The sequence below is a fragment of the Neolewinella aurantiaca genome (assembly GCF_008014675.1).
GTDB lineage: Bacteria > Bacteroidota > Bacteroidia > Chitinophagales > Saprospiraceae > Neolewinella > Neolewinella aurantiaca.
In genome coordinates this window covers 172,756-286,928 of sequence record NZ_VOXD01000002.1, presented here as the reverse complement: position 1 = coordinate 286,928, position 114,173 = coordinate 172,756, and the positions used below count along the sequence as shown (strand labels likewise).

Here is a 114,173-nt window from a genome sequence, read left to right as displayed (position 1 = left end):
AACGCCTAAGCAAGTTAATGTTGCGCTGAAAACAGCTTTTCACATCGCTGCTTTTGCGGCTATCAAGACTAAATATCTCAGAGAATACTATGATCGTAAACGAGCAGAGAACAAGACACACTTGCAAGTACTAAATGCTATCCGGAACAAACTATGTAGAGCGATCTACGCTTGCCACGAAAACAAAGTTATGTATGAAAGAAAGTTGCAAGCTTCTTTGGTTATCTCATAGCAATCGCAGGTGCAATGGCGGTTCGGGGAGGGTGTAGGCGAGGCCTTCTGGGCCGATCAACCTATGCTTTAGTCAACGAACTATACCTGGCAATCAAAGAAGCCTGTTCTTTTAAAAACCACATTTGCACCTGCGGCCACGCCCGAAGCGTTCTTTGTCCTACCCTCCCAAAATCAGAAAGGGGCACCACTCTTACGAGCGGCACCCCTTTATGAAGCGTTATTATTTTATCCCTAAGGAAAAATATTACTGCTTAGTGAAGACGATACTAAAGAACTTAGTTTCACCTAAGCATCCACCAGTAGCAAAATCATTGTAACCAATGGTAATTGTGCTATCATCTGTGAGGTCAAAGCTGGCAGTTCCTGTTTGGATGGCACCAATGGGACCGTCACCACAAGATGCGCTATTTGTAACATTACTAGAAGTAACCACATCACAAGCGAATTCAAGTGTTGGGCTACCAACATCAAATCCGTAAGTAGGCAACCAGAGACGCTCGCCGAGAAGGAAGTTACGGCGAGTAGTTGAGCCAGCCACAGTAGTCAGGTCGACAGTAACACCGGAGAGGTCACCTAAAGCCTGGACGAAAGTTCCGCCGCCGAAGAGGTCAAATTCGTCGTAAACCTCATCGTAAGACAGTGCGTAGGTACCAACGAAGAAATCATCAGGTAACGGGCAGGTTGCATTGACGTTGAAGTCGAAAATACCGCCAAAGGCATTAGTGATTGCAGGAGTGGAATTTCCGGAAGAAAAGACACGACCATCAACATGAACGATTTCGGTAGAGAACTGGAAACGGTCTCCGGAAATCACATCGTCGGCATTGCTTGCCCCCACAAAAGCTGCTACTTCAGAAAAAGGAATTCGAACTGTAAGGCCAAGGTTTCCTTTATCGCCCAGTGGAGCGAAGTCAGAAGGGCCATAGCTCTTGAAAAGAGCACGCCCAGTAGACAGGTCACCACCGTCAGGGTTGTTGTCATCAAAGGAAACGTAAACGTTGTATTGCCCTACGTTTTGTCCTCCGGCGTTGTCTACAAAGTAGACGTCCATTTCGTAGGCAGAGCCACTGAGGTCAGCCAAATCAAACTCGGCAGTTTTTAGTTCGTTGAGGAAAGGAAAGGCACCGAAAAGCAGGGTATCCTGCGTTACAGTTGGTGCGAGTTCATCATCCTTACAGCCAGTAACCAGTACAGAAACTGCCGCAAGAAGGAATAATACTTTCTTAAGCATATTGTTATATTTTAGCCGGCTCAGCTAAGCGCCGGCAATTGATTAAGTTTATAATCAAAATCAGGGCGGGCAACGGCGGGCCGGGCCCGCCCTGATTTTGAAAGGTTCAAATCAGACTAGTAGTTGCAGCTGGCATCGTTCGTGTCCCAGAATACGGGCTCGGTGAAGCCGTCTTTCTGGCTGATGTTCTGGTTGAGATTAACGTGTACAGATGGGTACAGTGCAGAGCGAATGAAAGCACCTGGGTTCGGGTCAATCGCTGGCTGAATCTGACCTGGCAGACAAGTACGACGGTAAAGGTTGTACGCTTCGATACCGTTACCGTAAAGGGCAATCAGGTACTCACGAGCAACGATGCCAAGACGCTCTTCGTCAGAAGAAGCTGCATCGTACTCATCGAGTACGTAGTCTACGTACTGAGTGAAGGTAGAATCAGCAGGGTAAGTATCCTCTACGAATACATCAACCGGTGGGGCCATTGCTACCTGCTCACTTCCGTCAACCAGGCTCTCGAAAGCGCGTACACGCTCCTGAGACAGTTCGATACCGAGCTCAAGGAATTCCCGTGCGTCGCCGTCAGTACCCATTGTAAGGGCAGCTTCTGCGAGGATGAAATGAGTGAAAGATGCTTGCCAAAGCGGAGCAATACCTGCACCTTGAGCACCGTCAACACCAGCGTTTTGAACGTCGTCGTTGGTGATACCATCATCGAACTTACCACCACCTGGGTAAAGACCGTAAACAGTACGCAGCTGCCCGTCTGGTGGAATACCAGAACCGTTGAGGTGATCACGTCCGAAGTATCCCTGGCTGTAGCTACCGAGGCAGTAAGGCATATCTTCAGATACTGCTTCATACCATGCGGGCAGGAAGTCGGGGTCTGGAGTCATGGTCTGGATACAGTCGAAAGCATTCGGGTCATCTTCGTAAGCGCCGATGATATCGGTTTCCTGACGGTAGAAGTAGTAGCGGGTACGGGGATCAGGGAATCCTTTAGACTCAGCAAGAAGCCACATGTACCAGTTGCTCAGGTACTGAGCGTCGCTGGCTTCGTAAGCATTGGGGTAGAACGGGTGGCGGTTGTCCGGGTTGGCACGGTTGTTACCGTACTGAAACTCGAAGTTTTCGCTGTTCGCATCGATGATATCTCCTTCAGCAAGCGCACTGTTGATCGTGCCAGCACCACCAGCTCCGCCAACGAGGCGTGTAGTTACGGCAGCACGAACCTTCATGGTCTTTGCCAGTGTAGCCCAGCCAGTAACGCTACCTCCGTAGAAGTTGTCGAAAGAGGCAGATGCGAAGTTAGAGCCACCATCCAGCAGTGCAAGTGCTTCGTCGAGAAGCGCGATCGCTGCGTTGTATACCTCCTCGCCGCTATCAGCGGTAGGGTTCAGGATCTGGTTGTCGGGGCTTGCACCAAGACCAGCTTCGCTCAGTGGCACGTCGTTGAACAGGTCAACGAGAAGCATCAGTGAGTAAGCCTTCATGATTTTGGCAGAAGCAACTTCTGTGTCCAGGCCGATAGGTTCAGCCAGGGAGATGAAAGCATCGATATCGGGAAAGAGGTCAGCGTAGACATCGTTCCACAGACCGTCGAATTCGGTTGGTCCGTGCGTAGCCTGGTAAGTGAAGCCTCCGATCTCGCCGTTCATGCGGGCAAGACCTGCAGTGAAGCGGTATACCGTCTGGCTGTTGGCCACGTTACGGAAGTTCAGCTGTACGCTGTTGTACAGGGAGACAGCGTCGGCACGCGACGGGTCTACCCCGTTGGGGTTCTCCAGCAGTTCATCCAGGTCCGTACATGCGGCCACTGAAAGGACGATCATTGCCAGAGCAAATTTCTTAAACAAGTTCATATTTATTGCTTGTTGTAGTCTTAATTGAAATGGTTGCTTTGCAAACTCAGGGGCACTCTGTGAGCCGTCCTTTACCGGACAACTTACAGAGGCACCAAAAGAGTTTACTTAGAAAGTCAGGCTGATTGTAGCACCGTACTTTTTGGTCGTAGGACCGGTCAGGTAGTCAAAACCACGGCCGTTACCTACACCGAGAGAGGATACTTCGGGGTCGAAGTTCACACCTTCAGGGAAGTTAGGAGCGTAGTACCAGAGGTTTTCACCAGACAGACGAAGAGAGATAGAACCAAACGGCAGCTTCTCCAGCAGGCTGGAAGGAATGCTGTAGCTCAGGCTGATTTCACGCAGGCGGATAACGGTTGCATCGAAGATAGAACCTTCATCAGCACCGAAGTAACCAGCGAAGAAGTAATCACCAGCGTAACCCTGTACTGTATTCTCGTTGCCTTCAGCATCTTCACCAGGAAGGATCAGTGGGAGGAAACGGTCGAAGTCAGTATCAGTAGTAAGACCACGAGCCAACATGGTAGCGGTTGTTACACTGTAGATGTCGCCACCGTCAGTGTAAGAGAACTGCCAGCCCAGGTTGATGCCTTTGTAGCTGATAGAGTTGAGCCAGTTGGCTGTGTAGTTCGGGTTCGGGTCACCGATAACTTCGATGTCGTTGGTTGCTTCGTACTCACCGGCAGAGTTTACGAACAGGCCGCCGTTGGGGCCGGTTACGAAGGCACTACCCTGGATGGCACCGAAGGGCTGGCCGGGGATAGCGAAGTTACCAAGGTTGGTGTAACCGGCAATATTGATCTGGTCAACACCGTCAGCGATGCTGATAACTTCGTTTTTGTTCTTAGTGATGTTCCAGGTCATGTCCCAGGTAAAGTCTTTGGTTTTTACCGGGATGAGGTTCAGGCTTGCTTCGATACCTTTGTTAGATACTTCGGCAGCGTTGATGAAAGTGGTGCTGTAGCCACTTGCAGGGTCAAGGTCGAGGTCAACGAGAAGGTCGCTGGACTGCTTGTCGTAGATGCTGAAGTCAATACCAACACGGTTGTTGAAGAAACGACCTTCCACACCGAATTCGAGTTCGCCGAGAAGCTCGGGCTCGAGGTTCAGGTTACCCAGGCGGTTGTCAACAAAGTTTGTGTTGAGCGGCTGACCACCAGGAGTCTGGCTTACGTTGGTAGAGCTTCCCAGTGGAGTACGGGTGTTGTACGGAGAAGGGAAACGGGCAGAAGTACCGTAACCGGCACGAAGCTTCAGGTAGTTCAGCACGCGGCTGCCCTGCAGGCTTTCGAAGGCATCCGTTGGTACGAAACTCACACTAACGGAAGGGTAAAGGATAGAACGGTTAGCTGACTCCAGAGTAGAAGACCAGTCGTTACGAGCAGAAGCGGTCAGGTAGAGGTAGCGGTTGTAACCTGCGGTTACACTACCGAATACTCCGAAGTAACCTTCTTCCTCGCGGTACTGGCTACCAACGTGCTCGATGAAGTTATCCTGGTCGAAAAGACCGTAAATGAACTGCTGGCTTGAGCTTACGGTGTTGCGCTGAAACTTATCGTGACGGTCGTTAATACCTACGGTACCGCTGAGGTTGAATGTTTCGCTCAGGTCAGTGTCGAAGTTCAGGCTAAGAACCTGGTCGATGATAGTGTTGGTACGGAGGTTGGTTACCATCTGGCCATCAGGCACCTGGCTACCACCTTTGTTAATTTCACGACGTGAGTTCTGTGTGTAAGTATCCACACCGATTTTGTAGGCTGCAGACAGCCAGTCAGTGATTTCGTAAGAAGCGCTCACGTTACCGAAGTAACGGTTGATTTCTTCAGTGTCGAACATGTTGGCAAGACCCCAGCGTGGGTTCTGGATGTCGTTACCACCACGGTAGTACACCTGGCTACCGTCGATTGGGTTCTGGAATGGGAATCCAGCCAGGTCAACAGAGCGGGGCGTGTAAAGTACGTTGGCAAATACAGAGGCACCGGAAGGGTTGGAACCGAAACCGATAGATGCAGGAGGGCTAACCCGGTTAGAGCTTACGATATTGAGGCTCGACTGGATCTTAAGGCCGTTGGCCAGGTCTACTTTACCACCAATACCTGCATTGTGCTTTTGGTAGGTGTTTTCAGGAACGAAGCCGGTGTCGTCGAGGTAAGAGTAGTTGGCGTTGAAGCTGATGCCATTGCCGAAGTTCTTATCTACGTTTACGCTGGTGTTGTATACAGAACCAGCCTGGAAGAACTCAGATACGTTGTCGTAAGGGCGGTAGTCAAGCTCTGCACCAATGAATTCAGGGAATGCACCGTTGAGTGCTTCACGACCGTAAGGGTGAGGAACGGTGCCGTTCTCGCTGATACCGTTGCTGCCGCGAACGTCGAAAGCAGGACCCCAGTTAGAGAAGAACAGACCGTAGTTGCCGGAGAAACCGTTACCGTAGCTGTTCTGGTAATCAGGAAGGTTAGCAATCTCGGTGCGGGCAATACCCTGAGAAACACTGATTTCGAAACCTTTCTTGGCGTCTGCACCACCCTGACCGTTCTTGGTTGTAACGAGGATTACACCGTTGGCACCCTGCTCACCGTAAAGTACGGTTGCGGAGAGACCTTTAAGTACGTTGATCTCAGCAATGTTGTTAGGATCAAGGTCAAGGAAGCGGCTGGAAGCCGTTGCACCACCCGTTACGAAGTTACGGTCGGTGTTGGTAGCGGTGTTGAAAGGAACACCGTCAACAACAAACAGTGGCTGGTTAGAACCATTGATGGAGCTGTAGCCACGAATGATGATGTTGGTACCCGAACCGGCAACACCTGAAGTCTGGGTAATGTCCACACCTGCAGCTTTACCGCGGAGGATACGGCCCACATCAGACTCAACGCGGTTTTCAACCGCGCCGGAACCGATGGTAGCGACCGAGTAACCAAGTGCCTTCTTCTCCTTACGGATACCGAGGGCGGTTACTACTACCTCGTTCAGCTGGGCTGCGCTCTCAGACATCGTAATGTCCATAACGTTAGCGGCAGTCAGTGGCACCTCGCTGGTGGCAAAGCCTGTGTAGCTAACGACAAGCAACTCGGCGTTGGCAGGTACGTTAAGTGAAAATTTTCCGTCGATGTCGGTGACCGTACCGGAAGTTGTACCCTTAACGAGCACGGAGGCTCCGATAAGGGTCTCACCGGACTCGTCCATGACGGTACCGGTTACCGTCCTCTGCGCCAGCGCAATACTGCACGCAAAAAAGAGGAGCGATAATACTAGTGAAATTCTTTTCATTCTAGTCGAAATTTAGTTGATTACTAGTCTCAAAATGGTTAAGAAATATGGTTAAAATACGGCGAGGGCCAAACCCCGCCTTAAGCTTTGGATTTAGATTGTTCTTGTTGCTGATCTTCTTTGAAAATATTCAGTGTAGTTGATCCTGTGTAATGCGAAGTGTAAAGAAAAAGTCCCTGATAAAATCTTTGGCGATGATTGGTCTCGCCGGTCGGAAGAGATGGTTTGATGTGTAAATGTAAATCTTCCGGAGTGTGAACGCAAAGTTAATAGATTTCGCTGCCCGTCCAAATAACTTTCCTAATTATTTGTTAAGACAAGGGTTCGGCCAAATAGTGATTTGCCGATTCGCAAAGTTGCCAAGTTACCGCAAACACAAAGCCTGGCCACTGTTTGAACACCCATTGACGATGCTCTGGCAGGGTAAATAAAAAGTTAACAACCCCGTAAAGTCGGGGAGCTTACAAACTTAACCTTTGGAGGTACATCTGAATGGTATTTTCCAGTCCGTAATACAGTGCATCGGAGACCAGGGCATGACCAATGCTAACCTCCTGTAAACCCGGCATTTGAGCAGCGAAGAAAGCGAGGTTTTCGAGGTTTAGATCGTGGCCGGCATTGATGCCCAGCCCCAGCTCCCGGGCGTACGCCGACGCTTTGGTGAAAGGAGCGATCGCCGCTTCCCTGTCCCCTTGGTACTGGTGCGCAAATGGCCCTGTATAGAATTCGATCCGGTCGGTACCGACGGCCAGCGCTCCGTCCAGCATCTCCTCATCCGGGTCAACAAAAATCGATGTGCGGATGCCCGCATTTTTTAATCGGTCAATTGTTTTTTTGAGGTAGTCAGCCTTTCCCACGGTGTCCCATCCGTGGTCGCTTGTCAGCTGCCCGGGCTCATCGGGTACCAGGGTTACCTGATCTGGTTTGCTTGCCAGTACCACCTGCATAAATTTCTCTCCCGGATACCCTTCGATGTTCAATTCAGTGGTGCAGACTTCTTTCAGTGCTGCCACATCGGTGTAGCGGGCGTGTCGTTCATCGGGCCGGGGGTGGATAGTGATGCCCTGAGCACCAAAGGCTTCGCAGTCTTTGGCCACTTTTACCAGATTGGGGTAATCGGCTCCCCGGCTGTTACGGATGAGCGCTACTTTGTTGAGGTTGACGGATAAACGTACCATGTTCAGTTGATTTTTGGCGAAGGTAACTTATGCGGCGCGTACGCAGGTGCCGCATAAGTTGGGAAGCAGTGCGAAATAAACGTACTCCCAAAACCCTTCTCTGCACCCGCGGCCGCGCACTATTAATCTTACCTTAATGAACCAACCCTTTAGGTTGATCGCCGTGTTACTATAATATGGACGTGATCCAGACTTATCTTCGCGCCCTCAAGGCATGAACCAACCAAGTGAACACAAGGCCGACAACCTGAAACCCCGCCGCAAAAGCAAAGGCTGGCGCCGTGCAAGGCGCTGGCTTATCGGTCTGCCGCTCATCTTTTTTGGGATCGTGCTGGTGCTTCAACTGCCATCCGTGCAGAACTGGCTTGCAAAACGCGTGACGGCCAGTATGGAAAAAACCCTCGAAACATCGGTTTCCGTAGACAACGTCCGCATCTCGTGGCTGGACGAAATGACGATCGAAGGGCTTTACATCGAAGACAAATACGGAGACACCCTCCTGTACGGCAAAACCCTCGCGGCCGACTTCGACCTCTGGCACGGGCTGGTCATTGAGTCTGTGCTCATTGCAGACACCAACTTCAAAATACGGCGTGACCTTGGCGACGCAGAAAGCAATCTGGAAACCGCGCTCCAAAAACTCTTTCCTCCTAAAGACGAACCGAGCAACACCCCGTTCAACCTGCAACTGAACCAACTGGACCTGAGAAACATCACCTTTACGCAGAACGACAGCGTAAGAGGGCAACGGTGGGACATCAGCCTCGAGTCGGCCGTTGCCAAGATGGACGAACTGGACCTCCCCAACAGTATCATCCGGATCGAAAGAGCAGAGTTACGTTCTCCGCTCGTGAAACAAACCAGCTTCTCCCCCGCCCCACTGGAAACTGCCTTCGACAGCCTTATGATCGAAATGGACGAGCAGGTGATCGATACCAACAAGACCAACCTGCAGATTCTTGCCGGCAGCATTGAAATATACGACGGCAGCTACGTACTTGACAATTTCCGCAAAGACCCCATCGCCGAGGCCGACATCTCCGCTATTGACTTTGCCCGCCTCGGCACGAGCAACGTCGACCTGGAACTCACCGATGTAGATTTCAGCGGCGGCGAGTTCCTGGGCAAACTCCGTCACCTCAGTTTGGAAGAGAAATCGGGCTTCATCCTCGATCGCCTCAGTGTCCAGGACCTCAAAATAACGCCCACCGAACTTCAACTATACGACCTCGAACTCGTGACGGCAGAGAGTCTGCTCTCCGACAGCCTCCACTTTCGTTTCAGAAATGGCTGGGACAGCTGGTCTGACTTCAACAACGAGGTGCGCATGGACATCAACATCAGGAAAAGTAAAGTTGCCGTCCGGGATGTCCTTTACTTTGCCCGCAAGCTGCGGTTCAATCAGTTTTTCCGCGACAACCAACGGCGCAAACTTGAAATAGGCGGAGAACTCCGGGGAATGGTGAACAGCCTTCGCGGCCGGGAAGTGGAACTGGCCCTGGACCAATCGACCAAATTAAAGGGCAGCTTCAGCTCCCGGCAGATTGCCAATCCCGGCTCTGAGTTACTGAACCTCGAGCTCGATGAGCTTACCACCGACATGTACACCCTGCGTCGCCTGCTCCCAAAATTCACGCCACCGGAGAACTTCGACCGCCTTGGGAAGCTTAGTTTCAATGGCCGTTTCGACGGCTTCTTCACCAACTTCGTGGCGGATGGTACGCTGAACTCGGACATCGGCAGCGCGACCCTTGACGTTCAACTCATCACCTCCGACGGCCCCAAGCCGGCCACTTACGCCGGGAAACTGACCCTGGACGATTTTGACCTCGGCATCTGGACGGGTAACCCTCAGTTTGGGCAGATTTCTCTGGACGGTAGCATCGCCAACGGTATCGGCCTCGACGCCAACACCGCCAAGGCCGATCTGGATGCCACCATCCGCAGCTTCACTTTCCGGGAATACGCTTACCAGAATGCCATCATCGATGGCCGGCTGGAGGACAGGTTTTTCAACGGAAACTTCAGCATCGCCGATGATAACATCGATTTTAACTTCCTGGGGGAGATCGACTTCCGCGACTCCATTCCGACCTTCGATTTTGACGCCTCCGTGGGGGAATTCGATCTCCTTGCGCTCAACCTGAGCAAACAACCAATTGCCCTGTCTGGCAACATCGACCTTAACCTCATCGGTACCGATTTCAGCGTAATGGAAGGCCGGGTCGAACTGGACAGTTTCCAGGTACTGGTGGATACCGTTGCCATAACGATCGACAGCCTGCTGGCTTACTCGAACTTCAATCTCGACGGTCAGAAAGTGGTAAAGCTCGAAAGCGACATCGCCCGCGGAGAACTTGTCGGTCGTTTCGACCTTGAAGAAGTAGCTCCAAGTCTTACCGGCTTCCTTGTCAGGCATTACCCCGGCTGGGCCCAACGACTGAAGATAAACCCACCACGAAGCCTGCCGGCGCCAAACCGCTTTAGTTTCGACCTGAGCATTCTGGATTCCCGCGGGCTGAACCGGCTTGCTTCCCCGCAGCTTGGCTCGCTGGTCAATGTAGACCTGAGAGGGAGTTATGATGGTTTCAAGGACAGTCTGGTGATGGAACTCACAGCCCCTGACCTCAGCTTCGCCGAGTTCCGCCTGGTGGACTTCATCCTCCGGGCCAGCAGCAATAAAGGAGAAGGAGACCTCGGATTTGCCGTGGACTCGACTTTTGTCAACGACCGGCATCTGCTGAACCGGGTAACACTCCTGAGCCTGCTCGACGACGAGCTGATCGACTTCGGACTCACCTACGGTGGGGATGAAGACAATATCTTTCTGGATAAGATCAACCTCGACGGGGAACTCAGGCTGCCCGACAGTCTTAATTTCGAACTTCGGTTTGACGAGTCTCAGCTGGAAATATTCCAGCAACGGTGGAACATCCGGCGGGGCAATTACATCGTCTTCGGGCCGAATTATATCGACACCCAGAACTTTGCTCTGCGCAGCGGAAGACTAGCCGGCACCAAGAATGACTACCGTGAAATCCGACTGAGTAAGTTCGGCGACGAGGGCCTTGAACTTGACCTGATGAATATGGATCTATCACTGATCGATTCTATATGGGATTATCCTAACTTAGACTTCAGCGGAGATGTAGATGTTACCGTTTCGGTAGCAGATATTTTCCGGCAGGAAGGCTTACGGGCCCAGTTCAGGTCAGATACTTTCCTGATGAACGGAGAAGACTACGGGTACCTCCGGATCGATGCCTCTGCGCCCAACCCCAAGAGCAAACTGACCACCTACCTGAACCTGAACCGGGACACGGCCCAGCTCATCGCAGAAGCAACCTATAACCTTGCCGATCTGGTAGAGAGTGATCCCCTGCCGGAACAGCAAAAAAACCACCTTGATCTCGGCGTCAACATCAACGGCTACCCGCTGGACCTTGCCAAGTACTGGGTTGGAGGTTCCGTATCGAACATTACCGGCTCTTTCAACGCCGAGCTGAAGGTTGAAGGACAACCCAAAAAGCTTGATGTCGACGGACATATCGACGCTCTTGGCGGAGGCTTTACGATCGATTACCTGCAAACGAGGTACCGTTACAACCAGAGCCGGGTGAACATCAACAATACCCTCTTTGACATTACGGGGACGAAGTTGATTGACCGCTACGGTAATTCAGCAACCCTGAGTGGAGGTATCACTCACGATCGATTGAAAAACCTGGGGATCAATGCGCAGATTACTACGGACCGCTTCCTCGCTCTTGACCTCGCTCCGGGACAGAACCCTAATTTTTATGGAATTGCCATCGGTAGCGGCCTGGTAACTTTTACCGGAGACTTCAAGCAGACAGATATTTACGTCCGTGCAACTGTCGGTAAAGACTCTAAGCTCTCGATACCGGTAGACTATGGAGCGGAGGCCGGTTCCATCGATGATGTCCGCTTCGTGAACCGGAGCCTGTACGTAGAAGACGTAGTTACAGAAAATGCCGGAGAGCCTACCGGGGTGAGCCTGGAGATGGAATTACTGGTAACCGATGAAGCCATCGGAGAGATCATCTTCGACGAAGAAGTAGGCGACATTCTACGGGGACAGGGCAACGGCAACCTCACCTTGAGGATTCCCAGGGACGGAGAGCTGAAGATGTACGGAACCTTTACCATTTCCCGGGGGAGCTACCTCTTTACGTTTTACGACATTATCAATAAAGAGTTTTCCGTACGCCCCGGAGGCACCGTCGTCTGGACCGGAGACCCATTCGAAGCACGGATCAACATTTCGGCAGACTACGAAAACCTCCAGACACCAATTCTTAACTTCATTCAGGAGTACCTCGTCAGCGACGTCGACAACAACCTCACAACCGTTGCCAGCCGGGCAACCGACGTGGACCTCTCCCTCAAACTCGCCGGCCTTCTTACCAAGCCCGACATCAATTTCGACATAGGTTTCCCCAGCCTGGATGGCCCGTTGGAGAGCTATGCAAACAACAAACGCCGGCTGTTACTTTTAGACCCGAACGAGCTCAACCGCCAGGTCTTCGGCCTCATCGTCGCCGGGCAGTTTCTGCCCTCAGATTTATCCATCGGTTTCGGCGATGCAGTGGTAAATACGGTGAGCGAGTGGCTCTCTAACTACGTAAGCCTGTTGCTGAACGATTTGGTTAAGAATGCCTTCGGCGAAGATGCCTTTATTTCCTCCTTCAACTTTGACGTTGCCTACAACAATTACCGCAACGCGAGCATCAGCAGTTCTTCGGTTACCAGTCGTGGTTCTGCCTTTGAGTTTTCCTTCAGTCGCGACTTCAACAATCGCTTCACGCTGCGCCACGACCTCAACGTTCTCAACAACAATGAAGCGTTTGCCTCCGGGACTTTTGTGGGCAACAATTTTGTGCTGGAGTACGTCCTCAACGACTCCAGAACCCTGAAGTTAAGAGGCTATGAACGCCTTCAGCCCGACATTGCCGGAGGTCGCCGAATCCAGGTAGGTACAGGACTGAGCTGGCGCAGAGAGTTCGATACCTTCAAGGAATTCTTTGACGGCTTCAAAAAAGACGTTGAAAGGTCGCAGCAGTAGCGTCTAGCCCTTGACTTTACGGACAATCCGCTCAACTTCATCCGCCAGATTCTCCCAGCAGTTCAGAGCATTCAGCCCTAACACATCAAAGCCTACTGATCGTAGTTCTTCCTGCCTGACCATTTCGACCTCTTTGTCGGCCCTGCCAGGCAGGCGGCCATCGGGTAGGAGAACGGATTTCCTCCCCGAAGGAGACTGCAGCACGAGAGGGAGAAAGGTGTCTCGCCACGGCACGTATATCTCAATAAAATGATCGGGGAGCTCTGCTTTCAGGGCATTTCCGAACTGTACGGCAAGGGGATGCGGGCCTGGCTCGGGCAAACCGCAGCGGATACGGACTTCACGGCCCAGCGCTGCCAGCGCTCCCCGGTCGAATGGTTCTGCTTCTGCGGCCTCTGCGGCCCGTAACAATACGGAAGTCAGAAAAGCTCCGTTGATCCCGTCACTTAAAAGCCCTTGGGTGATAGTATTCGGGGAAAGGGTATGAAAGAACGTAATCTCCGGAGCAGAAGCAATAAGTGATTCCCAGGTGTCGATCAGGCACTTTCCTGCTTCGTCCGTAAGCTTCTCCGGTAAAAAGACATTCAACTTATCCACCGTGCTTCCATCCCAATCACTCAGCGGACACCACGGCGAAGAGTCGTCGGACTGAAAAAGTACGCAGTTGGGCGGGCCAGCAGGTGAAGATCCGGCAACTCGTTCACGCCACGCAGGAGGGTGCAATGGCTGAAACGACTGACTGAACAACAGAACCGGGTCTCGGTGGCCACTCACCGCTACGGGCAAAGCAGAGACATCCGACAAAGGATTGACGGATAGGGTCTTCGCAATGATTTCGCCGTTAAAATCATCTTTCCCGCTGAGGTCAAGCAACAGGTCTTCGGAGGTGGCTGACGGCCAGGCTTCGCCTGGCCTCACAAAACCGAGGTTCCCGGCTTTTACCTGCACCGATTCGGAAGCACTGACCGTTACCGGACCGGGCTCAATGCTCTCCAGAAAAAAGCGCTCAGGCCGCTGCTCCCGTTCGAGGCATCGCTCGAAGTACCAGCTGCTGAAAGCCGTTTCCCAATCTTCTGGTGGCAAGTCCAGAAGCGGCGCTAAAAGACGACGCAAGTGCGCTGGTTGTGCGTACCAGAAATGGCGCTGATCATAAAACACGGGCAGCTCACCGAGATGGAGCTCAGTATTCCTCAGCTTACCAAGCAGGCTGTCCAGCTGTTGTAATTGCCGCGGAGTAGTAGCTGCATCGGTCACCCGTAGTGGCAGTTGATATAGTCCCGCTTCGTCTACCTCTCTCAACAAGTCATTCAGAGCCCCCTCCAGCTCCCGGAGCCGGTTAGGATCACCGTGGCGGGGATTGACCGTCAGTGCACTCAGAGACAGTCCGTCTGTCTTCAATTCCCGTCCCATCAGCGTAAAGGCAGCGTTCAGCGCCTCCCGCTCATTTTCCAGGTTTGCCCGGAGGCTTTCGCCGTCGGCATTTACGGTTTCCTCCTCAGTCTTCCGGTGAGCTGCTTTCAGGTAATTTTCCCACCTGACCGCTATTTCGGCAAATACTTTTCGCTGACGACGGCCGGTCATTTCCTCCGCCTGAGTAAGCTCTCGTTCCAGCTTTTCCAGCTCATTCGTCTTCTCTCTCAGTTCCCGGCGTTTTTCCGTGGCAACGGAACGCGCATGCTGGTTGATGACCAACAGGAAATTCCGGTGCAGTTTGTCTCCGCGTTCGAGGTATTCAGTTAAATGCGAACGGATAAAGGCGGTACTCTCTTCCAGATTACGGTACCTGAAAAAACCGGTATTCAGGTCTTCCAGTCCGTTGCTCACCCCTGGCAAACGGTTGTAACGCCTTACGGCGCCCCGCAATCGTTCCAATAAATCGAGGTACTCATCGGGAGTGAAAGCGAAACCCTCCGTAGAAATGAACGGATTCAACAGGCATGAGGCTTCTTTTGTCCCTTTTTCCAACCACAACCCTACGGTTTCGGAGAATGAATAGTCACCAAAAAAACGATCATGATTTGCTGGGGGCAAAGCGTGGTATTTTTCACTACCACTCCCCTGCCCTCCGACTTGCAGTTTTTCAATCAGCCGGAGAAACTGAGCCTCATCACCAGGAAAACGGGTCTTTACCCACACTCTTCCTCCGGCCCTGACTGTTGCTAAGGCCGCGCGTGCGCTCCACAGCAAGCGCCCGGGTCCGCGGACGCTCCGCACCGGTCCGCTTTCCGGACCCGACACGGGGTATATTTCTGGTAATTTATCCTTCGAAGCCAGGGCTCTCATAGTATTTTATGGTTCAGATGTAGGCAACTTTTCATACCTTTAGCACGACAATCCGGCAACAGAAACAATGCGAATTTACCTTCAAGTCTGCCCGGACACCAACCAAATCAGTGCTTTTCTTCCTTGTGTGGGTACAGACAGGCTGATTTTAGGGCAATTGGGTCAGCACATTTTCACACTTTGAAGTGTTTCTCAACTTTGGGGCAGAATTTCGTTTTGTTAAAAGAACTAACCGTTTTTCTGCCGGTGAGTTTGCCATTCGGTGAGCGTATCTCTTCAGGTTCGTCTTGCCACTACTCCCGGCTCCCCTTTTTAATACCAGACTCTCCGCCTCCAACCGGCGAGGGTTACTCCATCTAAAACAATTATGAATCGAGTTGCAGTTATTCTAACCGATGCTAACCGACGCATTCTATGGGTAAATCAGGATTTCGAATTCGTCACCGGATACGAAACAGGAGAAGTTATCGGCAAAAGCCCGGGGCACATCCTTCAGGGGCCGCAAACTGAACCTGACGCCATCCAACGTATCAAGGATGGGCTGGCCAGCGAAGAACCGTTCAAAGAAACAATCACCAATCACCGGAAAAACGGAGAAGCCTATCTCTGTAAACTCGTGATACACCCCATCCACAACGCTGAAAACAAGTTGGTCAACTACATCGCATTTGAGGTCGACGGCGACCGGGTGGTACACGACCACCGAATTTCGTTGCTCAACCTCAAAGACCGGTACCGGACCAGCAGCTTGCGTGGCCTTGACGAGCTCCGTTTGTTCGAGCGCATCAAAGAGGTCATGGCCACCGAAAAACTGTACCTCAATCCCGACCTTACCCTACGTAAGCTATCCCTTAAACTGGATACCAATACCAAATACCTGAGCCAGGTGATTAACCACCACGGCGGAACAAATTTCCTCTCCTTTATCAACAGCTTCCGCATCGAAGCGGTGGTTAGTCGTATCAAAGCCGGGGAATTTCGTCAGCACACCTTCTTCGGCATCGCGCAGCGCTGCGGCTTTAAAAACAAGAGCACTTTTTACAAGGTATTCAGGGAAATGACCAACAGTACGCCAAAGGCGTACGCCGAAAAAATATCTTCCGAAAATGTAAAATAGTGTGACCCCGGGCGGATGAATAATCCCGATTGCACCTCCATTTTGGCTACACGAGCCTGGCGATCAGTCCCAGCACTTCATCGTGCTCCACCCGGCAGGTTACCGCAGTATCGTAGTCTATCCCACCGTCGGGGTCGTAGTCGAAAAACGTGGAAACCTCTCCTTCTTCGAAGGGCTTACGTTCATACTTATTGACGTATCGGCTATTGCCGGCGTCTTCAAGCCAGATGACGTTATCGGGTAGTTCTTTCATTCGTAGTGCAAAAGTTGCCAGTCAATATCATTTCACGGTAAACCACTCCCGGGCCGACCTCGCCGGCAAGACTGTTGCCGAAATACGGCCTTCTGCCACCAGAAAGTACTCTTCGATTTCCTCTCCGGGCAGGGTGATGGTATAGTTACCGTCCGCTTCGGCCTTGAGTTCTTTGTACGCAAAGGTTCCTGCGCCCTCCCGCCGGTGGGCCACCCATACGGGCTGGCCGGAATCTCCTTCTTCCAGTGAAACGGAAACGACCACCTCGTCGCCTGATTTAACGGCAGTATGGTTGGCAATCACGGGCACCGGTTGCGCGTAGAGTTTGTGCTCTTTCAGGTAATTGCCCCGCTTCTTGAAAAATTCTTCAACACCGATCACTTTACCGCCCGCAACCTCTACTGTTCCGTGGTAATTCAGGGTGTAGTTCTCGGTAGGATACAGAGGATTCGGCTCGTGAATCACAAGAGAAGAAATCACTTCGCGGATTTTTTTTGCCCGTTCGTCGTACAGCCCTGAGGCAAATTGCTCGTCGTATATGGTACGCAGGTGGGCAACGTACATTTTGCGGTACAGCGGGTTGTCAAAAAGGCGCAGAATTAGGGGACGGTCCTCATTGCGTTCTGAAAAATGGATAAAGGGGCTCAACGAAACGAGTTCATCATCGGTCAGGATTCGTTTTTCATCCAGCAGGCGGAAGCCGCCCATGCTCAGGTTGAGGTCCCAGACGATGGGCCGCCAGATACCGGATTCGTCTTTCAGCAGGTAATAATTGTGGCAAAATGCACCGAGATAACTGTCGAGGTTTGCAAGCGCGTTATCGAAAGCAAGCATCCATAGCGCTTCGTCTACGTTGAGGATACCGTTGAGATCCGAATCTTCTTCCGTCACAGCTTCGCTCAGGTCCATGAGCTCTCCCCAGCCATAATCAGATTTTTTCAATTCGTAGCGGGCGGCATAGCAGGCGGTGTCTTCCCCGATGTAGGCCAGGTTAGCACCAATGCCGGGCGGGCAGTTTTCCGGGGCGTCCTCTTTGCTTTCCGGGTCACATTTGAACATTATTCCGTTGGTGGTCGCAAACTCCTCTTCCCAGAAATTCTCGTCGATCGATTCGGTCAGGTTGTACAGGCCGTAGTACTCACCGTCAACGGTCAAGCGGGCATAATTACACTCCGGAGCGGCCATATAGTCACGGACGATCTGGTAGCTCAGGGTTTCGCGCAGATAGCTGGGATCACGGAATAGATTACTCAGTTTCAGCGTCTCATATTTCCCGTTTACGCTCTGTTTTTTATTGATGTAACTGAGCTTGATGTTGAAGGGTAACTTCTTCTTCTCCGCGCGGGCCGGAGCGAAATAAGAACTGTTTCCCTTCAGCCGGACGCCCACACTATCGTAAGTGACACCATCCACTTTGAGCGTGGCCGTAACGCGTTTTTTTTGCAATTGCTTTTTCCAGGCGTTCAGTTTCTTTTTCCAGTTATCATCGTGCATTTCCAGCTCTATTTCCACTACGTGCTCCAGTGCGTAGAGGTCTTCCTGAGCATTCATCAGGGCGGGGCCGCAGGTGCAAAGTATGGTAAATATAGCAAGGTAGGTTAGCCGTTGTACAACGCTCATTCGATCAGTTGGATAGATTAAGGGCCGTAAGGTACGGCTTGCACATTGGGAACGCACAAGTTTGGCTGATTATGATTCAACAAGCCTCCTCAAGAGCGCACAATGCATCCTGCGTCCGCGCCGCCGCTGTTTTACGCACCTCCGAACGGGCGGTGGTGAACCTGATCTGCTCCCCCGGACTTATAGTTTTATGATCATCCGCCTCTCGCTTCTCTTCGTGCTTGCACTCACCGTTTCCGGCCTTCACGCTCAGGGTATTCAACTGGACCTGCCTACCTTCAACCAACAAAGCCTTGATCACCAGAAAACCGCCATGCTTACCCTCGGCGGCTGGGCAGTAGCCAACATCGCCACCGGTGTCGCCCTCCAGGGCTCTGCGGACGGCGCTACGAAACATTTTCACCGCATGAACGCACTGTGGAACGGTGTCAATCTGGCCATCGCGGGCTTGGGTTACTACTCCGCCCTGAAATCGGACCCCGCTGCCTGGGACCTGGCCACCAGCCTGAGTAAGCACCAGGGCTTTCAGAAGGTACTGCTCTTTAATGCCGGGCTCGATGTAGGCTACATCATGGGCGGGCTTTACCTCACCGAGCGGGCCAAACGGCCGGACGTGAACGCTGATCAACTCAAAGGATTTGGTCAGAGCATCATGCTGCAGGGCGCCTTCCTGATGGTTTTTGACCTGGCCAACTATTTCATCGCGGCGGGGAGAAACACGGACATTCCGCTCCTGCTGCGTGCAACGGAAAACGGACTGGGCATGATCATCCATTTCTAAGAACCGATAAAACCGACAAAGAAAATAACACCCCAAACCCTGCTGTTCGCTCAGTAAACTTCGCAACCTAAACACACCTCCCGGCGTTTTCTTTGACACCGCCATGATTTGCGGACTGTTTCTATAGCATGCAAAGCTTTTAAGCATTAAAGATTAACGTTACCTTTGCGCCCGTATGAAGAATATTCGCAACTTCTGTGTTATTGCCCACATTGACCATGGCAAGAGTACCCTTTCCGACCGACTCCTCGACTTTACCCAGTCTGTAGGAGAACGCCAGAAGATGGACCAACAGCTCGACGACATGGATCTCGAACGCGAGCGCGGCATCACCATCAAGAGCCACGCCATCCAGATGCACTACAAGCATACGGACGGGACCGGATATGTCTTCAACATGATTGACACGCCCGGCCACGTAGATTTCAGCTACGAAGTATCCCGCTCGATTGCCGCCTGTGAAGGTGCTTTATTGCTCGTCGATGCTACTCAGGGTATCCAGGCACAGACCATCTCCAACCTCTTCCTCGCCCTGGAGCACGACCTCGAAATCATCCCCGTGCTCAACAAGGTTGACATGGAAACAGCCCGCATCGAAGAGATGGCCGATCAGATGATCGAGCTCACGGGCTGCGCCCGTGAAGACATCATCGAAGCATCCGGCAAGACCGGCATCGGTGTGCAGGAAATCATGACCGCCGTCGTCGAGCGCGTCCCTCCGCCCAGCGGAGACCCCGAAGCGCCGCTTCAGGCCCTTATCTTCGACTCCGTATTCAACCCTTTTCGCGGCGTGATTGCTTACGTCCGGATCATGAACGGCTCCCTGAAGAAACTGCAAGACATCAAGTTTATCGCCACGGGTGCGGTCTACACCGCCAACGAAGTTGGCGCGATGGAGATTACACCTAAGCCACAGAACGAAATTGGCTGTGGCAGCGTAGGCTACATCATCACCGGCGTAAAGAACAGTTCCGAAATCAAGGTGGGTGACACGGTCACTCTCAAGGAAAACCCGGCCGAGATGCTCTCCGGCTTCGAAGAAGTGAAACCGATGGTTTTCGCGGGTATCTTCCCGCTGGACAACGACGACTTCGAACCGCTCCGCGACAGCCTCGAAAAGCTTCAGCTCAACGACGCCAGTCTCGTCTTCGAGCCCGAAACATCCGCCGCCCTCGGCTACGGTTTCCGTTGTGGCTTCCTCGGGATGCTCCACCTCGAAATCGTGCAGGAACGTCTGTTCCGTGAATTCGGCATGGACGTAATCACCACCGTCCCGAACGTAACCTACCGTGTCACCGATACCAAAGGCGTGGTCACCGAAATCCGCAACCCTGCGGAACTTCCGGAGCAAAACAACCGCCAGATGGTGGAAGAGCCCATCATTTTCGCTCAGATCATCACCACCACCGATTACATCGGTGCGATCATGAACCTCTGCATCGACAAGCGTGGAACGCTTACCAAGCAGACCTACCTCAGCCCTCAACGCGTAGAACTACACTTCGAGCTTCCTCTCGCAGAAATCGTCTTTGATTTCTACGACCGCCTCAAAAGCCTCAGCCGTGGTTACGCCAGCTTCGATTACCAACCGAAGGATTACCAGGAAACCGACCTCGTGCGGATGGACATCAAGCTCAACGGTGAGAACGTCGATGCACTTAGCGCTCTCGTTCACCGCTCGAAAGCTCAGTACGTAGGACGGGGCATGTGCAAGAAGCTGCGTGAGCTGCTCCCCCGCCAGCAGTTCATGATTGCCATCCAGGCTGCCATCGGCGCCAAGGTAATCGCCCGGGAAACCCTCTCTGCCATGCGCAAAGACGTTACGGCCAAGTGTTACGGTGGAGACATTTCGCGTAAGCGTAAGCTCCTCGAGAAGCAAAAGGCAGGTAAGCGTAAGATGCGCCAGTTCGGTAAAGTAGAGGTGCCGCAGAAGGCGTTCCTGGAGTGTCTGAAACTGGACTAGTAGATAGAGTGAAGTGAGTAACAGGTAGTGCTGCCGCGCGTTGGAAGCGTCGGAGAAAAGAAGTAGGTGGAATGTAGTCAGTAATGCCGCTGCATTTTTCACTTCTTCTTGCAACTTTCAGATTGCTTCAGAGCATTATCCTGTCAGTCACGGCAATGCCCGTGGCGCAACCCGGAACAGCCAGAAAGTAGGTTCCTTCGTTTGGTTTGACTATCCCACATCCGGGGTAGCAGGTTCGAGTCCTGAGCGCTTCGGCGCAACCCCACTTCGTTTTCTTTTCGGGTCTTTGCTCCTGTCGTCTAAGTAGGTTAGGACACCGCCCTTTCACGGCGGAAAAGAGGGATCGTCGCCCTTCGGGAGTACTTCGTGGCAGTCAGGACATGGCGTTACTTCGTTTTCAATCTGGCTATGCGGGTTCGAGCCCCGTCCGTGGATCAATGAGAAAATTTCCCTCCACGGTTGCTTAAGTGGTAAAGCGCCGGACTCAACCACCGTCGCCGCCCGGTTTTCTCCACGTTTTCTTCGCCTCCGTCAGGATTCAAATTCTGGTGGAGGCGCTGTTTTTAAGGCGCGACCGCAGGTGCAATGAAGGTTTGACAGCCCTGCCCCACCCTGGACAACGTTTCTCCCGCTGTTCGTATCTTTCGCAGACACCGAGCCTATTGAACATGTACCTCCACTACGCTAAGCCATATCTTCTGCTGGCAACTATCATCACCCTTATCTCCTGGGTTATCGTATACAACAAAGGCTCCGCAGCCACCGGCAGAATGCTTTACCTGAAGTTGATCACATTGGTAATCGGCCTGGTTCTATTACGCCGGCGCCATCGTTCCGACATCTTCTTCTACCAGAATATCGGGTACGGCGAACGGCAGCTTCTCACGGTGATTGGCACTGCAGACCTCTCCGTCTGGCTGGTTGGAATCATCGTCCTCATAAATACTTTACCCGATGGAGATCCTGCTCGACAGTGTTTTTTTGACCTTTGGCTCTAAAGAAGTACTCCGCGGTGCCCATCTCCGCCTGAAAAAGGGCAAAATAACGGGAATGCTCGGTCGTAACGGAGCGGGTAAAAGTTGTTTACTTAAGGTTCTAACGGGCCAGTTGTATCCGGAGAATTTGTACATCGGGGTTGATGGAAAATTCACCAAAGACCTGTTTTCGGTACCTGGTCTGATCAATTACTTACCCCAGCACACGTGCCACCCGAACGACATGCAGCTGGGCAGAATACTATCACTCTACGGAGTAGACACCCCCGGTTTCATGACCCGCCACCACCACCTGTTTGCCGATGCCGGGCTGCGCTTTGACCAGCTCTCCGGCGGTACGAAGCGGCTGTTCGAGGTTCTGCTGTTGCTGGCGGCCGACACCCATTTCACCCTTCTGGATGAGCCGTTTACCCACATCATGCCCGCCCACATAGCCTACGTCAGCGACGAAATCCGCCGCTGTTCGGCCAGGAAAGGTATTCTCGTTACCGATCACAAATACGAGCACGTGCTTCACCTTGCGGATACGCTTTACCTCGTCTTCGACGGCACGTCGAAGATCGTAGAGGGACGAGACGATTTGGTCCACTACGGCTACCTGCGCTAAGGCTGCCTGTGCTCAACTTTGCTGTTGTGGTACACGGCCAACCGGTCGGCCAGGATCTCCTCCTCCTCAACGAGCACCGCCGAAGGCGGTAAAACCGGAACTCTCACTCCCTCCCCGAAGCGTACACTACCGGTAAAAACCCTTGCCTCATCCCACAAGCCGGCGGAGACGAATGCTTTCAGTACAGAAGCACCGCCTTCTACGGTTACCTCCCCTATTCTTTGCTCCTTCAACTTACTCAGCACCTGCGTCAGCGCCGCTTTATTTAGTTCGCTGCCAATCACGGTATTATCGGCATCGACGCCGGGGCGGGGCTTTCCGGAAAACAATAGGGTCCGCTCTCCGGTACCGTCAAAAAGTTGTTCTTTGCCCGTGATCCGGTCGCGGGGATCTATGACAACGGGGCGCGGCGTGGGGCCGGGGAAATAGCGGGTGGAAAGTGAAGGATTATCGTCCGTTACCGTTCGCCCTCCCACGAGGATCGCCATGGTATTGGCCCGCCAGCGGTGCACGAGTCGCCGACTTATTTTATTGGTAATCCAGTAAGAGAGCTGGCGGTCAGCGGGCCGCAAAAAACCATCGGCGGACTGGGCGTACTTGAGGACAATTCTGGGCCGCCCCAGCGTGGTCAGGATGTGGCGGTGAGCGTTGGCGGTCAGGGTAGGCTCAAAGTCGGGATATTCACGAACCGTGATACCGGCAGACCGGAGAATCTCAACACTTTGTCCGTCTACGCCCGGAGTGGTATCCCGCTGGGCAAAAACCACGGTCCGGATGCCTTCGCGGCGGATCAGATCCGTGCACGCTCCGGTTCTGCCGGTGATGCAACAGGGTTCGAGGCTGATGTAAAGAGTAGAATCGGGAACCAATGCCCGGTCCTCTTCAGCTACGCTGGCCAGGCAGTTCACTTCTGCGTGGGCCTGGCCCGCCATGCGGTGGTAACCCTCGCCGATGATTCTTCCTTCGTGCACCAGAACGGCTCCAACCCTGGGGTTATCCTTTACTCTTCCGTCCCCCAGCTTAGCGAGATCGGCACAACGTTTCAGATAGTGGCTATCGGACATAATTCAAGGCTATTCGTTGGTTCATCCCCGCAGTACCGACAGGAAACTTCGGCAGGACAACCGAACAATTAGATATGGGCACAAGGTATAACCAGTAGAGTTATTATCGGAAAAAAGGCCAAACGAGTGCAATTGGTCAAATTTTATTCATTTTGCTTTTGTCCTCCCGGCTCTTATAGCTGAGGACAGTTGCCATCAAGGCCCATGCAATGCGCAAACTATCACTAAAGAATGACCAGGGAGTCGTTCTCATCGACGACACGGTATTCGAAGAACTGTCCCACGATCCCCACCTATCTGCCGTAGATTTCTTTTCTAATCTTCGGAAGCACTCATCGGGATGCGTCGTTTTCCAGAAAACGTACAAGAAACAGGGCGAAGAAAAGGGATACCGGACCGAAACGATCTATCTACATAAACTCATTGCCGAGCGCTATCTTTCTGATCAGCGGGTGGGCAACAAAAACCTCGTTGGCACCGTCAACGGCAACAAACTCGATTGCCGCCTGGCTAACCTCGAGTACCGCACTCGTGCGGTCGCGAGCCGCAAACGCAAATCAAGCTCAAAAGCGGGTTACACCGGTGTTTACCGCGAGAACAACCGTTTCCGGGCCGTCATCTCCAAAGACCGGCGAAGCATCCACATCGGGATGTACGCCACGGCGGAGGAGGCCGCTCTGGCCTACAACAAAAAATCCCTGGAGCTCTTCGGCAGCGAGGGCAAGCTCAATGTGATCCCCTCATCTCCCGGTGAAGAGAACACCCCACGGGGGGATTCCCCCACGCGCAAAACGAAAGACAGTAAACAGTCAGATTCGGGCGCCAGGGAACGGTAACCGGACGACCAGCAAGGTAGCCTTTACGCCTCAACAATTCCTTTGGTCATCTCCCGCTTTCCGGGAGGGCCGGGCATCGGTACGACCGTGAAGCCGACGGAGCGAAGGTTCCGTTTGAATTGACCCTTCGCGCAGTAAGTTACCAACACGCCTCCCGGACTAAGGGCAGCGTAGCTGACCGCCAGGCCTTCAGGTTCCCAGAACTCCGGCTGACTACTGGGAGCGAAAGCATCGTAGAAGATGAGATCGACAGCGCCCGGAGCGTAAGGACGATCGGTATCGGTCAGGTAATCGGCCCGTCTTTTGCAGAAGGTAAAATTGGGATCGAGGGCGATGCTATCGTTCCATCCACAATCGTGCAACTCAAAAAAAACGTTTGCTGCCACTCCTATCTGTCCTGGGTAATTGAGGGCCGCAACTTCGACGGGAGAAACAGGGTACTGCTCATAGGTATGGTAGACGAAGTTGATGTCGGGCCGTTGCTGCGCGATCTGCCGTACGAGCAGTGCATTCAACCCCGTGCCAAAGCCCATTTCCAGTATCCTTACTTCCTTATCCCCCCGCTCCAGAAGCGGCAGTAAGCCCGTATTGATAAAGACATGCATACTCTCCTGCACGGCCCCGTGGACGCTGTGGTACTCCACACCGAATTGTTGACTGCGGAGCGTGTGGCTTCCGTCAGTAGTAAGAACGAGTTCGTTGATCATAATCACGAAAAATTCGGGAGCGGGCCAGCAAGCTGGTTGCTCCGTTCGTCGGAAATTTTACCCCTGTGCTTTCAGGTCGGAAACCCGGATGTTAAGGTGGCTTGCGTTGTACACGCACTTTCCGTCTTTGATCAGGAGTGCCTGGGGGGATTCGTGGGGAACCCCGAATTCGTCGGCAATGTGATTACTGATGTCCCTGAAAGCGATCAGATCAAGATAGTAGGCCTCCAGTTGATCGTCTTCGAAGTCCCAGCTCATTTCAACCCGGTTCTTAGCCATGCTGCTGATGGGGCAGCGGGTGCTGTGTTTGAGTATGAGACAAGGGACAACGCGGCTGCGGTCAATGATAGATTCTACATCATTGACGGAATTGATAGTGTACCATTTCATAAAAAATAGATTGAGAACAGTTGCTTATAGAATAGATATGGCAACTGAAACGCAATCATGAAGGAATTCGTTGAGCGAGAAGTTCGTTGGGCAGCCTACACCGCGGTTACACGAGCTGAGCGAAACCATGCCCAGGGCAACGATCGCAACGAAAAAACGGGAGTTGGGGAAAATACGTTTCATGGGAAAAATTATAACTGGGAAAATCTTTACGGCCGCAATGCTGCCCTTTAGCAGGGCTGTTTGCTTAACAAAATTTGAGGGGAGCCGTTAAAGATACAGACGTTGAACGCCCGGAAAAGTCATTCTCGTGTCTCTTCCGGCCGGTAGTTTTCAAAAGTCTCCGGCAAAGGTTACTTTTGCGACCGCAAAGATAGGTCTCATAGTGCCAGCCGGCAAATGTGACCTTGATGGGTGACGGTTTGAAAACGATCATTCCGTTACCTGCTAAATCCAAAACCTAAGCTACCACAGCTAAACTAAAAATACACCCCAAGATGGCTAGAAAACTTGCCCTGCGTGATGCGCTCCGTGAAGCGATGACAGAAGAGATGCGCCGCGATGAGAACGTCTTCCTTATGGGAGAGGAAGTTGCTCAGTACAACGGTGCCTACAAAGTAAGTAAAGGCATGCTGGACGAGTTCGGCGCCAAACGGGTTATCGACACCCCGATTGCTGAGCTCGGATTCGCCGGCATCGGTGTTGGAGCGGCGATGAACGGCCTGCGCCCCATCGTTGAATTCATGACCTGGAACTTCGCGATCCTCGCTTTTGACCAAATTGTAAACAATGCGGCCAAGACTCTGAGCCAGAGTGCCGGCCAGTACAACTGCCCGATTGTATTCCGCGGCCCCTCCGGCTCTGCCGGCCAGCTCGCGCAGCAGCACAGCCAGACTTTCGAAAGCTGGATGGCTAACACGCCCGGCCTCAAGGTTATCTCCTGTATCGACCCGGCCGACGCTAAAGGCCTGTTGAAAAGTGCCATCCGGGACAACGACCCGGTTTGTATCATGGAGTCTGAGATGCTCTACGGTTACGAAGGTGAGGTTCCCGAAGGAGAATACCTCGTACCCATCGGCAAAGCAGCCATCCGTAAGGAAGGCACAGACGTAACCCTGATCGCTTACAACAAGATGGTTCTGGTGGCTATGGAAGCGGCCAAAGAACTGGAGAAGGAAGGCATCAGCGCCGAGGTAATCGACCTGCGTACCATCCGCCCTCTTGATCGCAAGACAATCGTAGAGTCGGTCAAAAAGACCAACCGTTGTGTCGTGATCGACGAAGCATGGCCCTTCGCCGGTGTATCATCCGAGATCGCCTACGAAATTCAGAAATCTGCCTTCGACTACCTCGATGCGCCGGTTATCCGCGTGAACAGTGCCGATACCAGCCTTGGTTACGCCCCCACCCTCGTGGAGGAATTCCTGCCCAACCCAACAAAAATCATCCGGGCGGTTAAAGAGGTTTCTTACGTAAAGTAGATCCTTCTTTTATCAGAAACGACGACTGCGTCCGCTCCGGAATCTTTTTCCGGGGCGGACGTTTTTTTTGGCGCAAACGCAGGTTCAGGGTGAGTTATCGAAGCGTCCGGTTACTCCCTTATTGCCGCGCTCCGGAGGCGACACAGCGGCAAACCCGCCCCGCACCTGCGACCGCGCCCGCAAGATGGCTGTCATTTCGTAACCTTAATGTCAAGGATGGAACAATACTGACTATTTTCAGCAACCAACAGTGCTTCTGCCCGTTAGCCAAGTGAATCAAACATCGTCTATTTATTATGAGCAAACGCCTCGCTATAGTATGGTTCCGCAGGGACCTCCGCCTGCACGACAACGAGGCGCTTACCGACGCCCTGAACCACGCCGAAGAAGTGCTGCCCGTTTACATCTTCGACCCACGGGAATGGCAAGGGACGCTCGCCCACACCGGCTTGCCGAAAATGGGACCGCACCGGGCCAGGTTCATCCTGGAGTGCGTCGCGGACCTAAGAAACAACCTCGCCCAAAAGGGTGCCGATCTCATCATCCGGGTGGGTAAGCCCGAAGAAGTGCTGCCCAAACTGATTCTTGAATCGAATGCAAGTTGGGTTTTCTGTAACCGTGAGCGGACCACCGAAGAAGTAATGGTCCAGAACGCCGTGGAAGCAGCACTCTGGAGTATCGGCCGTGAGGTCTACTACTCCCGGGGGAAACTGCTCTATTACACCGCAGACCTCCCCTTCCCCATCACCCAGACTCCCGATGTTTTTACCCAGTTCCGTAAAGAAACCGAACGCATAACCAACGTTCGACCTCCTTTGCCTACTCCCGCTAAGATCACTTACCGGGAAAACGCGAAGATCCCCTCCGGAGAGATGCCCGAATTGTCCGATTTCGATATCCCTCAGCCCGTAGCCGACGAACGGGCCGCTATTGATTGGCGTGGCGGTGAGACTGCAGGGCTGGACCGCCTGGCGTACTACCTGTTCGAATCTCAGGCCATCGCGACCTACAAGGAAACACGCAACGGGTTGATCGGATCCGATTACAGCACCAAGTTCAGTGCATGGCTTGCCTTTGGATGCCTCAGCCCCAAATACATTTACCAGGAGGTAAAAGCCTACGAAGAAAAGAATGGAGCCAACGACAGTACCTACTGGGTAATCTTTGAATTGCTCTGGCGCGACTTCTTCCGAATGATGGGCAAAAAGCACGGCAACGCGATCTTCCATAAAGGGGGAACTAAGGGCGAAGCCAAAAACTGGTCGACCGATGCGGCTGCCTTCGAACGCTGGATGAAGGGGGAAACCGGCATGCCGTTCATCGATGCCAATATGAGGGAACTGGCGCAAACCGGATTTATGAGCAATCGTGGCCGCCAGAACGCAGCCTCCTACCTCGTTAAAGACCTCGGCATCGACTGGCGGATGGGCGCCGAATACTTCGAATACCAGCTGATCGATTACGACGTCACCTCTAACTGGTGCAACTGGAATTATATCGCTGGTGTAGGCTCAGATCCCAGAGAGGACCGCACCTTTAACATTCTGAGCCAGGCCAAACGGTACGACCCCGACGGAGAATACGTAAAGCTCTGGTGTCCGGAGCTAAAGGATGTCCCCTGTGAAGATATTCACCTGCCAGGTATGCTCTCTTCGTAGGTGCAGACCAGGGAAAACCCTCAATATATAACCGGTTAAGTATACAGCAGCCGCCCCCTGCTATGGCATTCTGCCCGCCGGATTCAGTAGTCTGTACTAAACAAACTTCCGGAATCGTTAGGTTCACGACATTTTGTGCATTAAAGCCCGTAAGCCAACTTTAACGAAGGTGAGCTACCTTAACGCGGCCCGGTTTTTGTACATTTGTCCGTGCCATTTTGGAGATTGTCTTATTTTTGATGGCTCCAGCATCCCAAAATTACTAGTGCAGCTCATTATGCGGTTAATCCAGACCTTTTGCTTTGTTCTATTCTGTGTCGTCGGTCTTCAGGCGCAGGATATCCATTTCTCTCAGTTTTACATGTCTCCCCTCAACCTTAACCCGGCAATGACGGGGGTGATGAACTGTAACAGCCGGATTGCGGTCAACTACCGCAGCCAGTGGGCTTCCATTCTGGGTAGTTCTGCTTTCCAGACATACTCCGTAAGCTACGACCAGCGCGTAGCCGTGGGCCGCAACGACTTTTTCGGTATCGGTGGAACCTTTTGGGGCGATAAAGCCGGCCAGGCAGACTTTGCGACCACTACCGGTAAGATTTCCCTGAGCTACTCCAAAAAAATGGGAGGAAGCCGCAAGTACGGCAACTACCTCGTAGCGGGTGTCGAAGGCGGTGCAGCTCAGCGCAGTCTCGACTTCCTGAAACTGCGCTGGGGTACCCAGCACGATGGCGACGGAGGCTTTGACATCAGCGCTCCAAGCGGAGAGACCGGCTTCGACCGGGACCAGTTCCTGTTTGCCGATCTTGCTGCCGGCCTTCTTTGGTTCATGGTTTTCGATGAGCACAATAGCCTCTACATCGGTGGTGCTTTCCATCACCTCAACCGTGCCGACCAGAGCTTCGACAGCCAAGCCGAGGAACTTCTTTACAGCCGTTACACAGCGCACGCTGGTGGTGAATTCATGATCGGTCAGCGCTTCGGCCTCGTTCCCGGAGTCATTATCATGAACCAGGGACCAAGCTTCCAGGTCAACGCTGGTACCAACGCTAAGTTCCTCCTCGACGGTGGCCGCAACCGCAGCACCCAATCTTTTCAGGTTGGTCTCTGGACCCGCGTCTCCAACCGCTACGACAGCAGCGTGCTTACCGATGCCCTGATCCTCAGTACCCGTTTCGACTACGAGAACTTCGCTCTCGGCTTCAGCTACGACCTCAACACCAGTTCACTGAACACTGCCACTGACGGCAACGGTGGTTTCGAGCTTTCCATGCAATACAAGATTTGTGGCGGACAGCGTAAAGGTGTCTACTGTCCTCAGTTCTAAATCACAAGCAGAACTTCGTACCAGTCGCAGAACAGCCACGGAGCAACAAGTTGTTTCGTGGCTGTTCTGCGTTCGGGAAGAAATCCCGGAATATTAATTGCTCACTACTTACCTTAGCGGCTTAAGCACTTTAGAGTACGGTTTTTCCACATCGCCAAACACTTTTTCATCCCAATTCTATTTTATTCAAATTATAAATAAAGCACATGTTCGGCAACAGTAAAGAAAGCAAGCCCAGCAGCGGAACACCATCACCTTCCACCGGAGGTGGAGGCGTAAACACTATCGACGCCCAAACCTCCATCAAAGGAGACCTTAAGGCAGGAGGTGACATCCGGATCGACGGTACCCTGACCGGCAACCTGGTTTGCGAAGCAAAACTGATCATTGGCCCTAAGGGACAAATCGAAGGTGATGTGACCTGCAAAAACGCCACCATTGAGGGGGCCTTCAAGGGCAATCTCGTCGTTAAGGAATCCCTCACGATTCAGGCGACCGCCAAAGTAGAAGGCGACGTAAAGGCAGCCAAGATGGCTGTGCTCAGTGGCGGCCAGGTTTCGGCCACCTGCTCGGTCCCTTACAGCGGAGGCGGAAACAAATCAGCGGGCAACCCGCTAAAAGACAAGAAGGGTGCAACAGCCTGATTCTGACCACGAAAAGGTCCGCGAAACAACCAGAAGCTGGATGAAATACAGCGGTATGGCCTTTCAGATGATCGGCATCATACTGGCGTTCGTCTTCGGAGGTGTTTACCTCGATCGTTGGCTGGAGACCGGCCCGGTCTTCACCGTCGTCCTGAGCCTGGTTGGCGTTGCCGGCGGGCTTTACACTTCGCTCAAAGATTTTCTTTAATGTTCCGGAGCGAATACGTTTAAGCGTTCCCTTGCTCCCCCGGAAAAGGTTCCTCCTCTGATGATGGTCGTACACCGGCGAAGCCGGTGCGCGGAAGGTCATCGGAGGAGAACCAACCGTAAGGTTTACTACAATGACTTATTCCCGTTTCTTTGTTCTGCTGGCCATCTTCACTGTAATCGCAGCTGCAGCTGCGGCAGTTGCTCACCTGTTCCTCCCCATCTCCTTTGCGATTCCCCTCACCATCGGTGCGATTGTTTTACTGATGGGTATTTCGGTGTTGATGTTTTATGCGGGCCAGCGGACCGCTGCTGCGGAGAATAAATTTTTATTTACCAACGCTTTCATGGGTGTAACGATGATAAAATTCTTCCTTTGCGGAGGATTGATTGCAGCCTATGCTTTGCTTGCGGAACCCGAAAATAAGCTGTTCGTAGTACCTTTTTTCAGTACTTACCTCATTTATACGGCCCTGGAAATTGTTTTTCTGGTAAAACTCGCCGGCAATACTTCGGCTAAAGCCGTAGAATGACAATCGAATCAGGGGAGCTGGCTTTGGCGTTAAGCTGATGTTAGAATATTTCAGAAAGCAGGTTAAAAGAGTTCCTCAACTTACTTTGCACCTGCGTCCGCGCCCCATTTTGAGCGAAGGACTCCTGAAATTCCCAGCATATGATTCGTTTTATTGCACTCCTGCTCTGCTCTACCTCCTTATTGTCCGCCCAGAAAATGTTCCCTGCCGACGCCGCTCAGGAGGCTGCGGAAGAAATTTACCTGGAGATAAAAGAACGTCACCCCTACCCCGCCACCATCGCTGGTTTGAGGGCTCTGGATTCGGCGCGAACGCAGGTGCAAAAACAGTTGGCAGCCAGGGTAAACGGCCACGACAGCATCGCTTACCACGAATTTGTCGGGCTTGTATCTCCGCTGCAGGAGGCGACCAATTGTGGCCACCTCATCCTGGGCCCTTACCTCGATTCCGTCGCTAACCGGGAAATCAGAGAAAACAATTTCCCCCTGTACCTCATCCAGATAGAAACCGGAGAATACGTGCTGCATTCGGGCATCAGCACCGCCACCGATTCCCTTTCGCCGGGTACCGTCGTTACCGCACTCAACGGAGAAAATATAAAAACAGTGATCGGGCAAATAGCTCCGTTCTCCGGCATCAATGACGACAAGAACGACGAAGCACTGTTATATAAAGTTGCCCGGGCACCAATGTTTCTGTACCAAACCTATTACGGTATTCAGGACAGCATCATCATCACCATCCGCAACGAAACCGGGCCCGAAAACCGCACTGTTTTCCCAAAAATGGTTCCGTACACCGACCCGAAAAAGTCTAAGACACCAATTGCCAAAACGCTCGACTTCAAATTCTCTGAAGACGGAGAAACCGGTATTCTGAAAATCAAAAAATTCAGCTCTTATAAATTTACCGACGGCAATTACTACCGGTTCATCCGCCAGGTATTCGACACCCTCAAGACTACCGGAACGGACCAGTTGATCATCGACATCCGGGACAACGGCGGCGGCAACTCGGGCAGGATCAATCACCTCTACCAATTCCTTACCGACAAAAAGTTCTACTTTACCGCCGAAGCCCGCATGACGGGCCCCGCCCGTGCGCAAGCAAACGACGACGCAAAAACCATCCGCCGGCTTGAAGCCGGCGCGGTAAGCCGCCGCGATCGCCGGCTGCAGCGCCGCCTCACCAAACCCCTGAAACCGGTAAAGAAGAAATTGAGGTACGACGGGAAAGTAGTCGTTTTAATCAATCCCGTAAGCTTCTCCGCCAGCGGCATATTCGCCCGGATGGTACAGGGTTCAGGGCGCGGAAAGTTGGTAGGAGATGTTTCCGGTGCTTCGGCCGCCATCATGTACGGCGCCAGCAAACAAGGCGATCCCATCCTCATCGGCCCGTCAGATGATTTCGAGCTCAAAGTAAACACCATCGGCCTGATTCCGCAGTATCCCGCCAGCGGAAACATTACACCAGACTACATCGTGAAGCCCACCCTCGCCGGAATAAAAGCGGGAAAGGACGAGCAGATGGAGAAGGCGATGGAAATTGTGAAACAATAGCTTTTCTACCGGGCTGCCGACTACGACCAGTACGCTATCCGACCTGGCTTTAAAACGAAAGCCCCCACCTCGGGAAAGAGGCAGGGGCTGATTTGATTCAAAATCCGTTTTAAGTCAGTGCTGCGAAGATACAGAATTAACGGCGGATTACGCGGACGGCAGAAACGCCTGCTTCATTGGTCAGGCGAACAAGATAGGCTCCTGCGGCCAATTGGCTGGTCGGCAACTCAAGCTGACCGGTAAATTGATCGAGCTGGCGGACAAGGACCGATCGCCCGGTTACGTCCAACAAATGAAGCTCGGTACGGGCCGACCGCAGACCGCTTACCTCCAGAACGAGTACATCTCCGAAGGGATTCGGGTACACAGCCACCTGATCGGCGGCAGGCTCGTTGGTAGCGGTAGTCAGTGTATTCGGAGCGCAGAGTGTTGGAGCCCCCAGCGCGTAGGAGTTCTCCTGAGAAGGAATCCGTTGAACGGAAACAGCACTGTTGGGTGCTCCTACCTCAGTTCCTGCGGTCCAGATGCCGGCTCCTACCGCTACGTCCTCGAAGGTAGTTTCCACGCCTCCCCACGCAACGTAAGAATACACCCCCTCAGTAGACGCAAGCGTCTGTCCTCTCAACAGCCCCAGTTCGTCGGCGGCTACGGTGATGATAGCGGAAGCATCGACGGTGACCTGATCCCCCGGCATCAGCAGCAATTCTCCACACACGACGGCTAGGTCAGAAATGAGGAAAAAGTCAGTGCCGTTGGTCAGGTACAATTCTCCGGCATTGGTGTTGAATTCACCGAGGTTGATGAGCTCAAGCATTCCGTCGCGGTCGATCTCGTTGATGACCACACGGCGGTTGCCACATTCATCGCCCGTTTGCCCCGTGATGGTAACGGGGTTAGACAGCGCGAAGCATCCGTCCAGTTCAGCGAGAGTACCGCCCACAAAGGCACCGGTCAGGCTACCATCGTGAACTACGGCGTAGATTCTGGACACACCTCCTATACCTTCGAAGTTAAGCGGCTGACTCGTAGGGACATCCAAAATGGTGCCATCCGCATCTACGACCAGATAGGTCAGGGGGTCCTCTCCCATTGGGTCGGAGACAACAACTCTGATGAGGTCAGGGACACCGTCATCGGCACAAATTACGGCACTGAATCCGCCATCGGCAAGGTTCAACGACCTTCCGGTTATTTCACAGTCGGGCTCATCGCCGATGATCAGAGTGATCGTACGGGAGTCTCCGTTGGTGGCCACGCTCCCGTCGGAAGATACGATGCGGTAACGCAGGCTTACGGTGGTACCTGGCCCGGCTCCGAAGTCGAGCAATGTCTGGTAAATACTCTCGATGGTGGCGTTGGAAGACGTATCGGTTGCTACCTTACGGCACTGCAGAATGTTGGTGAATTCGATGTCATTGACAAAAGCGATTTCAATGGTGTACACCACGATGTCGCCATCGGGATCGGATGCAGCGAAGAAACGTCCGTCCTCGAGATCGCTTCCTACGGAGGTAACCGTTACGGTAGCTCCATCTTCCGGAACAATGATATCTGCCGTGGTAGGGAAAGCGTTGTCGTCGCGCAGGATCTGGCCGCGGATTTCCCCCGTCGGGTTGTTCACGGTATGAAGGTTGAAGTAATAGTTACCGGCGATCAGTGCTGCGTACCCTGCAGAGTCGAGCATGATTTTGTTGTCGGCGGCTTCGTAGGCTCCTGACCTCAGGTTGGCGGCGACGTCGGCGTTGAGTCCGGCTACGATGTCGCCACCGGTGGTGGCGTCTCCGATGTGGATATGAGAGCCTCCGGCAATATTTGCGTTGAAATTGGATTCAAGGTCCGCGAAGGATCCCGTTACAACGATGTTGTCTTCGTACCCTTCATAGATAACAAAACCATTTCCTGGCGTTTTTACGGCATCGAGGTTCTCGTTGATCCCCGCCAGGTTTGAGCCAAAGTAGGCCTTGGCTAAATTCATCACCTGGCCCCGAACCTCTCCGCTGCCTTCAGCGGTTGTGTGTACATTAACGTAGTAGCGGCGGGCGTAGAAATTTTCCACTTCCTCTTCCGTCAGGGCGAAGGTATTGTTGGCAGGTTCCCAGACTCCGCCGATACCGTCGTCGTCTAACGTGATGGTGAGTCCGAAAGCGATCGGTCCGGATGATCCGGCGAGGGCTTCATGGATGTGCGCACCTCCGGCCACGCCGAGGTCTACCCCACCCTGGAGATCACTTACGCTACCACTGACAACCAAGTTGTTCTCCGCATCCAGTGTCATCATCAGGCGGCCGTTCCCTGGCGTATTGATAGCAACAGGACGGGTCTGATGGCCACTGGGGTTACTGTAAAACTGAGTAACGGACATATCCGCAACCTGTCCTCTGAGTTCGCCCGAACGAGCGGCGTTGGAGTGGATGTTGACGTATAGCCCTCCATTATCGAAGGCTTCAACCTGCTCTGGCGTCAGTTCAAAAACATTATCGGCAGCCTCCAGCGTAGCCGACTTCATATCGTCGCCGATCGTCAGGTTAAGGGGGATGATCACCTCACCGTTTCGTCCGGCCACTCCGGTATGGATGTGGGCACCGCCGGCGATATCAGTAGCAATGGTTCCCGTCAGGCCGCTGAAGCTGCCCGATACGGTGATGGTAGTGCCGGTACGCTCCAGCAGCAGTGCTCCCGCAGCAGGGGTAATTACCGACGGTACTTCGTTGGCACCAAGCAGGTACGCCACGTTGTAGTCGTCTGCTCCCGCGGGGAGCAACTGACCGCGCAACTCTCCGGCGCCGAAATCCACGGAGTGAATATTGACGTAGATGCCGCGGTCCGTGAGGGCCTGAACTTCATCGTCAGTCAATTCAAAAGTATTGTCTCCGGCGCTGAACGAGCCACCCCGAAGGTCGTCGTCCAGGTCAGTAGTAAGCAAAAAGGCAACCGGGCCGGCTTCGCCGGCCATTCCGAGGTGGAGGTGAGCCCCGCCGGCTACGGTAGGGTCGAAGTCGGAAATGAGCCCTGAGAAAGATCCGCTGACGGTCAGGGTTGTTCCCGTCAGGGTGGCGGTCACCATTCCCCGGCCGGTTGTTGTTACAGGAGAAGGCAATTCATTGAGTCCGGAAAGTGCCGCCTCAAAATCACCGTCCATCATGGCCTGTTGCCCCGCGCTTATGTTAAAAGAGATGGATTCCGGGCTGGAAACAACTACAGCGTTTTGGCCCTCAGCATCCGGACAGGAGGAGTTGCCTCCTGCTGTGCCTCCGTCATTGCCTGCACCAGGGTAACCAGAGAAAGCACCCAGCGGGAGCAGTAAAGCACCAAACAGTGCGACAAGTAATATTCTACGATAGTTGGGGTAATGCTTTTCTATCATTCTAAACGGTTTATGTACTAAGGGGGATAAGGGAATTTGAACTTTGGCCTATCGTTCGTTACGAAGCGAAAGCGGTCAGTTTCTAATTAAAATTCTTTGGATTTTCTATTTGCATTCTTCGGGGGAGAAAGTCATCTGCGGCACAGAAGCTTTACGCAAAAAACGACCGGTTCGGTTTATCAGAGCCAAAACCGGGGAAGTCGTTCCCTGGTCCCGGCACACTATATTTCAGGGGGGAAGTTCGGTTTCACACCCTCCCTGTATCAGCGTGTCGGACACCGTCGTAGCGTATCACACCGGATGAAGAAGCAATTTAAGGCCTTTTTGTTTGGTGGCTGCCTGAAATGAACCAGGATGGCCGTATCGTAAATTAAATTTCCTGAAATTCACCATCAATTAACTTTAAGTCCTCATTTTCGGCGCCTAAAACTGTTCCAACGCATATATTTTTGCGAATAATTTCTTCACAACTTTTATCATGACAACTTCAGCCGAACTCTCTCTCTACCCCCTCACTCCTGACTATAAAGAAGTCATCATTGATTTCATCCATCAGTTGAGATCGCAACCGGGCATTACGGTAGCTACTAACGGTCTTTCCACCCAACTTACGGGAGAATACGACGCCGTGATGGCTGCCCTCACCGAGGCTATGCGGCCCACCATCGGCGGCAGCGTCGCTTGTAGTTTTGTGATCAAGGTCCTGAACGTTGGCATTGAGCCGGGAGCAGACGTGGAGGTTTAGTCTCTACCCCGGGTCCTTTTACGGCGCGCCCGCAGGTGCAAAGAACAGTTGACGGGCAACGTGCTTTCCCGATAACTTACACTGCACCTGCGGCCTCGCCCTGCTCTTCTCTGTTCGCAGGAATAGCCTGGCTGCGCGAAGAATTGATAAAGTAAACCCCAGTGATGAGAACAGCACCCGCCACAACCGACTGTAGCGTAACTGCTTCCTGATTGAGAAACGCCCCCAGCACCATCGCTACAACGGGATTGACATAAGTTCCAGTTGCTGCTTTTTCGGGAGCCACGTTCTTCATAAGAAAGTTGAACGCCGAAAATGCGACTATCGCCCCGAAGATGATCAGGTAACTCAGCGAGCCGATGGATTTCCAACTGAGTCCTTCTGCCGTCCAGCCAACCCACTCTCCTAAGCAGAGACTAAGCAGCATGGCTAGTGCTCCGCCCACCAACATCTGCATGGCTGTAGATCTGAAGTTATTCTTCCCCGTATCCAGGCGGGGGTTAAGCGTCATCGCCAGCGCCCAGATGGAGACCGAAAAAAGCACCGCGACGAGCGCAATTATTTCGTTTCGTCCGGAAACCAGTTGTGGCTGGCCGATTAGTAATCCCATGCCGACAATGCTTATTGCCGCACCCAAGAAAGCCTTACCCGGAGGCCTGCTCTTGAACAGTCCCCACATGATGAACATCACGAGCAACGGCTGAAAGGCCACCAGTAAGGCCGTTATGCTGGAGTCCATCCACTGTTGGGCCCACACCACTATTCCGACGCCAAGCGTCAGGAACATAAAGCCCATATAGCCCGAGTTGACCCACTGTTTGCGGGTAGGCCTTGTTTTGTCTCCCGCCAGAAACGACAAGCCGTAAAGCAAAGAGCCAGCGATCAGGAAACGAACGCCACACATGCCGAAGGGCGGCAGCGTATCGATGGCCCATTTGTTGGCGAGGTAAGTTGACCCCCACACAAAATAGGTTATCGCGAATGCTGATATGATCAGCCATTGTTGTTTGGACATTGCAAGGACAAAATTGAGTCCCTTCAAATTTCAGGACCTGACTTTGCTGCTCTTCCCCGGCACGGCGGTGAGTGGCAACGAGCATACCCGGGCGTCGCGCCGGAACCGTTTGGGGTGTAGCCCGCACCCTCAAGTGAGACGCTGAAAAGTCAGTTGAAAAAATTTAAACGGGTTCGTTACAGAAACTGAGAGTTACAGGAAAGAGGGGCAATTCTTGTATCCCTGCCTATCTTTGCGCAAAATTACAATTATGACCGGCATTGCCAGACTTATTTCTTTCTCTTTTCTGATCACCACCGCCCTCGCCTTTGCTGGCTGCCAGGCACAGGAAGGAGGTGCGACTTCAACCACCACTACATCTGCGAAAGCGGACGGCCCGAAGATCGTTTTTGTCCGGCTCGACAGTCTCCAGGCTGGCTACACCGATCTGGCCACCGAACTCGAGCGCTTGCAGGAGAACGTCCAGGCTGCCGACGATAATATCCAGAAACAAATGGCCAGCCTCCAGAGCGAGATGCAGCGCATCCAGAACAAGATTCAGCGCGGAGAGATGACGCCTAAGATGATCCAGAACGAACAGCAGCGTCTGGGCGGCAAAGAGCAGGAAATCATGCAGCAGCGCGACCTCGCGCTGGCCAGTATTCAGGAGGACCAGATGCGCCTTCAGCAACAGTTCGGCGAACGGGTAAAGGAAATCCTCGAAGAGCTGCAGGAAGAGAAAGGCTATGACTACATCCTCAATGAGGGTGGCGGAGGCGGCGTGCTCGTGGCACGCGACAGCTACGACATCACAGCAGAAGTTCTGACGCGCCTCAACGCTACAGACGGCGGTATGGCCAAAGACTCCATCCAGTAAGCAAACCAGCCTATAGACATTCCATCAGCTGCCGCAGTACCTCTACCTGGTAGACCTCGTACTGCTCAAAACCGGAAGACCAGAATACCCGAACGTAATCGAGTGCCTGGTTACGCAACTCGGCTGCTGCCCCGCGCGGCAGCAGGTAAGTGACGTCGTAATTCACTTCCCGGCGACCGTGATCGATGATTCCGACGGCTTCCCGCGCAGCCTGCAGGCTCAGGTGGCGGCCATTGAGCAGGTGCAGACTCAGGCTTGAATTCTGAGCCAGGTAGCCGTATGAAGTGAGCACATTAGGGTTGGCAAAAGTGTAGCGTACGTGGAGGTAGCGGTCTCCGCGATCATCGCGGCTCGTCCAGGCAGTGGCCCGCAGGTATTCCTTCCCGTCGAGAAAGGGGCGGAGATTTTCGTCGGTATGCGTAAAGAACAAGGTAGGATAGGTTACCGGCCTGGGGCCACCCATACGCTGAGCCGGCAGGTTATTGGTACAAGGCGGTGGCTCGCTGACGGGAATTCTGCCCGCCGCTTCGCCAAAACCACTAAACACAGGCGCTGCCGGGAAGAGCATTTTGAGGTCTTTCTCGGTACGGTTTGCGGGTTTTGGCGCAGCGGGGCCTTCTCTTTCTTTGCGGCGAGCTTCGTTGTAGGCATCCACGTAGCGGCCTTCAGCGACAACGACGTTCGCCGAGGCCGCGCGTTGCTCGGCTGCAGTGCGCTCGTTAAGCGCATCGGCCTCTACCTGGCGGGTAAGTTGGAGGCGGCGCTGCAGCGCCGCTACCTCTTCGGCCCGGCCGGCCAGGCGCGCGGCTTCGAGGTCGCGCTCCAGCGCGACCCGGTTGTTGAGAGCGGCAGTAGCCCGGGCCCGGGCCAGTGTTTCGGCTTCCCGGGCGAGCTGAAGTTTACGTTCAGCGATGGCCTTAAGGTCCGCAATGGTAGGGTCTACCCCACCACTGAGCGGCTCAATGACAACTTTCACCACCGGGTAGGCAGCGCCCGCCGAGTCTTTTTGCTGTTCATCAATCAGGGTCAGGTCGTTGAAGTACCGGGCTGATCCGTCAGGATAAACGATGATTTTCTCTCCGGCGGAGTTGGTCCTCAACTCCTGCCCCGCACACTGCACCTGCGTCCCCGCCCAGAACAGCAGTACCAATATTACGACACCTAATTTATCTACTGATTGCATACTGCAAAGGTAGTAGTTAGCATTCAGTACTAACCGCTACCTTTGCCAACGATGCCAACGCTCCTTTTCAACATAGGCTTTCTGGAAGTAGATATCTGGGACCTCTTCGATGTTTTCATCGTAGGGGTGCTGCTCTACCAGTTGTACCGGATCCTGCGCGGTAGTATTGCCCTCAACATTTTTGTGGGGATGATGCTGCTGTTCCTTAGCTACCAGGCCTTTCAGGCCCTGGGGATGGACTTGCTGAGTAGTATTCTGTACCAGTTCATCAACATCGGCTTCGTTAGTCTTATCATCATTTTCCAACCCGAGGTACGTCGGTTCCTGCTCCTGCTCGGCAACTCGACCCTGCGGCAGCGCGATTCCGTCTGGAACCGCCTGCTGGGCCGGGAGGTAGACGAAGAAGCAGGACCGGAAATCGACGAAATCCGCCGGGCGTTCCTGAAAATGGCTGGGGCTAAAACCGGCGCGCTGCTAGTGGTGACCAAAGATGCCGACCCCGACACGATCATAACCGGAGGGACGTCTCTGAACGCCGAGATCAGCTACGGACTATTGGTAAGCATCTTCCATAAAGAAAGCCCGCTCCACGACGGTGCAGTGGTCATTCAGGACGGTCGCATCTCGCGGGCCAGCGCAATCCTTCCCGTTTCGGAAAACACCGATTTGCCCAAAAGCGTCGGTCTTCGGCACCGGGCAGCGGTAGGCGTATCGGAAAAAATAGACGTGGCCTGCTTCATCGTATCCGAAGAAACCGGCAGGATTTCCTTTGCCCGGGCGGGAGAACTGGAACGGGGCATCTCGGAAGCACGGCTGACCGAATTGCTCCGCAATTCACTCTGAGAAACAGTATACGCTCACTTCGCTACCTTTGCGAAGTGCTGTTACGAATCCTTAAACCGACATTGCTGTTCTCTCTGCTCGCCTGTTCGCTCCTGCTCAGTGCACAGCCATTGCGCATCGAGTACTTCACCGTAAACGACGGGCTCAGTACGCGCGAGATCAACGACCTCCACATGGGAAGCGACGGCTTCCTGTGGGTTTCTACGATGGACGGGCTCAACAGGTTCGACGGGCTGCGCTTTCGCCGTATCGGAGAACGATCAGCCTCTAAACCCGGACTTAGCCGGAGTGCGATTGCCGGAGTATGCGAAGACAACGAGGGTAAATTCATCGTTACTTTTCAGGATTTTTACGGCTACTTCGACCGGTTGGACCCCAAAGACTTCAGCGTAGAGCAGGTCCGCCTCGCGCCCAGCACGGGTGTACTCGGCTACCCGCGGGCCATCGCTACGGATACCCTCGGCCGCACCTTTGTGGTAACCATCGGTACGGAAGGTACTTTCCTTTACGAATACACGCCCAACGCCGAGGTAGAGAGTAAAACCTTTACGCCCATTTACCACGAGCCCTCCGACGCCTGGACAACCCTGACGCCCCAGGTAGCATTATTGGTACACAGCAGTGGCCAGTTTTTGCTTTTTGACGAAGAGCATGGCTTCCGGCACATCAGTGCCACAGGCAAATCCTACGGTAATCCTTTCGGGCAACGTTCCGATCTCAGGCGGTTTTACACTTTCGCAGAAGCCGCTGACGGGAGCGTGTACGTAAGTTTCCGGGGTGGCATCCCGCTGTTCTCATGGTTCCCCGACCCCGATCAGGAACCGGTACCGGTAAATACCGACAATTCCGGTATGCGCTACCCTACCATGTATCACGACCAGCTGGGCCAGATCATCATGCCGGCCACCGAAGACATCCTGGGGCGGGGCTTCCCCGATGAATACGCCCTGGTCGATACCGAAGGAAAATTCAGCGTCTTCGAGAAACCGTTGCCAACCGAGCGGTCCGTTTCCGCCGTTGCTGCGGTAGATTTCCGGGAAACCATTTACCTGGGTCTCCGCGAAGGTCTGGGCGTGGTGGAGCGGTACGACAACTCCGTCGCCACTTTTCTGGAGCAAACCGAAGACGGCGACATTTTCCCCAATCGCCTGCGGGGAATGGCTGAAGCCAACGACGGGAAAGTCTACATAATGGAAGAAGACGGTGCCGTATACCGGATGAATCCCGAATCGTTGAAACTCGACACTCTTACCCTTACCGATGCTCAGGACAGTACCAAAACCATCGGTTTCAGGTCAGGTACTGCGCTGGTGTACGACGCCGCCCGAAACGCCATCTGGGGCTGCGCGCAACCCATGAACCTCCAGAAAGGAGGCTTGCTGTTCCGCTACGACATAGCGCTGAAAACAGCACAGAAGTTCCGGCTTAACCATGCGCCTCAGGACATGGTAATGGGAGCCGACGGTAAGTTATACCTTGCCGTTACCGACCCGCGGGTAGTAGGGATGCTCGTACGCTTCGACCCCGAGACAAAACAATCTCAACCGGTAACCCTCCCTACTACCGGAGAGTCTGTGCTTTCGGGCTTCCGGCTCAACTGCCTGGCCACAGGCCAGGATGGTGAATTACTGATTGGAACCGACAAACGCGGTGTTCTTGCCCTCGACCTGAAGGACCTCAGCATCACGGAGCATGCTGATTTTTCGGGCGCAGACGCGGGTGCAAAGGAGGTTGCGGGAAGCAATGTCCACGGACCTGAGTCCATCTTTTCCATCTATCAGGCGAATTCCGAGGACTGGTGGCTGGGCACCGACGCCGGCCTGGTCAATTATCATCCTCTGACCGGAGAGGCTACACACTTCGGCCGGCGGGAAGGCCTTTCCAGCAGTCTGGTCTACGGCATTGTTCCCGATTCTTCCGGAGGGTTATGGCTGAGTACCGAGAACGGGCTCACCTACAAACCCGGAGGCGAAGACGGTAGCTCTTTCCGTCGCTACTACCGCGAAGACGGACTAAGCAACGACGAGTTCCTTCCGCTGAGTAACCTGCGGGGGAAAGACGGCCGCTACTACTTCGGAGGCGTAAACGGACTAACTACCTTCAGGGAGGAAGACCTGTCTTCCAGCACCGCCGGCTCCGACGTAATGCTTACCGAGGTGAGCATACTCGGGCGCAACAGCGAGCGGACGCTGGTCAACAGCCTCAGCAGCCTGGAAGAAGTAACCGTTCTGGCGGGTGAAAAGAGTATCGCTATATCCTTTGCGCTGCCCGCGGGGCAGCTGCCTAACAGCAGCCAGTTCAGGTACCGGCTTGAGGGCTTCAACGACGACTGGGTTCCGCTGGTTAACGAGCGGACCATCCGGTTCAACAACCTGCGTTCAGGACGCTACCTGCTCCATATTCAGGGAGCGGGGGCCAACGGCAACTACGGTGAGAGCGAGCGTACTCTCTCGCTCAACGTCCGGCAATACCTCGTTGAACGGCGCTGGTTTCAGATTCTTAGCGTGCTGGCCTTCGCCGGGCTCATCTTTTACATCCTCCAGGCTAAATTGCGGGAGCGACTGCGCAATGAGCAACTCCGGACCCAACTGAGCGCCGACATTCACGATGAAGTGTCCGGCCTGCTGGCTGGCATTACCCTCCAGGCCGAGTTATTGAAGAACAAAACGGACGACGAAAAGCTGCAGGCCCGCCTGCACACTGTCGGCGAAGCCGGACGCAGTGCGATGTCCAAAATGTCGGACGTGATCTGGAGTATCGACTCGCGGCGAGACACGATCGGCAACCTATTGCAGCGGATGCAGGAGCACGCCGACGAAGTATTGCACCCTCTGGATATCCGGTATGACTTCAAAGCCTCCGGCTTTGACAAAGACAAGGAACTGGCCGGCAACATCCGGCAGGATTTGTACTTTATCTTCAAAGAAGCCATCAACAACATCGCCCGCCACAGTAACGCGACCAAGGTAGACATTGAGGTCGAGCAGTTTGCGCAGCACTTCGAACTATTCATCCGTGACAACGGGAAGCCGGCGGAGGCCATCGAGCCCGGCTCTCAAACCTCTCTTGGCACCCGCGTCCGCGCCCAGAAAACCGGCCAGGGAAAAGACAATATGCGGATGCGCGCCAAGCGGCTGAAAGGTGAGATCACCATCGACGATCGGGCGGGTTATACGCTGGTATTCAGAATGAAGCGGTTGGGGTAGCTCGTAAAGCCCACATTATCTAACAAAAGAGACAGGCGAACTACCCCATCTAACAAAATTTGGCATATCTTGCCCGCATGGCTAAACTACGTAGAAACCACCAGTCTCAAGGCTCCGCCGCCAGCGGCGGCATGATCACTAAAGTAGGCATATTCGGTGCTCTGCTGGCCGCCCTGGCATACTTCTTCGGGGCGTTTTCGGGAGAAGATGCAGGCGCCGTCGTCAATGACCGGGTAGATTATGCCGGCGAGGAATACTTCACCCCTACCGGCACGCGTGGAGAACGGATCGATTACGAGGGCTTCAGTCTCAGTTATGACGAAGACTGGGAACAGGCCGAATGGGTGGCCTACATTCTGGAGCGCAACAACCTGCAACAGCAATGGGGAGAGCGCCCCAGAAACTTCAAAACAGACCCGAACGTGAGTACCGGCTCAGCCACAGACAGCGACTACCGCGGCTCGGGTTACGACCGTGGTCATTTAGCGCCCTTCGCCGACTTTGCCTGGAACGATGCTCAGGCCCGAGAGACCTTTTACCTCTCCAACATCAGCCCTCAGGCCCGGCAGTTCAACCAGGGGGTCTGGCGTGAATTAGAAGAACTGACCCGCGACTGGGCCAACCGATTCAAGCGTCTCTACGTGGTTACTGGACCGGTGATGACCGAAGAGCCCAAGGGAACAATTGGCCGGGCCAACCGCATTGCCGTACCTGCGGCCTACTTTAAAGTCCTGCTTGACCTCGACGACCCCGAACAAAAAGGAATCGGCTTCGTGATCCCCAACGAGATCAGCTTCGATCCGCTGCCGAAATACGCGATGAGCATTGATGACGTAGAACGGATTACCAATATCAACTTCTTTGCGCAACTCATGCCCGCAGACGTAGAAGAACGGCTGGAAGCCACCGGCAACCCGGACCTGTGGCCATTCAGCAAAAAGAAATTTGACAGGCGGATCAATAGCTGGAACAACGTAAAATAACAGCTTAGCGGCGCGCTAGATTTAACAGTTGTCATGCCGGAAAGAAAATCCGGCTTATTGAACGGCCGACGCCCCTTACCACCAATTGTGCTCCGGATCACAGTTCTAGTGACTCTTCGCACTAATTTACCGTCTAACCTCCGGATGATTCCTAACTTACGTCCTTTAAAATAATAAGACCCCATGGCCAATCAGGACCAATTTCGCCAATCGATAGAAGAAGGCTATACTTTTGAAAACCCAAGTTTTGTACTTGGCGGAGCAATGCTCGGTGAAGAAACACTGACCAATTCTCTCGTTAGAATCCCGTTAGGAACACTTAACCGGCACGGGCTTATTGCGGGAGCAACCGGTACGGGAAAAACCAAAACACTGCAAATTATTGCGGAGCAGCTCAGCCGCGAAGGAGTTCCGAGTTTGCTGATGGACATCAAGGGAGACCTCTCCGGAATTGCCGTCGCCAGCGGTGGCCATCCTAAAATTGACGAACGCCACGAAGCCATTGGTATTCCCTTCACCGCTGGCGCAAGCCCCGTTGAACTGCTGTCATTAAGTGATGAGCCCGGCGCACGCCTGCGCGCTACCGTTGTGGAGTTCGGCCCGGTTCTTTTCTCTAAAATGCTCGACCTCAACGATACCCAGAGTGGTATCGTGGCGGTAGCCTTCAAGTACGCAGAAGAAAACGCATTGCCTCTCCTTGACCTCAAGGACTTCCGTAAAATTCTGCAGTGGATTACCGGCGAAGGGAAAGAAGAGATCGAAGCGGACTACGGACGGATCAGCACTGCCAGCACCGGCGCGATTATGCGCCGGATTGTTGAACTGGAAACTCAGGGCGCAGAGCAGTTCTTTGGGGAAACCAGCTTTGACGTCAACGACCTCACCCGGATCGATGAACTGGGACGGGGCATAGTATCCATCCTTCGTCTTACCGACGTGCAGGACAAGCCTAAGCTTTTCTCTACCTTCATGCTACAGATGTTGGCCGAAGTTTACGCCACCTTCCCCGAAGAAGGAGATCTCGACCGGCCCAAACTGGTCATCTTTATCGACGAAGCCCACCTCGTTTTTGAGGAGGCAACCGATGCCCTGCTCGATCAGCTCGAGGCCATCATCAAACTTATCCGCTCCAAAGGAGTCGGGCTATTCTTCGTTACCCAGAACCCGGCCGATATCCCGAGCGACATCCTCGGTCAGCTGGGCCTTAAGGTGCAGCACGCGCTTCGTGCCTTTACCGCTAAAGACCGCAAAGCAATCAAACTGGCCAGTGAGAACTACCCCCTGACCGATTTTTACGATGTAGACCAAACCCTGACCGAACTAGGGACAGGAGAGGCGTTTGTAACGGCGCTGGACCGAAAGGGGCGCCCTACCCCGCTCGTTCGCACAATGCTGCGCGCTCCTGAAAGCCGTATGGATGTACTCTCTGAGTCTGAAATAAATGACATCGTGAAGCGCAGTCCGCTCGTTAAAAAATACAATAAGGACGTTGACCGTGAGAGTGCCTACGAGATGCTCGAGGAAAAAATGGCAGCAGCAGCAAAGGCAGAGCACAAGGAAGAGATGGAGAAGCAAAAAGCGAAAGCTAAAAAATCTACCTCTCGCCGTCGGGCGGAAAAATCCACCTTTGAGCAGATCATGAACAACACCACGACACGGCAAATTGGACGCACAATTGCCCGGGAGTTCACCCGTGGCCTGTTGGGCGTACTGGGGATCAAGAAGTAAATCAGTCTGAACAGCAGAGTGATGACGGTGGGTAACACGAGTGGCGGATCACACGTCGTGGCGGCTATCACCTACGGTCAGTTATTCAAGCCAGCTATACCTTCAAGTCTGTATTTCTACCAATCGAGTTGTTTTAGCCAGAAGGCCGGGACAACTCGATTGTCGTTTTAGACGTACCTGCGGAAAGCCGCCATCAGGCGGTCGGGCAGTGTTTGTTTACTGCTGGCCTCCAAGTAATCCTCGTACCGGCAGGGAACCAGCCGGTGACGTTCTTCTCCCTTTTTGTTGCTGGCCGGTACCTGAACCCACCAGCGGTTGCTGCGGGGCGAGCGCCAGAAGGTGAGCTTGTCGAAATCATCGATGTCAACCAGGTACTCGAGCATGCCAGTACTCGATGCGGGGAAGTCTCCCTGCCTGCGGCTAAAACCTTGCAGGAAATACCAAATGAGCTGAGCGTACGCCGCAGCTGAAAGCTCGGCATCGCGTTCGCTGCCCGCTTCAGGATCCAGGCCGTAGAGGCCAAAGCTGCTCAGCTTGTCGGAGTTACCGGCATAATAAGCCAACTGAGAAGCTTCCTGTAACGAAAAGCCGCTGGGGTGGAGTCCGGCGCGGGCCGGGGCTTCGTGATAGTTGATCGACTCAATATTCAGGCCCACCAAATCCGCATCGCGCAGTAGAGGTTCCAGCGCCGGGATGCTGCTGCGCGCAGGACCGAGGCTAATTGCTTCGTACGCCTGAGCATTGAAGAGGTCAAATATTGCGGGATCAACGAGGTGTTGTTGAGCCCCTAAATGGGAGAGATGGAAGCGACGACGCCCCTTATTATGGACTGCATTGTCTAAAACTTCTCCGCTTTCGCCTACGGGATTGAGTTTAATACTCCGATCGATGTTCAATAAACTCACCTGGCGGTTCAATTCAGCGAAGGCAAGGTACTGAGCCGTAAAAGCAGAGGAGGAAGCTCCGATGAGTACAGGCGTAATCCCTGCAGTATGGAGTTCGCGCAGGAGAGGAATGACAAAATCCGGAGAAGTTTTTCGTAAATTACCAAGATCTCTTACCACCAGCTTGCCGAAGGCCCAACTGGTAGAAAAAAGGTGTTCACGTGTCTTTTTTGCCACTTCAGCGTCTATACCAATGATTGCGACGGCAATTTTCCGGGCGCGGGGGCGCAGGTGCTTGCCAAAGCTATACGAAGGCAGGGCTGGAGAAGGTTTATCGGCGGCTTTTAACCAAGGCTCATACATAAGGCCGAAGGTAGTTAAGGAGCGGGAAAAGGCCACTTTTCTGACGGGAAAACGGATGTAATTTTTTACTAATACGAAAAAAAATTATATCCGTTTGATTAAAAAGTGCTAGCGTTTCAAAAACAACTACTACCTTTGAAGTGCGAAAAATGTACATTCTCACTCAAAAATATACCGTTCCTTCGCAAAACCCTACCGTTCACGGTTCAATCCGGATCAGTTAGCTTTGTCGTACGTGATCTGGATTCACCCAGCTTTTAATCCCATTCCAAGAACTAATCTACATAACTGACCTTATGAAAGTATTGAAACTTTCCCTACTCGGCCTCATGATGGCCTTTTCCGGCGGCCTCTTTTCCCAGGGTACTCCCGTTCCGGCTACCAACGATACTGAAGCTGTTGAAACAACAGACATGACCATTGAAGATCTTTCCAAGAAAGATATGAAGATGGACGAAGAGATGATGGACGATCAAACCCCGTCCAGTACTTCTGCTTCGAAAGGTTCCATGCTTGAGTTTGGTATCCGCCCTGCTTACGCATTTATTGCTGGCGATGTAAACCCTGAAGCAGGCTTCGGTGTAGGTATCCATTTTCGTAAAGCACTCGACCACCTGTTCTCTCTGCGCCTCGACGGGCTCTACGCTTCTAACGAGGGCATAAATGACAACATGACCCGTCAGTTCGAGAACACCTGGCTCAGTGCTACCGGCTCGGTGGTTGTTACCCTCAACAACTTCCGTTTTAGCGGCGAAACCCGCAAGATCAACCTGTACGCTTTACTTGGTGCAGGTGGTCATAAGGTATCAGGTGAGCGCCAGGCCAACGACCGCCCCTTCGGCACCCGTAATCTGGAACTTGATGATGCCCTTACCCTCCATGCTTCTGCAGGTGCAGGTATTACCTTCCGTGTGAGCCCAAGATTCAACATTGGTGCTGAATTCCAGACCTTCGTTCCTTTCGGCAAGCGTGCTGATGCTCTCGATGGCTACGACGAAGCGGGTAACTTCCGTGACATCCAAAACATCGGAGCGTTGAGCCTCAACTTCAACATCGGTAATTCTGCGACCAAGAGCGAGCCACTGTACTGGACCAACGCCTTTACGCCCGTTCGTGACGAACTGGACCGCATGAGCAGCAAAGTTGACGACGCCACCAAAGACTCTGACGGTGACGGTGTTGTAGACGCAATTGACCAGGAAGCCAATACTCCTGCTGGAGTTCCTGTTGATACAAAAGGCCGCGTACTGGACAGCGACAAAGATGGCGTTCCTGACTACAAAGATCTCGAGCCTTTCTTCCCTCCCCGTGCCGGCGAGCAAGTCGACGCAAACGGCGTAGTGATGAACCGCAACGACAAGCCGATTACTGAAGACCGCGTACAGGAAATGATCGATGCTTCCATCGCCCGCATGAAAGCAGGTGACCAGGCAGGCACTACCACCGTTCGTACCGAGCGTGGCGAGATCTTCCTTCCTATGATCTACTTCCCACTCGGTCAGTCAACCGTTAAGTACTCCGATTACGGTACGCTCTCCAGCGTTGCCCGCGTACTTGAAGGTAACCCTGGCATGCGTATGGTTATCCGTGGCTACACCGACCGTACCGGAAACTCTTCTAACAACGAAGTACTCTCTTACCGCCGCGCTAAGGCTGTAGTTGATCACCTCGTGAACCAGCACGGCATCAGCCGTAGCAACCTTGTTTTGCAGTACCGCGGCGAAGACAACGCTATTGTTCCTCTGGACAAGTCGTACGTCAACCGTCGGGTAGAATTCCTTTCTGCTGACGCTGGTGCTTCCGATGATCCTGCTCCTGCCGGTGCCAACAACGGCCGTGGAGGATTCTAAGAATTAATCCCATGAACCCCGCCCGCTACGGCGCGGCGGGTAAATTTCAGGCTCCTCGTCGGCAAACGCCGACGGGGAGCTTCTTTTTCAGGGACAAAAAAACGCCCGGTCCGCAATGCGGGCCGGGCGTTTGTACAATTTCGCTCTAAAAAATCAACTCGGTATTCACTCATAAGACACCGTTAAAATCAGGAGCGTGGCCTGTTGAAGAAAAAAAACTGATAATTTTAGAATTATCTTCGCTCTATGCGTCTTACAGCCCTGTTTTTACTGATCCTCTTTTACTGCCTTCCTGTTTTTGGTCAGCAGCCTTTGCCTTCTAAAGAACTTCCCTCGCACCTGCGCTCGCGCCCCCAAATGAGTCTGACGGGTATCTGGACGGGAGAGTTGCTCCAAAATGAAGGTGGCATCGCAGACCGCTTTGAGTTTACGATGCAACTCTGGCAGAACGGCATTTTTCTGCACGGCACGGCCCACGTGCAGTTAGGAGAAATATGGGCGGAAATGAAACTAAGCGGCTTTGAACTCCCCAACGGGTCATGGAAGCTCACGGAAACGGAAATTCTGCGGTCTCAGAAGCCCGAAGACCTGTCGTGGTGCATGAAGATGTACGAACTCCGCGTTGGCTATACCGCCGAAGGAATGACGCTGCACGGCCCGTGGTGGGGCAACAGTAAGTTCGGCCCGTGTGTGCCAGGATCTGTTCGGCTGAAGGTCAAGAAGAAGAGTGCGTAGAGGCTAGTGGGTAGAGCGTAGAATGTAGCGGGTAGTGGCTGCCGCACGTTGGAGGAGACTAGACGGTAGTGGGTAGAATGTAGCGGGTAGTGGCTGCCGCACGTTGAAGAAGGCTAGTAGGTAGTGGGTAGAATGTAGCAGGTAGTGGCTGCCGCACGTTGGAGGAGACTAGACGGTAGTGGGTAGAATGTAGCGGGTAGTGGCTGCCGCACGTTGGAGAAGGCTAGACGGTAGTGGGTAGAATGTAGCGGGTAGTGGCTGCCGCACGTTGGAGGAGACTAGACGGTAGTGGGTAGAATGTAGCGGGTAGTGGCTGCCGCACGTTGGAGAAAGCTAGTGGGTAGAGCGTAGAATGTAGCGGGTAGTGGCTGCCGCACACGGGATCGCTTTGCTGATTGACACCACTTACTTGCTGTACACCCAATCGTTCTCCGTACTCAGTTCGGGATTAAAGACGTAGTCGTTGACGACCAGTTCCTTGAGGGGTTCTGCGGAGGTTATTCCTTCCCGGGTGATCAGGTTGGCCATGCGGCCACGGGCGCGCTTAGCGTTAAAAGCAACAACCCGGAACTTACCGTTGTGAGCTTCTTTGAAATGAGCGGTCAGCAGGCGGGTGCCGAGTTTTTTTGTATTGACACTCTTGAAATACTCCTGGCTCGCAAGGTTGAGCACAAGGTCGTGGTTGCCTTCGGTGATGTCCTCGTTGAGGACCTTCGTAATTCGATCTCCCCAGAATTCGTAGAGGTTTCCGCCGCGGCGGGTTTTTAGTTTGGTGCCCATCTCGAGGCGGTAGGCCTGCATGAGGTCATTGGGGCGGAGTATCCCGTAAAGACCGGAAAGTATCCGGATTTGCTCGTTAGCGAACGCTGCCTCTGCTTCGGAAAGGCTTTCCATTTCCAGCCCCTGGTAGACGTCGCCCCGGAAAGCAAGCCCTGCGGGCTTGGCGTTGCTGTCGGTAAACGGCAGGCTGAATTCCTGATTACGCTGGTAGTTGAGGTCTGCGAGTTTTTCGCTTATGTGCATCAGGTCTTGCAGATCTGCCCGCGACTGCTTTCTCAATACTTTGGCCAATTGCTCGGTGTCCTTCAACAGGCGGGGCTGGGTAGCAGGAGTAGCTACCGGCGTCATATCAAGAGTCTTGGCGGGGGAAAGGAGGATTAGCATTCTTAGTAAGCGTTGGTCAGTTTGATCTTTGGAGTCGGAGCGGCAGGATTTTGCTTCCCGTAGGTTACACTTCCGGTGATTGTTGTTTCAACCGGCGCAGGTAACGCTTTTTGAGGTAGTAATCCTTGAGCTTTTCGAGTTCGGTTGTGGAAACGGTAGCGTCGTCGTAGTGGTTCAGGACTTCGGCCACCTCACTGTCAAAATCGGCTTCGAGACTTGCGATCATTTCATCAACTTTAGCGCGGGCTGTCGGATCGTCTTCGAACTGAAGCTCCATCAGGGCTTCGTTGATGTCCATCATCTCCATCAGAAATGCCTGAGGCATTTTGTTGCTTCCTTCTTCGCCGAGCACGCCCTTCAGGTCGAGGAGGTGCTTCAGCCGACGATCGTCATCGGCCAGAATTTTATAGCCCTGGTTGTTGATAGTAGACTGCTCGAGGGCTTCTTCTCTTGCGTCCTCTTCGGCCAGGGTGTGGAAATCGGGGTGAAACCGTTTGCTGTTCGCGTAGAACTGCCGTTTCAGTGCTTTCTGATCTATCCGGGGTGAAACGGGGAGGTTGAAGAAATCGAAGTAGTTGGTCATGGTTGTCGTTTTTCTCTCTCCCATCCCCCCTCCCCCGGTAGAAGCAGGGCTAACGCATAGGATTTTTAAGTCGTGTTAAACCCCAACCCCGCCCCGCGGGGGAGGGGCTCGTGAAAACGCTACGCGTTTTGGGTTGCAAGCTGTTAGCGGTGACTATCATTTCGAGCTAAAAGCTTAAAATCGAATCCTGTGCGTTAGCCCTGCCCGGCAGAGGGGGAGGCATGTCAGGAATGGTATATTCAGATATTAATGATTCGTCAGGAGGTGGTCTTTACCAATCAACTTTCTAGCCAAACCAGCTTTGGATGCCACGCCAGATATCGAGCCCGTTGGCGAGCACCACCAAACCGAGAACGATGACGAAGCCTACCATGGTGGCGTATTCCATGAACTTGTCACTCGGCTTGCGGCCGGTCACCACTTCGTAGAGCAGGAACATCACGTGTCCACCGTCGAGTGCCGGGATAGGCAGGAGGTTCATAAAGGCAAGGATCAGCGATAACGATGCGGTCATGTACCAGAACCGTTCCCACACCCAGGTTTTACCGAACATAGAACCGATACTGGCGAAGCCGCCGAGACTCTCCGTAACCTTGATATTGCCTTTGAACATCTGCCCGAAGGCGCTGAACTGATCACCCAGGAAGCGGACGCCCTGGTTGTAACCAGCGGGGAAAGATTCCAGGAAGCCGTATTCGGTCCGTTCAGTATCGTAGCTGTAAGCTGGTGGTGCGGGGTTGGTCCTGATCAGGCCATTCTCGTTGGTGGTAACTTTTACCTCCCGGATGGTTTCGCTGTCTTTACTCTTCACCCCGATGGTGAAGGTTTGGTTCTTTTTACCCTTTACGATGTCCGTAAACTGATCAAAGTAAGGCGTAGGTGTGCCATCTACACTGACAATGCGGTCTTCGATTTTGAGGCCAGCCTTATCACCTGGGCCACCTTCCAGTACTGCTCCTACCACGAAAGGAATCCGGGGTGTAAACAGGCGTTCGGTCTTGTTTTCGTGACGGGTCAGGATGTCGGCCCATTTGTTCTCGATTTCGAGTTTCTGCGTGGCTCCGCCACGCTCTATCGTAATGTCACGAACATTGTTGATGGCTACGGCGCGAAGGACTGCCCGATCGTTGAAGCGTTCAAAATCCTCCTCTCCGATCTTGAGGATCATGTCTCCCGAGAGGAAGCCCATTTCCTGGCCAAGGCTGTCTACCGCAATCCCTGCGGTGGCGTTCTTAGCCGGCAGGTATTCTTCGCCGTAGGCGAAGAGGACCATGGCGTAGATCAGGAAACCCAGGATGAAGTTGACCGTTACACCGCCCAGCATGATGATGAGGCGTTGCCACGCCGGCTTGGAGCGAAACTCCCATTCCTGCGGCTCCGATTCCATTTGCTCGGTATCGAAGCTTTCATCGATCATACCACTGATCTTCACGTAGCCGCCGAGCGGCAACCAGCCAATTCCGTACTCCGTTTCCCCTATCTGTTTTTTGAACAGGCTGAAGTAAGGGTCGAAGAAAAGGTAGAATTTCTCTACCCGGGTTCCGAACAGGCGGGCTGGCAGAAAGTGGCCAAACTCGTGTAAGACAATCAGAATAGACAAACTGAGGACCAGTTGTCCGATGGTAATTAAAGTATCCATAAGCGCTTTTAGGGGAGGCCGAAGGTACGACAGCCCAGGATACTAACGAACCGGATAATTTTAGGTTGTGTCGGGTCTTCGCTTTTCCTGCCGGTCACCGGCCATTTATGCCGGGGCGTAGCATCAGATTTCTGCTGCAGGCCCCGGCACGAGCGCCATACGACTAGCTTAGCGGATTATTTTATCCACCAAATCACCTACCCGGAGGAAGTAAACGCCCTGCTTAAGTGTGATTACATCCACCTCAGCAAAACCGTTGTTCAACGCGATTTTTCGGACCACCCGGCCCTTCACATCATAGAGGCTGGCCGTTTCAGCGGTTGTCCCGGCGCGGACGTAGAGAACGTTGCGTACGGGATTAGGCCAGGCCGATAAACCCTTCTCTGCATCCTGCGTCCGCGCCGAAACCAGCCGGGAACAGGTGTAGGAACCGTCAGTGTCTGTTTGCCGCAAACGATAGACGTAGGTTTTGCCCGGTAAAACTTCCTGATCCGCAAAGGTGTACTCCTGCCCCTGAGCAACGAAGCCAAGCTCCCGGAAGCCCGTTTCGCCCTCAGCGCGTCGCTCTACATAAAAGCCGGCATTGTTCTGCTCTTCTGTTGTTGCCCAGGAGAGGTCAACGCGGTCCTTACCGCCCCGGGCGGTGAAGTGCAGTAAGTCTACCGGCAAGGCCGTAAGCCCACAGAAGCCCACGTGCACGTCATCGAGGAACCAGCCCAACCAGCCGTCGCAACCATCGTGGCTCATCGTCCAGCGTAAGCGGATGTCGTCGCCCGGTTCGGCTCCTGCGGCGGTGAGGTCTACAATACTTTGCCCCCAGGTGCCCGAGGTGCTGTTCAGGTCGGCTCCGTTGAACGCACGGCGGCCGGCCAGCGGATTATCGTTATTGATTATGCTCTGCAGCTGCCCGTCGTAGCCATTGTACAGGAAGTGCTGATTTTGGATCAGGAGGAATCCTCCCCCGTTCCGGGACATAAAAAGGAACCCGCCGTCGTAGTCTTTCTGGATCGCGTAGTAATGATCGAAGGTGAGAACGAACTCTGTTTCTTCCACCGGCAGGCTGATGACCGGACTGGTAAGGTCAGCGCGGCCGTTGTCAAAGTCGTCCCGGCAATTTCCTGCGCGCGGGTTCGGAGCGAATGCTCCGGCTCCCGGCCGGCCATCCGGCAGGCTTACCGTTGTTCGCCAGGGTTTGGGGTCCCAGGTGGCGGCGTTGGTGGGTCGTTCGGTGGTATCCCAGGCTGCCAGGCCTCTCTCCCACCCTTCGTGAAATACAGCACTGAAATATCCGCCTATGGCTATCGCACAAGGCTCCGGCGGGTTCTGCAGGAGGGTCGGGAGTTCTATGCACGGTCTTTCTTCCTGCAGTTGGGTGGCCCGTACGGCTTTGATCACCTCCCTTACCTCGTCTCTGGTAAAGACATCAGGAGAGGTCATTGCCGGCAAGTCCAACAGGGTAAGTTCGGGCAGCGGGACGTCGATGAGGTCTTCGGCCGAACGGATCAGCATATCACCGAAAGCGAAAAAATCCGTAACGCGGGTAACGTAGTTGGCGTTGGCGTGCTGGAAGAGGTGAAGCGCCCGGGTCATGCCTATGGCCCGGATCGTATCGCCGTTGAGGATTCCGCCGTCGGTCAGGAGCGTGAAGGCCCGGTTTACCAGCCCTGAGTTGGTATGCACACCTCCATAATCCTCCGTTGCTCCCTCGCAGGAATAATTGTCACTTTCTTTGTCGGACGGATCATTTTTGCACTCCGGGAGCCAGAGATCCCTAAGGGCTGTATCTACGGCGGTTATGTCTTCGCCGATCAACCAGCGGGAGCTGCCATCGTTGCATCCGGTGCGGGCCAGGTGGGTTCCTGCGTCGTTGTCACGGCCGTTCAGCAGGTCTACACATTCCCCGAATATGTCGGCGATGGCCTCGTTGATAGCTCCGCTTTCGTAGGCGTAGAGCAGGCCGTTCATCGAGTTGGTATAGTTGTGGCTCCATTCGTGGGCGACCACGTCGTCGGCAACGACTCCCGTACAATGCCGTACAACGTCACCGCCCGCACTGGCGTTGGGGCAGTTGAAAAGAAGTGCGTTGGTTACCCCCTGCATCTTTCCGTTTTCGTCATCGTAGCTGTTCCGGGAGAAAGTCCGGGCAAAGAGGTTGTAGGTTTCAGCGGTAGCCAACAACATTTCCTGATCCTCGTCATTCAGGCTGCCGGGGAAAGGATCGCCTTCCTGCCAGACGATATTATAGCTTGCGGTATTGCGGTGAAACAAGCTGCGGTTCAGGCTGCAGGTCAGGGTATGGCGAAAAACCAAACGGCCCGATCCGGCATCGAGATAAACCATTTCTTCGTGGCTTCCGGCTGGCTCGCTCACACGGAAGGCCCGGGTCAGGCGAAACGCATCTCTTGGTTGGTTCTTCCAGGGGTTTTGGCGGGTCCACGCGGCGTTCTCTTCGTGCACGGTCCACTGCATTGCCTGTGGGTGTTCGGCAAGGAGCGTTGCCCGGGCGAAATCAGAGAAATTGACCGGGGTGGAATGACCAATTGGCGCAGCCGCAGGTGCAAGGAAGGTTGATGAGGGCAAAGTCCCGCTGAAGCCACGGATAGCTCCTCCGGCCGACAACTCGACGGTGAACTCGGCGCCGAGCACGGGCACCTCGTTGCGGACCACCTGATAGCGGCGGTAAAACCGCCCGTCTACCCCTTTCGTTTCCCGCAACAGCCGGGGCTGTAGCGTATCGGTCAGGTTGAACGCAGGGCCGTAGGTATCCAGAAAAAGGTCGGCAGCCGCAGCCCGGTCTGCGGCGGGCAGGGCGAGCGGATTTTCGAAACGCAAAGAAGCATAGCGTGGCGTTTCGCTTTGCCATACAGCGTTTGCGGCCACCAGCGCCTTACGGGCGTTGGCAACTTTACTTTCAGGCTGAGCAAAGGTTGAACCGCCGCAAAGCAACAGAAGGAGAAAAAAAATGTGCTTCATCGTGTTGTTCTGTAGGGACAGAGAAACAGCTCACTATAGCTGCCCTTCGTCCCCCTGGTTTTTATCATGAGCTGTAATTGTAAATTTACGGCATCTCCCCTTAGTTGCCACGAAGAAGCAACGTTAATCCGTTTAGTGGTCTGTTCCGTTTAGGAAACGGTCTGCAATATCTGATTATCCACCCGTTCAGGTGCCAGCTCGTACCGGATATAAAAACCTGACCGGGGAGGCACCAGAGGCATAATCAGCCATAAAGCACCCGCAAATTGGGTTCATGATTGTTTGCCCTCCGGAAAAAATCCCGGGCCTCCGGTAAAAACCGGAGCGTAAAACCACCTCAATCCCTACCTTAGCCCACCTGATTACACGCCTCTTCGCCTTCGCACATACGAAAAGCGGGGTTGTCGCGTTTTGCAATCGCTAAATACGCCCAAATGTTACTGACCTTTTTGAATTTCTTCCTCTTCCAGACTCCCGAACTAGAGATGGACCAAACGGAACCCGTTGTTGAGAGCGACAATCTCCTGAGTGTATTGATGGATTCCGGCTACCTGTCCATTGCTATTGTTTTGATTTTGCTGGTTCTCTTCATTGTCGGCCTCTATATTTTTGTAGAGCGCTACACCACCATCAAAGCCGCCGGCCGGGAAGATCAGGGCTTCATGGACCGCATCCGCATGGAAATCTCCTCCGGCAATATGGCCAACGCCCGCGCCCTCTGCACCACAACCGACAGCCCCGTTGCCCGCATGGTCGATAAAGGCCTCCAACGCATCGGTCGCCCGCTGCGCGACATCGACGCTGCCGTTGAGAACGTCGGCAACCTGGAAATCTTCCGCCTCGAAAAAGGCCTCAGCACGCTGGCCAGTATCGCTGGTGCGGCGCCCATGATTGGCTTCTTTGGTACCGTAACGGGTATGATCTCCGCCTTCTACGAAATGTCTACTGCCGATAACATCACTCCCGACGTTCTCGCTGGTGGCATCTACTCTGCCCTCCTGACAACGGCTGCAGGTCTCTTTATCGGTATCCTGGCCTTCGTTGGTTACAACCTGCTTGTTGCCTCCGTAGACCGCGTTGTTTACAAGATCGAACGGACGACTACTGAGTTCATGGACCTGCTGCAGGAACCGGGATAGTGGATGGTAAGTAGATACAGAAGGTATTTCCCGAAGTGCACGCTACAGCGTAGCTTCTGCACTACAACTTACCTCTCTGAATTCTTCTCTCAATACTCCAGTATCCACCACTCTCCCACAACTCCAAAATGCGGTAGCACTGTCCACTACCTACTACCTACTACATTATGGCTCTGAAGAAACGCTCTAAAGTAACCGCAGAATTCAACATGTCCTCTCTGACGGACATCATCTTTCTGTTGCTCATTTTCTTTATGCTGACGTCCAACATCGTGCAGATCAAACCTTTTGACCTGCCTATTTCGGACAGCCAGACCGTTGCGCCCACAAACATTGTAGTTCAGCTGGAAAAAGACGGCACTACTTCGGTAAATAACGTCGAGGTACGAGGTTCCGCCATCAATCAGGCCGTAACAGATGCGCTTGGCCAGGCGGGCAACGTAGAAGATGCAACCGTAACCATTGTTGCCGAAACGGGCGTGCCCTTCAGCCGCATCAGCCCTTTGATGAAGCTGGCGGCCAGCCAAAAAGCACGGGCGATTATTGCAACCCAACCGAGGGGATAATGGGGAGTAAGTAGTGGATAGTGTTACCGCACGTTGCAGGCAGCCAGAGGATGAACCTCAGCTAATACAACCGCCACGCTAAACCCTGTAAAGAATATCCCAACGCCAACAAACTGCGGTAGCGCTACCCACTACCCACTATAATACCAACTACCAATGGCTCTGAAGAAACGCTCCAAAGTAACCGCAGAATTCAATATGTCCTCGCTGACGGACATTATCTTTCTGTTGCTCATTTTCTTTATGCTGACTTCGTCGGTAGTATCCCCTAATGCCCTGAACCTGAAGTTGCCCGGGCGTTCTGACTCCCCGACAACCTCCTCCAACCAAAAGCTGGATGACGTCCGCATCGACCAAAACGGGAATTTCTTCTTCAACCGGAAGCGGATTTCCGTAACAGAACTTGAAAGTACCCTATCCGGTAAAGCCGGAGGGAATTACTCCATGTTCATATCTCCCGATAAGGAAGCCCCCGTTGAAGGCGTTGTAACAGTAATGGATATGGCGATGCGTCTGGGAATCAATGGAGTATTGGCGGCCGAGGAAGACTAATGCTTCCGGCCCTCTCTGCTGACCGCTGATATCAGCGGTATCTTTTCCTCTGTTTTTAATCGGTGATTTCCGCGAGGTAACTTAGCAACTGTTCTGCCCGATGTCCGGTGGTATGCTGCTCCAGAATACGTTTACGGGCGTCGTGGCCAATCTTTTGGCGCAGGCCCTCCTCTTTACCGTAAAGTACAGCTAAAACATCCTGCTCATCGTTGACGCAGAACACCTCGCGGTGCGGCTCGAAGAAAAAGTCAATGCCATCCCAGTTGTCGGTCAGGACCGGAACGCCGCAGGCTGCTGCGGCAAGCAAGCGACGCGTAGGAGTATAGCCCATCCGCTTGCGGTCCGCTCGACTAAGTACAAGAGAGCAATGCTGACGGTTATAAAAATCTACGAGGTTCGTCTCGGGCAGGTACTCCAGGTAAGTGAGGTTTCGTGGCCAGTCGACCCTGTTGTATCCGCTGCCGGCCAGAGAAAACTTGCGGTTAGGCGTATAGCGGGCGGGCCCCAATAGCATCGAGTTGAGTAACTCTTCGCGGTCGTTTTTAAAATTACCGATAAAGCCCAAATCGTAGTGCTTGTCGGTATCCGTACGGTAGAAGCTGTACGGATCAACGCTTTCGTAAAGGGCGCGCGCGTTGCTGATTTCGTACGTTTTGGCCAGGTTCTCCAGAAACGGCCCACCGGTGGTAGACAGGAAGAGGTTAAAATGCCGGAGATTATCGGCTGAGAGGCAGAAGGCAGAATTATCCTGCCGGCACTGCAGGTGATCGATGGTGGCGCTCAGGTTGGTATCGTAGTAGACGGTAACGCCGCGGGCTTCCTCGGCGATCCATTCGGCAATCCTGTTGGTATCGTTCACCATGCTTCCCATCAGCACTACATCAGCGCTCTGAATCGCATAGCCGTATTCGGCAACGAGCTGATCGGTGGATGCGTAAGTCCATACTTCGCAGTAGGGTGATTTCAGCATATCCCGGACATACTTCTTGCCGGGTTCATGAAACTCCAGAAAAGTGGTACGGTGGCCGCGCTGGGCCAACTCATTGATCAGCCCACGATACAGTTCCGCCGTTGGGTTGCCAACGGAAGAAAGGATCGAGCGCCCAATGATGACCATATCCAGCGGTTTTGTTCCAAATTTCACGAAGGCGAAGGTAGGAAATAGAATATTAGTTGTGCCGGAATACTGTACAACTGTAAAAATAAGGTGTTGATATGGGGACATTCCAGCCGTCATCCGGCAGGCCACCGCCCCGTCCCCTGCCCTGCCACCAAAACGAGCTTTGCACCTGCGGTCGCGCCCGAAAAAGAGTGTACAGCTCCCAAAATGCGAGATATAAACAGCGAAAATTCGCCCTCATTTAAGATAAACTCTTGTCACCCTATTCAAAAGTCCTACCTTAGCGGCCACTTAACTGTTTAAAGCCAGATTATGCCATACAGTACAATTACGGGAATTGGCCATTACGTACCTAAAAACGTGGTGACCAACCAAGACCTGACCAAGGTAATGGAAACAAGCGATGAATGGATCCGTGAGCGGACCGGAATCGAAGAACGTCGTTACATTACTAAGGGGAAAGAGACCACTTCCACCCTCGCTCTCGAGGCCAGCCTTAAGGCAATTGCCGACGCTGGCATCAACAAGGAAGACATCGACCTGATCATCTTCGCTACGCTAAGTCCCGATTACTACTTCCCGGGAGCAGGCGTACTGCTGCAGCGTGAGCTTGGTATCGCCAAGACAGAAATTGCGGCACTCGACATCCGTGCCCAGTGTTCGGGCTTCATTTACGGTCTTACTACCGCCGATGCTTACATCAAATGCGGCATGGCGAAGAAAGTACTTCTTGTTGGTGCAGAGGTTCACTCCGTCGGACTGGATTTCACCACCCGTGGCCGCAACGTTTCCGTCATCTTTGGCGATGGCGCAGGTGCTGTGATCGTTGAAGCAACCGAGGACGAATCGGTAGCCGTTCAGGCGACCAGCATGCACTCAGACGGTACTTACGCCGAGAAACTGAGCTACATGTACCCCGGTGCCCACGGCGGTTATTTCCTGGAGAAATACGCCATCGAAGGTTTCGACGTAGACTACTCCGAGAAGCTCAACGATGAGGGTTACGGCGGTTACTTCTTCAACCAGAACATGATCGACAACAACCGTATCTTCCCGTACATGGAAGGACAAGCGGTATTCAAGATGGCCGTGCGGAAGTTCCCCGAGGTGATCATGGAAACACTCACCAAAGCCGGTATGGAGGTCAGTGATCTCGACATGCTGATCCCTCACCAGGCTAACCTGCGCATCAACCAGTTCGTGGCCAACACTATGGGGCTTAAAGACGACCAGGTGTACAACAACATCATGCGCTACGGTAACACTACTGCAGCTTCCATCCCGATCGCGCTCAGCGAAGCACGGGACGAAGGAAAGATCAAAAAGGGCGACAACGTCGTCCTCGCCGCCTTCGGCGCCGGATTCACCTGGGGAGCTGTTGTGCTGAAATGGGGACGAGACTGATCGATATGCGATAAGCGATTTAGTTACCGCATTTCGGAAACTTATCGTGGAAGCGGAACTACCGGCAGAGCTGGTGGTTCCGCTTTTTATTTTGTGGGATGTAACATCACAGCACTTCCGCTACCGTGAAGATGCTGCCACCTACAAACACCACCCCCTCTGAATCTTTGTCCGAACGCGCCTTCAGCTTTGCTTGCCCGTAGCCTTCGGCAACGGAGGAATAAGTACTGCCCTTCAGTCCGTATTCGGCAGCTGTAGCCCGCAGTTTTTCTGCAGGTAGCCCGCGCGGGATATCGGCCTTTACGAAGTAGTAGGTTGCGTCCTGAGGAAAGAGTGGCAGGGCCTTGGTCAGGTCTTTGTCGTTCACAACGCCGAGGACAATATGCAGCGGCTTCTCCAGTGCGACCAGACGCTTTATTACCGGAACCAGCCCCTCGGTATTATGGGCACTGTCCGCAATACAAAAGGGGGTTCGCTGCTGAAGTATTTGCCAGCGACCGACGTAATAAGTGAGTTCGGCTACCTGTTTCCAGCCAAACTGTACTGATTTTCCGCTTACCTCAAACCCATTACCGTGAAGAAGCAACAACGCGGCGTAGGCCGTGAGCATATTTTTGCTCAGGTGAGGCCCGTCGAGGTCGGTACCAATAATCAGGCCGGCCTCGGCGCCGGGCAGCCCGATGGAGAAGTACTTGAGGTTGTCCATCCCGCGCATCCCTACGAGGTAAACATCGTAGGCCTGATCGGCAAAGATTATCTGGCTCCGGTTGGTCCGCGCGAGTTCCTTGAATACGGGTGTGGTTTCATCCTGGGTTTCGCCGATAACCACCGGGACTCCGGGTTTGATGATACCACCTTTCTCGCCCGCGATTTCGGGCAATGTCTCCCCCAGGAACTGGGTGTGATCGAAGCCGATGTTGGTGATCACGGAAAGAACCGGAGTGATGACGTTGGTGCTATCAAGCCGGCCGCCCAGCCCCACTTCGATAATGCACCAATCCGGTTGCTGCTTCGCGAAATAATCGAAGGCCATTGCCACGGTGATCTCGAAAAAGCTCGGCTCGATGCTGAGGTCCGATGCCCGGAGGCGCTCTACGAAGTCGGTTACGGCTTCTTCGGAGATGAACTCGGCGTTGATCTTGATCCGTTCACGGAAGTCTTTGTAGTGCGGGCTGGTGTACATTCCGACGGTCTGGCCGTGGGCCTGCAGCGCAGCTGCGAGTAAGTGGCAGGTGGTTCCTTTGCCATTCGTACCCGCTACATGGACACACTTGAGCTGTTCGTGAGGATTGCCGAGCCATTCCAAAAGAGCCCGGATATTGGTCAGGTCTTTTTTCATCGCCGTTGCTCCCGCTCGCTGGTACATGGGGAGTTGGGTAAAAAGATAGTCCAGTGTTTGTTCGTAGGTCATGTCCGGAAGGCTTGCTTGATTTAGCGCTTTGTAAAGTTATCAGGCATAATAATGCGGGGCGCAAACCAGATTATCGCTCCCCCAACCTCCCCACGTCGCTACGCTTGGGAGGAGCAATCGCGACAATCTGGTTTGCGCCCAATAATGTCTGTACCTGCATTAACAGATAATGAGTTGTAAAGATTTAGTTTTAAGTGGCGGGGCGACGTTGCGAGTTTAAACATTATTAATTCCTCACTAACCGCACTCCAACGTATGGCCGGACCTCTAGCCAGAAGTCGACGGAATCAATCCCTTCGCCATAAAATTCGACCAGCGCCGGCAGGTAAAAATCGATCACCTCCTGATCCATTCGCAACGGTATACCGGTGTTGTTCATCAGATGAACACCGGCTGTGTCGAATTGGTAGAGGGCTGCGTTTTGGGTCATTCCGGTTTCCTGCAAGCTGGTGGAAAGAACAATATCCTCCTTCAGACCGGCTGAGCGGAGGAAAACGTACTGGTTCGTATCACCGGTTTCGACTAGTTTGGCGTCGAGTGCCTCCAGCAGGTTGGAGAGTACTTCGGGGTCTTCTGGTGTACGCCCAACCTTGGGAACGACAACAAGGCTCTGGTTAAGGAACTCTGCCTCTTCGGATTGCAGCCATTGCACCTGCGTGCCCGCCAAATGGCCTATGATTGCAACGGCTCCTCCGTTCAGCACTACCCTGCCCGGCTTGTGGTTGTACTGCTGAAACGCCCGGGCATCGAAATTATCGGGAAGTGGCTGGCGTACTACTGACACGACGCTGTTGTCCAGCAGGACATCTGGCCGATTGCCCGAGCAAGCCGTCAGAAAAAGTAAAAAAACGATCAATCGTTGGACCATAAGCAGGTAAATGTTGTTGCCAAGATACCAACGAATCAAAATACCAATAAATGTCGCGTAAAGCACAGATTCAGGCTATGCTGGCCGATTCCCCCACCGATGCCTTTCTTCGATTTGCCCTTGCCAAGGAGCACGAAAAAGAGGGCGATGACGCAGGTGCAAAGAAAATTTACGAAGGCATTATTGCCGATCAGCCCGAATACGTCGGGACTTACTACCACCTCGGTAAAACCCTCGAGCGGTTGGAAGAGCAAACAGAAGCCTGGAAAGTTTACTCCGAAGGAATCAGCGTAACCAAACGGCTCGGCGAACGACACGCCATGAGCGAACTGGCCGGTGCACGGATGGAACTGGGGGACGAGGAGGACTTTTTGTAGTGGGTAGTGGGTAGTGGGTAGAATGTAGTGGGTAGTGCTGCCGCATTTTGTAGGCATTGGAGGCGTTTCAGGCGCTGGAGCAAGGCACTGTGGTCATGACTCGTCCTAAAATAGGTTGACAGTTCCCCCCCCCCCCCGACCGACGGGTAGTTGACATAACTTGTTTCAACCTGCATGAGGTTGACAGCCATCTCTACTTCAGGCTTTAGTGACTGGGGGACAGAATGTAGTGGGTAGTGCTGCCGCATTTTGCAGGCATTGGTGGCGTTCCAGGCGTTGGAGCAAGGCACTATCGTCATGACTCGTCCTAAAATAGGTTGACAGTTAAAAATCCCCGGCCGGCGGGTAGTTGACATAACTTGTTTCAACCTGCATGAGGTTGACAGCCATCTCTACTTCAGGCTCTAGTGACTGGGAGACAGAATGTAGTGGTAGCGCTGCCGCATTTTGCAGGCGTTGGAACAAGGCACTGTGGTCATTTACAAAAAAGCGTTCAGCTCCCGGCTGGTAAGATGGCAGCCAGGCGCTGAACGCCAGAAGAATGGTTAGTTAAACATTATTTATCCAGAGCCAGAAGAGTTACATGTTTTCTGCTTCCTCCTACTCCTCCGAAGATTGTTGGTCAGCCTGAGTTACGCTTCCAGAAACGGATAATCGGTGTAGCCCTCCGCACCGGGCGTGTAGAAAGTGGATGGATCAGGCAGATTGAGTGGTGCATCTTTTTCCATGCGTTCCACCAGGTCCGGGTTCGCTATAAAGGGCCGGCCGAAAGCTACCAGATCTCCACGGTCCTCGGTAAGATCTTTTTCTGCCCGTCCGGCATCGTAGCCTCCGGAAAGGATAAAAGTGCCCCTGAATGTTTCGCGTAACTTACGTTTGATGGAATCGGGCACTGCGGGCGTCCCCAATGCGCTGTGGTCTACCAAATGAAGGTAAACCAGGCCAATTTCGTTGAGCATCTCTGCCAATTGTGTGTAATCTGCTTCCACTCCTTCGTAAGCCGACATCTCCCCAAAAACGCCATAGGGCGAAATACGCATGCCTACCCGGTCTGCACCAATAGCCGTCACTACTGCTTCGGTTACATTCCGGACAAAGCGAAGCCGGTTCCCGGTGCTGCCGCCGAACTGATCTGTCCGTTGGTTACTACCAGGATTGATGAACTGCTCGAGCAAATAACCATTGGCGGCGTGTAGCTCTACCCCATCGAAACCAGCCTCGATGGCCATTTTTGCGCAGTTGGTGTATTCAGCTACGGTTTCGGTAATATCGTTGATCGTCATGGGCTTCGCCAGCGGAATTTCCAACTCCCCCTTTCCGTCCACGTACATTTTCGTATTCTGGAGCGCTACAGCGCTGGGTGCCATCATTTCTCCTCCGGCGGGGATATTGTCGGGATGGGCCACCCGGCCGCAATGCATAATCTGTAAAAAAATCTTTCCGCCTTTTTCGTGTACGGCATCGGTTACCTGGCGCCATCCGGCAACCTGATCGTCGGAATAACATCCCGGAATGCGAGGGTAACCCAGACCGTTGGCACTGGGAGAGGTTCCTTCGGTAATAATCAGCCCTGCACCCGCGCGTTGACTGTAGTAAGTAGCCATGAGATCGTTCGGAACATTGTCTATCGCCCGACTGCGGGTGAGCGGGGCCATCACGACCCGGTTTTTAAGTTCGGTATTTCCGATGCGGTGAGAGGATAATAATTTGGTGGTTTTCATACTGATTTGGAGTTTATTAGCGAAACGGGAGCAGGCCCGCAAGGGTTCTCACCAAGAGGACATCCTCTGTCGCTCAGTCAACAAACTCTAGCTCAAACGAAATGGTTTGGGGAAAATCAACGGCTACACCTGACACACAAAGAACTCTCGGGCATCAGAACCAGCCGGCCCATCGGGATTGGCCGGCCGCAGCGTTTGCATAAGCCCAGTTTAGGATCATCGAGGTTGGCCTGCATTACTTTCAACTTGGTCAGCTTTTCGCGGGCTTTGGCCAGCGCAGCTTCCTGTACTGCTTTATTGTTGATCGCATCCATGCGGGAGACGCGCCCGATCGCATCGTCGGGCGTAACGGGGGCAGACATTTCCTCGAAGCCCGCAATTTTGGTTTCGGTCAGGGTGATTTGCTCGGTCAGTTTTTGGGCGAGAAGGGCCTTATCGATCATGGTATAGTTGTTTCTCCGACGCTTACTGCTATCGTGTTATACCATCAGACCGTTAGCACAAGGATAGCGCTAACGGTCTGATGGTGATTTATTTGCTGGATACAGCCTATTTAAGGACTCCGGCGCCTTCGCGGTATAGTTCCGCCTCGTCGCCTGTACACACAATGACCGTACTGGCAACGTTTCCGCCAGGCCCGCCGTCGATGACAGCATCAACCTGCTTGCCCAGTTTATCGTAAATTTCGTGAGGGTCGGTGTAGTACTCCGCCACTTCGTCTTCTGCCTTCACTGAGGCGGTGAGGATTGGTCGCCCGAGCCCGCGTACCAGGGCGTCCACGATGTTGTTGTCGATGATACGGACCCCGATGGTTTCCTTACGGTTTTTCAGGATTTTCGGTGTTTTGTTGTTGCTGTTCAGGATGAAAGTAAACGGACCGGGGAGGTTGTGTTTCATCACCCGGAAAACGTCGTTGTTGATTGTCTTGGAGTAATCCGTCACCTGGCTGATGTCCTGGCAGATGAAGCTGAACATCGCCTTGGCGGGATCGAGGCCTCTGATCCGGGCCACCCGTTCTACGGCTTTTTTGTTGGTGATGTCGCAACCGATGCCGTAAACTGTGTCTGTAGGGTAAATGATGACGCCTCCTTCTTCAAGGATGTCCACCATTTGCTGGATCAGTTTGGGTTGGGGATTATCGGGGTGGATAGACACGAGCATATGCTAGGGATTTATTGGTTAAGTAAATTGGTTTACACGAGAGAACTGAACGCCTTAACGACGCTCCCTTCGGGATATTTTTGCTTCAATATAGGTCTTGTGAGGGATTTCTACGTGTTCAATTTCAGCATATGCCCGCAGGCAGGTGCAATGCATTGGTTTTTAGGGCAATGTCTGATCCGCTGGCCAGGAGACAGTACGGGTGGGCCAATTGATTGGCCCTGGAACAATTATCACAAAAGGCCTCATGGTGCCAAAAGCCAAAACTAAAAAGAGCATTGCCTATCCGGCTGCAGCCATTGAACCTGACAACGCAGCCTGAGGCTGCGGCTCTCTTCCTTCGGGCCCTGCATCAAATCTCTCTTCTGACTTCCCCTCAGGCCACCACTTCGAGTTCGAGACCCTCCACTTCATACTCTTCGTCCACCTCTTCAAGGTACACTCCTCCGATGGAAGCCTTGAGCGCGCGGACCGTAGACGGAACAGTGCTGCGGGGCAAGTCGAGTTTAACGACCGCCGATGCACCGAAGTCCTGCTCTGCCATTTCCAGTTCAAGCGAAGACAGAGCGGACATCACCGGGCTCATCAGCTCGTAACCGAACCGGAGGACGACCTCGGTTGTGAGTGGCTGCAGGGTACTCTCGCCGGCTTCGATGGCAAGGCGGGCTGCTTCGCGGTAGGCATTGATCAATCCTGAAGCACCCAGCTTGGTACCGCCCCAATACCGGCTTACTACTATCACAACGTCGCTCCAGCCTGCTTTATCGATCTGCCCCATGATTGGTTTGCCCGCGGTCCCCGAGGGTTCTCCGTCGTCGTTGGCGCGCCAACGATCCTGGCCGGGCCCCAGCCGGTAAGCGTAGCAATGGTGATTGCACTTGAAGTGCAATTTTGCTTGTTCTTCCACTACCGCCAGGGCTTCTTCTTCGTTGCGGACATGGCGCAAAGCAGCAACGAATTTGCTTCCACGGTCTCGGAATTCACCCTCGGAGGCGCGGGCGGGAATGGTGTAGAAATCTGGGGATTCGGACATGGCCGCAAGTTAACAACGTTCGGCAGTCTTTAAACTGCTGATCTTCGTGTTTCAGCCGTGCTCCGTCAGCCTAAAAGCAGACGAACAGTTACCAGTTTTCGTTATCCGCCTTCATGTATGCGTTCAGCTCTTTTTGATCGAGCTTCCCGTTTACGCTCTTAAGGTACTCACATATCTGGACGGCTTTTTTAATCCGGGTAGCGGCGCCTTTCGGCTTACTGACCTGATAGATGAGCCCACGCTGTTTACCGGGTGTCAACTTATGAAATACGGTATAAGCCGCTTCATCCACCGACCAGAGCTCGGCGAGTTCTTCGGGTAATGGCATTCCGTACTCGCTGTCGTCGGGCAGGATTTGCAGGCTCACCTCCTCTCCCGGCTCAAGTTGGTACTGCTTAACGATATCCTGATTAATGAGAATGAAGTATTCCCCGTCTCCCGAAGGCGATAGTGCCCGGTGTATTCTCCCCTTTCCGTTGATGCTAAAAATTATCCGGGTCGCGTTTTTCTCCCGCTTCAGTAGTTCCCCGACAGCGGATTTCTTTACGAGGAAGACGTTATGGTAAACTCCGGCGTAGACCTCCAGATCTTCCCGGACCGAAGAGAGGGCTGTTTTTATTTCAATCATCGCAGGTTGTTTTAACGCAAACACAGATTCAGGCATACTTCCCCGGTACAAACTACCGGATGCCTGAATCTGCGAACGCTGTTTAATCGGTAGCGGGCATTAACGGTCCAGCCCTTTCAGGGCCAGTTCGATGGCTTTCATCAGCTGTGGATCTTTGCCCGTGGCCCGGTCGGCGGCGGTATTATCGATCCGGACATCGGGTTCCACCCCGGTTTTCTCCAGATTTTTGCCGTCCAGGGTATAAGTTCCCCAGCTCGGGAGGCGGTAGAAAGAGCCATCCACCAGTCCCTTACCGGAGGTAAAAATGATCCAGCGGTAAGTCGGAGTTCCAACGATAGTTCCCAAACCGAGTTCCTTGAACCCGGCAGCAGTCATCTCGGCATCCGAAAGACTCTGCTCGTTAATCATCAGAATGATGGGCTGGCCAGCAGGTGCAAAGTTAGGTTGGTTGGCCCGCTGTCCGGCGCGGTACTGCCACTTCAGGTAAGGCCGCTGACTCAGGAAGTTCAGGACAGCATCGTGAACGTTGCCGCCCGTATTGTACCGTAAATCCAGGATCAGGCCCTGCCGTTGGTGCCCCTCAGATACCATTTCACTCATGAAAGCATCCAGCTGACCGCCGGTCATATTTTTCATGTGTACGTAGGCAATCTTCTTGTCCGTCTTTTCATCTACTGTACGCTGATTCGTATCCACCCATTCATCGTAGCGGTTGGTCCGTTCGCTCGTATAGCTCGTCGGGTGTAAACTGGTACTTACGACCTGTCCGTTTCGCTCTACCGTCAGGGAGACGGAACCGTCGATGCTCGGCCGGCTCAGGTACGACTCTCTGTTTACGGTTTGCTCCACGGGGATTCCGTCGATTGCAGTTATCCGGTCTCCGGCCATCAGGTCTACGTCATTACGGTCCGCAGGCCCGTCTGTGATAATCGAAGCGATGCGGTATGGGTCGTTCTGGTCGTACGCTAAACCGAGCGCGAGGCTCCTTGCGCCCTGCTTTGTACTTTCCTCCTTTCCCCGCGAGGAGAAGCCGAAGTGAGAAGTGTTGAGTTCGCCGAGGAGGTCGTTGGTCAGTCGCCGCAAGTCGGCACGATTGGTGATGTATGGCAGGAAGGCGGCGTAACGATCCCGCATACCCTGCCAGTCTACTCCGTGGAAGTTTTCATCGTAAAAGTTCTCTTCCATATTTGCCCAGGTCTCGTAGAACATCTGTTCGAACTCCGGGCCGAGGGCCCGGCGGAAGGTGTGCTTTACTTCAATGGCGTCGAACTTTTTCTGCCCCACGTTCAGTTTCTGAACGTTACCGCTGCCCAGCAGGTAGTACTTTCCTTTTACTTCCACCAGGTCGGTGGCGTTGCCTACTCCCCGGCCTTTGAACATCATCGTTTTGGGCGATTCGAACGGCTCGTAAGTTGTCATGTACAATGCACGGGAGCCTTCATGGTTAGAACCATAGAAAACGATGGTTTTGTCGTCGTCCTCCACTACAAAGGCTCCGCTCTGACTACCAAAGGAAGGCCCTACGCGTTCGATCCGTTCCATGATCCCTTCCGCTTCAATCCGGACAACAACCGAATCCTTTTTACCTTTCTTCTTGTCCTCCTCTGCGAAAAGCTGATCGAACTTATCCGACCGGTGCGGTTCATCGAATTTATACAGCGGCAGGCGCCAGAGGTCCACGTTTCCGCCACCCCGCGGGTAGCTCGGCACGTGAGGGGACGAGCTGAAATAGATGTACTTCCCGTCCGGGCTCCAGACGGGATCAGTTTCGGTAACCCCGGTTTGGGTGAGGTTCATCAGTTCGTTTCCGTTTTCGGTGTCCACCAAAAAGATATCTTCTTCGAAATCGAGGTAACCGGTAAACATCAGGTACCGGTCGTCGGGCGACCAGCGTGGGATGGATCCCCGGAACCATACTTCCTGTTTGGCGACGGTTTCGGCGCTGAAGTCATCGAGGTCCATCACCCGTACTTCGTCGCGGCCGCTCAGGTAAGCTACCCGGCTGGTATCGTGGCTCATTTCCAGGTTACGGTTGTTACGCGTATCCGAAGTGCGGCGGGTGGGTTCTCCCGTACCGTCAGCACTTACGGTGTAAAGGTTTTGGTAGCCATTGTAGGTCTGTGTAAACACCAGTGTTTTACCGTCTTTGAGCCATTTAACCTCCATCACCCGTCCCGGACCAGTCATGATCTGGCGAACGAACTCGCCCTCCATGTCGGAAACGAAAAGCTCGCCGCGGGAGACCGCTGCCAGCTTTTTGCCGTCACGCGCCACGTCGAAGTAATCAAGGTTTCCTCCGGTCTTAAAGTCGGCTGTCTTAGCCAGCCCGACGAAAGAATTGAGCGAAACGGGAACCACTTTACTGCGCCCCGAAGCAACGTCGTAGACCTCCAGCTGGTAATCCCGGACGTAAGCGATCTTGCTTCCGTCGGCGCTGAGGCTGGGGCTGAAGACTGAAGTAGCATACTTGGTCAGGCGCTTAATCTTTCCATCTGAGTTCAGGCTGTACAGGTTGTACTCTCCGTTGTCGCGGTCCGAAACAAAGAAAATATTGCCTTTGCGGTCGGCCATCGGCCACATGTCCTTGCCTTCCCATTTGGTGAGTTGGGTCACCTTATTGACTTTCGGGTCGTAGCGTTTCAAGTCGGGGTTGTAAGGCCCTTTATATCCCTTACGGTGGGTAAAGTTGCTGCTTTCCCAGGTCTCGTTGAACAGGAAATCATCGCTGCCGGGCAGCGGAACCACGTTGTGAGCGATGTTGAAGTAATGCGGCATCAGGCGCTTCGGCGTCCCTCCGGTTACCGGTACCGTAAAGGTTGCCATTCGGTTGTACCGGCTCGAGGTGAAGTAAATTGTTTTACTGTCCCAGCTCCAGTTTGCGACCTGGTCGGCAGCCTGGTGGTAAGTGAGTTGCGTGATTTCTCCGCCAGCCAGCGGGGTCACGTAAACATCGGCGTTGCCGTACTGGCCGGAGGTGAAGGCCAGCCATTTACCGTCTGGCGAAATCCTTGGGTGGCTTTCGGCTCCGTCGAGGGCGGTAATGCGGTTGGCCGCTCCCCCGGCAGAAGGAACCTTCCATAAGTCGCCGTTGTAGGAGAAAACCAGCGTTTCGCCGTCGGGGCTAAGTGCCGGGTGGTCAGCGAAGTAGAGCGACTGGGCGCTGACGCAGGTGCAAAGCAAGGCCCAGCAAAGCAGGGTGAGGGATAAGTTTTTCATTCTGGATTTTGGTTAATGGGCCGTAATATAATGGTTGCAGCGGAGACAATAGGACCAGCCGACGAACCGTTGAATCGTTTGGCCTCCAACCCCTTGCATCATCCTCCAACCGTCACCTGTGCGACATCTAATCTTCCTGGTTTTTATTTGTCTGGTATCCTCCTGCGGAGACACCTCCGGCACCCGCATCCGGGTACAGAATGAACTGGACAACGAACTACGCGACCTTACCTGGTCCTACAATTCAGGAGTAGAGAAGGGAGAGGAAAACCGCCTTCGACCCGGTAAGAAAACCAGGTATCAACGTTTCGACGGAGCCGACGAGTGCAATTTCCAACTGGAAGCCCAACTGGTTGGCACGGGCGGAATCACCGGAGGCTTCCAAAACTGCGTCCAACCCGCACCGATACCCGAAGGGAAATGGACCCTGCGCATAAGCCGCTCGGCGAGCGGCACCAGCGAGTTCTTCACCGAACTCATCGAGGATTGAACCGAGCCAGGCGGAACAGCCATCTTTTCGTTTAGGAACAAAGCCCTTAACCACTCCCTGCACCTGCGACCGCGCCCAAATGCGCCGTACCTTCGCGCGCCAATCCCCCAAGAAGAATGTCATCCGAACGTACCTACAAAATCAAAGAAGCCTTTTACACGCTCCAGGGCGAAGGTGCTCAGGCGGGCCGTGCCGCCGTGTTTTTGCGCTTCACCGGCTGTAACCTCTGGAGTGGCCGCGAGGAAGACCGCCACTCCGCCGTCTGCAAATTCTGCGACACAGACTTCATCGGCACCAACGGCACCAACGGCGGGCGCTACACCCTAGATCAGTGCGCCGATCTGGTGCTGGGCCTTTGGCCCGGCGGGGGAAAACCATACGTGGTTTGCACCGGGGGTGAACCACTACTGCAACTCGACGAACCTCTGATCGACGCGCTGCACAAGCGCGGTTTTGAAGTTGCTGTAGAAACCAACGGGACCATCCCTGTCCCGTCGGAAATCGACTGGGTTTGCGTAAGTCCTAAAGCCGACGCCGGCCTTGTCGTTGCCGGCGGTGACGAACTCAAACTCGTATACCCCCAAACCGAAGCCGATGCCCAGCCGGAACGTTTTACGCAGCTCAACTTTCAGCACTTCTTCCTGCAACCCAAAGATGAGACCGGGCGCGACAACACCACCGCAACGGTGGCCTACTGCATGGAGCACCCCCAGTGGCGCGTCAGTTTGCAAACACACAAAATAATGGGAATAGAATAGCCTGACGGGCTGTTACTCTTACAGTCTTGCAGTACATTACGCCAGACTCTAAGACCAGACCCCCTCTCCCTTTGCGCCCCTTACTCCTCCTTCTTGCTCTTCTTACCGCCGCTGCCGCTTACCTGTGGTACCTTGGCGACCCGGTCAACTGGCCTGCCTTCGTCAGTATGTCCGCTTTCTACGCCGTGATCTACTACGTTGGTGCGCGGGCCGCTAATCGAAAAAAGGCGGAGGAAAACGATGCCGACGGCCTCATGCTCGCCGGCCGCAACCTCCCCGTCTGGATCGCCATTTTCACCATGAGTGCCACCTGGGTCGGTGGCGGTTTCATCAATGGAACCGCGGAGTACACCGCCACCCAGGGCCTGGTGTGGGTGCAAGCTCCCTGGGGCTACGCCCTCAGCCTGGTGATTGGTGGTTTGTTCTTTGCCCGCACGATGCGCCGGCGGCGCTACCGGACGATGCTGGATCCTCTGGAAGAGCGCTACGGAAAAAAAATGACCGCTGTCCTCTTCCTTCCCGCCCTCACCGGAGAGTTGTTCTGGACCGCTGCGATCCTCACGGCGCTCGGCGCTACGTTTTCTACCGTACTGGGCATCGACCTTGAAACTTCTATCCTCCTTTCGGCAACCATCGCTATCGCCTACACCGCCCTCGGCGGTTTATGGGCCGTTGCCCTCACCGATGTGGTACAGATTGCCATTCTTCTGCTTGGCCTCGCCATCATCGTTCCCTTTGCGCTCGAGTATACCGGTGGCCTGGGGGCCACCTGGGCGGCGTATCAGGAGAAATTCGGAGCTGCCGCCAGCCCGTTTCCCAGCCGCGAAGCCCTCGGCGGGAGTTACTGGACGTGGTGGGATTACGCTTTACTCCTCATCTTCGGCGGTATTCCGTGGCAGGTATACTTCCAACGGGTGCTTGCTTCGCAAGACGAGAAAACGGCCGTTCGGCTTAGTATTATAGCTGGCTTCATCTGCGTACTGGCTGCCGTTGCGCCGGTAATCATCGGGATGGTTTCGGCAACGATGGACTGGTCTTTGGTAGAAGCCGGCGGGCCCGAAAACGCTTCCGCTACCCTACCCTGGGTGGTACGCTACCTTACCAATCCGTGGGTATCCGTAATTGGTCTGGGCGCAGTTGCTGCGGCCGTGATGTCGAGTGTAGACAGCAGTGTACTTTCGGCTTCGAGCATGGGCATCTGGAACGTTTACCGGCCCTTGGTTGATCCCGGTCTGCCCGACACCAAACTGGCGAAACTGATCCAACGGTGCATCTGGATCGTAGGCGTAGCGGCCACGCTGATCGCGTTCAAGGTCAGCAGCGTATATGCACTCTGGTTTTTGTGTTCCGACTTCGTTTACTGCCTCCTGTTCCCGGCTCTGGTATGTGCTTTATTTGATCCGAAGGCCAACAGCTACGGCGCGCTGGCGGGTTTCCTGATCGCGGCTTTCCTGCGGTTTGGAGGAGGAGACGATACACTTGGTATTCCTGCCTACCTGCCTTATTCGGATGATTTCCCGTTCCGGACGCTGGCGATGGTTTCAGGCCTTACCGCAATCGTTGTCGTTTCACGAATTTTCCGGGCGGGGCCGCAGGATGCAGAGTGAGTTTGTGGAGCCGGGCAGGCCGCCCCACAGTAGCCGGTCGGACGTCATTTTCCAGCCTTACCGATCATCACCCCTCCCGTCCAGGCGGCCTGAAAGTTGAACCCTCCGGTGATTGCATCTATATCCAGCACCTCCCCCGCCAGATGGAGCGTTGGGTGAACTTTGGAACGGAAAGACTTGAAATCTACCTCGCGGAGATCGACACCTCCTGCGGTGGTGAACTCATCTTTGTTGGTAGATTTTCCGGTGATGTGAAAGCGCCCGTTGGTGAGCTGTTCGGTGAGCGCCGTCCGCTGGCGTTTGCTCAGTTGGCTCCATTGCTGATCTGCCGGGATGCCGGCGGCATTGACCAGTGATTTCCAGAGGCGGGCCGAGAGGTCGAAACAAGCCCGGGTACCGATCTGGCGTTTGGCTTCTGCGGCCTTCAGTTCATCGAGCTGATCTTCCACGTCGGTTGCGCGCATGGCGAGCCAGTTTACGGTGAGTTCGAAGTTGTATTTGCGCGGCGCCAGGAGGCGGGCGCCCCATGCGGAGAGGCGCAGCACGGCGGGCCCGGAGAGGCCGCGGTGGGTGATGAGCAGCGGCCCTTCGGCCTTCAGCTTATCCCCCTTGATGTTGAGCTGAGCCCATGGCACGCTGATGCCGGAGAGGTCGCGCAGTCGGGTATCTTTCGTATCGAAAGCGAAGAGGCTCGGGACGGCGGGTACGATGGTGTGCCCCAGTTCTGCGAGCATCTTCCAAACGGCAGGGTTGCTGCCGGAGGTGACGATGAGGCGGTCAGCAAGGAAAGTTCGCTCTCCGGATTTTACCGTCCACTGCCGGGGCCCGGCAGCAGGTTCAGGGGTGGTTGAGGGAGCAATAATCCCGGTAACGCGGGTTTTAGTGAGCACCTTTACGCCAGCGCCTTTGGCGGTGTTCCAGAGGCAATCGATGATAGACTGCGACGAATCCGAAACGGGGAAGATCCGGCCATCGTCTTCGATTTTCAGTTCCACTCCACGGTCTGAGAACCACCCCATAGTGTCTCCGCAGGCGAAAGTATTGAACGGTCCCAGTAGTTCTTTGGCGCCCCGGGGGTAAAACTTGACCAGTTCGCGCGGGTCCCAGCAGGCGTGGGTAACGTTACAGCGTCCGCCTCCGGAGATACGGACTTTTCCCAAAACGGATTTCCCCCGTTCCAGAATGGTTATTTGCTCGTCGGGGTAGTTCGCGGCCCGGTGAATAGCGGAGAAAAAACCGGCGGCTCCGCCGCCGATGATCAGGGTTGATGCTGGCATAGGGCGAAGGTAACACCTGAGTAAATGATTTGGATGCAGCGCTGCCTGCTCTGAAGTCGTACAGCCTGCTGCAGGGCGGCCTTTCACTGCCCGCTGCGGCAATCACCAGTTAGCCGTTTGGCCGCCCAACGGCACATCGACGTACCACTCTCCCTTAAACCTCCTCCGTATCCTAAACGCCCGTCCACTTTCACAATAAAACGATTTAAGAATTACTACATTCGTGTATTCTCTCTTTGTGGTTTATCCTAGTCATTGAAAACTAAACCTTCAGGTCTTATTCAGCCGACCTCACCCATACGTTAAGGATTGTCTCCCCCCCCGAGCCGGTCGTTGATCACGGGCAAAAGCCAGGCCCATTCCTGAAACCCGGAGCTTTGCGCTAAGTTCCTGTTATTTGATGCCAGGGCGTAACCATTGTTTTCGGATTTTATCAACACCCATAATGACGACTTCTCTCACCGGTAATGAGAAAGACGATTTAATACGGAGTCTAACCCGTCAATTAAGCGTCGCTCAGGCCGAAGCAAACCTACATTTGGCGGAAGTACGCCGTTTCAATTTCATCGTGTCAGAGATCACGGAGGCTGCCGAAGGCGGCATCTTTGTACGGCAGAATATCGCTGGTGATTACATGTGGATTTCTGAGCAGCTCGCTGAAATCCTTGGCTACGGAGACATTGGGATGCCACACTCCTACCGCCAGTTCCTCGAACAAATCCATCCGGATGATCTTGATCGGGCTCTCGAGTTTGCAGCCATGCGTAAGCCGGTAAGAGACACGGTTGCTCAGGAGAACGAACCCGGCACCAGCGTCAGCGCCCAAACAACGGACTTCCCCGAAAACGAAACCCAGCCCACCCCGGAGGCTCAGGCTTCCACGACGGACGCCCAAAGCGTACTTTCTCTCCCCAGCCGAAAGCCCATTCCCGAAAACATATTCATTACCGGTCCGGGTACCCACCTCGAGTTCCGTTACCTCAATCAACAGGGCGACTACCGCTGGTTCCGCGCCAGCGCAAAACGCTACCAGCCCGAAGCTGGCCCCGAGCAGATTATCGGCCTGATTCTGGACATCCACGACGTCAAACTACTGGAAGCACAACGCCGGGCCGTCAACGAAGAACTAAAGGCGTTCATGTACAGCGTAGCGCACGATCTGCGTGCTCCCGTACGCCACATTGCCAGTTTTGCCGAAGCCATCCGCGAGGAAGACGGCCCCACTGAAGAGCGGAATCTTTACCTCGGTTACGTTGAACAATCCGCCGAGAAACTCGGCAAAATGATCGATGGCCTCCTCAAACTGAGTAAAAACCAGAATTACGTTCCGAGGATCGCTCCGGTTAACATCGAAGAGATGCTGACCGAACTGATCAGCAAAACGCGCCAGACCGAGCATCAGGCTCCGGAACTGATCATTGAGCACGACAAGTTCCCAATCATCGAGACCGACGCGGACCTCATCGAGCAGGTACTCCAGAATCTGCTCTCCAACGCCGTTAAATACTCCAGCAACGAGCCGCGCGCGGTGGTCAACATCCGCTATTACCTGCAGGAAGCCCAGCACATTATTTCCTTCTCCGACAACGGGATCGGTTTCGATCCTGCTTACGCCGATAAGCTGTTCAAACTCTTCAGCCGCCTGTACGTAGACAACGACATCCCGGGTACCGGTGTGGGCCTCGCTTCCGTTCACCGCATCGTCCGTAACCTCAACGGTGTGATTGAAGCCGACGGCATCCCAGGTAAAGGTGCTACGTTCACCCTGCGGCTGCCGGTTAAGGTTGGCGCTACCTCAGCCTTTTAAAAAGAGGGAGGAAGACTTTGTTTTTGCAGCCTTGAAGTTGAGAACCCTGAATGGGTTCGAGTCAACCCGCCCCCTGTTTCTGCCGTCGGGTGGCCCTGCGTAGTCGTTTTATCCGTTCGGACATGTTTCCAGGAAGGAAACTTTTGTTTCGGTTTGTTACCCCCGGTTTAAGTTCTCGTGAAGCCTTCCTTCCCGGAGGTTTTCTGCTTGGTTCCGGGGGATAGTTGCCACTATCATTGTGGCTACAAATGGAAGCAAACTTACTAGACATAGGGCCCCGGCTCCGCGATTTGCGCCGTGCGCAGCGCCTCTCTCAACAAAGCGTTGCTGAGGCTGCCGGCCTCACCAAGGGTACCATCTCCAAGGTGGAAACCGGACGCATCATTCCTACCCTCCCCGTTTTGTTTGCGATTCTGCGGGCTCTGGACGAAGACGCCGAAAGCTTCTTCCGGGGTGTTCGGTTTGAAGCCCCACCACCCTACACCCACCGCACGCATGAAGATGCCCGCCCGCTGGAGCGCGAGCTGGCAAGCCGGGGATTCGACTATCTTCAGTTGCTCGAAGGCGATGCCAAAGACTTCGCCCTGCGGGCCGTCATTCTGGAAATCGAGCCCGGGTCGAGCAGGGAAAAAGTTACCACCGCTGCCTACGAATACAAGTATATGCTCAGTGGTTACCTCGATTACGAAATCGGGGAAGACACGCTGAAACTGGCGCCCGGAGACAGCCTCTTTTACGACGGGCGCATTCCCCACGTGCCTCACAACCGGGGCGATGCCCCCGCACGGATGCTGGTGGTTTACATCCACGACACCCTCCTGAAAGATGAATAAGCCCGAGCGAACCACACCCCGCTGGGGCCTCACCTTCGGAGCGGGCTTCGCGGCCTTCGGGGCTTACTTCTGCATGTACGCCTTCCGCAAGCCCTTCACGGCCGCCACTTTTGCCGGTGCCGACGACATCGGGGGAATCGACTTCAAGGTCGCGTTGGTGATTGCACAAGTGATCGGCTACGCCCTGTCCAAATTTATCGGAATCAAGGTGATTGCGGAACTGCGATCCGGACAGCGGGCGTTGCTGTTTCTTAGTCTGATCGTATTCGCAGAACTGGCCCTGGTCGGCTTCGGGTTGGTGGGCAACCACTGGTTGGCCCTGCCGATGCTGTTCCTCAACGGACTGCCGCTTGGAATGATCTGGGGCATTGTGTTCAGTTACCTTGAAGGCAGACGGACAACCGAAATCCTATCGGCGATGCTTTGCGTCAGCTTTATCGTCAGCAGCGGCGCGGTGAAAAGCGTTGGTGCCTGGATCATGCAGGACATCTGGACCGGACCGCCACTGGCGGGTATGTTCTGGATGCCAGCTATTACCGGAGCACTGTTCTTTCTGCCCCTGATGGGGTTCATCTACTGGCTCTACCGCTTGCCACCGCCTACCCGCAACGACGAACTGGCGCGCAGCAAGCGCGCCCCCATGAGCGGAGCTGACCGGCGGAACCTGCTTCGTCGCCTCGGACCGGGCCTGGTTGGGATTGTGCTCTATTACGTACTTATTACTGCTTTCCGGGATGTCCGCGACAACTTCGCCGCCGAGCTCTGGGCGGCCCTGGGATACGGCGATGCACCGGCGGTCTTCACCCTGGCAGAACTGCCAATAGCGATCCTCACCCTGGGAACCCTCGTAGCAGGTTATTTCATCAGCAGTAACCGCGTTGCCCTGCGCTATTACCACGGCCTCATTGTGGGATCAACCCTGTTGATCCTTCTGTCGACACTGGCCTTTTCTGCTGGCCGACTCGACGGCGCATACTGGATGGTGCTGGTGGGCCTGGGCCTGTACCTGGGCTACGTTCCCCTCAATGCAATTTACTTCGACCGGCTCATCGGTGCCTTCCGCGAAGTTGCCACCGCCGGCTTCCTGATTTACGTTGCCGACGCAAGTGGCTATGCGGGAAGTGTGGGCGTGCTACTGGTAAAAAACACGGGAGGCTTAGCGGTCAGCTGGCTGGGCTTTTTTGTCGGCCTTGCTTACGTAGCGGGCTTGGCAGGTTTGGTCTTTGCCCTCTTCAGCTGGTGGTCGTTTGAGCGAAAACTGGGGACGACCGATCATGATTTCACCACCGCAGAACCGATACCAGGCACTTGAGTCCGAAACGTCATGCTTACCCGTCTCCTGGCGCGGCCTTTCTGATCCATTCTTTGCACCAGCGTCCGCGCCCGGAAGTCGGTGTGGTAACAGAGGGCGTCATCTCCATCAAAAAACAATTAAGGATGAAACATACAGACTTACTAATCATCGGTGCCGGTACGCTGGGAACCTTTCACGCCAAAGCTGCACTCGAGCAAGGGCTGAGCGTTCGTTTGTGCGAGCGCAACGCCGCGCCCCGCGATGCGAGTGTACGTAACTTCGGGCAGGTTGTCCCTTCCGGGATGGTCCCGAAATGGCAGGCCTACGGCCGCCGCAGTTTAGAAATCTACAAAGCCCTGCAGCAGAAAACGGACATCACCCTGCGCCAAAACGGCTCGGTCTATATTGCGTCCAACGCCGAAGAGTGGCAGTTATTGGAAGAGCTCTGGGAGATCAACCGCGCCAACGGTTACCACAGCGAACTTCTGAACAAGGAAAAATGCCTGGCAAAATACCCCGGCCTGCGGGCCGATTACTGTGTTGGCGGACTTTACTTCCCCGAAGAAGTGACCGTAGAAGCCCGGGAAATGATCCACCTCGTGCTCGGCTACCTCACCGAACAACAGGGCCTCGAATACCATCCCCAAACCCTGATCCGGGATTTGCGGGTAGTAGATACGGGCGACGGAGCGCAGGTGCAGGCAACGGACGCAAAAGGTGAAGTCTATACCGCCGATCAGGTTATCGTCTGCTCAGGCGGTGAATTCAAAACCTTATTCCCCGAGCGGTTTGCCGCCAGCGACCTCGTGCTGGTGAAGTTACAGATGATGCAAACCCTCCCCGATAACGGCCCTGAAGTACCAGGGAATATCCTGACCGGGCTGAGCATCCGGAGGTACGAAGCCTTCACGGAATGCCCGTCCTGGTCTGCCGTAAAAGCAGCGGAAGATCCCCAAGCATTCTGGAAGAAATGGAGCATCCACATCCTCTTCAAACAGTGCCCGGACGGCTCTTACATCATCGGCGACAGCCACGAATACGCTCCTGCGGCCAGTGTCGACGAGCTGAGCTTCGACCTTTACACCAACGTAAACGACTACATGATCAAAGAAGCCGGGAAAATTTTCGACCTCCCCGATTACACCATCCGGCGCGCATGGTCCGGGTACTACTCTCAATGCGCAACCCAAGATATCTTCCACGAAACGATTGCCGAACGCATCCATATTGTTACTGGAATCGGCGGCAAAGGAATGACTGCCGGGCCCGGCTACGCCGAAGCGCATATCGCCGCACTTTTCGCCCAAGCGGAGACCAACCAATTTCAGGCACAAAACGCTTAGCGTTTTATCCTGACCCCGCCAACGGGGCAGCAATTCAGAGGGGAAATAGCGCAGGGAGGACTTACTCCTTCCTCCTCCCCGCACGTACCAACCTATTCATTGCCAAACAGCATTACCTAAAAATTATTCATGAATTCTATCGAACTCTTTGTCTTCGACATGGCCGGCACCACCGTAAACGAAAACAACCTGGTGTACAAAACCCTGTGCAAGGCATTCATCCGTGCTGGCTTCACCGACCTTACGCTCGAGGATGTGCTCGAACACGGGGCGGGTAAGGAAAAACTGCAAGCCACCCGCGACGTTCTGAAGACTTTCTTCCCGGACACTCCGGATTCCGAAGGAACCGCAGAACGCATTCACGCTGATTTCCGCTCTCTTCTGGAAGAAGCCTATGCTTCTTCTCCCGTAACCCCCTACCCCGGCTCGGAAGACTTCTTGGCAAAGCTCCGTTCCGACGGCGTCCGCATAGCCCTGAATACAGGTTATGACCGGCCGACAGCCGAAATGTTACTCGCCAAAATGGGCTGGTCTGCAGGCAAAGAATACGACGTACTCGTTACGGCTTCAGACGTCGATCGTGGCCGCCCTCACCCAGACATGATTTTACTGGCAATGGAAAAAACCGGCATCAGCGTTCCTGCTCACGTGGGAAAAGTAGGCGATTCTGCCATCGACATTCTGGAAGGTAAGCATGCCGGCTGCGGCTTCACCGCAGGCGTGACCACCGGCGCACAAACCGCGGAGCAACTTTGGCGGGCAGATCCGGATATGGTAGTAGACGAACTGGGAGCCTTGCTGGAGGCTGATGCGTAAAACACCGAATATTCCGGCCGGTGGCAAGTACAGGGCCGGAATCTGGCCGGAAATGCGGCTGAATTTCCGAGGTCCCGTTGTTCCGCTTACCGGATTGTAACCACCGGAGCGCAGGCGCAGACTCAGCGTGGTTAACAATGGCCGCCCGGGTTGCCTCAATGGAAACCCTGACCGAGTTATTAGCCGAGAGCCAATTCATCCTTTACTGACAATCAGACGCCACCGGCTCATGCCGCGCCTTTTGTTTCCGATGAGGAAACAACCAGAGCAAAACAACATGATCATTTGAAGCCGCCTTAACCCTGGCCTAACCTCACAAATCGACCTTTGTTTCCGAGAGAAAAAGCGAGGAAAACGCTTGCCCTCCCGGCCCATCATTTAAAGCACAAGCCATCAACTGTCCATTTATGCATCTCAACGATTTTCACCGTAATCGTTTTCGCCTGGCCACCCTACTCTGGCTCTTCTCCGCCGGTTTTATTTTCGCCCAAACAGCGACGGTTTCCGGCACCCTGACTGCCGAGGGAGAAGTTCTCATTGGCGCATCGGTGCTACTGGAGGACACCAGCTCAGGTTCCGTCACCGACTACGACGGAAACTTCATCCTGAAAAACCTGCCGGCAGGAACTCATCGCCTGGTGATGAGCTACATCGGGTACCAACCCGACACCCTGGAGGTGGAGTTGGAAAGCGGAGAACATCGTTCGTTAGGCGTTATTCAGCTCGGCATCTCGGCCAACGCGCTGGACGCCGTAACCGTAAACGCTACCCTGGACCGATCCGGAGAAGCCGGATCCCGCCTACAGATGTTGCAATCCGACCGGATCGCGAACGTGATCAGTAAAGAAAGCATTCAGCGGCTACCCGATCAGAACGCAGGTGAAGCCATCGGCCGTATGGCCGGCGTTGTGCTGGAATCTGATCAGGGAGAGGGGAAATACGTCTCCTTCCGCGGAACTCCGGTAGACTGGAGCAGCACCCTCGTAAACGGAGACCGAATGCCGATTGCCAACGAAGAGATGGTTGGCCGGGCGCTGAACTTCGATGTTCTGCCCACCAGCCTGATCTCCTACATCGAGAACAGCATCAGCCTCACTCCGGATCTGGAGGGGGACGCCATTGGTGGCACAGCCAATCTGATTACCCGCGTTGCCCCCGAAGAAGGCTTCAGCCTCGACCTGCGGGCAGGAAGCGGCTATAACCTGAAAGCAGGAAAGCCAATCTGGAACGGATCGGCCAGCTACGGTACCCGCTTACTGGGGGGCAAACTGGGTGTACTGGCGGGAGGATCCGTTTTCAGCCGCAACTGGTCGACCGACAACTACGAAATCTTCTACGGCTCAAACGACAATCACTCCATCGAGCGCCTCGAATTGCGCAAGTACGACGGGCTGAAAACGAGCTACGGCGCCAACCTGTACGCAGACTACCGGATAACCGACGACCACGTACTCCATACGTCCGGATTTATCGGGGTAACCAACGACGATGAATTCAACCGCAAGACGCAGTTCAACTGGGTGGCGGGCGTAGGTCAGTCTATCCGGCTGCAGAACATTCACAACATCCTGAACAACCGGTTGTACGGAGGTGAGATTGGCGGTCGCCACGGCAAAGAGCGGTTGCAACTCAACTGGAAAGTCGCCACCTACGGAAACAGGTTCAGCTACGGCGATGCACCCTTCGGAGAAAACGACGCCAGAAACGGCTACCACGTTGTGGAATTCGAAAAGGTGGTTCGCTTCAACGACTACCTGCAACTTGATCGGGATGGCAACCCTACCGACCCTGCCAATGCCTTCACCCGCCTGAAGTTGCTCGACATCGACAGCCCGGTAGAAGGCTACGGAGACCATTACGATCAGTTGATCCCATCGTACGACAACATCGTAGCCGTGAAGCCCTCCGACACCATGTTCGTGTTCAGTAAAGCCTACTCTGAGCTCAATCAGCACGTAGAGCAAGACCCGGTGGTGGCCCAACTCGACCTGAACTTCAAACCCAATAGCCGCCAATCCTTCAAGTTGGGAACGAAATACCGGGCAAAAACCGGCGAACGGACATTGGGCCTAGATGCCTGGGTGCGTAACCCCCGCGACCGCGAGGTCATCGTGAGCGAAGATTACAACGGCGAAGCCGTAAGCAACGGATCCGACTTCCTGAGTGAGATAGGAGCTCCGTACCAGGGGATGCTTTTTCCGTTTCTGACCGAAGCACAGACCGACAACTTCGTTACCGGCCTGGGTGACCGCCTGGAATACCTGCCATTCGGTACGAGAACCCCGTTTTACAAGCAGTTCGTCGGCTCCTCGTTCCGCTACGAAGAGGACGTTATGGCCGCTTACGCTATGGGCAAATGGGAGATAAACGACCGGCTGACCATCACCGGTGGAATCCGCTGGGAAGAGACGATGGTCGACATCCGGGCAGACACGGTGAAAGAAGACATCGTCAACAACGAACGCATCATCGAGGAAACCCGGCTGAAGCGGGACTACGGCGCCGTGCTGCCGATGGCAAACATCCGGTACGAACTGGCCGAAAAATCCTTACTCCGCCTCTCCTTATCGCGCTCCTTCCGCCGGCCGAATTTCAACGAATTGAAGCCGGGGGAACCAGAAATTCATTACACCCACTTTCATATCCTGTACGGTAACCCCGACCTCAAACCGACCTTCTCCTGGAACGGAGACCTTTCCGTTCAGCGCTTCTTCGGCCTGCAGGGAATGGTAATGGCCTCGGTGTACTACAAGCGGGTGACCGATCACATATTCGCCAGCTTCGAGACGCAGATGCTGGACATATCCTCGGAAGCCAACCAGTTCATCGTGCCCGGCGGTCTGGCGGCCAAGCGTTACCAAAACGCCCCGATCGCCCATTTGGCGGGCTTTGAGCTAACCGCCACGCAGAAACTCGGTTTCATTTCCGCGGCGCTGCGCGATGTGGAAGTAGCCTTCAACTACACCCATACCCGCTCGCGGATGGAGATAGACGCTCGGGACGAATTGCAGGCACTGCCGCGACAGTCGCCCAACCTGCTCAACGCCCGCCTCAGCTACGACGGCCAAAAACTACACGCTAACGTAGGCATCAGTTACCGGGACGACTATCTGGAAGAACTCAACCTCTTCGCTATTCAGGACCCGGTTACCGGTGAGCCCACCATCATTCAGCAAAATTCGGACTACGACATTTTCGTAGGCAAAGCCCTCAATATGGACGCCTCCGTAGGTTACCGGTTTACGCCCCGCCTAAGCGTGGTGGCGGAGGCCAATAACCTGCTCAACACGCCCTACGTGGTGTACCGGGGAAGGCGGGAGCGGCCGGTACAAACCGAATATTACGGCCAACGGGCCCAACTCAGCATAACGTATCAACTGGCTGGCTCCGACAAATAATGCGGGACCGCAGGTGCAGTGTGAAGGGATAAAGAGCCGCGTAAAACCGGATTCACCCCTGCCGTCTACCCCAGCGCTGCACCGGCGTTCGCGCCCCTGAAAAATCAATCGCTTTACTCGTAAATTCAAGATTATCATGAAAAGATTATTACTCCTCTTTTGCCTGATGGCATTCATGCTCCAACTCTCCGCGCAAAAGCAGCGCAAAGCGCTTTTCATCGGCATCGATGGCGTTCGTTCGGACGCATTGCAGCAGGCAAACACGCCAAATATGGACGGGCTGTTCGCCAACGGCATTTCTACCTACAACTCCTGGCACCTCGGCATCACCAGCTCGGGGCCATCGTGGAGTTCGATGCTGACCGGCGTTTGGGAAGCCAAGCACCTCGTGACCAACAACAGCTACTCCGGCGCAAACTTTGCCGACTGGCCCTACCTGAGCAATCGCCTCCGAGAAGCAGATCCCACCCTTAAGTGCGTACAAATCATTACCTGGAACCCGATGGGAGAAGCGGACCTCAACGCCGGCGGCAATGTTTACAACTCCAACTGGAGCCAGACAATCGATGCCGGAGACCTCGGCCAGGGACTCGTGACCCAGACCGCCAAACTCCAGCTGCTGGACCCCGAACTGGACTTCCTCTTCATCCACTACGACGAGACCGACTCTGCCGGCCACGGTTTAGGCTTCAGCCCCGACGTACCGGGATACATGACCGCTATTGAAGGAGTCGACCAGGAGATCGGCGAAGTCCTCGCCGCCCTGCGGGCCCGCCCAACCTACGACCAGGAAGACTGGATGATCGTTTCCACCACCGACCACGGAGGCCAGGGCTTTGGCCACGGCGGCAACTCCAACAACGAACGGGCCATTTGGTGGTACGCCAGCGGAGACAACATCCCCAACGTCACCCTGCCCGACGAAGGAGATCCCGGTTCTTACCAGATGCCCGATAACGCCGTGGACCCCGACCAACTCGCACAGGTTCCCGTTCTGACCGACATCACAACAACAGTACTGGACTGGATGCTGGCCGACATGACCGGAGTTGCCATTCAGGAACGCTGGGACCTCGACGGCAAAAGCTGGCTCCCCGACAGTATCAGCACCATCACTTCGGTAGCCAACCGGGTAGAAGAGCTTCCTGGCCTCGAGGTATTCCCCAACCCGAGCACCTCGCGCAACGTAACCGTAAACTACCCTGCGCTCAACCTTGCCTCCAGTGTTACGATCATTGATCAGCTTGGTCGCCCGGTTGCCAGCAAACAAGTAAGTGCCCGTACCGAAGGGCAACTCAGCTTCGATCTTTCCGACGTACCGGCGGGGATGTACTTCGTTGGTGTACGTGAAACCTCCGGACGTGCCTTCCGCCACCGGGTGATCATCCTTCGTTAGCACACAAATCTCTTCTTCATCCAGTATATCCAGGACCCGATGACTCATCTGGTCCGGTGGTTGCCAGGCTCCCGTTCATCTGAGGAGCCCTGGCAATCAACACCCCTAATTCAACAATAATCATGAGAACAATCAAGTGTTTACTCATACTGCTGTACTTTGTTACCGTCGGGCACCTGTTTGCGCAGGACTTCGGAGCCGCTCAACTATGTTCGACCAGCAGAACAGATTTCCTGACGACGAACTGGCAACCAGGCTTCGGGACCGACCAGGATTTCTCCATCGGCTTTTGGATACGTACGGATGGCTGGGACGGCGACCCTGCTATTATTTCCAACAAAGACTGGAGTGCCGGTGCGAACCCCGGTTTCAACATCGCACTCTCTCCGGGGGCAGGCAACATCGACGTAAACGTCGGGGACGGTACCAACCGCGCCGACCTCGATGCCGGAAACATCACCGATGGTTTGTGGCACCACGTTTTGGCATCGTTCGACCGCGACGGCCTGATGACTCTCTACCTGGACGGCATCGAAGTGGAAAGCATCGACATCAGTAGTGTAGGGGACCTGAACAACGACCATGCATTCAACATCGGCATGGACGGGACCGGAGATTATTCCGCCGGCTATTCTTCCACGGGTCCATCTTCCGAAATAGCAGAAGTGCGGATTTACAACACCGTTGTCTCTCCGGATCAGTACGATGTGTGTTCCGGCATTGCGGCTGGTGATGCGCTGTACGACAACCTGATCCACTACTGGAAGATGGGCGAAGGAACGGGTAACACCGCTGTTGATGCAGTTGGGAACGAAGACGCAACCTGGCTGAACACCGCTGCCTGGACGACCAGCAACAGTTTTGTTGAAGCTACCGCATCCTTCATCCCTGAGATCGACAGAGCCTCCGTTACTTTCCTCAACACATCAGTTGGGAGCAGCTACCTCTGGGATTTCGGAACGGGCGAGACCTCTACCCTGAGCGAACCTGTTTACACCTACGACGAACTGGGCGAGTACACCGTTCAACTCATCGTCAACGGCCCCTGCGGCAGTGACACAATAACCCAGACCGTAGTCATTACCGAACTGAACGACAGTTCTTTCAACTCGCTGAACATGGACGGCGACGATCAGGTCACCCTCGCCAACGATCTCGACCTGGATAACCAGCCCGACTTCACCATCGAGTTGTACATGAAGAGTGCGGGATGGTCGGCCGACCCGGGCATTATCTCCAATAAAGACTGGAACAGTGGCAGCAACCCGGGCTTCATTTTGGCGGGCAACAGCAATTCGACCAGCCTGCGTTTCAACGCAGGAACGGGAAATGGCCGCATCGACATGAACACCAACGCAGTAAACGATCAGAAATGGCACCACATCGCCATCGCTTACGACGCTGACGGAACTAAAAAGCTGTATCAGGACGGCGTGGTCGTGGACGAAACCGATGTGGTACTGGACGGCAGCCTTGAGTCTGACCTCGACCTGATCATCGGTGCAGACGGCACGGGCAATTACCACTTCACCGGCCAGGTAGCTGAAGTACGTTACTGGACCACCGTGCTGGACTCGGCCACCCTTGCCGACTACGCCTGTGGCGCAGACACCGACCACCCTGCATACGATCACCTGCTCCACTACTGGAAAGCAGATGAAGGCAGCGGAACCACCGTATTGGATGCTGCCGGAACGAACAACGGAACTTACAACGGCGACTGGACCGCCGGCCCGCCTCCGGCGGGCTGCGAACCCGAAGTACCCACCAACTCGGTTGGGCCCGGCAACGCCCTGAAAATGGACGGTATTGACGACTGGGTCGACTGTTCAGGGAACGACGGACAAAAGGTAAGCGCCGAAAGCATCGGTCTTCCGACCGAAGCGATTACTGTGGAGTGCTGGGTAAAACCCGCTTCTTATACTATTTGGCACAGTGTGGTAGGATTCCTGCAGGATAACGGAAACTTTGAACGTGGTTTTGACCTCGAAACCGGCGACGGAGGACAGCTGCGCTTCGCCCTTAAATCAATCAACGGCAGTAGCCTTACTTATTTGTCCAGCACGAGCACCTTCGCCGAAAACGAATGGGTTCACCTCGCGGGCGTATACGACGGTACCGAACAGAGAATCTACGTAAACGGAATCCTTGAAGGCACCTCCACCTCTCAGTCAGGAGCCATTGATTACGCAGACTCATGGCTCGCACTTGGAGCTTACAAAGACGACAACGAGCAAATTGTTCTGGATGGTTCTTTCGACGAAGTACGTATCTGGGAAGTCGCGAAATCCGTTGAGGAGATCCGGGAATTGATGTGTCAACGCCTCGAGGGAGACGAAGACGACCTCTACGCCTACTGGCCGCTCGACCGTACGGAAGGAGACGAAGTACTCGACGCCGGCCCCAACGGATTGCACGGAATTTTCCAAAACACTACCGCCGCAGAATCGCGGATAATCTCCGGCGCAGCCCTGGGCGACGAAAGCGTAACCATTTACCCGGAAAACTGGGACGGTGTAAACCTTATGCTTGGCGCAGAAGGTTTTGGGTCTGTGAATCTGGACAACATTTCGGGCGACTTGCTCTCCGGGCTGCACCTTTACCGTGTCGACACAAAGCCAGACAGTACTGACGGCATCTACGATCTGGGTGACAACGGTGTTTACTACGGTACATTTCTGGCCGGCAGAGGAGGAAACTACTCTCATGATCTGACCTACGACTACGCAGGCGACCCTGCTGCCGTAACCGCCGAAGCTACGCTTAACCTGTACAACCGTGGCAGCAACGAAGTACCTACCTGGTTCTCATCGGGTGCCGTACGCAACCCGGGCAACAATTCACTCCTGCTGACAGGTGCAGGCAGCCGCCGGGAAATCGTCCTGGCCGACTTTACCGCTTCGCCCTGCCCTGCACCTTCCAACCTCGCTTTGATTGCTGCAGGCTTTTCCTCCGCGACCGTAAGCTGGGAAGCTGATGCAAACAGCTATATCCTGGAGTACGGACCAGCGGGATACCTGATCGGGACCGGTACCACCATCAGCGACGTTACTCAAACTATGCTCGAAATAGAAAACCTGGAGGCAAGCAACAGCTACGACTACTACGTCCGTTCCTCCTGCGACGGAGATGTGAAGAGTGCCTGGGCCGGCCCATTCAGGTTTGCAACCCTCGATCCCTGCGGCCCCCCTACCAACATCACCACCTTCGAAGTAGGCCCCACCACCGCAAGCATCGCCTTCGATGCTCCCGAGACCGTTAATCAATTTGATCTCCAGTGGGGCTTCAGCAACTTCAGCCTGGGAACCGGGATTGTTGTCAACTCTGACATTGACACGTTCAACCTTTCCTTCCTTCCCTCTAGTACCGACTTCCAGTATTACGTACGGTCCAACTGCGAGGATGATTTTGGTCTGCAGAGCCTCTGGATCGGTCCATACTCGTTCCGGACGGAGTCCCCCGTGAGCACCAACAGCATCGCCGGGCTCGAGCGGTTCATCGTTTCGCCAAACCCCGCATCGGACCATGTGAAGGTTGCCATCCTGACCACCAAAGTTCTCGGTACGGGACAACTCGAAGTCCGGACTATGACCGGACAACTGATCAGTTCGCGACCACTGAACCTGCAGGGTTCAGTCTCTGAACAGTTCGACGTGAGCGAATTCCCGGCAGGGTTGTACCTGATCAGCGTTGCCACCAAAACTGGCCGGATGACACAGCGGGTGACGATTTTCTAGCAAAAAGAGCCTAATTGCCCCGGTTACGCCACTTCATTGGGGGTGCTTTCTGCTCCAGCGACGATCACCTGAGGTGATCGGGCCCGGTAAAAAAGTGTTGATTTTGAAAAAGTGCTGTCTCGGTTTCGTTACCGGGATGGTGCTTTTTCGTTTTACGAAGTTGACATTTAGCTATGGGACAGTTCTTTATCCGGACTTATGGAGAAAATCTCGCGCAAATATCTTTTCTTAACGGCAGTATCCGAAAAACAGCCCGCAATGCCCGCCAAAAAACCTGCCGTAAAAACTACCTCCTTCTGGATGGCATTGGTTGCCATTCTGATCAGCCTGGTTGGTACCATCATTTCCATCACCGAAGCGGGAATCCTTCGTGATCAGCAACAAATGATGAAGGAAGAGAAAGCGGCAGCAGTCTGGCCGTATGTAGCCAGCCTGGTGACCATGAAGAATACAGAGAAAGGCTTAGAAATAGAAACGACACTCGCCAATAAAGGCGTTGGGCCGGCGCTCATCAGCGGAACGGAGTTCTCCGTTGGCGCAGCCAACGGTTCTCTTGCTGAATTGCTGCCCAATCTGAGCGCCCAATATCCAGGCATGGTGCTGCACGCCGTACAGTCTCATACCGTGGAACATTCTGTGCTTGCAGCCGGAGAGGCCATCCCACTGTATAAAATAATGGTTTTCTACCCGGAAACTACGGACAGTCTTTCCCCCGTAGAGAAAGCTCTGAGTAAGATCAATATGACACTCCTGAATACGGGGCAACAAATAACGGATACTTTAGCTGTTGACTTTTGCTACTGTTCTATCTACGGAGATTGCTGGGATTCGGACAACCAACCACTTACGCGCGAAGAAGCCTGCCCTGGCCGGGAAATGCTGCAAATGCCGGATTGATCGCGATCAGCCCTTAGTTGTAACCTTCGAATTCACCATAGTTTGCCGGGCTTCGACGACTACTGCGGAGAGGATGAGAGCCCCTCCGATAACGCTCGTCCAGGCGGGGTATTCACCAAAGATCAGCATACCCAACAGAATACCGTAAACCGGCTGGATGCAACTGAGAAGACTAGCCGTGCTGATGGAAAAATGCTTGAAGCTTCCCAAAAACAGCGTATGCCCTATCGCAGTGGTTATCAGGCCAAGACTAACAAGAAACGGGATTGCGGTCACCGGCGGCAGACCGGGAGAGAAGAATAATGCCGGAGCGACAACAACAACGCCCACGAGCATTTGCCAGAACATCAGGACTGAACCGTGGATACTCTCCACCTGCTTTTTCATCATAATATTACGCAGCGAGTAAATCAGTGCCGATACAAGACCAAACATCAGGCCTAAGAAAGTATCGTCGGACAGGTCTACATCGCCCGGAACGAGAAAGAAGACGCCCACCAGTACGAGGCCCGCCAGACCAATATGGTGGGGCTGTATTTTTTGTTTGAGTAATATGGGCTCCAGCAAGGTCGTCATAGCCGGGTAGGTAAACACCGCAAGCATCCCAATGGCTACGCTCGAGAGTTTCAGTGCATAGAAGTAGGTAACCAGGTGACTGGCAAATAAAACACCCGAAACAATCACCGCTTGCTGCTTCTTCCAACCGGGGATCTTCAGCTGAAACCCGCGTACTTTGCAGTACACAAACAGCAAGACCATTGCCAACAGGCAACGCCACCAAATTGTAGGACCTGGCTCAAGGGGAATGTAGCGACCTACAGCCCCGGACGATCCCATGAAGATCATCGCCAGGTTCATTTCGAGAAGATTGCGGGTATTGTTGGAAATGAAAAGGGAATTTAGAACCGACAGGTAATGGAGAATGAAAATTCAGCTAACTCACAACTACAGCACCAACAGCTTAGCCACCAATAAGATGCCTATACCCACCGGAATTATATACTTATATGCAATTGAGAGTTGCCACCTCCACCTTGGAGAGACCTCGTGACCACCAAGACTCAGCTCTTCAAAGAACCCATCAAGCGTCCAGCGGAACAATAGGTAAAGGCACAGTAATAGCCCTCCGATAAGCAACGAGATACTCCCGAACCATTCCAGTAGAAAATTGAAGTACCCCATACTGGGGTCAGCGCCTCCCATACCGGCAAAATCTGTCAACCAGCCGGGGCCGGAGGGAGAACAGGACAATACCACCGGCACCGACAGCGCAAATACGAGCAGACCGAGCGATAAGCCCGCAGTCCTGCGGCTCCAGCCACGCTGGGCCTGCAAGGCCCGCAGAGCGGGCTCCACCAAAGAGACCGCCGAGGTGAGAATTGCAACCCCCAGAAGTACAAAAAAGAGCAGCCCGATCCACTGGCCTACAGCTCCGTAGGTTTTAAATATCTCGACAAGGTTGATAAACACCAGTGGTGGTCCGTTGTAAATATCCCCTTCTACGTTAGCCAGTAACGGAACCACCAGTATAGCTCCCAGCATCGCCACTACCGTATCCAGGTGAACAATCATCGGAGCATTGCTCAGCACGTTGGTATTGCGGTCAAGGTGCGTGGCAAAGGTCAGCATCGAAGCAGCCCCGAGCCCCAAACTAAAGAACGCCTGCCCCAGAGCATGCAATATCCCTAATTCCCCCGTCTCCGTGGGGATGAACAGAGCATCCCAGTCTAAACGAAACAGGTTGCTGTAGTCAACGGCTTCAGGCTGTAAAATCGGCAACGAGATCACCAGAAAAATGATCAACAGGCCAAGCAGTGGCATCGCGAGTTTGCTCAGCCGCTCCACTCCGCTACGCAGCGGGCCCGAACAAATTACTGCCACCAGCGCCGTAAACAGACCGGTAAACAATAACGCCCTGCCGGTAGTGCTGATGGCAGCGCCAAACGTTGGCCCGGCGTGGTTTGCCGCGATGGTTTCGTAATCGGTCAAATAGTGCCAGACGTAGTCCAGCGTCCAACCGGCCAGGACAAGGTAAAAACTGGCCACCATTACTGCGGTCACAATGCCCAACCTGCCTATCCACGCCCAGCCTTTGCCATCGCCCTCTCCGCGAAAAGCATCAACTGCGTCGGTGCCACTGCGCTTCCCGAGCGCGTTCTCGAGCACCATCAGCGGAATCCCCATCAGTAAAGTGAAACCGACAAACGCCAACAAGTAGGCACCGCCACCGAAAAAGTGGACCCGGTAAGGAAAGATTACAAGGTTGGCTACCCCGATGGCTGCACCAGCGGAAGCCAGAATATGGCCTGTCTTCGTGAATTTCATTGCCGCAAAGTTAATCGAATTAGCCACGGAGGCACTTATTTGAGCAGCAAACCAAACAGGATTCTCCGGGCAAAATACTTCTTTAGCGCCGCCAACGGATCATCGCCACTACGGCCAGGACAATTCCGCACCCGGCCAATAGCCAGGCCCACCAGGGCCAGCCCCCTGACGGTAATCCGGCTCCGTCGCCATAGTACGTGAGCCCCGCCCAGTAATAGGGAGATTTCAGGTAGCCGGGCAAATCCTTTCGTTCCAGATAATCCAGCTGAGCCTGGTGGAGCGCCTGTGGTTTCGTCGCTCCGTTACCGAGTTGGCGGTAAAAATCAGTCACGATGTCTGCAGTAGCACGGTCGTTCAGGCTCCACAGGCTGGCAACCACACCGCGGGCTCCCGCGGCGGTGAAAGCCCGGCCCAGCCCGAGCACGCCTTCCCCTACGGCCAGCGGACCGATGTTGGAATGGCAAGCCGAGAGCGTCACCAGATCGGCATTCAGGTGCAGGCCGTACACATCTGCGGGGTAAACGGGTGCATCCGCCGTGAGAATACGGGGTGGTTCGTTGGCTTCGGCGGTAGCGTATGCGTGGGTGGAAAGGTGGAGCAAGGAGGGCCCTCCGGACATTTCCAGAAATGCGGACCGATTAGCCCCGGGGCCTTCAAGCAGGTTTGCAGCGTACCATCGCTGCAAGCCTTCTAATTCTATTTTACTGAAAGTGAGGGCCGGCGCGGTATTGTTGGGCAGAGCGGTAACGAAAGGGGCAAAAGCCAGGTTTTCGTGTGCTCCATCTTCCCCAACGGTCATTTGCCGGTCCAGAACCGTAGCCGATTGGGCGTAACTCACCTGGTTGCGCCGGATCAGGTAAGGCGCACTCCCGAGTTCCGCAGCTCCCGCCGCGGTAACCAGGGCGTTAAAAGGCAGGTAAGCCAGCAATCCGTCGGGGAGAACGAGTAGTTTTTCGCCTGCCCCAATCTCAAGCGGTTCGAGGAGCAGGCGGTAAACTTTATAGCTCGCGGCAAGAAAGCCCTCCGGATCTTTATCGATGGCCTCCGGGCCGGTGAAGAAGCTCATCAGGGCGCGGACCGCAGGTGCAATATCCGTTGAAGGGCCAAGGTCTTCGGTCTTCACTTCCTCGTCGGTGATACTGAAGGCATAAGTTCGTTCCGCCCCGGTGAAGAAGTGAATCTGCCGGTCCCAGCCGCCGGCGGCGAGGTTTTCCCTCGCCTCGGAAAGGCTTACCATTTCGGGGCGGGCGATGAGCTCCCGCGTGGCGGGGTACTGATCAGCGATGCGCCCCCGCAGGGCGATCAGAGAGTCTTTGCCCGCCACCGACAACTCACCTCCGGCACGAGACCCCGCCTCCAAAGCACTCAGCTCAGTGCCCAGATCGGGATCCATTTGCCCGAGCAGATCGGCCTCGAGCAAGGCCTCCAGCAGAAGTACAGAGCGGCTTTTTTCGAGATGGTAAAGCAAGGTTTCCTCATCTCCCGCAGCGGCAGCGAGGCTGATGCCGAGCTCGTACAACGGCATGGCTTCCTTACGCCAGAAGAGCTTACTCACCTCTCCCGAAAAATCGGATCGCAGGTAATCCGCCGTTACGTCCCCTGCTTCGACAGCTTCCCTTGCACCTGCGTCCTCGCCCCCTTCAGCCAGTACTTTTGCATGATGAGAAATGTATTTGAACAGGTCCACTTTGAACTCGCTGGCCGCCAGCTGAGGCGGCGAAGGCAGCGGTGATTCCTCACTGTAAGTCCAGCCAGTCGTAAGCTCTCCGATAGCTCTGATGTTGGCCCTTTGGGCCGCGGGGAAGTCCTTTCTGGCCATTGCCAGTTCCGACGAGCTGTTGTAGAGCAACGCCACTACCCTGGGATTGCCCATCAGCAAAGCCTGTTCGAGGCCGGGCTCAAGCATTTCTGCCGCCCGTGCAAATTTCCCCTGATCGGTATAGATCAGGCTCAGGAGATTGTACAATACGGCTTTTTCGTACGGCATATCATACGGGGCAATAAACGCAAGTACTTCCTGTGCTTTCTGCCGGGCTCCGTTGTAGTCTTTGGTCAGGTAAAGGGTCCGGGCGATGTCCATATCGGTACCGATCTGGCTCATCACGTCATTGGTTTCGGCGAAGAGTGGAGAAGCCTCCAGAAGGTAAGGGAGCGCCGCGGCGTGGTTTTCACTTTCGTCGGCCTGAACGCCAAGCAGGCGCAGCGTTTCCGCCACCGCAATGGTGCGGTTGTAGCCAGGCTCCTGTTGGCGCGCTTCGGCCAGCATCCGGGGCAGCAGTTCTCCGGCCCGTCCCAGGTCTCCGGTTGCGTGCCACAGGTAAACCATGTTTTCCCGGTTGTTATGTCTGCGGCGCCAGTTCCCGAGCTTCGTAAACACCACCTCAGCTTCGCTGAGGTAAGGTAACGCACTGGTGTAAGCGCCTGATTTCCGGTAGAAAAAGCCAAGATTGGCAAGGCTCTTCCCGAGGGGTTCTTCGGGGGCTTCAGCGTACAGTTTGCGCTGAACCTCCAGTGCCTTTTCGGCCCACTCTATAGCCGCGGGCAAATCAGAAGGATCATAATAAGCCGCCAGGCTGAGTGCGTGGTACAACCGACTCAGTGAATCAGGAGCTCCCTGGCAGTTTTCGCGGATTGAACTGATAACGGCACTGCCGCCGTCGGCGGCAGCGATAATAGAATCACGCGCTGCAACTACAGACGGACAATCCTGACCAACTACAACTCCTACGGGCCACAATAATATCGACCATATAAACAACCACCAGCTTTGCCTCATGGTGTAAAAATGGCCCCTACCCTACCGTTTTACCAAACGCTGGGTAAAAACCCGGTTCCCGGTAGTGATCACAACCAGGTACATTCCGGCAGCAGCTCCTTCCACAGACAGTACGAGATTCTCTCCGGCGGCAAGTTCTCCGACCTCCTGCCGGGCCACCAGGCCACCTTCGACGTTAAAGACTTCAATGACGGTGTTGCCACGCCCCTGAAAGGATATAATGTCAATGATCTCACCCTCCGGGCGGAAGCAAATATTGAAATCAACAGCCGGATTATCAGCGCCCTCTTCGGGCGACTTGTTGCAAAAAGCAGATTGGTCCAACGCCCTGCCCTCAAAAACGACATCCGCCGATGCTGTGTCTTTAAAAGCATTATCTAAAATATAAGCCCGTGCTGCGGCGGGGTCAAAACCGTTTTCACAGCCAAAGAGGCACGCGGCAGCGGCAACGGCTGGTGTTGCCATCGATGTTCCGGATTTCAGGGCTGTTCCTCCTCCGGGAATGGAACTCTCCACGTTTACCCCAAGAGCGGCTATGTCTACCTCGCCGGAACTGAAGTTAGCAAAAGCAGCGTAGGGCCTCATTCCTCCGGGCATGGTATCGTGCGCGCCAACAGCCACGACGTTGTGGAGGTCGTACAGTGCGGGGTATTGGGGATCGTAATCCAGGTTGAGGGAATCGTTCCCCGCAGCAGCGATGAACAGGGTTCCGTAGTTCCTGGCCGTATCGATTGCGTTTTTGAGGATTTCACTCCCTTCTTCTCCGTAAAAGCCCCAACTGGCGTTGATCACGTCTGCACCATCCATAACAGACGCCTGCAAGGTGGCACAAGCGGTTGCAAAAAGGGTACCTACGCCAAAGTTATTGTGCGTCTTGTACGGAATCATTTGCACTACGCAATCATCGCAAAGGTTCAGGTTCCTCGCCACGATGCCACTCACGTGGGTTCCGTGCCCGTTGATGTCGTTAGGGTTATTATTGTCATCGACATAGTTCCATCCAAGAGGATTATCCGTCAGGCAATCGCTGTCGTCGTCGACTTCGTCACCGATGCTGTCCGGGTCCCTGAAGATGTAGCCGTTCAGATCCGGGTGGTCCAGGTCAATCCCTGTATCGAGGATGGCTATTTTTACGGCATCGGTGGGAGCCGGGATGAAAAGAGCAACCTCTTCGGCGGTCAGGGGTTCGTTTGGCAAGGCCGGGTCTGCGCTCAATTGATTGTAGTTGTAGTAGTTCAGTTCCAGGCCATCGACTTTGCTCATTCCCTGGGAGGGCAAAGTGTTACCGAGAATCACCGAGGGGACGCCGAGCGGCTCACCGGTTGCCGGATCAAAGAACAGGCCTCCGGGCATTTCCCATACCTCCAACCGGTCACAGACGCATTTACGGACAACGGTTGCGCCCAGTAAATTCCGGAAGGCTTCGTATTCCAGCTCCGTGAACCCGGGCGCAATATCTGCCACCAGCTGAAACGGTACCGCCGCGCCCCCCTGTAAGTCAACGGTGAACGGAAGGCCAAAACTGGTCAGGGCTTCGCCAATATTGCGGGGGAACGTAACGGGGGCTGGTCTACTGTCGTACAGGTGTACATCATCGATGATCAGGAAACTGGCCCCTCCGGTAATAGAGAACTGGATCGTAATTTCTCCCGATTGGGTTAAATCGCTGATGTCTATCAGATGATATTCGCCGCTTGAGGTTTCCCCGTCAATCGGAAGTCCTTGTTGAAGCACAGTATCTACCGTTGCACCGTCGGTTCCCTGTACCAATACGCGCATGCCTCCTCCCAGTGTACCGAAGTACTGGTAAAAGCTCAGGTACAAGTCTGTGAGTTCCGGCACCGGCAGCGGGATCGCTGGTGAAGTTACCCGGGCAAAGTCTCCCGGACCGGTAAAAATCATAGCTCCTCCGAGCGATTCGGACTGAATACGGGTGCGGAGACCCCACATCAGCAGGTTATCGGCCTCGCCATTGGGGTCAAATTCAAAGCCGATGGCCCCGGCTTCCCAACCATTGAGGTTGTCGTCGAACGGTTCAGCATAGAACTGGGCGCTGAGGGTAGCGCTCATGATCCAGGCCGTGAGGATTAGCGTAGTTACTAAGGATTTCATGTTGAACGTTTACAGAATTGCCGGGAAAACTCAAATTAAGGTGCTGTAGACATATATAAAGGTTATAAAGCAGTTCTTACCCTTGAAAGCCAAAAAATGAAACAAAAAACGTTACCAGCCAGCTGTTTACAGTCAGACCGGGTAAAAACTGAGGAAAACCCGCGACGCCTACTCCGCAACAACCTGTCGCAACTCCGTTACCCGTTCTTCCAGGAAAGTATCTCCAGGAGGAATACGGTCGAGGTACCGCAGAGCAGCCGGTTTATCGTCGTTGCGCACTGCGGCCAGGGCCAGGTACCAATTACCGTAAGGAGCCACCGAGCCACCGGTCTCGGCAACTTCGGTAAGTACCCGAATGGCTTCTGCATCGTTCCCTGTTTCAAGGTAAGATATTCCGAGCGCGAGCCGTGCGCGCGCATCTTCTTTGTTCAGCTCCACGTATTCTGTCAGTGGCAGGATAGCTTCTTCGTAGCGGCCATTATTGAAGGCGGCCTCTGCTTGAGTGATGCCATTGTCACCGTCTCCCCGTTCGGTGAGCGAGAGGGGCTGGTGCTGAGCAAATTGCTCGTACGTCGAGTCCTGCTCCCCGAAGAAAACCTTTCCGCCGACAACAAACAGTAGAAGAATTGCCGCTGCCGACGCTGCGATAACAAGCCAGTTTTTCTTTTGGGGTTTCAATGTTTTCACCACAGCTTCGTTATTCGTTGCCGTTGTGTTTTGCCCGTTCGGGGCCGTTCCATCCGCAAAATATTTTGCGCCCAACACGCTCAGTGTTTCCCGTAGTGCGGGTTCTTTGGCCGTGGCACGGAGGTGATCATTGAGCAATTGCCGCTCAGACATAACCGCAGCAAGGTCTGGTTCTGTAGTGACGCGCGCCACCAGAGCTTTAACCTGATCGGAGGGCAGTTCCCCCTGCTGATATGCCTCGATGTCGAGATAATCCTGTTCTTTCATTTCAATCCATTCATGCCTTCAAACAAATCCCGCCATCTCTGGAGGCAAGCGTTTTTGCGGCGGTACACCGTATTGGCGTTCGTCATGCCCAGTTTTTTAGCTGCTTCAGCACTCGATACGCCCCGCCCTAATAACCGGAGCAGATCGCGGCAGGTGGCCGACAGCTGGGCAAGGCTTGTATTCAGTTGCTCTTTCTCCAGTTGTTCCTCCTCCCAGCGCTCATAGGCCGACTCCGTAGCGGATTCAGGTATATATCGTTCCGCCTCGACAATTCTTACCTCCGATTCCTTTTTTTTACGACGTAACTGATTGATCCACTGGTTACGGCAGATCGTGAAGATGAGCGCATTGATGGGGCAGGTCAGTTCGTAACCGGGTTTATGCGCGCTGTGGTGCAGGCTGATAAGGGCTTCCTGAAACAGGTCGGCAGCATCGGCCGCTGTACCATTATTTGCCGTTACCCAACGGATGATGCCAGGCGCGCATTCGCGGTACAACTCTTCCAGCAAGCGGGAGTCGTTTTCACGTAATGCTGTAAGATATTTATGATCGGAGTGTCGGGCCATTCTTTATAAATAGTGGTTAGCCGGTAGTACTGTAAGGAGCCATTTATGACTCAACTCAGAGGGCAGCACTAAAAACTTTTTACTTTTTTCTGGTCCGAAGGTAAGACTTTGCCGCCGCAAGCGATGTACCTCCACAAAAGACAACCAACGCCACTTGCCGAAAGGCCATTTTTGATCCCATGAACGTTTCCCTATTATGTGTTTGCCGGCGCCTCCGTAATCGGAGTCGCCGGTTTCTTTTTTACGCAGTACGGAATCGGATTTTTCAGGCTATCGCTAAATAGCGACTCTTTCCGTTTTTCCCGTATCCCCGTTCTCAACCCTGTGCAGTTCAAAAACCGACAGGGCTACTCCGGCCCCCAGCAGCACACCTGCTACCGCATCGGTGGGCCAGTGCTTTGCAGACTTTACCCGCAGAAAAGCCGTAAAGCCCGGTACCGATCCTGCAATGAAAAATGCGCCCATTTGTGCTGGCCTGTTCTGAGAATAATGACTCACCAGCAGGGCGAACAACACTCCTCCCGCTGCGGCCATCGAGGTATGCCCCGACAGAAACGCAGCACGGTCGTTGCGACTGAGCACTTGCTCGAAAGGAAACGATGCCGCCAGGACATAAGGTCGGGGTCGGCTGAAACGGTTCTTGATTACGCTCGTAACGGCAAAATTCAGGTAAACGGTCTCCAGCCAGATAAGCAGCAATGTTCCAAAATTCCGGCGCGGACGCGGGTGAAAAGCAAGTAATAAAGGCAAGGCAGGACCTCCGTACAGACCGGCATCGGCCAGGTTGGCCGCCGGAGCATTCTGCTCATCCCAGGCGAATGCGTCCAAAAGGTTGCGGCTTCCGGCATGAGGGTTGCGTAAAGTGGAAACGGATACTTCGTCAGACTTCCTCCGGTCGAGCCAAATCGCCAGTCCGGTCAGCGCCGATGCGAGGCCGATAAGTCCGAGTTCACGAGAAGGCTTGAGACGTAAGCGCATATAATCTGCTGGTGGCAGGTATGACAGCGTGCCCGATACCCTTGTTCGCTCGTTGATCGTTTTCAGGCACACCGCTACGTCGAATGTCTCCCCCTCAAGAGCAATGGAGTTGCCGGACAATTCCTGCCCGGCAACTCCATTCGCCGGTGTTCGCTGAACACCGTCTTACCCGGCTCGGGCCAGCTACTCAATCACACTTCGCCAGAACCGCCCGGGCGATCTCCAGAGCGGCCTCTTTGCTGTGCGCACGGCTCTCCAGCAGGTCAACATCAATGGTGAAGTAGGTATCTCCCCGCAGCACCGCCAGCGAACCCTTTGTTTCCGGCTCTTTATCAGGCAAAGAATTGCCCCAAACTGCCAGATCACCTACGCCCGAAACTGGCTCCCATCTGGCTTTCCCGACGATACCGCCGAAACCTTTTGACATCTCTCCCTGCTCAGCAGTGATTTCTCCTTTCGCTACTTTAGCATCGATGCCTTCTTCCATCTTTTTACGCAGGTCGGCTGCCTCCTCCGGCGTAAAAGTCTTATAAGTGTTCAGGAACCGACTACGGGCCTTCTCTGCCGTATCGTACGAACTGATGCCAGCGAGTGATATCAGGTAGGTAGCGGGCACCTTCATTACCGATTTGGCAACTTTAAGACTTATTGTTTTAGTAGGGTGCTCAATCGAGTATCCGCAGGAAGACAACATTGAACGGTCCGTTTCTTTATAGCCTTTCTCCTCGGCCCCTTCGGGGAGGTAACCGGCGATGAGTCCTTTGTCCAGAAAGTCACAAACGGAAGTGCCTTCCTGCCCGAGGCAGAAGCTTCCGGAAGAAGTTGTGCCGAGTTGCGTTTCGGCCTCGGCCAGAGCTTTGTCGATACTGGCGTTACCAGTTACGGAGAGGTCGGCGGAAGCTTCGCTTCCGCAAGCAGACAATAAGAAAGAGAGAGAAAGAAATACAATGCAGGTGCGCATAAGCATAAAGGTGTTTTATTTCCTCCTTTATGCAGGCTCAGGAAAGAGCGTTACGCCTTTCAATAACTTTCCTCAAAGCTGATTATCTCACGGACAGAACACTGCCTACCGCACCGTCCAACCGTTCCCCAGCCCTGCGGGCGGGCTAACGAAGGCCAGCTTACCTTCTCCATCCTCAGCCATCAGGATCATCGCTTCGGAGAGTACGCCGGCCATCTTGCGCGGCGCGAGATTGACGACACAACATACCTGCTTGCCGACGACGTCTTCGGGAGCAAAGTGCTTCGCGATGCCGGAGACCACTGACCGCTGTTCTGCGCCCAGATCAACCGTCAGGTGAAGTAATTTGCTTGATTTTTTCACCTTCTCTGCCGTGAGAATTGTTGCGGTACGAATGTCCACCTTCAGGAAATCGTCGAAGGTCATTTCGGGTTTGAAGGCTTCCCGCTCCGCCGCCTCTCCGGCGGAGGGAGTGGTGGATTCCGGTGCAGCGGCTGCTTTGGCCGCCAGTACGGCGGCCATTTTTGCCCGTTCGCCCTCGATGATTTGCTTGCGGCTGTCGTCCTTCCTGTCTTCGATTTTGGGGAAGATAACGCCCGCCTGCCCGAGGACATGCCCCGTTGCCAGCAGAGGCTGCCCGCCGGAAATACTCGTCAGTGCTGCCGACCAGTCTCCGTTGGCTGCCGGTGCCTGGTTGAGTGCAGACCGTAGTTTTTCTGCCGCGAACGGGATGAAAGGCGTGGAAGTCAGCGCCAGCGCTGCCGCAATCTGAATCGAGGCGTACATGGTTTCAGCGATGGCCGGATCGTCGGGGTTCGCTTTGTAGAGGCTCCACGGAGCGGCATCCTGCAGGAAAGTGTTGCCGAAGGAAGCCAGCTCTACAAACGCAACGGCTGCGTCCTTAAACCGGTAAGCTTCGATGTTCGCCCCTATGGCGGTAACGAACTCCGTAACCTTTGCCTGCACCTGCGTCAGCGCCTCCGAACCATTTATCTCCGGCACCGCCCCTCCGAAGTACTTATGGGTAAGCACCGTGACGCGGTTGAAGAAATTGCCCAGCTTGTCGGCCAGGTCTTTGTCGTAGTATTCGGTAAATCCGTCCCAGGTAAAGTCGGCGTCCTGCTGTTCGGGCATGTTGCGGATAAGCGCCCAGCGGATGGCGTCTTTGCCGTTTTCGAAGTCTTTGAAAGTCTCCAGGTATTCGTGCAGTTCAATGCCCCAGCCCCGTGACTTGGAGAACTTGTCGCCTTCGAAGTTCAGGAATTGATTGGCCGGCACGTTTTCCGGCAAGTTGTAATCACCGTGGGCCTTGAGCATGGCGGGGAACACGATGCAGTGAAAAACGATATTGTCTTTACCGATGAAGTGAACCAGGCGACTGTCGTCGCCTTTCCACCATTCTTCCCAATCTCCGCCGTTTTCCAGCGCCCACTGGCGGGTAGCCGAGATGTAGCCGATCGGAGCATCGAACCAAACGTAGAATACCTTTCCGTCGGCGCCCTCTACCGGCACAGGGATGCCCCAGTCGAGATCGCGGGTGATGGAGCGCGGGTGCAGCCCGCCGTCGAGCCAGCTCATGCACTGGCCCACTACGTGTTTCTTCCAGTCTTTCGGATCGTGAAGCTTCACGCCGTTTACTTCACCGGTTTTGATCCACTCCTTCAGCCATTCTTCGTGGCGGTCGAGGCGGAAGAACCAGTGTTTCGTTTCCCGCAGTTCGGGCTTAGCGCCGCTGATGGTCGATACCGGATTAATGAGTTCGGTGGGCGAGAGGTCTTTGCCGCAGTTTTCACACTGGTCACCAAAAGCCTGGTCAGAACCGCAATTCGGGCAGGTTCCTTTGATGTAGCGGTCGGCAAGAAACTGATCTGCTTCTGCATCATAGTACTGCTCGGTAGTTTTTACCTCGAACTGATCACCTTGTTCCAGTAGTTTCAGGAAAAACGCCTGGCTGGTTTCGTGGTGCAGGGCTTCACTGGTCCGGTGGTAATAATCGAAACTGATGCCGAGGTCCTCGAAACTACGTTTGTTCAGTTCGTGGTACTTATCGATGATGTCACGGGGGTTGATCCCTTCTTTCTTCGCCCGCAGCGTGATGGCTGCACCGTGCTCATCCGATCCGCAGACCCACAGTAATTCCTTGCCCATCAATCGTTGGTAACGGGCAAAAATATCGGCGGGGAGGTATGCTCCCGCCAAATGCCCGAGGTGAAGCGGACCATTGGCGTACGGAAGTGCGGAGGTGATGAGGGTCTTCATAAAATAGTAATATGATCTTGTAGTAAAGTAGCTTTGTGGCAACGCCGTTGCGGGCGTCACGGGCAAATCGTTTTGTTAAACCTGACCGACCGGAGGACTAACAACGGGCGAAGGTACGCACTATCCACAATGCATTAAACCGGAGGAAAAGTTTTCTGGGCGCGGCCGCAGGTGCAGTGTAGAGGACAGAAGCCCGGTTACAGCCGCTGCGTTTAATGGGCCGTGAAGTAGGCTACTGCCATCCCTGCCAGCACTACCACTATTTTTTTGGTGGAGATACCGTGTTCCCTCCCCCCGTCGGCCTCGAACAGGATGGTAGTGGAGATGTGCAAAAAGCTTCCTACCACCAGGGCCATCACGCGGTTACTCCAAACCGGGTTGATGCTTACCACCTCCCCCAGCATAGCTCCGATGGGCGATAGGGACGCAAAAAAGAGCAAGCAAAGCCAGGTGAACGTTTGGGTATAGCCAGAATACCGCAACAACAGACCCAGCGCAAAGGCTGCGGGCAGCTTGTGCAGTACAATGCCCCACAAAAGGTGGCCTTCGTCGTAATGCCCGTGGTTGTGGCCACTGTGCCCGGCAATTTCCGGCAGTTCCCCGCCAACCGCCGTTCCCAGGGGAAGGCCTTCCAGCAGAGCATGAATGCCCAGGCCAACCATTATCGTAATCGCATAACCGTAAGACTCGCGCTTGTGCGCGTGGATATGCCCGTGCTCGACTCCCTGGCTAAGGCTTTCCAGCAACAACTGGACAAAAAAGCCGCCGAGCAGCCAGATTCCCGAGTGCAGTTTGGGATCGGAAAACACGGACGGAATCAGTTCCATTGCGGCGATACCCAGCAAATAGGCTCCGCTGAAAGACAGCAGCAATGGCAGGTAGCCACGCCAGCGGGCCTCGTCTTCAGCACCCCGCAGCATCTGCGCAATGCCGCCCCCAAGGAGGACAGAACCAAAAAGTAAAAAGTATTGCCAGAGCGCCATTTGATGAAGATATCCCGTAGAACATTCCCGGGAAGCACAAAGTTAATGCGACAGCATCGCAGCCAGAACAGTAAAGTGAATAAAGCGGATTCAGATGTCAGCTACATATTGCACTGGCAGTTTTCGAGGCACTCGATAATCAGGCTTACGTCCCTTTCTTTGAGGGAGTACATCATCGAACGGCCGTCCCGCTTCACGGAGAGAATCCCTTTGAGCTTCATATTTTGCAGGTGATGACTGACGAGCGATTGCTCGTAGCCCAACGCTTCGCAAATGTCGGTAACATTGAGGCGGGGATGCTGCTCCAAAAGGTGAACGATCCCGAGTCTTAGTGGATGAGCCACTGTTTTGAGGATGAAGGCGATGCGCTCCAGTTTTTCGGCTTCTTGCTCGTTTATTGCGGTAGGCTTCACTTGTTCCATGGTAGATACTGACGGTTACGTTGGCTTAAGATACAATGAGGGGTGCGCTTTAGTTTCAATGATCAGCATTCAATCCTGGCTACGCACGAACGTTCCTTCCTTCGTATCGAGGTTAAGTGCCGTTAAATACCCCATCCCTTCGGCTACCTGAGAGCAGCCGGCATCGATGCATGCGTACTGGTTCGTGGCCATGTCCCGGATGTCTTTTTTAACTTCCAGCATCCGGGCGGGCGTGTGGCCGTGAACGATGATGCGGTCTCCGAGCCACTCGTAGTCTATCGTGTCGTAGAAGTAGCGACTGTACAGCATCGCATTTTTATCTTTGAAAGGAAAGGTTCTCTGGAAATTGAGTCCGGCGTGGACAAGGATATACCCCGGGGTTTCGAAGTAAAACGGTAAGCGGTCCATCCAGGCAATTACTTTGTCGTAATGCTTACGGGAAGGTGCCCAGTCGTAAACATCGCGTTCGCCGCGGTGGGCTTCGAGCAACATCTCCTCGTGGTTGCCGCGGAGGCTTTTTACGTTGTAGCCATCCGCTTCCAACTCCCAGGCCAGGTCGATCACCCCCTGGCTGTCCGGTCCCCGGTCGATGTAGTCTCCGAGGAGGAAAAGTTCGTCATTTCGGTCCAGTTGGATTTCGTTCAGCAGGGCACGAAAAGATTTGGGGCATCCGTGAATATCGGAGATGGCGTAACGCATAAGGGGGTGAAGGTTCTCTGACGATAACATTGTGGACGACACCAGGTTGCCAAACGCCCGTAGAAAACCGGCTAAATTCTCTACCTTACGCCCCGCAATGAAGGACTTCCTCCAAGTCATTACCGATATCCTGGCCGTAATTTTCGGAGACGCGCCCGAGCGGCCCCGCACGCCAACACCGTTGCCGCCGGCGCTGCCGCCGGCCAGCCCTCCCCAGCCCCAGGCAGACCCCAACGAACCACAGGATGCCGGCGAGGTGAGCGATTCGGATGACCCCGTCGTGGTCAGTCATGAAGGAGAACCCCCACGCGATACCAACGGACCAGAATTCGACCCCGTGCCGGCCCCTCCCCCACCCGAGGAAGTCGAACGCCCTGATGAGCCCACCGGCCCCGGCCGCCCCAACCCACCCGCTCCGGAATACCGCGCCCGTTACATGTGGTGCATCGACAACGGCCACGGCTCCCTCACTGCCGGAAAACGCAGCCCCGTTCTTCCCGACGGGCGGCAGCTTCTGGAGTTTGAGTACAACCGAGACATCAGCGCCCGAATTTTCACCGAGCTTGATCGTATTGGTGTCGCTTATTACAATGTTCTGCCCGAGGTAAATGTCGGCAACTTCCTCATCGAACGCGTAGACCGGGCCAACCGTCTCAGTTCATCGCTTCCCAAGCTGTTCGTCAGCATTCACGGCAATGCGGGGCCGGCTGCCTCACTACAAGACTTTACGGACGACGAAGTTCGCGGTATCGAGACCTGGTATTACCACGGATCGACCAACGGGCGCAACATGGCTGCGGTATTTCAGCGAAAACTCATTGAGCACACCGGGATGGTGAACCGCCACCTGCGCTCTAAGGTTACCGGACAGTTTTACGTGCTACGGGCAACCAGAATGCCAGCAGTTCTTACCGAAAGCGGTTTTTACAACAATCGCTATGATCTGGAAAGAATGCTCACCCCGGAGTTTCGTCAGGCCGTTGCGGATGCCCACGTTGCCGCAATCCTTGAAATCGAAGAGAACGGACTCTAGCGGGCAACACGATACCCGAAATCGCAAGCTGAAGGACCAGGGGCTAAGAACAATTTGGGGCCAACTTGCCTTACCTAAATAAACCCCACCCGAAATGGCCAACGTAAAAATAGAAGCTTCCTGGAAGGAAGCGCTCAGCGAAGAATTCAGCAAACCCTACTTCAAAATACTCACCGACTTCCTGAAGGCAGAGAAGGCTGCCAACAAAGCCATTTACCCGCCCGGGCCGCTCATATTCAACGCTTATAATACTACCCCGATCGACGAGGTGAAAGTGGTCATTCTGGGACAAGACCCGTACCACAACCCGGGGCAGGCGATGGGGCTCAGCTTCAGTGTCCCGAAGGGGACGCGGATTCCGCCCAGTTTGCGCAACATCAATCAGGAATTGAACACCAGTTTGGGCCTCCCGGTGCCCGATCACGGCGACCTGACCAAATGGGCTGAGCAGGGCGTATTCCTGCTCAATGCGATGCTCACCGTAGAGCGCAACCAGCCGGGGAGCCACCAGCGCTCCGGCTGGCAGTTTTTCACCGATGCCAGCATCAAGGCGATCAGCCAACAGCGTGAAAATGTAGTGTTCATGCTATGGGGCGCTTTTGCCGGCAAGAAAGCCGTACTGGTAGACAAGCAGAAGCACCTCGTACTGCAAAGCCCCCACCCTTCGCCGTTCAGCGCTCATAAAGGCTTCTTCGGCAACAACCATTTTCAGCAGGCTAATGATTACCTGGTGAAGCACGGCAAGTCGCCCATCGACTGGCGGGTAGATTAAATACAGCCGGTAGTGCGGCAGGGCACAAACCAGATTGTCGCTCAACCCCCTCCCAGCCTCCCCACATCGCTACGCGGGGGAGGAGCAATCGCGACAATCTGGTTTGCGCCCGTGCGGTAAGTAGTTGAAGCGATACTTTTGCCCGCCCAGGCATTATTACAACTTCAATGATCCAACTCCAACGATTCGCCACCCTGCTTTGCCTTTCCAGCCACCTTTGCACCTGCGGCCCCGCCCCGAAACAAAGTTCGAAAACTGCTCTTAAAGAGAATAATCAGCCGTCAATAAGAAGAATCTTCCTGTAGAAGTAGTTTCTCTGGAGAAGGTATAAAAGTCATATGTGGATTCGATACTAAAAATATCTGTATCAAATAAGTTGTAAATCTTGAATCGAAAGTAAATTTCTTTGTTGCCAAGGGACACCCTTCTGTCAGCTCCTACTTCCACTACGAGATTGTTACTGACGCTCCCATTCTGCAGCGTTGCCATTTGAATTAATTCTCCGTGAATCTGCCCGTTGGCAACGGTAGCGAAGCTACTTAGTCGATTTTGCCAGCGGGTGAAATTTGCATCATTGTCCAATAAGAATTGAGCTTTGGCGACCGTCGCGTATTTTAATCTTATTTTATTGCTTAATCGGGCACTGCCTTTCAGTTCGATTTCAGAATTGAGGACTTTCAATTTAAAAAAATCATCATTTAACAAATAATTGGTCGAGGCTAAACTACCTGCTGCGCGAAAACTGACATCTGATTTTGTGATGCCCGAAAACATGGAATGGCGTATATTAACTGAAGCACGTCTGCTCGTCTGGCCATATTTGAGATGAAGCAAAGAGATATTACCAAGGAATGAAGTCGCCATAAAGTCATCATTCAAGGTTTCAACATACGAAGAAGACAACTGGGTATTACGCAACTTCAAGGTGTTCTGCATTTCTGCAAAAAAGACAATTCCCCGCGTGGTCGTAGTAGAAGGCACTTCTCCCGGAACGAATACATTAAAAGGAGAGTTTAGGTATTCAAACCCGTACAAAGCTCTTTCGTCGTCAATACTGGAACGATTTTTAAACACCGAAAACCGTAATCGTCCCCCGTCTTTTTTCTTCAATTCAATTCCAATATTTCCTGCTGAATGAGCAGGCACATCGACCTCTGAATCCGGATATTTCCGACCAACCGCTAACGAGCCTTTAATATCTACATTCTCTTTGAGGGAATACCCAGCATTAATAGTTTGCCTCCAGTAACGGTAAGTAAAACCTGCTTCAATGCCTTCAAACAGCCATGTGTTTTCGTTATCTGGTTTAAGTTGCTTTGCGAAAACATTGCGGTTGCCAACATCTAGTCTCAATCCCAGAGACCACCGTTTCACCTGATGCAAAAAAGTATAATCGAGCGATGTTGCTTTTTTTGCCAAATCGATACGCTGAACAATACTGTTGGATTGATTGACACTAAAAAATCCTGCAAGTTCTTCAGAACCGTAAGATGTGAAGACGTTTTCAACATTAGTTTCGTGTGAAAGCCCTACCTGACCAACGAATCCTGGCCCGTATTCCTGGGAATAAAGAACACGGTACATCTCCAAATTTCCTTTCAAATCATTTACAGAGCTTACACCGTATTCAGGATTCTTGAAATTGCTGTTCCAGTCAGCAGATGAGGTACCGAGGGTCGACAAGATCTCTACGGAGGCTTTTTTTGATTCGCTCAAGTAACTGAACTTTATTTGAGAGGTGGATTCTTTATTGACTGTTTCCCAATCAGAAGTATTCGTCAACTCATATTCGACAGCGTTGTCGATGGTTTCAGTCTTGCTCATCACTAACTGAGTATTCTTACTCCCGATCAAGTTATAGCGGAGGTTCACTTTCCACGTGCTACTTATTTCGGATTCATGATTTAGGTTTACGGAGCCTGCGTTTCCACTATCCGTGTAGTAAGACGGAAGACCAATGTAATCGACAGAAGGAGGCTGAATGAGATAGAACGGGGTTAAGGCGGGAACACTTAAGTCTCTCTTCCCCGTATAGCCTTGATTTTGTCCGGTTCTTCCGAGGTTGAGGCCGGAGGCTACGTTGTCAGCGTTGGCAATGACCATCGATTTATGTGCTGACGTAACCTTGAAAAGAGTGGCATTATTATGATGCTTTATATTCTCCCCATAACCAGCTCCCACTATCAGGTTGCCGCCCAATACTGATTTGACGTCTTCTTCTAACTTCAGATTTAAGACAACTGCCTCAGAATTATTTACTGATTTCAGGACGGGGTTGTCTTCAAAGTGATCGATTGCTTCAACAGTCCCAATATCTTTGGCCCTGAAATTCCTGGACGCCTTCTGATAATCCCGACCAAACAAATCAGACCCTTCAATCGTAATCCGGTGGATAGGCTTACCGTGAACTTTGATGCTCCCTGTATCGTCCACTTCAATACCGGGCAAACGACGTAATACGTCCTCCAGCCTATTGTCTGTAGAATCACGAAAGTCACTTAAATCATAAGTAGTAGTATCGTCTCTTTGGGTCATGGCCTCCTGGGCCCCCAAAACAACAATATCCGGCAGGTTGGTCCCTTCAGCCGTTAGTATAATTGGATCGATTTCGCCCGCAACGTTCACCTTACTCGTATCTGGTCTTCGCCCCAGGTAGCTGACAATAAGCCAGGCGGGTAAAGTGTCCGTAGAAAGTATAAAGACCCCCTGCTCATCACTGGAAGTGTAGGCCAGGATCCGCTTAAAGTCTGGTGTACTCAGAGATACTGTAGCGTATCCGACTGCAGATTCATTGACATCCAGCACCCTGCCTTTAATAGTGGATTGGGCTGATAGCGGGTACCAGCTAAGAATCAGGACAAGGAAGATGAAGAATCGTTGTGACAAGTTACAATTTGAGATAAACCGAAAAAAAATATCGTTTATTGAAGAGCATACTATTTGTTTCCTGCCTCTGCCCGCTCTTTTTTGTATTCATAAATGTAAGGCCACCGATCTTTCTCAATTGTATAATCGGTGTCACATGATCCGATGGTACTCTGATATTCACTGGTCGATGTTGCTTCAATCCTCAGTAGGTGCTTAATTACCCAATCTTTGAACCCATCTTGCGATACATGAGTTCCTTCCACCGGAGCTTTCAGATCGGGGTGCTCCGTAACATTTGCGGTAAAACCCGCAAATTCAAAGTTTACTACGCCGTCCCTGGACTTTGCCTCCAGGATCAGGCCAGGCAAACCTCCGAGACGATAGGGGCCAAATGGAACGGGGATTTCCGGAGAGTACCAGGCGTCATATATGCGGTCTCCATATGCTCCGGTAGCATGGAGAACGGAATGTCCGGAAATCACCTTTTCATTATTTGTAATGGACCAGTTTATCCGGGGGATGGTATCCTCAAATATCCATGGTGTCTTTTTTTGGGCTAAATATATCGACTTGTAAACCTGAATATTACTTTTCCTGTCGGTGAAGACAGGCATGCCTTCTTTGTCTCCAATTACACGGCGGTACTTCCCCTCGCTCGAATCATATCCACTTGCTCCGGGCCAGGAAGCATGGATAAAAAGACTTTTACCTGCGTTGAAATATAATTCTCCTTTCCCATTATGGTATTCGGAAAGTGTAGTCGTAGATTCAATCAAGTAAGTGGCACGCATCACTTGTGCATCCACCTCTACATTAGCGAGCAGCAGTAAAATTGCTAGGGTTGTTAATTGTTTTGCAAGCATCTTTTAAGGTTATTTGTACGACATTTCTGAACATCACGCCCGGGTAAAACAAGTCTTGTCGAATACCCGGGCGCGAAATTCTCAGTGGAACTGATTCTTCAATTGATCAGGGGTTGACACCTCCACCGTCACAGAATGGATGACTGTTGTCAAGTTCGCAGGCACATGCCTCAAAACCTGCCTGGGCAGCCCTGCAATTCGGAGCAGTTGTTTTGCACTCGTCGCTGTTAGACCAGCCCCAGGTACAATTCCCTCCTCCTGGGCCAGAGTATACAACCAGATCCAATGCAACAGCATCATACCCGCTTGCAACCTGATTCAGGTTGATGGTTTTGGAATCTGTAGTCCCATCCGCGTGGGTGATTTCTACAAGAAAACTTACGGCCTCTTCATTTTCAGTGAAAATTGGGGATGAAAAGCCAAATAAAAAGGCGAGAAAAGAGATAAAAACAAACTTCATAATAAATGAAATTAGTAATAAGTACTGAACTTCTAGTCGGCATCAGCGATCTCCGTAATCGCACCACATAAGATTGTAACTCCCGATACTACACACACACATACACACACATGTTCGGTCCGTAAATAAGATTTCTTTTGGAACACTACAAAAAGAAGAATCGACTGGCGGGTAGATTAAATTCAGCCGGTAGTGCGGTAAGTAGTTGAAGCAGTACTTTTGCCCGCTCAAGCATTATTACAACTTCAATGATCCATCTCCAACGATTTACCACCCTGCTTTGCCTTTCCAGCCTCCTTTGCACCTGCGGCCCCGCCGAAGTGAAAGAAGTCGAGCCTACTACAGTGATCGGTAGTATCCGCTACGAAGAAAGCCCAAAATTGCTGGAAGCCACCCTGAACGTAACGCCCACCCCCGTGACCGCTCCGGCAATCGTGGGGAATACCCTCAATTCCGTTTCAGGGGTAGGCAACGGCCACTACCGTGGCCGTTTGCAAACCGAATTCTCAGCCGCTTTTGACCTCAACGTTACCGGCCATCCGGCCATCGTTGTACGCTTCAGCGCGCCCTTCGCCGATTCAATTCCTGCGGTGCTCAGCAAAAGCCGGTCTGTAAAAATACCGACGATGAAAACGGGCCTGACAGAAAACGAAAATCTCGTCCTCTTTCTGGAACCCAAAGACCGCTCAGTACCCAAAAGGATTCTCCTGCAAGGCCCGACGTCCACGGGAATCCTGACGCTGCCCAAAGAAACGATGACAGACGTAAAGCCCGGTAGATACACTGCTTACCTCATCAAGCAACAACTGCAAAAAGACAGTACGGCTACCCTGAAAACCAGCCTGCAGACCGAATACTTCACTAAATCTATCCCGGTGGAAGTGAAGGAATAATCCACTGCCGTACCTTTCCCGATGTTCACCTTCCTAACGGACTCAAAGTCTAAAATAAACCTCTTTGCTTCGCTACGCATTTCGCAGACTGAGCCTTCTTCCGCTGAGCCTTTTCCTGCTCAGCCTCGTCTGCTTTGGTTTGTTGCAACTGACGCCAGACGATCCGGTCCGGCGACTGCTGCCCGATGAGCAAGCGAGGATGTCGTCCAACGATCCCGGGGCCTACGATCGCAGTTACCGGCTTGCCGCAGCAAGCCTCGGCTACGACCGGCCAGCCTTTTACTTCACCCTCCAAAACACTGCTCTGCCCGACACCCTATACCGGGTGGCGCGGCCCGAGGAGCGTTCGGTCCTGAAGGCATTCACCCTCCGCACTGGCAACTGGCCCGCGGTACAAAAGTACTACCAC

Annotated in this window: 87 protein-coding genes and 1 pseudogene (1 of these 88 running past the window's edge); 44 read left to right on the top strand and 44 right to left on the bottom strand. The window is 53.8% G+C overall.

The window, feature by feature from the left end; translation table 11 throughout:
- A pseudogene (locus tag FUA23_RS22525) lies at positions 1–232 on the top strand (IS110 family transposase); the annotation flags it as partial.
- 246 nt (positions 233–478) lie between these two features.
- On the opposite strand, the gene FUA23_RS02305 reads toward FUA23_RS22525, so the two are convergent.
- The 4 genes from FUA23_RS02305 to FUA23_RS02290 form a co-directional block, all read right to left on the bottom strand.
- Complete coding sequence (locus FUA23_RS02305) at positions 479–1,465, bottom strand: hypothetical protein (RefSeq protein WP_147929091.1); 987 nt, start codon at positions 1,463–1,465, stop codon at positions 479–481.
- A gap of 116 nt (positions 1,466–1,581) precedes the next feature.
- Entirely contained in the window at positions 1,582–3,321 is a 1,740-nt protein-coding gene (locus FUA23_RS02300) for a SusD/RagB family nutrient-binding outer membrane lipoprotein (RefSeq protein ID WP_147929090.1), read from the bottom strand.
- A 108-nt stretch (positions 3,322–3,429) separates the two neighbouring features.
- The gene (locus FUA23_RS02295; protein WP_147929089.1) at positions 3,430–6,591 is read right to left on the bottom strand and encodes a SusC/RagA family TonB-linked outer membrane protein; all 3,162 of its coding nucleotides are present in this window, start codon (positions 6,589–6,591) and stop codon (positions 3,430–3,432) included.
- Between the two features lie 461 nt (positions 6,592–7,052).
- A complete protein-coding gene (locus FUA23_RS02290) occupies positions 7,053–7,769 on the bottom strand; it encodes a pyridoxine 5'-phosphate synthase (protein ID WP_147929088.1) in 717 nt (238 codons plus the stop codon).
- 214 nt (positions 7,770–7,983) lie between these two features.
- On the opposite strand from FUA23_RS02290, the gene FUA23_RS02285 reads away from it, so the two are divergent.
- Positions 7,984–12,855, top strand: coding sequence for a translocation/assembly module TamB domain-containing protein (locus FUA23_RS02285; protein WP_147929087.1), 4,872 nt, complete (start codon positions 7,984–7,986; stop codon positions 12,853–12,855).
- Between the two features lie 3 nt (positions 12,856–12,858).
- Here the strand turns inward: FUA23_RS02285 and FUA23_RS02280 are convergent, their stop codons facing one another.
- On the bottom strand, positions 12,859–14,886 hold the full coding sequence (locus tag FUA23_RS02280; RefSeq protein ID WP_147929086.1) for an AAA family ATPase: 2,028 nt from the start codon (positions 14,884–14,886) through the stop codon (positions 12,859–12,861).
- A gap of 619 nt (positions 14,887–15,505) precedes the next feature.
- Here FUA23_RS02280 and FUA23_RS02275 point away from each other — a divergent pair.
- Positions 15,506–16,255, top strand: coding sequence for a PAS domain-containing protein (locus FUA23_RS02275; RefSeq protein ID WP_147929085.1), 750 nt, complete (start codon positions 15,506–15,508; stop codon positions 16,253–16,255).
- Positions 16,256–16,301: 46 nt separating this feature from the next.
- Here the strand turns inward: FUA23_RS02275 and FUA23_RS02270 are convergent, their stop codons facing one another.
- Positions 16,302–16,508 carry a hypothetical protein gene (locus tag FUA23_RS02270; RefSeq protein WP_147929084.1) on the bottom strand — a complete coding sequence of 69 codons (207 nt, stop codon included), beginning with the start codon at positions 16,506–16,508 and terminating at the stop codon, positions 16,302–16,304.
- Positions 16,509–16,535: 27 nt separating this feature from the next.
- Positions 16,536–18,128, bottom strand: coding sequence for a CotH kinase family protein (locus FUA23_RS02265; RefSeq protein ID WP_147929083.1), 1,593 nt, complete (start codon positions 18,126–18,128; stop codon positions 16,536–16,538).
- 190 nt (positions 18,129–18,318) lie between these two features.
- Between FUA23_RS02265 and FUA23_RS02260 the strand changes: the two genes are divergently transcribed.
- From FUA23_RS02260 to FUA23_RS02245, 4 genes are all read left to right on the top strand, one after another.
- Positions 18,319–18,909, top strand: coding sequence for a DUF6992 family protein (locus FUA23_RS02260; RefSeq protein ID WP_147929082.1), 591 nt, complete (start codon positions 18,319–18,321; stop codon positions 18,907–18,909).
- Positions 18,910–19,084: 175 nt separating this feature from the next.
- Positions 19,085–20,872 carry a translation elongation factor 4 gene (gene lepA, locus FUA23_RS02255; RefSeq protein WP_147929081.1) on the top strand — a complete coding sequence of 596 codons (1,788 nt, stop codon included), beginning with the start codon at positions 19,085–19,087 and terminating at the stop codon, positions 20,870–20,872.
- A 668-nt stretch (positions 20,873–21,540) separates the two neighbouring features.
- Entirely contained in the window at positions 21,541–21,870 is a 330-nt protein-coding gene (locus FUA23_RS02250; protein ID WP_147929080.1) for a hypothetical protein, read from the top strand.
- Positions 21,827–22,474 (top strand): ATP-binding cassette domain-containing protein, encoded by a 648-nt coding sequence (locus tag FUA23_RS02245; protein WP_147929079.1) that lies wholly within the window; start codon positions 21,827–21,829, stop codon positions 22,472–22,474. Before FUA23_RS02250 ends, FUA23_RS02245 begins: the two co-directional genes overlap by 44 nt.
- Here FUA23_RS02245 and ribD read toward each other — a convergent pair.
- On the bottom strand, positions 22,471–23,538 hold the full coding sequence (ribD, locus tag FUA23_RS02240; RefSeq protein ID WP_147929078.1) for a bifunctional diaminohydroxyphosphoribosylaminopyrimidine deaminase/5-amino-6-(5-phosphoribosylamino)uracil reductase RibD: 1,068 nt from the start codon (positions 23,536–23,538) through the stop codon (positions 22,471–22,473). The two genes, FUA23_RS02245 and ribD, sit on opposite strands and share 4 nt — an antisense overlap.
- Positions 23,539–23,747: 209 nt before the next feature.
- On the opposite strand from ribD, the gene FUA23_RS02235 reads away from it, so the two are divergent.
- The gene (locus FUA23_RS02235) at positions 23,748–24,374 is read left to right on the top strand and encodes an AP2/ERF family transcription factor (RefSeq protein WP_147929077.1); all 627 of its coding nucleotides are present in this window, start codon (positions 23,748–23,750) and stop codon (positions 24,372–24,374) included.
- A gap of 23 nt (positions 24,375–24,397) precedes the next feature.
- Here FUA23_RS02235 and mnmD read toward each other — a convergent pair whose 3' ends face one another.
- Genes mnmD through FUA23_RS22210 form a run of 3 tightly spaced genes read right to left on the bottom strand, consistent with a single transcriptional unit; the run spans position 24,398 to position 25,654 of the window.
- Positions 24,398–25,081 carry a tRNA (5-methylaminomethyl-2-thiouridine)(34)-methyltransferase MnmD gene (gene mnmD / locus FUA23_RS02230; protein WP_147929076.1) on the bottom strand — a complete coding sequence of 228 codons (684 nt, stop codon included), beginning with the start codon at positions 25,079–25,081 and terminating at the stop codon, positions 24,398–24,400.
- Between the two features lie 57 nt (positions 25,082–25,138).
- Positions 25,139–25,471: a bacillithiol system redox-active protein YtxJ gene (gene ytxJ, locus FUA23_RS02225; protein ID WP_147929075.1), complete on the bottom strand. Its 333-nt coding sequence runs from the start codon at positions 25,469–25,471 to the stop codon at positions 25,139–25,141.
- Positions 25,472–25,495: 24 nt separating this feature from the next.
- Entirely contained in the window at positions 25,496–25,654 is a 159-nt protein-coding gene (locus FUA23_RS22210) for a hypothetical protein (RefSeq protein ID WP_187270854.1), read from the bottom strand.
- Between the two features lie 314 nt (positions 25,655–25,968).
- Here FUA23_RS22210 and FUA23_RS02220 point away from each other — a divergent pair, with 314 nt between their 5' ends.
- From FUA23_RS02220 to FUA23_RS02190, 7 genes are all read left to right on the top strand, one after another.
- Positions 25,969–26,952, top strand: a complete 984-nt coding sequence (locus tag FUA23_RS02220) for a pyruvate dehydrogenase complex E1 component subunit beta (RefSeq protein ID WP_147929074.1) — start codon at positions 25,969–25,971, stop codon at positions 26,950–26,952.
- Positions 26,953–27,248: 296 nt separating this feature from the next.
- A complete protein-coding gene (locus FUA23_RS02215; protein WP_147929073.1) occupies positions 27,249–28,610 on the top strand; it encodes a DASH family cryptochrome in 1,362 nt (453 codons plus the stop codon).
- A gap of 277 nt (positions 28,611–28,887) precedes the next feature.
- A complete protein-coding gene (locus FUA23_RS02210) occupies positions 28,888–29,934 on the top strand; it encodes a PorP/SprF family type IX secretion system membrane protein (protein WP_147929072.1) in 1,047 nt (348 codons plus the stop codon).
- A 206-nt stretch (positions 29,935–30,140) separates the two neighbouring features.
- The gene (locus FUA23_RS02205; protein ID WP_147929071.1) at positions 30,141–30,578 is read left to right on the top strand and encodes a bactofilin family protein; all 438 of its coding nucleotides are present in this window, start codon (positions 30,141–30,143) and stop codon (positions 30,576–30,578) included.
- Positions 30,579–30,618: 40 nt separating this feature from the next.
- Positions 30,619–30,786: an AtpZ/AtpI family protein gene (locus tag FUA23_RS02200; protein WP_147929070.1), complete on the top strand. Its 168-nt coding sequence runs from the start codon at positions 30,619–30,621 to the stop codon at positions 30,784–30,786.
- Between the two features lie 133 nt (positions 30,787–30,919).
- Positions 30,920–31,318, top strand: a complete 399-nt coding sequence (locus FUA23_RS02195; protein ID WP_147929069.1) for a hypothetical protein — start codon at positions 30,920–30,922, stop codon at positions 31,316–31,318.
- A 140-nt stretch (positions 31,319–31,458) separates the two neighbouring features.
- Positions 31,459–32,877: a S41 family peptidase gene (locus tag FUA23_RS02190; protein ID WP_147929068.1), complete on the top strand. Its 1,419-nt coding sequence runs from the start codon at positions 31,459–31,461 to the stop codon at positions 32,875–32,877.
- 136 nt (positions 32,878–33,013) lie between these two features.
- Here FUA23_RS02190 and FUA23_RS02185 read toward each other — a convergent pair whose 3' ends face one another.
- Complete coding sequence (locus FUA23_RS02185; protein ID WP_147929067.1) at positions 33,014–36,241, bottom strand: CHRD domain-containing protein; 3,228 nt, start codon at positions 36,239–36,241, stop codon at positions 33,014–33,016.
- A 478-nt stretch (positions 36,242–36,719) separates the two neighbouring features.
- On the opposite strand from FUA23_RS02185, the gene FUA23_RS02180 reads away from it, so the two are divergent.
- Positions 36,720–36,986 (top strand): YkoF family thiamine/hydroxymethylpyrimidine-binding protein, encoded by a 267-nt coding sequence (locus tag FUA23_RS02180; protein WP_147929066.1) that lies wholly within the window; start codon positions 36,720–36,722, stop codon positions 36,984–36,986.
- 76 nt (positions 36,987–37,062) lie between these two features.
- On the opposite strand, the gene FUA23_RS02175 is transcribed toward FUA23_RS02180, so the two are convergent.
- On the bottom strand, positions 37,063–38,001 hold the full coding sequence (locus FUA23_RS02175; RefSeq protein WP_147929065.1) for an EamA family transporter: 939 nt from the start codon (positions 37,999–38,001) through the stop codon (positions 37,063–37,065).
- Between the two features lie 250 nt (positions 38,002–38,251).
- Between FUA23_RS02175 and FUA23_RS02170 the strand changes: the two genes are divergently transcribed.
- Positions 38,252–38,857, top strand: coding sequence for an OmpH family outer membrane protein (locus FUA23_RS02170; protein WP_147929064.1), 606 nt, complete (start codon positions 38,252–38,254; stop codon positions 38,855–38,857).
- 10 nt (positions 38,858–38,867) lie between these two features.
- Here the strand turns inward: FUA23_RS02170 and FUA23_RS02165 are convergent, their stop codons facing one another.
- Positions 38,868–40,040 carry a flotillin family protein gene (locus FUA23_RS02165; protein ID WP_147929063.1) on the bottom strand — a complete coding sequence of 391 codons (1,173 nt, stop codon included), beginning with the start codon at positions 40,038–40,040 and terminating at the stop codon, positions 38,868–38,870.
- A 51-nt stretch (positions 40,041–40,091) separates the two neighbouring features.
- Between FUA23_RS02165 and cdaA the strand changes: the two genes are divergently transcribed.
- The 4 genes from cdaA to FUA23_RS02145 all read left to right on the top strand — a co-directional run bounded on the left by cdaA (position 40,092) and on the right by FUA23_RS02145 (position 46,800).
- Positions 40,092–40,883, top strand: a complete 792-nt coding sequence (cdaA, locus tag FUA23_RS02160; protein ID WP_147929062.1) for a diadenylate cyclase CdaA — start codon at positions 40,092–40,094, stop codon at positions 40,881–40,883.
- Positions 40,884–40,918: 35 nt separating this feature from the next.
- Positions 40,919–44,089: a ligand-binding sensor domain-containing protein gene (locus FUA23_RS02155; RefSeq protein ID WP_147929061.1), complete on the top strand. Its 3,171-nt coding sequence runs from the start codon at positions 40,919–40,921 to the stop codon at positions 44,087–44,089.
- Positions 44,090–44,166: 77 nt separating this feature from the next.
- Entirely contained in the window at positions 44,167–45,072 is a 906-nt protein-coding gene (locus tag FUA23_RS02150) for a DNA/RNA non-specific endonuclease (RefSeq protein WP_147929060.1), read from the top strand.
- A 183-nt stretch (positions 45,073–45,255) separates the two neighbouring features.
- Positions 45,256–46,800, top strand: coding sequence for a helicase HerA-like domain-containing protein (locus FUA23_RS02145; protein ID WP_147929059.1), 1,545 nt, complete (start codon positions 45,256–45,258; stop codon positions 46,798–46,800).
- A 167-nt stretch (positions 46,801–46,967) separates the two neighbouring features.
- On the opposite strand, the gene FUA23_RS02140 is transcribed toward FUA23_RS02145, so the two are convergent.
- Positions 46,968–48,047: an arginase family protein gene (locus FUA23_RS02140; RefSeq protein WP_147929058.1), complete on the bottom strand. Its 1,080-nt coding sequence runs from the start codon at positions 48,045–48,047 to the stop codon at positions 46,968–46,970.
- Between the two features lie 296 nt (positions 48,048–48,343).
- On the opposite strand from FUA23_RS02140, the gene FUA23_RS02135 reads away from it, so the two are divergent.
- Together FUA23_RS02135 and FUA23_RS02130 are read left to right on the top strand one after the other, a co-directional pair.
- Positions 48,344–49,897, top strand: a complete 1,554-nt coding sequence (locus tag FUA23_RS02135) for an OmpA family protein (RefSeq protein ID WP_147929057.1) — start codon at positions 48,344–48,346, stop codon at positions 49,895–49,897.
- 246 nt (positions 49,898–50,143) lie between these two features.
- Positions 50,144–50,632 (top strand): hypothetical protein, encoded by a 489-nt coding sequence (locus FUA23_RS02130; protein ID WP_147929056.1) that lies wholly within the window; start codon positions 50,144–50,146, stop codon positions 50,630–50,632.
- 405 nt (positions 50,633–51,037) lie between these two features.
- On the opposite strand, the gene yaaA is transcribed toward FUA23_RS02130, so the two are convergent.
- The 4 genes from yaaA to FUA23_RS02110 all read right to left on the bottom strand — a co-directional run bounded on the left by yaaA (position 51,038) and on the right by FUA23_RS02110 (position 56,991).
- Positions 51,038–51,796, bottom strand: a complete 759-nt coding sequence (yaaA, locus tag FUA23_RS02125) for a peroxide stress protein YaaA (protein WP_147929055.1) — start codon at positions 51,794–51,796, stop codon at positions 51,038–51,040.
- Between the two features lie 64 nt (positions 51,797–51,860).
- Positions 51,861–52,379, bottom strand: coding sequence for an iron-sulfur cluster co-chaperone HscB C-terminal domain-containing protein (locus tag FUA23_RS02120; protein WP_187270853.1), 519 nt, complete (start codon positions 52,377–52,379; stop codon positions 51,861–51,863).
- A gap of 286 nt (positions 52,380–52,665) precedes the next feature.
- On the bottom strand, positions 52,666–54,018 hold the full coding sequence (gene rseP, locus FUA23_RS02115) for an RIP metalloprotease RseP (protein WP_147929053.1): 1,353 nt from the start codon (positions 54,016–54,018) through the stop codon (positions 52,666–52,668).
- Between the two features lie 168 nt (positions 54,019–54,186).
- Complete coding sequence (locus FUA23_RS02110) at positions 54,187–56,991, bottom strand: M4 family metallopeptidase (RefSeq protein ID WP_147929052.1); 2,805 nt, start codon at positions 56,989–56,991, stop codon at positions 54,187–54,189.
- A 434-nt stretch (positions 56,992–57,425) separates the two neighbouring features.
- On the opposite strand from FUA23_RS02110, the gene FUA23_RS02105 reads away from it, so the two are divergent.
- From FUA23_RS02105 to FUA23_RS02095, 3 genes are all read left to right on the top strand, one after another.
- Complete coding sequence (locus FUA23_RS02105; RefSeq protein ID WP_246143992.1) at positions 57,426–58,130, top strand: MotA/TolQ/ExbB proton channel family protein; 705 nt, start codon at positions 57,426–57,428, stop codon at positions 58,128–58,130.
- A 167-nt stretch (positions 58,131–58,297) separates the two neighbouring features.
- A complete protein-coding gene (locus tag FUA23_RS02100) occupies positions 58,298–58,696 on the top strand; it encodes an ExbD/TolR family protein (RefSeq protein ID WP_147929051.1) in 399 nt (132 codons plus the stop codon).
- A gap of 156 nt (positions 58,697–58,852) precedes the next feature.
- The gene (locus FUA23_RS02095; RefSeq protein ID WP_147929050.1) at positions 58,853–59,248 is read left to right on the top strand and encodes an ExbD/TolR family protein; all 396 of its coding nucleotides are present in this window, start codon (positions 58,853–58,855) and stop codon (positions 59,246–59,248) included.
- A gap of 55 nt (positions 59,249–59,303) precedes the next feature.
- Here the strand turns inward: FUA23_RS02095 and FUA23_RS02090 are convergent, their stop codons facing one another.
- Positions 59,304–60,392: a CgeB family protein gene (locus FUA23_RS02090; protein WP_187270852.1), complete on the bottom strand. Its 1,089-nt coding sequence runs from the start codon at positions 60,390–60,392 to the stop codon at positions 59,304–59,306.
- A 288-nt stretch (positions 60,393–60,680) separates the two neighbouring features.
- On the opposite strand from FUA23_RS02090, the gene FUA23_RS02085 reads away from it, so the two are divergent.
- Entirely contained in the window at positions 60,681–61,772 is a 1,092-nt protein-coding gene (locus FUA23_RS02085) for a beta-ketoacyl-ACP synthase III (protein ID WP_147929048.1), read from the top strand.
- A 106-nt stretch (positions 61,773–61,878) separates the two neighbouring features.
- On the opposite strand, the gene FUA23_RS02080 is transcribed toward FUA23_RS02085, so the two are convergent.
- A complete protein-coding gene (locus FUA23_RS02080) occupies positions 61,879–63,183 on the bottom strand; it encodes a bifunctional folylpolyglutamate synthase/dihydrofolate synthase (protein WP_147929047.1) in 1,305 nt (434 codons plus the stop codon).
- A gap of 226 nt (positions 63,184–63,409) precedes the next feature.
- Complete coding sequence (locus FUA23_RS02075; protein ID WP_147929046.1) at positions 63,410–64,051, bottom strand: hypothetical protein; 642 nt, start codon at positions 64,049–64,051, stop codon at positions 63,410–63,412.
- A gap of 50 nt (positions 64,052–64,101) precedes the next feature.
- On the opposite strand from FUA23_RS02075, the gene FUA23_RS02070 reads away from it, so the two are divergent.
- Positions 64,102–64,428 carry a tetratricopeptide repeat protein gene (locus FUA23_RS02070; protein WP_147929045.1) on the top strand — a complete coding sequence of 109 codons (327 nt, stop codon included), beginning with the start codon at positions 64,102–64,104 and terminating at the stop codon, positions 64,426–64,428.
- 632 nt (positions 64,429–65,060) lie between these two features.
- Here the strand turns inward: FUA23_RS02070 and FUA23_RS02065 are convergent.
- The 6 genes from FUA23_RS02065 to FUA23_RS02040 form a co-directional block, all read right to left on the bottom strand.
- Positions 65,061–66,149, bottom strand: coding sequence for an alkene reductase (locus tag FUA23_RS02065; protein ID WP_147929044.1), 1,089 nt, complete (start codon positions 66,147–66,149; stop codon positions 65,061–65,063).
- A 116-nt stretch (positions 66,150–66,265) separates the two neighbouring features.
- Positions 66,266–66,592, bottom strand: coding sequence for a TraR/DksA family transcriptional regulator (locus tag FUA23_RS02060; RefSeq protein WP_147929043.1), 327 nt, complete (start codon positions 66,590–66,592; stop codon positions 66,266–66,268).
- A gap of 106 nt (positions 66,593–66,698) precedes the next feature.
- Positions 66,699–67,310 carry an L-threonylcarbamoyladenylate synthase gene (locus FUA23_RS02055; RefSeq protein WP_147929042.1) on the bottom strand — a complete coding sequence of 204 codons (612 nt, stop codon included), beginning with the start codon at positions 67,308–67,310 and terminating at the stop codon, positions 66,699–66,701.
- A gap of 376 nt (positions 67,311–67,686) precedes the next feature.
- Positions 67,687–68,343, bottom strand: a complete 657-nt coding sequence (locus tag FUA23_RS02050) for an IMPACT family protein (RefSeq protein WP_147929041.1) — start codon at positions 68,341–68,343, stop codon at positions 67,687–67,689.
- Positions 68,344–68,431: 88 nt separating this feature from the next.
- On the bottom strand, positions 68,432–68,971 hold the full coding sequence (locus FUA23_RS02045; RefSeq protein WP_187270851.1) for a YdeI/OmpD-associated family protein: 540 nt from the start codon (positions 68,969–68,971) through the stop codon (positions 68,432–68,434).
- Positions 68,972–69,070: 99 nt separating this feature from the next.
- The gene (locus FUA23_RS02040) at positions 69,071–72,187 is read right to left on the bottom strand and encodes a S41 family peptidase (protein ID WP_147929039.1); all 3,117 of its coding nucleotides are present in this window, start codon (positions 72,185–72,187) and stop codon (positions 69,071–69,073) included.
- Between the two features lie 118 nt (positions 72,188–72,305).
- Between FUA23_RS02040 and FUA23_RS02035 the strand changes: the two genes are divergently transcribed.
- The 3 genes from FUA23_RS02035 (at position 72,306) to FUA23_RS02025 (ending at position 75,042) form a co-directional block, all read left to right on the top strand.
- Entirely contained in the window at positions 72,306–72,677 is a 372-nt protein-coding gene (locus tag FUA23_RS02035; protein ID WP_147929038.1) for a hypothetical protein, read from the top strand.
- Positions 72,678–72,793: 116 nt separating this feature from the next.
- Positions 72,794–73,435 carry a 7-carboxy-7-deazaguanine synthase gene (gene queE, locus FUA23_RS02030; protein ID WP_147929037.1) on the top strand — a complete coding sequence of 214 codons (642 nt, stop codon included), beginning with the start codon at positions 72,794–72,796 and terminating at the stop codon, positions 73,433–73,435.
- A 71-nt stretch (positions 73,436–73,506) separates the two neighbouring features.
- Positions 73,507–75,042, top strand: a complete 1,536-nt coding sequence (locus FUA23_RS02025; protein ID WP_147929036.1) for a sodium:solute symporter family protein — start codon at positions 73,507–73,509, stop codon at positions 75,040–75,042.
- Between the two features lie 44 nt (positions 75,043–75,086).
- On the opposite strand, the gene FUA23_RS02020 is transcribed toward FUA23_RS02025, so the two are convergent.
- Positions 75,087–76,319 carry a BaiN/RdsA family NAD(P)/FAD-dependent oxidoreductase gene (locus FUA23_RS02020; RefSeq protein ID WP_147929035.1) on the bottom strand — a complete coding sequence of 411 codons (1,233 nt, stop codon included), beginning with the start codon at positions 76,317–76,319 and terminating at the stop codon, positions 75,087–75,089.
- 445 nt (positions 76,320–76,764) lie between these two features.
- On the opposite strand from FUA23_RS02020, the gene FUA23_RS02015 reads away from it, so the two are divergent.
- The 9 genes from FUA23_RS02015 (at position 76,765) to FUA23_RS01975 (ending at position 91,840) form a co-directional block, all read left to right on the top strand.
- Positions 76,765–78,126 carry a sensor histidine kinase gene (locus FUA23_RS02015; RefSeq protein ID WP_187270850.1) on the top strand — a complete coding sequence of 454 codons (1,362 nt, stop codon included), beginning with the start codon at positions 76,765–76,767 and terminating at the stop codon, positions 78,124–78,126.
- Between the two features lie 248 nt (positions 78,127–78,374).
- Positions 78,375–78,959, top strand: coding sequence for a helix-turn-helix domain-containing protein (locus tag FUA23_RS02010; RefSeq protein WP_147929033.1), 585 nt, complete (start codon positions 78,375–78,377; stop codon positions 78,957–78,959).
- A complete protein-coding gene (locus FUA23_RS02005) occupies positions 78,952–80,271 on the top strand; it encodes a DUF5690 family protein (protein WP_147929032.1) in 1,320 nt (439 codons plus the stop codon). The genes FUA23_RS02010 and FUA23_RS02005 overlap by 8 nt, the downstream gene beginning before the upstream one ends.
- 125 nt (positions 80,272–80,396) lie before the next feature.
- Positions 80,397–81,596, top strand: coding sequence for a TIGR03364 family FAD-dependent oxidoreductase (locus tag FUA23_RS02000; RefSeq protein WP_147929031.1), 1,200 nt, complete (start codon positions 80,397–80,399; stop codon positions 81,594–81,596).
- A 129-nt stretch (positions 81,597–81,725) separates the two neighbouring features.
- Positions 81,726–82,412, top strand: coding sequence for a phosphonatase-like hydrolase (locus tag FUA23_RS01995; RefSeq protein WP_147929030.1), 687 nt, complete (start codon positions 81,726–81,728; stop codon positions 82,410–82,412).
- A gap of 407 nt (positions 82,413–82,819) precedes the next feature.
- A complete protein-coding gene (locus tag FUA23_RS01990; protein WP_147929029.1) occupies positions 82,820–85,810 on the top strand; it encodes a TonB-dependent receptor in 2,991 nt (996 codons plus the stop codon).
- Between the two features lie 136 nt (positions 85,811–85,946).
- A complete protein-coding gene (locus tag FUA23_RS01985; protein ID WP_147929028.1) occupies positions 85,947–87,206 on the top strand; it encodes an alkaline phosphatase family protein in 1,260 nt (419 codons plus the stop codon).
- A 122-nt stretch (positions 87,207–87,328) separates the two neighbouring features.
- Positions 87,329–90,943 carry a LamG-like jellyroll fold domain-containing protein gene (locus FUA23_RS01980; protein WP_147929027.1) on the top strand — a complete coding sequence of 1,205 codons (3,615 nt, stop codon included), beginning with the start codon at positions 87,329–87,331 and terminating at the stop codon, positions 90,941–90,943.
- Positions 90,944–91,201: 258 nt separating this feature from the next.
- Positions 91,202–91,840, top strand: a complete 639-nt coding sequence (locus FUA23_RS01975) for a hypothetical protein (protein WP_147929026.1) — start codon at positions 91,202–91,204, stop codon at positions 91,838–91,840.
- A gap of 6 nt (positions 91,841–91,846) precedes the next feature.
- Here the strand turns inward: FUA23_RS01975 and FUA23_RS01970 are convergent, their stop codons facing one another.
- The 12 genes from FUA23_RS01970 to FUA23_RS01915 form a co-directional block, all read right to left on the bottom strand.
- The gene (locus FUA23_RS01970; protein WP_246143990.1) at positions 91,847–92,698 is read right to left on the bottom strand and encodes a DMT family transporter; all 852 of its coding nucleotides are present in this window, start codon (positions 92,696–92,698) and stop codon (positions 91,847–91,849) included.
- 87 nt (positions 92,699–92,785) lie between these two features.
- On the bottom strand, positions 92,786–94,165 hold the full coding sequence (locus FUA23_RS01965; protein ID WP_147929025.1) for a sodium-dependent transporter: 1,380 nt from the start codon (positions 94,163–94,165) through the stop codon (positions 92,786–92,788).
- Positions 94,166–94,247: 82 nt separating this feature from the next.
- Complete coding sequence (locus FUA23_RS01960; protein ID WP_147929024.1) at positions 94,248–96,941, bottom strand: CHAT domain-containing protein; 2,694 nt, start codon at positions 96,939–96,941, stop codon at positions 94,248–94,250.
- 21 nt (positions 96,942–96,962) lie between these two features.
- Positions 96,963–99,053 (bottom strand): S8 family serine peptidase, encoded by a 2,091-nt coding sequence (locus FUA23_RS01955; protein ID WP_147929023.1) that lies wholly within the window; start codon positions 99,051–99,053, stop codon positions 96,963–96,965.
- A 168-nt stretch (positions 99,054–99,221) separates the two neighbouring features.
- Complete coding sequence (locus FUA23_RS01950; protein ID WP_147929022.1) at positions 99,222–100,007, bottom strand: tetratricopeptide repeat protein; 786 nt, start codon at positions 100,005–100,007, stop codon at positions 99,222–99,224.
- The gene (locus FUA23_RS01945; RefSeq protein ID WP_147929021.1) at positions 100,004–100,573 is read right to left on the bottom strand and encodes an RNA polymerase sigma factor; all 570 of its coding nucleotides are present in this window, start codon (positions 100,571–100,573) and stop codon (positions 100,004–100,006) included. Before FUA23_RS01945 ends, FUA23_RS01950 begins: the two co-directional genes overlap by 4 nt.
- Positions 100,574–100,849: 276 nt before the next feature.
- Positions 100,850–101,551: a phosphatase PAP2 family protein gene (locus FUA23_RS01940; protein ID WP_147929020.1), complete on the bottom strand. Its 702-nt coding sequence runs from the start codon at positions 101,549–101,551 to the stop codon at positions 100,850–100,852.
- A 187-nt stretch (positions 101,552–101,738) separates the two neighbouring features.
- On the bottom strand, positions 101,739–102,512 hold the full coding sequence (locus FUA23_RS01935) for a putative periplasmic lipoprotein (protein WP_147929019.1): 774 nt from the start codon (positions 102,510–102,512) through the stop codon (positions 101,739–101,741).
- A 105-nt stretch (positions 102,513–102,617) separates the two neighbouring features.
- The gene (metG, locus tag FUA23_RS01930) at positions 102,618–104,771 is read right to left on the bottom strand and encodes a methionine--tRNA ligase (RefSeq protein ID WP_147929018.1); all 2,154 of its coding nucleotides are present in this window, start codon (positions 104,769–104,771) and stop codon (positions 102,618–102,620) included.
- 212 nt (positions 104,772–104,983) lie between these two features.
- Complete coding sequence (locus tag FUA23_RS01925) at positions 104,984–105,754, bottom strand: ZIP family metal transporter (protein WP_147929017.1); 771 nt, start codon at positions 105,752–105,754, stop codon at positions 104,984–104,986.
- Positions 105,755–105,855: 101 nt separating this feature from the next.
- A complete protein-coding gene (locus FUA23_RS01920; RefSeq protein ID WP_147929016.1) occupies positions 105,856–106,176 on the bottom strand; it encodes an ArsR/SmtB family transcription factor in 321 nt (106 codons plus the stop codon).
- Between the two features lie 69 nt (positions 106,177–106,245).
- A complete protein-coding gene (locus FUA23_RS01915; protein WP_187270849.1) occupies positions 106,246–106,875 on the bottom strand; it encodes a metallophosphoesterase family protein in 630 nt (209 codons plus the stop codon).
- 97 nt (positions 106,876–106,972) lie between these two features.
- Between FUA23_RS01915 and FUA23_RS01910 the strand changes: the two genes are divergently transcribed.
- Together FUA23_RS01910 and ung are read left to right on the top strand one after the other, a co-directional pair.
- On the top strand, positions 106,973–107,908 hold the full coding sequence (locus FUA23_RS01910) for an N-acetylmuramoyl-L-alanine amidase (protein ID WP_147929014.1): 936 nt from the start codon (positions 106,973–106,975) through the stop codon (positions 107,906–107,908).
- A 94-nt stretch (positions 107,909–108,002) separates the two neighbouring features.
- Positions 108,003–108,680 (top strand): uracil-DNA glycosylase, encoded by a 678-nt coding sequence (gene ung, locus FUA23_RS01905; RefSeq protein WP_147929013.1) that lies wholly within the window; start codon positions 108,003–108,005, stop codon positions 108,678–108,680.
- A 261-nt stretch (positions 108,681–108,941) separates the two neighbouring features.
- Here the strand turns inward: ung and FUA23_RS01900 are convergent, their stop codons facing one another.
- From FUA23_RS01900 to FUA23_RS01890, 3 genes are all read right to left on the bottom strand, one after another.
- Positions 108,942–111,566: a carboxypeptidase-like regulatory domain-containing protein gene (locus FUA23_RS01900; protein WP_147929012.1), complete on the bottom strand. Its 2,625-nt coding sequence runs from the start codon at positions 111,564–111,566 to the stop codon at positions 108,942–108,944.
- Positions 111,567–111,616: 50 nt separating this feature from the next.
- Positions 111,617–112,411, bottom strand: a complete 795-nt coding sequence (locus FUA23_RS01895; RefSeq protein WP_147929011.1) for a GLPGLI family protein — start codon at positions 112,409–112,411, stop codon at positions 111,617–111,619.
- A 106-nt stretch (positions 112,412–112,517) separates the two neighbouring features.
- On the bottom strand, positions 112,518–112,871 hold the full coding sequence (locus tag FUA23_RS01890; RefSeq protein ID WP_147929010.1) for a hypothetical protein: 354 nt from the start codon (positions 112,869–112,871) through the stop codon (positions 112,518–112,520).
- 248 nt (positions 112,872–113,119) lie between these two features.
- On the opposite strand from FUA23_RS01890, the gene FUA23_RS01885 reads away from it, so the two are divergent.
- Together FUA23_RS01885 and FUA23_RS01880 are read left to right on the top strand one after the other, a co-directional pair.
- Entirely contained in the window at positions 113,120–113,764 is a 645-nt protein-coding gene (locus FUA23_RS01885) for a hypothetical protein (protein WP_147929009.1), read from the top strand.
- Between the two features lie 64 nt (positions 113,765–113,828).
- Positions 113,829–114,173: the 5' end (the start) of an ABC transporter permease gene (locus tag FUA23_RS01880; protein WP_147929008.1), read on the top strand. 1,035 nt of this gene lie beyond the right edge of the window; the window shows 345 of its 1,380 coding nt (coding positions 1–345); the start codon lies at positions 113,829–113,831; its stop codon lies off the right edge, out of view.

Bases quoted from the DNA above. Each gene is read 5' to 3' on its own strand.
- FUA23_RS01890 (WP_147929010.1), bottom strand. From the start codon at position 112,871: ATGAAGTTTGTTTTTATCTCTTTTCTCGCCTTTTTATTTGGCTTTTCA.
- FUA23_RS01960 (WP_147929024.1), bottom strand. From the start codon at position 96,941: ATGAGGCAAAGCTGGTGGTTGTTTATATGGTCGATATTATTGTGGCCC.
- yaaA (WP_147929055.1), bottom strand. From the start codon at position 51,796: ATGCTAATCCTCCTTTCCCCCGCCAAGACTCTTGATATGACGCCGGTA.
- FUA23_RS02110 (WP_147929052.1), bottom strand. From the start codon at position 56,991: ATGAAGCACATTTTTTTTCTCCTTCTGTTGCTTTGCGGCGGTTCAACC.
- mnmD (WP_147929076.1), bottom strand. From the start codon at position 25,081: ATGATCAACGAACTCGTTCTTACTACTGACGGAAGCCACACGCTCCGC.
- metG (WP_147929018.1), bottom strand. From the start codon at position 104,771: ATGAAGACCCTCATCACCTCCGCACTTCCGTACGCCAATGGTCCGCTT.
- FUA23_RS01955 (WP_147929023.1), bottom strand. From the start codon at position 99,053: ATGAAATCCTTAGTAACTACGCTAATCCTCACGGCCTGGATCATGAGC.
- FUA23_RS02005 (WP_147929032.1), top strand. From the start codon at position 78,952: ATGAATAAGCCCGAGCGAACCACACCCCGCTGGGGCCTCACCTTCGGA.
- FUA23_RS02010 (WP_147929033.1), top strand. From the start codon at position 78,375: ATGGAAGCAAACTTACTAGACATAGGGCCCCGGCTCCGCGATTTGCGC.
- FUA23_RS02060 (WP_147929043.1), bottom strand. From the start codon at position 66,592: ATGATCGATAAGGCCCTTCTCGCCCAAAAACTGACCGAGCAAATCACC.
- FUA23_RS02045 (WP_187270851.1), bottom strand. From the start codon at position 68,971: ATGATTGAAATAAAAACAGCCCTCTCTTCGGTCCGGGAAGATCTGGAG.
- FUA23_RS01970 (WP_246143990.1), bottom strand. From the start codon at position 92,698: ATGAACCTGGCGATGATCTTCATGGGATCGTCCGGGGCTGTAGGTCGC.
- FUA23_RS01985 (WP_147929028.1), top strand. From the start codon at position 85,947: ATGAAAAGATTATTACTCCTCTTTTGCCTGATGGCATTCATGCTCCAA.
- FUA23_RS02075 (WP_147929046.1), bottom strand. From the start codon at position 64,051: ATGGTCCAACGATTGATCGTTTTTTTACTTTTTCTGACGGCTTGCTCG.
- lepA (WP_147929081.1), top strand. From the start codon at position 19,085: ATGAAGAATATTCGCAACTTCTGTGTTATTGCCCACATTGACCATGGC.
- FUA23_RS02015 (WP_187270850.1), top strand. From the start codon at position 76,765: ATGACGACTTCTCTCACCGGTAATGAGAAAGACGATTTAATACGGAGT.
- FUA23_RS02285 (WP_147929087.1), top strand. From the start codon at position 7,984: ATGAACCAACCAAGTGAACACAAGGCCGACAACCTGAAACCCCGCCGC.
- FUA23_RS02070 (WP_147929045.1), top strand. From the start codon at position 64,102: ATGTCGCGTAAAGCACAGATTCAGGCTATGCTGGCCGATTCCCCCACC.
- FUA23_RS02260 (WP_147929082.1), top strand. From the start codon at position 18,319: ATGATCATCCGCCTCTCGCTTCTCTTCGTGCTTGCACTCACCGTTTCC.
- FUA23_RS01950 (WP_147929022.1), bottom strand. From the start codon at position 100,007: ATGAAAGAACAGGATTATCTCGACATCGAGGCATATCAGCAGGGGGAA.
- FUA23_RS02245 (WP_147929079.1), top strand. From the start codon at position 21,827: ATGGAGATCCTGCTCGACAGTGTTTTTTTGACCTTTGGCTCTAAAGAA.
- FUA23_RS02120 (WP_187270853.1), bottom strand. From the start codon at position 52,379: ATGACCAACTACTTCGATTTCTTCAACCTCCCCGTTTCACCCCGGATA.
- FUA23_RS02020 (WP_147929035.1), bottom strand. From the start codon at position 76,319: ATGCCAGCATCAACCCTGATCATCGGCGGCGGAGCCGCCGGTTTTTTC.
- FUA23_RS22210 (WP_187270854.1), bottom strand. From the start codon at position 25,654: ATGAAACGTATTTTCCCCAACTCCCGTTTTTTCGTTGCGATCGTTGCC.
- FUA23_RS02300 (WP_147929090.1), bottom strand. From the start codon at position 3,321: ATGAACTTGTTTAAGAAATTTGCTCTGGCAATGATCGTCCTTTCAGTG.
- FUA23_RS01965 (WP_147929025.1), bottom strand. From the start codon at position 94,165: ATGAAATTCACGAAGACAGGCCATATTCTGGCTTCCGCTGGTGCAGCC.
- FUA23_RS02265 (WP_147929083.1), bottom strand. From the start codon at position 18,128: ATGAGCGTTGTACAACGGCTAACCTACCTTGCTATATTTACCATACTT.
- FUA23_RS01935 (WP_147929019.1), bottom strand. From the start codon at position 102,512: ATGCGCACCTGCATTGTATTTCTTTCTCTCTCTTTCTTATTGTCTGCT.
- FUA23_RS02190 (WP_147929068.1), top strand. From the start codon at position 31,459: ATGATTCGTTTTATTGCACTCCTGCTCTGCTCTACCTCCTTATTGTCC.
- FUA23_RS02215 (WP_147929073.1), top strand. From the start codon at position 27,249: ATGAGCAAACGCCTCGCTATAGTATGGTTCCGCAGGGACCTCCGCCTG.
- FUA23_RS02140 (WP_147929058.1), bottom strand. From the start codon at position 48,047: ATGTATGAGCCTTGGTTAAAAGCCGCCGATAAACCTTCTCCAGCCCTG.
- FUA23_RS01885 (WP_147929009.1), top strand. From the start codon at position 113,120: ATGATCCATCTCCAACGATTTACCACCCTGCTTTGCCTTTCCAGCCTC.
- FUA23_RS02040 (WP_147929039.1), bottom strand. From the start codon at position 72,187: ATGAAAAACTTATCCCTCACCCTGCTTTGCTGGGCCTTGCTTTGCACC.
- FUA23_RS02235 (WP_147929077.1), top strand. From the start codon at position 23,748: ATGCGCAAACTATCACTAAAGAATGACCAGGGAGTCGTTCTCATCGAC.
- cdaA (WP_147929062.1), top strand. From the start codon at position 40,092: ATGCCAACGCTCCTTTTCAACATAGGCTTTCTGGAAGTAGATATCTGG.
- FUA23_RS02055 (WP_147929042.1), bottom strand. From the start codon at position 67,310: ATGCTCGTGTCTATCCACCCCGATAATCCCCAACCCAAACTGATCCAG.
- FUA23_RS02050 (WP_147929041.1), bottom strand. From the start codon at position 68,343: ATGTCCGAATCCCCAGATTTCTACACCATTCCCGCCCGCGCCTCCGAG.
- FUA23_RS02100 (WP_147929051.1), top strand. From the start codon at position 58,298: ATGGCTCTGAAGAAACGCTCTAAAGTAACCGCAGAATTCAACATGTCC.
- FUA23_RS02175 (WP_147929065.1), bottom strand. From the start codon at position 38,001: ATGTCCAAACAACAATGGCTGATCATATCAGCATTCGCGATAACCTAT.
- FUA23_RS02170 (WP_147929064.1), top strand. From the start codon at position 38,252: ATGACCGGCATTGCCAGACTTATTTCTTTCTCTTTTCTGATCACCACC.
- FUA23_RS02105 (WP_246143992.1), top strand. From the start codon at position 57,426: ATGTTACTGACCTTTTTGAATTTCTTCCTCTTCCAGACTCCCGAACTA.
- FUA23_RS02210 (WP_147929072.1), top strand. From the start codon at position 28,888: ATGCGGTTAATCCAGACCTTTTGCTTTGTTCTATTCTGTGTCGTCGGT.
- FUA23_RS01940 (WP_147929020.1), bottom strand. From the start codon at position 101,551: ATGCGCTTACGTCTCAAGCCTTCTCGTGAACTCGGACTTATCGGCCTC.
- FUA23_RS02275 (WP_147929085.1), top strand. From the start codon at position 15,506: ATGAATCGAGTTGCAGTTATTCTAACCGATGCTAACCGACGCATTCTA.
- rseP (WP_147929053.1), bottom strand. From the start codon at position 54,018: ATGGATACTTTAATTACCATCGGACAACTGGTCCTCAGTTTGTCTATT.
- FUA23_RS01995 (WP_147929030.1), top strand. From the start codon at position 81,726: ATGAATTCTATCGAACTCTTTGTCTTCGACATGGCCGGCACCACCGTA.
- FUA23_RS02135 (WP_147929057.1), top strand. From the start codon at position 48,344: ATGAAAGTATTGAAACTTTCCCTACTCGGCCTCATGATGGCCTTTTCC.
- FUA23_RS02250 (WP_147929080.1), top strand. From the start codon at position 21,541: ATGTACCTCCACTACGCTAAGCCATATCTTCTGCTGGCAACTATCATC.
- FUA23_RS02000 (WP_147929031.1), top strand. From the start codon at position 80,397: ATGAAACATACAGACTTACTAATCATCGGTGCCGGTACGCTGGGAACC.
- FUA23_RS01925 (WP_147929017.1), bottom strand. From the start codon at position 105,754: ATGGCGCTCTGGCAATACTTTTTACTTTTTGGTTCTGTCCTCCTTGGG.
- FUA23_RS01990 (WP_147929029.1), top strand. From the start codon at position 82,820: ATGCATCTCAACGATTTTCACCGTAATCGTTTTCGCCTGGCCACCCTA.
- FUA23_RS01920 (WP_147929016.1), bottom strand. From the start codon at position 106,176: ATGGAACAAGTGAAGCCTACCGCAATAAACGAGCAAGAAGCCGAAAAA.
- FUA23_RS01895 (WP_147929011.1), bottom strand. From the start codon at position 112,411: ATGCTTGCAAAACAATTAACAACCCTAGCAATTTTACTGCTGCTCGCT.
- ung (WP_147929013.1), top strand. From the start codon at position 108,003: ATGGCCAACGTAAAAATAGAAGCTTCCTGGAAGGAAGCGCTCAGCGAA.
- FUA23_RS01945 (WP_147929021.1), bottom strand. From the start codon at position 100,573: ATGGCCCGACACTCCGATCATAAATATCTTACAGCATTACGTGAAAAC.
- FUA23_RS02085 (WP_147929048.1), top strand. From the start codon at position 60,681: ATGCCATACAGTACAATTACGGGAATTGGCCATTACGTACCTAAAAAC.
- FUA23_RS02295 (WP_147929089.1), bottom strand. From the start codon at position 6,591: ATGAAAAGAATTTCACTAGTATTATCGCTCCTCTTTTTTGCGTGCAGT.
- FUA23_RS01910 (WP_147929014.1), top strand. From the start codon at position 106,973: ATGAAGGACTTCCTCCAAGTCATTACCGATATCCTGGCCGTAATTTTC.
- FUA23_RS01980 (WP_147929027.1), top strand. From the start codon at position 87,329: ATGAGAACAATCAAGTGTTTACTCATACTGCTGTACTTTGTTACCGTC.
- FUA23_RS01975 (WP_147929026.1), top strand. From the start codon at position 91,202: ATGCCCGCCAAAAAACCTGCCGTAAAAACTACCTCCTTCTGGATGGCA.
- FUA23_RS02195 (WP_147929069.1), top strand. From the start codon at position 30,920: ATGACTTATTCCCGTTTCTTTGTTCTGCTGGCCATCTTCACTGTAATC.
- FUA23_RS02205 (WP_147929071.1), top strand. From the start codon at position 30,141: ATGTTCGGCAACAGTAAAGAAAGCAAGCCCAGCAGCGGAACACCATCA.
- FUA23_RS02185 (WP_147929067.1), bottom strand. From the start codon at position 36,241: ATGATAGAAAAGCATTACCCCAACTATCGTAGAATATTACTTGTCGCA.
- queE (WP_147929037.1), top strand. From the start codon at position 72,794: ATGTCATCCGAACGTACCTACAAAATCAAAGAAGCCTTTTACACGCTC.
- FUA23_RS02065 (WP_147929044.1), bottom strand. From the start codon at position 66,149: ATGAAAACCACCAAATTATTATCCTCTCACCGCATCGGAAATACCGAA.
- FUA23_RS02150 (WP_147929060.1), top strand. From the start codon at position 44,167: ATGGCTAAACTACGTAGAAACCACCAGTCTCAAGGCTCCGCCGCCAGC.
- FUA23_RS02080 (WP_147929047.1), bottom strand. From the start codon at position 63,183: ATGACCTACGAACAAACACTGGACTATCTTTTTACCCAACTCCCCATG.
- FUA23_RS02180 (WP_147929066.1), top strand. From the start codon at position 36,720: ATGACAACTTCAGCCGAACTCTCTCTCTACCCCCTCACTCCTGACTAT.
- FUA23_RS02200 (WP_147929070.1), top strand. From the start codon at position 30,619: ATGAAATACAGCGGTATGGCCTTTCAGATGATCGGCATCATACTGGCG.
- ytxJ (WP_147929075.1), bottom strand. From the start codon at position 25,471: ATGAAATGGTACACTATCAATTCCGTCAATGATGTAGAATCTATCATT.
- FUA23_RS02290 (WP_147929088.1), bottom strand. From the start codon at position 7,769: ATGGTACGTTTATCCGTCAACCTCAACAAAGTAGCGCTCATCCGTAAC.
- FUA23_RS02130 (WP_147929056.1), top strand. From the start codon at position 50,144: ATGCGTCTTACAGCCCTGTTTTTACTGATCCTCTTTTACTGCCTTCCT.
- FUA23_RS02270 (WP_147929084.1), bottom strand. From the start codon at position 16,508: ATGAAAGAACTACCCGATAACGTCATCTGGCTTGAAGACGCCGGCAAT.
- ribD (WP_147929078.1), bottom strand. From the start codon at position 23,538: ATGTCCGATAGCCACTATCTGAAACGTTGTGCCGATCTCGCTAAGCTG.
- FUA23_RS02220 (WP_147929074.1), top strand. From the start codon at position 25,969: ATGGCTAGAAAACTTGCCCTGCGTGATGCGCTCCGTGAAGCGATGACA.
- FUA23_RS02145 (WP_147929059.1), top strand. From the start codon at position 45,256: ATGGCCAATCAGGACCAATTTCGCCAATCGATAGAAGAAGGCTATACT.
- FUA23_RS01915 (WP_187270849.1), bottom strand. From the start codon at position 106,875: ATGCGTTACGCCATCTCCGATATTCACGGATGCCCCAAATCTTTTCGT.
- FUA23_RS02305 (WP_147929091.1), bottom strand. From the start codon at position 1,465: ATGCTTAAGAAAGTATTATTCCTTCTTGCGGCAGTTTCTGTACTGGTT.
- FUA23_RS02165 (WP_147929063.1), bottom strand. From the start codon at position 40,040: ATGCAATCAGTAGATAAATTAGGTGTCGTAATATTGGTACTGCTGTTC.
- FUA23_RS02095 (WP_147929050.1), top strand. From the start codon at position 58,853: ATGGCTCTGAAGAAACGCTCCAAAGTAACCGCAGAATTCAATATGTCC.